Genomic DNA, 85,705 nt, shown 5'->3' on the forward strand with positions numbered 1-85,705 from the left:
CTTGCTCCCCAAAAAGTCTTTTCCGTACTGTTCGCCGATGAATGATGCCGCTTCTTCTTGAGCTGTATTCGAGATGCGGGTTGAATCCGTTCTCATATACGTGATTAACCCGACAGTTCCTTCTTTGCCGAGATCGATTCCTTCATAAAGCTGCTGGGCGATCATCATCGTTTTCTTTGCCCGGAAATTTAATTTACGCGCCGCTTCCTGCTGAAGCGTCGATGTCGTAAACGGGAGCGCAGGGTTCCGCTTCCGTTCTTTTTTCGTAACCTTTTTAACCTCAAATTTGTTCCCTTTGATCTGGGAGAGGATTTGCTTTACATCTTCTTCGCTTTTCAGCTGGTGCTTTTCGCCGTTTATTCCGAAGAAGCTCGCTTCAAATGTTTCTTTGCCTTTGAGAAAAGACCCTTCAATGGTCCAATATTCTTCAGGTTTAAAATCGTTGATTTCTTTTTCCCTGTCAATGATAAGGCGGAGCGCAACAGATTGGACACGTCCCGCACTCAATCCTTTTTTTACCTTTTTCCATAAAATCGGGCTGATTTTGTACCCTACAAGGCGGTCCAGAATTCTTCTCGCCTGCTGGGCGTCGACAAGATCCATATTGATCATGCGCGGATGCTTAAATGAATCTTTGATTGCATCTTTTGTAATTTCATTAAATACGACGCGGCAGTCGGAATTCAGGTCCAAATCAAGGCTGTGCGCCAAATGCCACGCGATCGCTTCCCCTTCCCTGTCGGGGTCGGCTGCGAGATAGACTTTTTTCGCCTTTTTGGCGGCCGTTTTTAATTCTTTCAACACGGGGCCTTTCCCGCGGATCGTAATGTATTTTGGTTCAAAGTTCTGCTCGATGTCAACGCCCATCTGGCTTTTCGGCAAGTCTCTGACGTGTCCCATCGAAGCTTTCACTTTATATTTTTTTCCTAAGTATCGCTCAATCGTTTTTGCCTTTGCAGGCGATTCCACGATGACTAAGTATTCGGACATAACATTATCCCCCTCAAGAGGTGTTCTCTCTCTTTTCAATTTAGCCTTTTTATTGTATTCAGCATAATCGTCGTTTATATAAACATTATTTTTACGAAAAGTGTCTGATTTAATCCTTTATATGTTGAACGCCGATTAAAGCGTTTAAACTTGAAATCCTCACTATTATTAAATATTACAATACGGTTTGTCAAACGATAATTCTAAACAGGTTCTATATATTGAGTGCGTGAAGGCGGCAGTTCGCTCAAAATATCTTCAATATTCAATACGAGTTTCGCCCCTTCCTGGATCAGCCTTGAAGGACCGAAAGAGTTGGCGTCAAAGATCGGGCCCGGCACGGCGAACACCTCCCGCCCCTGCTCTAGGGCTTGATATGCGGTGATGAGCGACCCGCTCTTTTCCTTTCCCTGGACGACAACGATTCCTTCCGTTAATCCGCTGATCAGCCGATTTCGCATCGGAAAGTGCCATTTTTGAGGTTTAACGTCGGGAGGGTGCTCTGATACCAGCAGGTGGTTTTCGGCCATTTGACCGGCGAGCTGGCGGTGTTCACGGGGATATATGCTGTTGAATCCGCCCGCGATGACGCCGATTGTCCTTCCTTTTGAACAGATGCTCTCCTGATGGGCGAGACCGTCAATTCCTTTTGCAAGGCCGCTGACGATCGTCCAGCTTTTTTTGCAAAGCTCCCTGACAAGGTGAACCGCTGCTCTTTTTCCGTATAATGACGGGCTGCGGGTTCCGACGATTCCGATCAGTCTTTGTTCATGGAGAAATTTAACGTTTCCTTTTAAAAAAAGGACGGGAGGCGGGTCATGAATGGTTTTCAGGCTGGCTGGATAATCGGGGGAACATATGGCGGTCATGCGGACACCGGCCGCTTCGTAAGAACGGATGAGCCGTTTAACATTAGACAGTTCTTGTTCCGCCAGTTTTCGTATGGAGCACAAGTCTGATCTTTTTAATGAAAGCTTCGTTAAAAGATGGTTTTTTTCGCCCGTAAGAGACAAGGAAGGATCCTGCTTCCACCACTTGGTCAGCAGAGAAGGGGAGAGTGTGCCGCGAAGGCGGAGCAATATCAAAAGCTCGCTGCTGTCGTTCATTCAAAAACCTCCAAACATTTTTAAAACAAAACAATCTGAAAGTACTAAACGATTTAACCAGTTATGAAAAAGCAGGAATAGACCAATCGGACTATTCCCGCTCATGTTAAGATCAGTGTGTTTTACACGTTTCGTAAAGGCCTTTTTCCTTCAGCACTTTAATCAAAGTTTCTCCCATGACAGAAGGCGTTTCAGCCACTTCGATTCCGCAGGCGTTCATCGTTTTGACCTTTTCGTCCGCCGTTCCTTTTCCTCCGGAAATGATGGCGCCGGCATGCCCCATGCGCTTTCCAGGAGGCGCCGTTTTTCCTCCGATGAAACCGACGACAGGTTTGGTCATGTTGGCTTTCACCCATTCGGCCGCTTCCTCTTCAGCTGTTCCGCCGATTTCGCCGATCATGATCACCGCATGTGTATCAGGGTCTTCATTAAACGCCTTCAGCACATCGATGAAGTTTGTCCCGTTGACAGGGTCTCCGCCGATGCCCACTGCAGTCGACTGGCCGACTCCTGCTTCTGAAAGCTGATGAACCGCTTCATATGTAAGGGTTCCTGAACGCGACACGACGCCGACATGGCCTTTTTTATGGATATATCCGGGCATGATCCCGATTTTGCACTCCTCAGGCGTAATGACTCCCGGACAGTTCGGACCGATGAGCCTTGTTTTCTTGTCTTCCATATACCTTTTCACTTTTACCATATCCAGCACCGGAATGTGCTCAGTAATACAGATGACAAGATCAAGCTCAGCATCTGTCGCTTCCATAATCGCATCGGCCGCAAAAGCCGCAGGAACGTAAATGACAGACGCATTTGCCCCGGTCTGCTTGACTGCCTCTTCGACCGTGTTGAACACAGGCACCCCTTCGACCTCTGTTCCGCCTTTGCCCGGTGTGACTCCGCCGACAATTTTCGTTCCGTATTCAAGCATCTGCTTTGTGTGAAACAAAGCGGTTGAACCCGTTATCCCCTGAACAATGACTTTTGTGTCTTTATTAATAAATACACTCATTTTGGTCCCCTGCCTTTCTTACTTCACTAAGGATACGATTTTCTGCGCGCCGTCAGCCATTGATTCCGCAGACGTAATATTGAGTCCTGAATCATCGAGGATCTTCTTGCCGAGATCGACATTGGTGCCTTCAAGGCGAACGACAAGCGGCAATGTCAGGCCGACTTGTTTCGTCGCTTCAACAACGCCTTCTGCAATGACGTCGCATTTCATGATGCCGCCGAAAATATTGACAAAGATCCCTTTGACGTTTTGATCAGACAAAATGATTTTGAACGCTTCCGTTACCTTTTCAGCTGTCGCGCCGCCTCCAACATCAAGGAAGTTGGCCGGTTCCCCTCCGTAGTGCTTGATAATGTCCATGGTCGACATCGCAAGCCCCGCTCCGTTGACCATGCAGCCGATGTTTCCATCGAGCGAAATATAGCTTAAATCATACTTGGATGCTTCGATTTCCTTCGGATCTTCTTCATCGAGATCTCTGTACTCCAAGATGTCTTTTTGTCTGTATAGCGCATTGCTGTCAAAGTTCAGCTTGGCGTCAAGGGCCATGACTTTTCCGTCTCCCGTGACGACGAGCGGATTGATTTCAGCAATGGAACAGTCTTTTTCAGTAAACGCCTTGTACAGTCCCATCATAAACTTAACGGCCTGGCCGACAAGCTCTTTCGGGATATTGATGGCGAAGGCGATTTTTCTCGCCTGGTAACCCTGCAGTCCGACAGCCGGATCGATCACTTCTTTGACGATTTTTTCCGGCGTTTTTTCAGCGACTTCTTCAATTTCCGTGCCGCCTTCTTCGGAAGCCATCAGCACGATGCGTGAAGTCGCCCTGTCGAGAACCAGACCGACATAGTATTCTTTTTTGATATCGCAGCCTTCTTCAATAAGTAAGCGTTTTATTTGCTGGCCGTCGGGACCCGTCTGGTGAGTGACAAGCGTCTTCCCCAACAATTCTTCCGCATAGGCTTTGACTTCTTCTTTTGATTTTGCAATTTTAACCCCGCCAGCTTTACCGCGTCCGCCGGCGTGAATTTGAGCTTTCACGACATAAACCGAGCTGGACAGCGCTTCCGCTGCTTTGACCGCTTCATCTGCTGTAAATGCCACTTTACCTTCCGGAACAGCCACTCCGTATTGTCTGAGTACTTCTTTCCCTTGGTACTCATGGATATTCATTTCCCATCCTCCTAACTTATGTAGCAAAAATAAAAATAGACTGCGCTTTCATTTTATAAAATCATAGATCGATTGTCTAGGTTTCGATGAGAAATCGTAAAATCCTTCTAAACATTCACACTTTTATTTTATTAAAAATATAAAATTAATAGAGGAAACGGCTTTTTTTCAAAAGTCATTCCCTCTTTTTCATTTTTTCATCAAGCGTATAGACGAATGAAAAGATCTCGGCGACGATTTCGTAGAGCGCTTCAGGAATGTGATCGTCAAGCTCCAAGTGGCGCATTAATTCGACAAGCGTCGCATCTTCCTGAATCGGTACACCGGCTTTTTGCGCCTCTTCAATGATCTTCTCCGCCGTGTATCCCGATCCTTTGGCAACCACCTTCGGCGCCTTATCCTTCATTTCATCGTAGTGAAGCGCAACAGCTCTTCTTAATGGAACAGATTCTTCCTTCATATTTTCACATCCACTGCGCTCTCTGTAATTTGTTCAAAACGGGCGTCCAGGAAAGGAGCAAGCTTCATGTTTTCCCGTTTTTTTGCTGTGACACCTGACAAGCTGTAGCCCAGTTCTTTCAGGTTTTCCTTTAAAGCGGGGACCAGCGGTGCAAGCAAAGGCTCCAAGTCGAACCCTGTTTCAATTGTAACCGTCATGACGTTTTGCTGGATTAAGCAATCGATCACCGTCTCTTCCAAGGCCTCCAACTGAAGGTAAAACATGAGGCGGCACTGGGAAGGGTCGATCTTTCCGTCGTCCTTTTTCTGCCCTTTTAAGAAAACGGTCAAATCCTGGACGCCGTTCTTTGAAAACAAAGGGTACGACAGAAAAAGCTGGCTTTGGGCAGGCTGATCATTCTGCAAAAACAGCTGTCCGTTTAAACGGTGAAAGATCTGGTCCGCTTCCTGTTTTACAGGAGCCGGAAGATCGGAAGCATGCCTCATTTCATTCAGCACGAGCTTTAAAGATTGAAGGCCCTGCTCTTTGAGGACAGCGCCGTTTTCCATCGCTCTCAACAATGAGAGTTCATCTCTGACGCCTAACAGGTCTTTGATCTTGAGGAGAACGGAAAATACATCGGCTTTATTCGTCAATGCAGGCGCTGTTTCTTTCATGATATGCTGCAATAATTCCGTCTCTTTTGGCGTGAATCCGCCCGGAACGGCCGGAGCTTGTCCAAGAGATCCGCGCGATTCAAGCGCTCTGATGACGCCTGCCGCTTCTCTTACAATATCCGTCCCGTTCGTTTCGGCTTGTGCCGCCAATTTAGCGAGCAGGTCTTTAGCTGCCGCGATTTCTGCGATTTGCGGCTTCTGCTGAACAGCTTTTGCTTCTTGTCCTTGGGTGCTGCCGGCGTCAGCTTTTTGCAAAGGATTTCCGACTTCTGACTGAACCTGCGGCTTTAATGGCTGAACGCCCTGCGGTTCTCCTTTTTCGAGCGACCTGACGTGTTCTGCAAGCTTTTGAATCAGCCTTTCGGCATGCACCTCGGTCTCCGCTTGTAAAACAGGCAAAAGCGCCTGCTTCAGCTTTTCCATGCCTGCGGATGGCTGAGCGGCGTTCGTGATCATCTCAAATGTTTTGACAATCTGCTCGTTCAGCGGTACGGGGTTTTTGACGGCCAAAATCGAATCGAGCACGCCGGGATGGACGGGAAGTTCGCGTTTAAGTGCGAACATGACGGCATCGGCGCCTTTTTGGGCATCAGATTTCGGCAGATTTTCAAGCCACTTGATGGCGGCTCTTAAATCGTTTTCCCTGATCGGCTGCTGCTCCTTCAGCAACGCTCCGACCAGAAAGACAGCTTCCTTCGTCCGCTTCAGAGAAAGCCCGTTCAACAGCTTAAAAGCGGCGTCCTGCACTGTCTTCGGGTTTTTGTCAAACGCTTCAACGACCTGAAGGCGGCCTGTCGCTTCATCAGGCTTCTTTTCATACGAAAACCAGTAATGAGCGCCCGCTTTCAGGGGTGCCTCAAGCTTCCCCTGCCATTTTGTATTGCCGATTTGTATTTCGGCGAACTGCTCGCTGATAAAGCGGAGCACTTTGCCGAGCATCAGCCTTTTCTGATCCGTCTCCGTTCCGCTAATCCGCTGGAGAGAATCCGCTTGTTCAAATTGTTTTCTTAAGCTGTTATGTACATCGTTCAGCATCATCAAAGTCATTCTTCCTCCGGAACGTTATTCATGTGCTTTAACAGGGGCGAACGATCTTCGGTGTATCGGCGACGGGCCGTATTTGGCAAGGGCATGCAGATGCTCCTTTGTTCCGTAGCCTTTATGCTTTTCAAACCCGTAAAGAGGATACTTTTCGGCGTATTCATCCATCAGCCTGTCCCTCGTCACTTTTGCGATGCATGCGCCTGCCGCTATCGATGCGCTTTTGGCATCCCCTTTAATGATCGAGGACTGCTCTGTATCGACTGCAAGCGACATGGCGTCGATCAAAAGATAATCCGGAGCGACGTCCAGCGCTTGGACCGCTTTCAGCATCGCCGCTTTCGAGGCTTCATAAATATTCAGCTCATCGATCTCATCAGCGTCAGCGATTCCGACGCCGACTGCTGCGGCTTCTTCCATAATGTATGAATAATAGTCTTCTCTTTTTTGCTTTGACAGTTTTTTCGAATCTGTCAGCCCTAATATTTCACAGTCTTCTTTGAGGATGACAGCGGCGGCAACAACCGGCCCTGCGAGAGGCCCTCTGCCCGCCTCGTCGATTCCGGCGATATATTGATAGCCCCGCGCTCTCAGCGACCGTTCGAAAGACGTCATCACCTGCCACTCTTCCCGCATGGCCGAGAGCCTTTCATTTTTCTTCAACCAGGCGTGGACAAGCGCTTGGACGCTTTTCCGCCCATCATTTTTGCACTGCTCTATAAAAGGGTCTTTTTCATCACTCACCGATTGAAGATGTTCTTTAATTTCTTTGACGGTTAATGTTTTCACTTTCTCTTCTCCCCTAATGTTCTTATCGGCGCATCTCCTGCAAAAATAAAGGCCCGCTCTTTTAAAAGCGCGCCTTTTTACATATCCTCCGGCTTTTCAAAAGAAAGCGGACCGAACTTTTCGGTGCGGATATCGCGGATGATGACTTCTGTCGTCTTGTCGTAATCGATCTCGCCTCCGGTCATGAGACAGCCGCGTTTTTTTCCGATCTCATCAAACAGCGCTGCAATCTCTTCTGGAATCTCCTCCAGGTCATAGCGCTTTTTTAAGCGCTCAGGGTAATTCTCTTCCAAAAAGCGCAAACCGTATATGGCGACATCCTGCAGGTTGATAATCGAATCTTTAATTGCGCCTGTTGCCGCAAGTCTCAGCCCGACAAGCTCGTCCTCAAACTTCGGCCATAAAATCCCCGGGGTATCGAGAAGCTCGAGCTCTTTTCCGACCTTCACCCACTGCTGCGCCGTTGTGATCCCTGGTCTGTCGCCCGTTTTGGCGATGTTTTTTTTCGCCAGCCGGTTAATTAAAGTCGATTTGCCGACGTTCGGAATGCCGACGATCAACGCTCTGATCGCGCGCGCCTTTACACCTTTTGCTTTCATTTTATCAAACTTTTCTTTCAGCAGCTCTTTTGAAGCGGGAAGAATTTGATTGAGCCCCTGTCCGTTGACCGAGTTGATGGCGAGGGAAGGAATTCCGTCTTTTTCAAAGTGCTGCTTCCAAGCTTTTGTCACGGAGGCGTCCGCTTTATCCGCTTTGTTGAGCAGCATGATTCTCGGTTTGTTTTTTAAAATCTCTTCAATCATCGGGTTTCTTGAAGACATTGGAATTCTGGCGTCGACCAGTTCGTATACAATGTCGATCAGCTTGAGTTTCTCCGTTACTTCCCGCCTCGCTTTGGCCATATGCCCTGGGAACCATTGGATCACCATTTGTCTGACACCTACTTTCTGTTATTGCTATTCTTTTAATGGTGCGGTGCATTTATACTTGTTTGACAAAAAAAGAGCTTGTTATGGTTAACAAGCTCTTTTCGTTCGTTATCTTTATCGTCTGATTTCTTTAATACGAGCCGCTTTTCCACGAAGTTCGCGCAGGTAATAAAGTTTCGCACGGCGTACTTTACCATGACGGACAACTTCGATTTTCGCGATTTTCGGTGTGTGCAATGGGAATGTACGCTCAACTCCGACACCGTAAGAAATCTTACGAACTGTGAAAGTTTCGCTGATTCCGCCACCACGACGCTTAATCACGACACCTTCAAAAACCTGGATACGCTCACGGTTACCCTCGACAACTTTCACGTGTACACGTAAAGTATCACCAGGACGGAACGCAGGCAAATCAGTGCGCAATTGTTCTTTTGTGATTTCTTCAATCAATTTTTGCATCGTCTTCAACTCCTTCCAACAGATGCTCTTGCGCGAGTTAACCGGCACAGCGGAACATCGTTTTCAAACTTAAACGAGCGTTCCCGTTCAAGTCACAAGTAGTATCATACCACACCTTTTTCCCGGGTGCAATAGAATCTACCGGTTTTTCCATTCAGAAATCCATTTTCGCTCTTCTTCAGATAAAGGATAGTTTTCCAGAAGGTCAGGACGTCTTAAAAAAGTGCGCCTGAGAGACTCCTTCCGCCGCCATTCTTTGATTTTCGCATGGTTCCCGCTTGTCAGAACGTCCGGCACCTTCAGACCTTTATAATCTGCCGGCCGCGTGTAATGGGGGTGTTCAAGAAGCCCCGTGCTGAAAGAATCTTCAAGATGCGATTCTTCCTTGCCGAGCACGCCCGGCAAAAGCCGCACAACGCTGTCTGCGATCATCATCGCCGGCAGCTCTCCCCCTGTTAAAACGAAATCTCCGATCGAAATCTCGTCTGTAGACAGGTGCTCTCTGATCCGCTCATCATACCCTTCATAATGCCCGCAAATGAACATTAAATGCTCTTCCTGCGCCAGTTCTTCGGCCTTCTGTTGGGTATAGCGTTCCCCTTGGGGGCAGACGAGGATGATTTTCGGAGACCCTTCGGCTTCAGCCGTCAGCTTTTCGACCGCATCAAAGACAGGCTGCGGTTTCAGCACCATTCCTGCTCCCCCGCCGTATGGATAATCGTCAACGGTTTGATGCTTGTTGTCGGAAAAGGCCCGAAAGTTCACCACACGAAATCGGACAGCGTCCTTATCCTGGGCTTTTTGCAGGATCGACGAGCCGAGCACGCCTTCAAACATTTCCGGAAAAAGCGTTAAAAAATCGATTTTCATTCGTCAAGTAACCCTTCCATGATATGAATCTTGATCGTTTGATCCGCCACGTTAATCTCTTTGACAACGGCGTCGATATAAGGGATGAGCGCGTCTTTCTTTCCCGGTCTGGCCACGACCCAGACATCGTTGGCGCCCGGCGTTAAAATTTCTTTGACCTTGCCGATTAAATCCCCGTCTTCCGAGAAAACATCGCAGCCGATGATTTCGTGAAAGTAGTACTCGTCTTCCGCCAACTGGCTTAATTGGTCTTCGGGAACTTTAATCAAGGCATTCTTTAATTTTTCGGCTTCGGTGAGCGTTTCAACCTCTTTAAACTGCAAAAGGTGGAACTGTTTATGAAGCCTGTGGGCGCTGACGGTCACCTGGACAGGCTCGTCTGTTCCTTCACGGAACAAGTAGAGCGCGTTTCCGGGCTTGTACCGTTCCTCAGGAAAATCGGTTCTTGAAATGACGCGGACTTCGCCTTTTACCCCATGAGTATTAACAATTTTCCCTACATTAAACCATTGTTTCAGCATTTCTTCACCTCGGACGAATTTCAATGACGATCCCGTCTTTAATCACGATTGTTTTTCCCGTCGTCATATCATGCCAATTATCCCCGACTTCAATGTCCATTAAAGCGTCGATTTCTTTTTCCTTTACTTCGCTGCCAAGCGGCAGTGTGTGGATTTGATTGATTTGAAAAACGATCATTTTAATCTTGTCCTGTCGTTTTTCAATTTCCTTTTTAAATGATTCAGTCGCTGCCGGATTGTGGTGTTCCTTTTCGTGTTTCCTGAGCTGAAAATAGAGCTGGTTGCATTCGCGCTCAAGGATTTCCTTTCGTTCTTCAAAAGAAGCCAGCAGCTTTTTTTTGCTGTTTTCAGTCAAAACCTGCATAACGGTAACACGTTGGATAATTTGCATGGCATCATCACCTACTGTCCCGTGATTTTTCCTTTCCCTGAAATCCGGCAGCCTGGCATAAGCTGACAATCGGAATCGTTCATCTGTTTCAATTTTTCTTACATGTTAAAAAAGGGGGAGGTTTTCACCCTCTCCCCTTAGTCTGCGATCTCAAGTTGAACTTTCTTAGAAGACTGTGCGCCTGCCGCAAATACGACAGAGCGTATCGCCCTTGCAGTGCGCCCTTTTTTGCCGATGATCTTGCCGGTATCCTCTCTGTTGACAGACAAGCGGAACATCGTCCGCTCTGGATTTTCCTCTCTGAAAACCTGAACGTCATCCGGATGATCCACAAGCGGTTTGACCAGTGATACAATCAGCTCTTCCAAGTGCAGATCACTCATTATTTGCTTTGTTTAGCGTTGTGGAATTTTTCCATAATGCCTTCTTTAGAGAACAGGTTGCGAACCGTGTCAGACGGTTTAGCTCCTGTTTGAAGCCATTTAAGCGCAAGCTCTTCGTCGATTTTGACTTCCGCTGGTTTTGCAACCGGGTTGTAAGTTCCGACTGTTTCGATGAAACGGCCGTCACGCGGTGAACGAGAATCTGCTACAACAATACGATAGAAAGGAGATTTTTTTGCTCCCATACGTTTTAAACGAATTTTTACTGCCATTTTACTAGCACCTCCGAAAATATTTCAACAAGATAGTATATTAACAATGATAAAAGTGTTTGTAAAGTGTTTTTTCTTAACAACGTTTTTATCATCTGAAAACAGGTTTACATGAAGGGGAGTTTAAACCCTTTTTTCTTGCCTTTTGTCATGTTTGTCATCTGTTTCATCATTTTTTTCATTTCTTCAAATTGCTTTAAAAGACGGTTGACTTCCTGTACGGATGTCCCGCTTCCTTTCGCAATCCGTTTGCGCCTGCTTGCATTGATGATCTCAGGCTGCTCTTTTTCCTTCCCGGTCATCGACTTGATGATGGCTTCGATATGGCTGAGCTGTTTTTCATCAACCTTAACGTTTTTTAAGCCTTTCATTTTGCCTGCGCCGGGCATCATTTGAATCAGATCTTCAAGCGGCCCCATATTGCGGACCTGTCCGAGCTGTTCCAAAAAGTCGTCGAGCGTAAAGCTCATATTTTTCATTTTTTGCTCGAGTTCTTTCGCCTTTTCTTCGTCTACGTTGGCCTGGGCTTTCTCGATAAGGGTGAGCACATCGCCCATTCCGAGAATCCGCGAAGCCATCCGTTCGGGATGAAACGGCTCCAGCGCATCAAGCTTTTCGCCCATTCCGGCAAATTTGATCGGCGTGTTTGTCACGGCGCGGATCGACAAGGCCGCCCCGCCTCTTGTATCACCGTCAAGCTTCGTCAGAATGACACCCGTCACACCGAGCTGTTCGTTGAAGCTTTTGGCAACATTGACCGCGTCTTGACCCGTCATGGAATCAACGACAAGGAAAATCTCTTCCGGCTGAGCTGTTTCTTTTACCTGCTCAAGCTCATCCATCAGGTCTTCATCAATGTGAAGACGCCCCGCCGTATCGATGAGAACGTAGTCATGATGATCTTCTTTCGCCTTTTCGATGGCCTGCTTGGCAATCTCCACCGGACTGACCTTGTCACCCAGCGAAAATACCGGCATATCGAGCTGCTTGCCGAGCGTTTCCAGCTGTTTGATCGCCGCCGGGCGGTAGATGTCTGCTGCCACGAGCAGCGGATTGCGGTTATGTTTTTTACGAAGCAGGTTGGCAAGCTTTCCGGTCGACGTCGTTTTACCGGCCCCTTGCAGACCGACCATCATGATGACGGTCGGCGGACGCTTTGCAGTGGCAATCTTGCTTTCCTCGCCGCCCATCAGCTCCGTCAGTTCTTCTTTGACAACTTTAATGACCTGCTGTCCGGGCGTCAGGCTTTTCATGACGTCTTGTCCGACAGCTCGTTCGCTTACCTTTTTCACAAAATCTTTCACGACTTTAAAATTGACGTCCGCTTCAAGGAGCGCTAAACGGACTTCGCGCATCATGTCTTTGACGTCTTGCTCCGTTACTTTTCCTTTTCCGCGGATTTTCGAGATCGTTTGCTGCAGTCGGTCGGCTAATCCTTCGAATGCCATATTAAGTGCCGCCTCCTAATCTAATTTCTCAAGCGCGTCGATCAGGGATTCCGCTTCGGGCTGACCGGCAGTCAGCTTTCTCAGCTCTTCAAAAATCTTCTTGCGCTCTTGAAATTTTTTAAACAAAAGTAGCTTTTCTTCATATTGCTCAAGCATGGCTTCGGTCCGTTTGATATTGTCATAAACCGCCTGCCTTGAGACATGATATTCTTCAGCTATTTCGCCAAGGGAGAAATCGTCTAAGTAGTAAAGCGACATGTAGCTTTTTTGTTTTGATGTCAACAACGACTGATAGAAATCGAATAAGTAATTCATTCTCGTTGTTTTTTCAAGCGTCATGAGACTCTCCCCTTTGTTAAGTCAAATCCCTTTACGATACATTAGTTTACGCTGAAATATTTGATCTGTCAAGTTTTTATCTTGTCATACATAACGGCGAAAAAGAAAACCCCGGCGAAGGGGTTTTCCGCGCCTACTCTTCTTTCTCGATCAGATCGGAAAACAGGCCGTATACATATGACTCTGCTTCAAACGGCTGCAGGTCATCCATTTTTTCTCCCAGCCCGACAAACTTGACCGGAATCTGGAGCTCGTGGCGGATGGCGAGGACGATGCCGCCTTTTGCCGTTCCGTCGAGCTTCGTCAGCACGATACCGGAGACGTCAGTCGCTTTGGAAAATTCGCGCGCCTGAGTCATCGCGTTCTGTCCTGTCGTCGCATCCAGTACGAGCAGCACTTCATGAGGTGCATCAGGCACTTCGCGCTGAATCACGCGCTTTACCTTTTCGAGTTCTTTCATTAAGTTCACTTTGTTTTGGAGACGGCCTGCCGTGTCGCAAAGCAGGACTTCGGCGCCGCGCGCTTTCGCGGCTTGAACGGCGTCATAGATAACGGCCGCAGGATCCGAGCCTTCCGCCTGTTTAACGACATGCGCGCCGACGCGCTCTCCCCACACTTCAAGCTGATCGATCGCGCCGGCTCTGAATGTATCTCCGGCAGCAAGGACGACATTTTTGCCTTCTTTGATGAATTGATGGGCAAGCTTGCCGATCGTCGTCGTTTTGCCGACGCCATTGACGCCGACGAATAAAATGATGTTCAAGCGGCCGTCTTCGACGCGGAGCTCTGCTGCTTCCTGCTCCCCGCCTTCATAGATTTCGACGAGCTTTTCAGAAATGACGGACTGAACCTCTTTCGGGTCCTGAATATTTCTTCGTTTGACCTCGCTTTTCAGTTCGTCAATCAGCTCCATCACCGTTGCAACGCCGACATCAGCACTGATCAGAACCTCTTCAAGCTCTTCAAAAAAATCCTCGTCCACTTTCCGGTAGCGGGAGACAAGCTCATTGACCCGCTCCTGAAACGTATTTCTCGTTTTCGCCAGGCCTTCTTTAAATTTGCCTGAAACCGAATCGGTCTGCTGTGTGATTTTTTCTTTCAGTTTTTTAAAAAAGCTCATGTCCTGTAACCTCGCTTTATTGAACTAGTTCTTTTGTTTCTTCAAGCTTGACTGAGACCAGCTTGGAAACGCCTGATTCCTGCATCGTCACGCCGTAAAGAACATCGGCTTCTTCCATCGTTCCTTTCCGGTGGGTGATGACGATAAACTGGGTTTCATGGCTGTATTTTTTCAAGTATTGGGCAAAGCGGAACACGTTCGCTTCGTCAAGCGCCGCCTCGACTTCATCCAGCACACAGAACGGAACCGGTCTGACTTTGAGGATCGAAAACAGGAGCGCGATCGCCGTCAAGGCCCGTTCCCCGCCGGAAAGCAGGCTCAGGTTCTGCAGCTTTTTGCCCGGAGGCTGAGCGATAATATCGACGCCCGATTGGAGCAGGTCATTCGGATCTGTCAATTTGAGTTTGGCTCTTCCGCCACCGAACAGCGCCCGGAAGACGTCTTCGAAATGAGAACTGATCTGCGCAAATGTTTCCGCAAAACGCTTCGTCATTTCCTCATCCATTTCCTCGATAACCTTAAAGAGCGTATTTTTCGCTTCGAGCAGATCGTCTTTCTGCTCCGAGAGGAAGAGGTAGCGTTCATTGACCCTTTCGAATTCCTCAATGCTGCCGAGGTTCACCGTTCCCAGCTCTTCGATTGCAAGCTTGATCAGCTTGACGCGCTTCCTCGCTTCTTCAGGGGAAAGCTCCAAAGGATATTTTTCCCTCGCCCCTTCAAATGAAAGTCCATACTCTTCCCGCAGGAATGAGAGCAGGTTGTCGAGTTCGACTTCCATACGGCCGAGCTTGACTTCTTCGTCTTTTAAGAGGCCTGCCATCTGCTTATACTGGCGCTTCATTTCTTTCAGTTCCAGCTCTTCGGTTTCAAGGCCTTTTTGCAGTTTCATCCGCTGCTCTCTTCTTGATGCGATCAGCTCTGCGGTTTTATTTTTGTCGTTCAGCTTCTTTTTCGCAGCTTCTTCAAGTTTTTCCTCGCCGGAAGTATTGGAGGACATTTCTGTCGTCAAGAAAGAGAGATCCTCTTCGGCAATCTTGAGCGCTTCTGCATTCTCGGCATACTCTTCTTCAAGCCTTGCAAGCTTTTCCCGTTCATTCGCACACGACTGTTCGGTTTTCGCCAACACCACTTTCAAATCGGTCAGCTCGCTTTGCAGCGCTTCTTTCGTCGAGGTCTGCGTCTGTTTCCGCTCCGTCATGGCTTCGATTTCGGAATCGAGGCGCTTCAGCTCGCCGGCGATCGATGTGAGCTTTTCTTCAAGCTCTTTTTTACGCCGTTTCTTGTCTTCGTCCCCTTCGAACAGAGCCGATTTTTCCTGGTCGTAGAGCTCCAAATGGCTGTTGACGTTTTTCTCGGCGATTTCGAGTTCGTACAGACGCCCTTTGATTTCCTGCTGCTCGGTTCTTAAGCCTTCCCCGTCCTCGCGGAGTGACTGAAGTTTGGCATCAAGCTCTTGCATCGTCTGCTTCAGGGCTTTCACTTCTTTTTCGAGCAATTCGGTTTTCTCTTCCATCTCGGCGAGACGTTTTGTCTGGGCTTCCAGCTCCCTGTTACGTCCCAGAAGCGAGCTGCTTTTTTTCTTAACGGCTCCTCCCGTCATTGAACCGCCCGGATTGACGACATCCCCTTCAAGGGTGACGATCCGGTATCTGTGGCCGAGCCGTTTGGCAAGATCGTTGGCGCCTTTTAAATGCTCGGTGATCAGCACGGTGCCAAGCAGATTTTGCACGACGGTCCGGTAGGCCGGATCAAACGAAACAAGCTCGCTGGCGATGCCGATGAACGACGGATTTTCTTTCGCCGCTTCGATGTCTCGCGACTGGATGCGGCGCTCTTTGATGACGGACAGCGGGAGAAAGGTCGCCCTTCCGAACGAATGCTTTTTCAAATATTGAATCGCCCGTCTGGCAGCGTCTTCATCGTCTGTGACAACATGTTGGGCCGTTGCGCCGAGCGCGATTTCGATCGCTGTCTCATACCGCTCGTCCGTCTTTAACAGCTCTGCAATCGCGCCGCGAATTCCCGGAAGCTCGCCCTTGGCCTTTAATACTTCTTTGACGCCTTGATAAAACCCTGAGAAGTCCTCCTGCATCGCTTCAAGCATTTCCTTTTTGGAGCGCGCCTGCTGAACGTATTGATAAGCCTGGTAAAGGGCGGATTCCTTTTTCTCGTACTGGCTTTTTTTCTGTTCATAGCTTTTTTGCGCGTCCCTGAATGCTTGAATCTGGCTGTGAAGGCGCTCGTCGACGAGGCTGAATTCGTGTTCGGTTTTCATCTTTCGGTCGGCGATTTCCTTCCGCTCGCTTAAATATTTTTCATTGTTTTGCGCGAGCCGTTTTTGCTGCGCCGCGGATTGGGACATTTGGTCTTCAAGAAATTGAAGCTCGTTCCGGACGGATGCCTGTTCGTTCAAGAGCTCGAAATAATCGCTTTTCAGCTGTTCGATTTCTTCTTCTACATTTTCGCTGTATCCGGAGAGAGCCTGATTCTTTTCTTTCACCTTTCGGGCAAGCTCTTTTGCTTCGGCCTCGAGCTTTTCAAACACAAGCTTCTGCGCGGCGATTTTCTCTTTCAGGCTGCTCTCTTTTTCACTGCGCTGGACGAGCGCTTCTTCAAGCTGAGCTCTGTTTTGCGTCGCGTTTTTTTTGCGTTCCTTCAGCACTTCTTTCCGGCCTTCAAGCTTCTCCAGTTCCTCGCTAGTCAAAAGCAGCACTTGCTGAAGTTCATCGACCGATTCGTCGAGCGCTTGAATTTTGTCTCTTGCCTCTTCGATTTTGGCTTCCTTTGCCTGGATGGCCGCAGACGAGGACATTTCTTCGTCTTTCACCTTTTCGACTTTTTGCTGAAGGGCTTCCCATTTTCCGTGAAGCTCTTCGATATCATACGCCGTTAACGAGATTTCGATTTTTTCAAGCTCATCCTTTTTTTCAAGGTAGTCTTTGGCGATCGATGCCTGCACTTTCAGCGGCTCCACCTGCCCCTCGAGCTCATGGAGGATGTCTTCAACCCGGTTCAAGTTGTCCTGTGTCTCAAACAGCTTGTTTTCGGCTTTTTTCTTTCTCGTTTTATATTTTAATACGCCGGCCGCTTCTTCGAAGATGCTTCTCCGCTCTTCAGCCTTGCTGCTTAAAATCTCTTCGACTTTGCCTTGGCTGATGATGGAAAACGCTTCTTTTCCAAGCCCCGAATCCATAAAAAGATCGATGATATCTTTCAGGCGGCACGGCTGGTTGTTGATGAGAAATTCGCTTTCCCCCGATCTGTAGACTCTTCTCGTCACACTGACTTCGTGAAAATCGATCGGCAAAAAGCGGTCGTCATTGTCAAGCGTCAGCGTCACTTCGGCAAGATTCAGCTTTTTCCGCGAATCGCTGCCGGCAAAAATGATGTCTTCCATTTTGCCGCCTCTGAGCGATTTGGCGGACTGTTCACCGAGCACCCAGCGGATCGCGTCGGTAATGTTGCTTTTTCCGCTGCCGTTCGGGCCGACGACAGCTGTCACGCCTTTTACAAAATCTACAGAAATTCGTTCTGCAAACGATTTAAATCCTATCACGTCTAAACGTTTGAGGAACATGGTGATCCTCCTTATGTATTAAAGTATTACAATTCTATCATAACCCCATCGAAAAGGCTTAAAATACATTGAAATCCCCCTGAGTTTTGCAAGGGGGATTTATTGTTTCATATGGTGTTTTTGCAGCTTCGCAAGCGCTTCTTGAGCGGCATGCTGTTCTGCTTCTTTTTTGGAACGGCCGCTTCCCACCCCAAGTACTTCTCCTTTTAGCGATACGTTTGCTTCAAATTCGCGGTTGTGCGCCGGTCCTTTTTCCTGAAGGATTTTATATTCCAGAATACCTCGTCCGTCGCGCTGTACAAATTCCTGCAGCTGGCTTTTAAAATCCATCACATGAGAAAAAGCACCATCGTCGATTTTAGGGAAAACGTACGCTTTCAGAAAGGCCACGACAGCTTCGAGCCCCTGATCCAGATAGAGCGCACCGATAAAAGCTTCAAACACATCGGCTAAAAGCGCCGGACGCTTTCTTCCTCCAGTCATTTCCTCTCCTTTTCCCAATAGAACAAGCTCTCCGAAAGAAAGCTCGTGGGCCAGGGAAACCAAAGAAGGCTCACATACGATCGCCGCTCTCAATTTCGTCAAATCACCCTCGCTCATCGCCGGGTATTTGGCGTATAAAAATTGAGAAATCGTCAGTTCCAAAACGGCGTCTCCTAAAAATTCAAGCCTCTCATTATCTTCATATGGCTTCTTTCGATGCTCATTCACATAAGATGAATGTGTAAATGCTTGATATAAAAGCTTCTCGTTTTGAAATTGAACCGAAATCCGTTCCTGAAACTTTTTAAACTGCTCCGCTTTCTTTTGAAACATTTTTTTGTCTCTGAAATGTGAATGTTTTGACATAGCAACCTCCATATGGGCACATCAAGTTCACCTCACCTCCTATGAAAAGGCAGGGTCGTGTATCATCGGCAAAACATTAAAATTAAAGCCGCATTTATAAAGGGATAAAGCCCCGTCTTTAAACGGGACTTTAAATGAGCTTACTGCTTACTATTTATGTAGTTCACAGCGTCACCGACTGTTGCAATCTTTTCAGCATCTTCGTCAGAAATCTCCATATCAAACTCGTCTTCAAGTTCCATGACAAGCTCAACTACATCAAGGGAATCAGCGCCTAAATCCTCTTTAAAAGAAGCTTCAAGAGTGACGTCGGCTTCATCCACGCCGAGGCGGTCTACGATGATTTTTGTTACACGCTCTAATGCGTCTGCCATAGCTATTCACCTCCCCTCAAGTATTATAGTTGATTCGTTTTTAAAAAACCAGAGATAATTCAATTTTTGATTTCGTTTAAACCATAGCCATTCCGCCGTTGATGTTCAGCGTCTGGCCGGTCATGTAGCTCGCATGGTCAGATGCGAGGAAAACAACGGCGCTGCTGATGTCAGACGGATCGCCGAACCGTGCAAGCGGAATCTGCTTCAGCATTTCGTCTTGAATGTCTGTTGTCAGCTTGTCCGTCATTTCCGTCGAAATAAACCCCGGTGCGATTGCATTAACGGTGATGTTTCTAGACGCAAGCTCTTTCGCCAGCGTTTTCGTCAAGCCGATCACGCCTGATTTAGCCGCGACATAGTTGGCCTGCCCGGCGTTACCGACGACGCCTACAACCGAGGTGATGTTGATGATCCGGCCGCTTCTTTGTTTCATCATCTGTCTTGTCACAGCTTTTGAACAATTGAACACACCTTTTAAGTTTATGTTAATGACGTCGTCCCATTCATCTTCTTTCATTCTTATGAACAGATTGTCTTTTGTAATGCCCGCATTGTTGACAAGGATGTCAAGCGAGCCGAAGCGTCCGACCGCTTCCTTTATCATGGCCTGAACCTCATCCGCATTTGAAACGTCCGCTTTAAAGGCAAACGCATCACGGCCGAGCGCTTTGATTTCGTCTACAACTTCGTTCGCTTTCGCTTCATTTCCCGCGTAGTTGACGACGACATTCGCTCCGTTTTTCGCCAGGTCCAGGGCGATCGCGCAGCCGATCCCTCTTGAGGCTCCTGTCACAACGGCTGTTTTATTTTCCAGCATTTTCGTTTTCCTCCTTCAACGTTTGAACGGCAAGTTCAATTGTGTTCGGGTCTGACACGGCAATCGTTTTGACTCTGCGGTTCACTTTCTTTACAAGCCCTGACAAAACCTTTCCGGGACCGATTTCGATGAACGTCGTCACGCCTTCGTCAATCAGGCGGCTGATTGTTTCTTCAAATCGCACAGGGGAATACAGCTGTTCAATCAGTTTATTCTTAATGTCGTCTTTATCCGTTACAAAGTCGGCTGTTACGTTGGAGACGACCGGAATGGCTGCATCTTTGATCTTGCACGCATCAAGAACTTCACGAAGCTTATCAGCTGCCGGCTTCATCAGGTCGGAATGGAACGGCCCGCTGACTTCGAGAGGGATCGCGCGTTTTGCGCCCTTTTCTTTGGCAAGCTCTGAAGCAAGCTCAACGCCTTTAGCTGTTCCCGAGATGACGATCTGCCCGGGGCAGTTCAAATTGGCGAGCTGAACAAGATTTCCTTCTTCAGAAACTTTGTCCGTCACTTCTTTCAGCGCCTGGCTGTCCATCCCGAGAATGGCGGCCATCGCGCCTTCACCTGCCGGCACGGCTTCATTCATAAATTCGCCGCGCTTTCTGACAGCATAAACCGCGTCTTTAAACGACAAGGCGCCGGCAGCTACCAATGCGCTGTACTCGCCGAGGCTGTGCCCTGCCGCATAGTCGGCTTTAATGCCGCATTCCTTCAGTTTTTGAAGCGCTGCGGTGCTCGCCGTTAAAAGGCTTGGCTGCGCGTTGTATGTAAGCGTCAGTTCCTTTGCATCCCCTTCAAACATGAGGGTGCTCAGTTTTGTTTCAAGCGTTTGATCCGCTTCTTCAAATATCTTCTTTGCATTCGGTTCTTTTTTATACAATTCGTGTCCCATGCCGATATGCTGCGAACCTTGGCCCGGGAATAGAAAAGCAATCTTGCCCATATGTTAAAACCTCCAGACTATTCATCTGCTTTTTGTTGAATTTTTTCTTCGATAAATGCCGCGACATTTTGGCTGACCATCTCTCTGGCCTGGCGGATCGCGTGATAAACGGCGCGTCCGTCAGATGATCCGTGCGCTTTGATGACGGGCGCCTTTAAGCCGAACAATCCGGCTCCGCCGTATTCAGAGTAATCCATTTTCGTTTTCATTTCTTTCAGCTTCGGCTTCAGCGCAGAGGCGGCGAGCTTCGCCGTGAAGCTCGAAGTCAGCGTCGTTCTCAGCATTTTAAAAATGGACAGCGCCGCACCCTCGACCGTTTTCAAGGCAATGTTACCGGTAAAGCCGTCTGTCACGATGACATCAGCGACTCCGTCCAGCATGTCGCGCGCTTCCACGTTGCCGATGAAGTTCAAATCGGTTTCCTTTAATTTTTGAAAGGTCTGCTTGGCAAGCTCATTTCCTTTTTTGTCTTCGGTTCCGACGTTTAAAAGTCCGATGCGCGGATTTTTGACGCCCAGCACCTGTTCTCCGTAAACAGATCCCATAATGGCGTATTGAACGAGATGTTCGGGCTTGGCGTCCACATTCGCTCCGACATCAAGAAGGAGAAAGCCGTCTCCGGAGACAGTCGGCAATGTCGGCGCCAACGCAGGCCTTTCAATCCCTTCAATCCGGCCGACGATAAAGAGCCCGGCCGTCATAAGCGCTCCGGTGTTTCCGGCGGAAATGCAGGCATCCGCCCTGCCTTCGGCGACTTCCCCGGCCATCAGAACCATCGATGAATTCTTCTTTCTTCTGACGGCTCTGACTGGTTCGTCTGTCGCCTCGATGACTTCTTCCGCATGTTTAACAGTGATCCGCCCGTGTTCCGTTAAATGGGCGGCTATTTTTTCCCGGTCGCCGATCAGCGTGATCTCGAGGTCTTCGAAATCTTCGACCGCTTTCATCACGCCTTCAATAACCGCTTTGGGAGCATTGTCCCCTCCCATGGCATCTACAGCAATTTTCATGACTTACGCGCCACCTTCTATGATTGTTTTGAACGATACATGACAAATTCGCCTGAAAACACAGGCTCTTCGGCAACATAGCTGTTCACTTCAACAACCGTTCTGCCTTTATCTTTATCAAGCTTTACGACTTTCGCTTTTGCAACGACCCGTTCGCCTTGCTTGACCTGCCTGGTAAAGCGGATGTCCGCTTTGGCCGTCAATGCGAGCTCATCGTCGATAAGGGCGACTGCGAGCGAGTTGGCCTGGGCAAACAAATGGTGCCCCCTGGCGATTTGATTTCGGCTGAACACATGCTCCGTTCTGATCTCCAGAATGGAAATCGCGTGCTCATCCAGCTCCAAATCAATGATCTCGCCAATGACCTCGTCGAGCGGGAGAGACTTGACTTCATCTTCAAGAGATTTCTCGGCAACACTTTTGATTCTTTCTCTCAGTTCAGGTATGGAAAGTTCCAAACGGTCCAAGCGAATCGTCTGAATGCTGACGTTAAATTTCTCCGCTAACTCCTCGTCCGTAATAAACGGGGTCGTACGAATCGTCTGCTGCAGCAATTCTTGGCGTTCTCTCTTACTTTTTCTCATGTTTTTAAACACCATCCGCGCAATTATGACTAGGTACTAATAGTAGTATATAATTTCATAGATTGGAATGCAATCTTTCTTTACCCGCCGACGATAAAATTTCACAGGATTCCAGGTCAGCTCAGCTTTTCTCCGTCCATCACCCCGCTGTTGTGCAAGTGTTCCCGCAGGCTTTCATATTCGGCATCCGTCCAGAACGCCTTTGAAGAGACAAGTTCTGCAGCGTCTCTTCTTGCCGTTTCCAGCGCGCGGTAGTCGTGAACCATGTCAGCGACTTTAAACTCCGGCATCCCGCTCTGTTTTTTGCCGAAGAAGTCCCCGGGTCCTCTCAGTTCAAGGTCCTTTTCAGAAAGCTCAAAGCCGTCGGTCGTCTCAGACATGATGCTCATGCGCTCTTTGCCTGTTTCTGATTTCGGGTCTGCCATCAAGATGCAATACGACTGGTGGTCGCCCCGCCCGACCCGGCCTCGAAGCTGGTGGAGCTGGGAAAGGCCGAACCGGTCGGCATCATAGATCAGCATGACCGTTGCATTCGGAACGTTTACCCCGACTTCAACGACGGTTGTGGAAACGAGAATCTGGCATTCGTTTTTGCTGAACTGCCTCATCACCTGTTCTTTCTCGTCATTTGACAGCTTTCCGTGCATAAGGCCGATCTGCCACCTTCCTTTGAAAGCATGGGTCAGCATGCTGTGCACATCGATCGCGTTTTGAACGTCAAGCTTGTCCGATTCTTCAATCAAGGGACAAATCACATATGCCTGTCTGCCTTTTTTCAGTTCTTTTTCGATAAACGCGAGAATTCGTTCGAGCATGTCATGCTTCACCCAATAAGTCTCGATCCGCTTTCGCCCAGCCGGCATTTCATCGATGACGGACACATCCATTTCCCCGAAAACCGTGATCGCCAGTGTTCTCGGAATCGGCGTCGCCGTCATAAACAAGACATCGGGATCTTTCCCTTTGCTTCTCAGTTTTTTTCTTTGCTCGACGCCGAAGCGGTGCTGTTCATCGGTGATCACGAGTCCGAGCTGTTTAAAATGGACATCGTCCTGAATAAGGGCGTGCGTCCCAACCAAAATATCAATTTCTCCTTCTTTTAATCTTTCTAAAAGCTCTCTTCTCCTTTTCCCTTTCACAGAGCTTGTTAAAAGCGCAACATTGACATCGTGCTGCTCAAAGAGGGATACCAATGAATCGGCGTGCTGTTCCGCCAGTATTTCGGTCGGCACCATCATCGCTCCCTGGAATCCTGAAAGCAGCGAGGCGTATAAAGCAATCGCGGCGACGGCCGTTTTGCCTGATCCGACGTCTCCTTGCAAAAGCCGGTTCATTTTATACCCTGAAGCCATGTCCTTTAATATGTCGTCGAGCGCTTTCGCCTGCGCGTTTGTCAAAGGAAACGGGAGGCTTTTGACAAACGAATTGACGTCTTCCGGCTGAAAGGTGTGGCTGATTCCGTCGGACGCTTCCCGCTCGAACTTCCGCAAAGCCTGCATTTTCAGCTGAAACAGTAAAAATTCTTCATATACAAAGCGGCGCCGCGCATGTTTTAAAGCTTCCCTCGACTCGGGCTTGTGCATCGCCTTTACCGCCTCCTGATAAGACAGAAGTTTATAGGCGGTCCGAAGCTTTTCCGGAAGGGGGTCTTCGGCAGACGGCAAATGGCTGCGGACGGCTTCCTGAATCAATTTTCTTATCGTCTTTACGGTGATGTTTTCTTTGACGGAGTAAACGGGTTCAATCGACTGGTCACCTTGGTGCGGCCCGTTTTTCAACTCCTGCACCATCACGGATTGTCTGTGCTTGTCCCATTTTCCGGTTACGGTAACGATCGAACCGATTGCAAGCTTTTTTTTCAAATAAGGCCTGTTAAAACAAACCGCTGTAATCAAATAGTTTCCGACCAATAGCCGGAACGTGAGGCGGCTCCGCTTTTTCCCGTAATAGGCAAGAGAAGGCTCGCTGTGAACCTTCCCTTCCACCGTCACTCGTTCGTCGTGTGCCACTTCTTCCAAATCGCGCAATTCATAATCGTCATATCGGTACGGGAAGTAGTTTAAAAGATCGAGAACCGTATAGATTCCGAGCTCATTTAACGTTTTTTCCGTTTCCGTCCCGACGCCTTTTATAACAGATATATTAAGTTGCAGATTGTGTTCCACGTGCCGCTGACGCTCCTCCGAATATTTTTTTCTCCAATTCTTTGCCCGTCGGTGTTGCGGCAAGACCGCCCCGGCCTGTTTCCCTCAGCGCCGTCGGCATCGTCTGCCCGATTTTGTACATCGCATCGATCACTTCATCGCATGGAATGCGGCTTGTAATGCCGGCAAGCGCCATATCAGCCGCGACCATCGCGTTCGCTGCGCCCATCGCGTTCCGCTTCACACACGGCACCTCGACGAGCCCTGCGACAGGATCGCAGACTAGACCGAGTACGTTTTTTAAAGCGATCGCCATCGCTTCGGCGCACTGTTCAGGGGTTCCGCCCGCCATTTCGACGATGGCGGCAGCCGCCATGCCCGAGGCCGAGCCGACTTCAGCCTGACAGCCTCCTGCGGCTCCCGAAATGCTCGCATTGTTGGCAACGACGAATCCGAACGCTCCCGATGTAAATAAAAAGCGGACCATCTGCTCTTTCGTCGGCTGAAGTTTCTCTTTTACCGCAAAAAGCGTCCCCGGGACAACGCCGGCCGATCCGGCTGTCGGCGTTGCGCAAATCGTTCCCATCGCAGCGTTGACTTCATTTGTCGCAACCGCTTTGCTGACAGCGTCAAGGATGACATCCCCTGACAGCCCTTTGCCCGATTTGAGGTAGGCTTGAAGCTTAACGGCGTCTCCGCCCGTCAATCCGGAGTGCGACACGACGCCTTCAACACCTTTTTGAACGGCATCTTCCATCACGGCCAAGTTGGCTTCCATCTGCTCGAATATTTCTTCCCGCGTCCGGCCTGACACCTCGATCTCCTGCGTGATCATGATTTCAGAGATGGACACGTTCTTTTCTTTTGTCAGCTGAATTAATTCTTTCACATTTCGAAACATATCGTCTCACCCTCCTTTTAGTCAGCGATCTGGGTCACCTCAATGATGTTCGGCAGCGCTCTCAATTCTTCAAAAACAGCCGGATCGATCGTTTGATCGACCTCAATCGTCATGAGCGCTTCCTGGCCGACGTCTTTGCGGGCCACTTCCATATGGCCGATGTTGATTGCGAACTTCGCAAGCACATTGGCTACGCCTGCAATCGTTCCGTAGCGGTCGTTATGGACGACTAAAATAGCGGGGTGATTTCCCGACAATCTGAGCTCAAAGCCGTTCAGCTCAATGATTTCGATTTTCCCTCCGCCGATTGAGATGCCTGCGAGTTCAAGGGAGCCTTCATCATCAGAGATGAGGATGCGGGCTGTATTGGGATGCTTCGGAACCGCTTCTTCTTCCCGGAACTCGATGGCGATTCCCTTTTCTTCGGCTAGGCGGATCGAATCTTTGATTCTTTCATCAAATGTATCAAAATCCAAAAGGCCGCCGATGATCGCAACATCTGTTCCATGTCCTTTATACGTCTCGGCAAAAGAACCGTACAATGACACAACGATTTGTTTAGGCTCCCTTCCAAACACGCTTCTGGCGACTCTGCCGATTCTGGCCGCGCCGGCCGTATGAGAACTTGACGGACCGATCATGACGGGCCCGATAATATCAAACACACTTCTGTACTTCATCCTTATCCCCCTTTTACACACAGATTCCCCCGCTGTACGGAGGAAAAAAAGCCGTTTTTTTTAGACTAATCGATCATTCCCTAATTGGCAAGCAGACAACGCCCGAACGGCGGCTGCTTTAAAAAAAGCCAAAAGAAGAGAAGGGCTTTTATCATCATGCCCTTCTGCCTTTGATCGATTATTCAACAGCCAGAATGTAGGAATACAGCGGCTGTTTACCGTCGTGCACTTCCACTTCAACGTCTTCGTACGTCTCGCTGATAAAGGCTGCGAGTTCTTCGGCCTCTTCTTCCGGCGCGTCTTCCCCTTTGATCACAGTGACGATTTCACTGTCTTCATCGATCATGCCTGCGAGCAGCTTTTTCGCTGCTGTTAACTGGTCAGATGCCGTCTCAACGATTTTCCCGTTTAAGATGCCCATAAAATCGCCTTTTTTAATATCGATGCCGTCAATGTTTGTGTCTCTGACCGCATAGGTGATTTGTCCGCTTTTCACCTCGCCGATCGCACCGAGCATCGCGGCTTCGTTCTCGTCCGCTCCAAGAGCCGGGTTGAATGCGAGGAGCGCGGCCATCCCTTGAGGAACGGTCTTCGTCGGAATGACAATCACATGTTGTCCGGCAACATCCGCGGCCTGGTTCGCCGCCATGACAATGTTTGAATTATTCGGCAGAATCACGACCGTGTCTGCATTGGCGTCTTTGATCGCCTGAACGATGTCTTCCGTGCTCGGATTCATCGTCTGACCGCCTTCTATGACCTTTGTGGCGCCGATGCTTTCGAAAAGCTCGGCGATCCCTTCTCCCATAGCAACTGTGACGATGCCGTACGGCTGTTTTTCTGCCGGCGCTTTTTCAGCCGGTGCAGCTGTCTCCTGTTTGTTCTGACTGAGAATCGCGGTATGCTGTTCTCTCATATTTTCGATTTTCATGTTGATGAGGCTGCCGTATTTTTGCGCATAAGTCATGACTTCCCCCGGATATTCGGCATGGATGTGCACCTTGGCGATATTTTCGTCTGAGACGACGAGCAGCGAATCACCGAAGCCGCTTAAATCCTGGCGGAACGCATCTTCATTAAAGTTTCTTTTGCCGCTGTCAAGCTTCACCATAAACTCCGTGCAATAGCCGAATTCGATGTCTTCTGTGTTCATGTGGCTTTGAGCGTTTTTATGGTGCTCCGCGCTGACAAGATCATTCAATGACGGAAGTGCGGCCGCTTTTTCAGAAAGCTTTTCTCCCTTTAAAGAAGCGAGAAACCCTTCATACACGTAAAGAAGCCCTTTTCCGCCGCTGTCGACGACACCGACTTCCTTTAAAACCGGAAGCAGCTCAGGCGTCCGCTCCAATGAAGCCTCCGCTTCATTCACGACGGCTTCCATCACCTTGATGATATCGGTTTCAGTTTGAGCGGTGAGCACTGCTTTTTTTGCCGCATCTTTGGCAACCGTCAAGATCGTGCCTTCGACAGGCTTCATGACGGCCTTGTAGGCGGTGTCCACTCCGGCCTGAAACGCGGCGGCAAATTCTTTCGCGTTAATTTCCGATTTTTGTTCAATCGATTTGCCAAAGCCTCTGAACAGCTGGGATAAAATGACGCCCGAGTTTCCCCGCGCTCCCATCAGAAGCCCTCTTGACAGGCTTTGTGCCACTTTGCCGATATTGGCGGCATCGATCTGCTCCACTTCTTTTGCACCGGATGTCATCGACAGATTCATGTTCGTTCCTGTATCTCCGTCCGGAACCGGAAATACGTTTAACGCATCAACTACATTTGCGTTTTGAGACAGATGGCGTGCGCCGTACAGAACCATTTCTGCAAAAGCTTTTCCATCCAGATTTCGTATAGACACTCTTGTTTTCCTCCTAACTACGGGTTCGTCACTCGTACTCCTTGAACGTAAATATTTACGGAATCCACTGCAAGACCCACTGTATGGTCGAGCGTATATTTGACTTTTGTTTGAACATTATGTGCCACTTCTGAAATTTTTGTTCCGTAGCTGACAATGATGTACATGTCAATATGAATACGATCTTCTTCTTGGCGGACGATGATGCCTCTTGCAAAGTTTTCTTTTCTGAGGATTTCAGTCAGTCCGTCTTTAATTTGGTTCTTGGATGCCATACCTACGATCCCGTAGCAGTCGATCGCTGCGCCTCCCGCAACCATGGCGACCACTTCGTTTGATATATCAATCTGTCCGTATTTTGTTCGGAATTCAATGGACACGTTGGTTCCTCCTTTTCGAGTCTCGCTTCTGACCTCTGGTTAACATCATTCTACTATAAGGACCTTCTTTTTAAAAGAACAGGCAGGCTTCTCTCCAAACCTAACCCTACTTATACTACAGCGCGTTCATTTTTTCAAGATGTCAAGGAATTTTTCTTGAAAGCAGAGTAATCAATAGTTGCAAACGGTTTTTAGCTGTGGTAAATTATTAAAGTATCTGAAGCATCACAGGTGATCAACTGATAATGAATGATGATGTTTTTTTTGATAGTTAGGAGGGAAACAAATGGCACGTAAATGCGTTATTACAGGCAGAAAATCACGTTCTGGCAACTCTCGTTCTCACGCGATGAACGCTTCTAAACGCACATGGGGCGCTAACGTTCAAAAAGTGCGCATCCTTGTGAACGGCAAGCCTAAAAAAGTATATGTATCTGCTCGAGCTTTGAAATCTGGAAAAGTTGAGCGTGTATAAGAAAAAATAAACGCCTGCCAAGAGCGACTGTACGCTTTAGGCAGGCGTTTTTTCGTTCTTTTGCCATCCGGGGAGAGCCCTATGACCCGCTCCGCAAAAAAAGCGCACCCGGCGCTTCTTAGTCTTTGCGAAACGAGCCAAGCATCGCCCGGACGATTCCCCCTAAAAACTTCGGTAATTTAATGGTGTAAAATTTCATTCCCTTCCCTCCTCAAAGAGTCCGCAACCGCATCCACCTTCAACATCGGATCCCATACACAAAGCGAGCGGAAGCGCCAGGATATTTAATCAGTGCTTCTTATCATTATTAATATGCCTTCAGAAAACGAAAAAGCACCTTGTGAATGGATGAGTTCGTTACTAATACATAGTGTCGAACCGAGAGCAATATGACACTTATTTAAAGAATACTTAAATCCTTCGAGGGAAAGGTTTTTTACCGTCTCCGTAAACGGCAGGAATGAAATGTACGGTTTTGTTAGATCATGCATGACGGTGTAGGAACCTGGGGGATGCATGCTGATCGTATTTTGGCGGTCGATCATGATGGTCTTGACGTTTTGCTTGATCGCGGTGTAAAGGAGATGCAGATTCCCGAGAAAATGGTCTGCTCTGCCTCCCGAAATGCCGAACATTCTGATGAATGAAGGCCGCTGTTCGACGGCCCAGCTCAACGCAAGATCCAAATCCGTCTGATCTTTTTCCGCCTGATAAATATGGAGGCGGGGAGCGGCCTTTTCAATCGCTTTTTTTTGCTCGTCTGTGATGCTGTCAAAATCCCCGAACGCTTCATCAGGCACGATCCCCGCTTCCAAAAGGGTGACAGCGCCTCTGTCAACCCCGACCCAAAGCGCCTCCCCGTCCTGATACTGCAGCAAGTCGGGAATGAGATGATCAGGGCCTCCCGCTACAATATTGATCGTTTTCATCGCATTGTCCTTTCTGTGAACGCCCTAAAAAAAGAGCGCAGCTTGAGAAAGCCGGCTCTTCTTCATCGGGAAACCTTACCCAAGCGCACCTTTTATATCGGAAATGGCTTTTTTCCGGTCTTTTTCGTTATAAACGGCAGAGCCCGCAACAAGCAGGTTCGCTCCCGCTTCGATACACTGTCTTGCCGTCATTTTGTTAACGCCGCCGTCCACTTCAATCAGCAGGTCGGCGAGCCCTTTTTGTTCGGCCATCTCCTTGACCTGCCTGATTTTCGGCAGGACTGAGGAAATAAACGACTGTCCGCCGAAGCCCGGGTTCACTGTCATCAATAGTACGAGATCAAGGTCTTCAAGCACATGCTCGATCTGCTGCACAGGGGTATGCGGATTCAAGACGACACCTGCTTTGACTCCTTGCTCTTTGATGAGCTGGATCGTCCTGTGAAGGTGCGGGCACGCTTCAACATGGACGGACAAAATATCGGCGCCCGCTTTTGCAAAAGCAGGTATATAGCGATCAGGCGCTTCGATCATTAAATGAACGTCGAGCGGAAGTTCAGTGATCGGGCGGACGGCTTCCACTACAAGCGGCCCGATGGTCAGATTGGGAACGAAATGGCCGTCCATTACATCGATGTGGATGAAATCGGCGCCGCCTTGTTCAACATCCCGAATCTCTTCCCCTAGACGGGCAAAATCGGCGGAAAGAATCGAAGGAGCAACATATACCATATCTTAATACCTCGGCTTTCTATCTTTGATCTCTGTTAAAAATTCAACATAATGGTCGTAGCGATACTGTGTGATTTCACCGTTTTCCACGGCGCGTTTGACGGCGCAGTTCGGCTCTTTCATATGCAGGCACCCGCGGAACTTGCATTCGGCGCTTTTTTCGCCGATTTCCAAAAACGCAGATCCTAAATCTTCAGCTTCAATACCGGCAAACTCAAGCGAGCTGAAGCCCGGGGTGTCCGCGACGAGCCCGCCGTTTATATCGATCAGCTCGACATGGCGGGTCGTATGCTTTCCCCTTCCCAAGTGAGCGGAAATCCCGGCGGTTTTCAGTTCAAGGTCGGGGCTGATCGCATTTAAAAGCGAAGACTTGCCCACGCCGGACTGGCCGGCGAATACGGTGATTTTATCTTGAAAATGGGAGACGATGTCATCGATGCCGCTTCCGTTTTTCATCGATGTCAGATAGACGCTGTACCCGATGTTCCGGTAGTCTTCGGCATATTGGTGAATCCGCTCTTTGAGCGCGTCATCATCTACGAGGTCCATTTTCGTAATGCAGATGATCGGCCTGATGTCACCCGCCTCAACCAGCACTAAAAAACGATCCAATAGCGACGTGCTAAATGTCGGCTCCTTTGCCGAAAACACGAGAACCGCCTGATCCACGTTGCTGATCGGGGGTCTGACCAATTCATTGAATCTGTCTTTAATTTCGAGAATGTAGCCTTCTTTATCGTTTTCGGCCTGGTAGACGACATCGTCGCCGACGAGAGGGGTGACTTTATTTTTTCTGAAAACCCCTCTTCCCCTGCACTGAATGATCTGATCGCCATCCAAAACATAGTAAAATCCGCTTAATGCTTTAATGATTTTGCCCTCAGGCATATTGCACCTCCCTTATTCATCCTCAGGATATTCAATCGTTTTTGACCTGACTACCTTATCGTTGATCGTTACTTGATAATACCCTTTTTGGCCGGGCGCAATCCTGAATTTGATCGTCCGCTCTGCCGGCGCCGTGATTTTGAAATTTTCGTAGACGTCGGAAATGCTGTGTTCTTCATCATCGATCGAAATTTGGACGTTTTGTTCTTCGCCCTCCGCTCCCGGTTCATAAGGGATATCAATTTTCTCGGTCACCGTTTTGACGGGTTTTTTCTCAGGTCCGAGCGAAAACGTAACCTCGACTTTGTCTCCCGGCTTGACGGATGCCCCCGCCCCCGGCTTTTGTTTGATGACCTGACCTTCCGGCACATCTTCAGAATGCGCCTCCTTTTCGACAAGGACAAGCTGATGGTCGTCCAAATAGCCCGAAGCCGCCTGTTTGCTGTATGTTTTTAAATCCCTTAAAGTAATGGCTTCCGGACCGAGGCTGACCGTTAATTTGATCTCGTCGTCGGCGGCAACGATTTCGGTGCCGGCTGCAGGGTCCTGTTCGATGATGGTGCCCGCTTCTTCTTCATGGTGCACTTCTTCTGTCTTGATGTTTTTAAAGCCTTTTTGTTCGAGAAGCTTTTTAGCGGCGTCGACTTTCTGGCCGACCACATCTTCCACTTCTGTTTTCTCTTTGCCTGAGCTTTTATAAAGCTTGACAGTTGAGCCTTCCTTTACAATATCGCCGGCTGCAGGATCCGTTTTCACGATCATCCCTTCTTCAATTTTATCGTCGGCAATGTCTTCAGCATTAGGATCCACTTCAAACCCTTCGTCTTCAAGCTTGACGACGGCTTCTTCATACTCGAGGCCGGCTACGTCGGGAACTGCTACGTCTTTTGGAATAAAGAGCGACGGAAACACCGTTAAAGCCAAGACGGCTGACACAGCGAGAACGAAAAACACCGTCAGCAATATAAGCGGCCATTTCTTTCTTTTTTTCTTCTTGTTTGCTTTTGCCTGCTTCTTCTTTTCTTTTTTTGATAACGGAGCTGCTTCCGCTTCTCCGTCGCCGGACTTGTGGCTGCTCTCGTCTTCCGGCAGGTTTTTGATGATCGGAACAGCTTTCGTCATCTCATCATCAGATGGAATCGTGAATCGCTTTTCGTTGAGCCTGTCCGGGTCGAAAGCCGTTTTTAAATCGGATTCCATCTCTTCAGCCGCTTCATAGCGGTGGAATGGATCTTTTGCCATCGCTTTCAGGACGATGTTTTCTATGCTTTGCGGCACGGCCGGGTTCCACCTTTTCACCGACGGCGTTTCTGATTGCAGATGCTTCAGCGCGATGCTGACCGCCGATTCTCCTTCAAACGGCATACGCGCCGTCAGCAGCTCGAAAAGCACGATGCCGAGCGAGTAGATATCGGATTTTTTCGTAGACAATCCGCCTCTCGCCTGTTCGGGCGACAAATAATGGACAGAGCCCAAAACCGAGTTGGTGTGCGTGATGGTCGTCGAGCTGAGCGCCATGGCGATGCCGAAATCGGTCACTTTAATGTGGCCCATATGGTCGATCAAAATGTTATGGGGCTTAATATCCCGGTGAACAATCTGGTTATCATGGGCGTGTGCGATGGCGGATACGATCTGCTCCATGATTTGGACCGCTTCTTTCGGATGAAGCGGGCCTGTTCGGTTTATGTATTCTTTCAGGGTCATCCCCTCGACGTACTCCATCACGATATAATAGATGTCATCTTCTTCTCCGACATCGTAAATGCTGACGATATTCGGGTGGTCGAGGCTTGCAGCGGACTGCGCTTCCCTTCTGAACCGCCTGATAAAATCGGCATCGTGAACGAAGTCAAACCGCAGTACTTTTATCGCGACTTCACGGTCGAGGATGATATCCAGCGCTAAATAAACGTTCGCCATCCCCCCGCCGCCGATGGCGCGCAGGATTTCGTAACGTCCGCTGATCCGTCTGCCGATTAACACTTGTCTTCACCTTCTTCTATTTGAGAAGGAAGTTCCAATAGCGCGACGGTGATATTGTCTTCGCCGCCGTTGTCATTGGCCAGCTGAACGAGCTGTTCCGCTTTTTCCTCCGCAGAAGAAAGAGCTGTGAGCATATCCTTCATTGTCTCATCATCTACTTTATTCGTCAGCCCGTCAGAGCATAATAGAACTTGATCGCCTGGTTCGATTTCAAAAGTATGGGCTTCAACCTTCACTTCCGGATCTGTGCCGAGCGCTTTTGTCAGCACGTTCTTCCGCGGATGGTGTTCGGCATCCTCTTTCGAAATCCCCCCTGTCCGCACGAGTTCATTGACAAGCGAGTGATCTTCCGTCAGCTGTATGAAATGGCCGTCTTGCAGGAGATAGCAGCGGCTGTCTCCGATATGGGCGACTGTCAGCGTTTTTCCCGTGTATAAAGCGCAGACGACTGTTGTTCCCATTCCCTGACACTCTTCATGCGCCCTCGAATGGTCGAAAAGTTTTTGGTTGACGGCTGAAATCTGCTCTTTCAGCCACGCTTCGCATTCAGCCGGCGAAGCCGGGACTTCTTCGGTTTCCTCCCAGATATCCCGAAGGGCTGAGACGGCCATCCTGCTGGCGACATCGCCGGCCAGATGACCTCCCATTCCATCGCAGACAACAGCTAAAACCAGTCCGTTTTTTTCTGTGAAAATGCCGGCATCGTCTTCATTGTGCTGGCGTATTTTTCCCCTGTCCGTTTTTAAGGCTGTTTTCAACCTTGATTCACCTCGTCTCTTCTTGGCGCTCCTTTGCACGAAGCTGTCCGCAGGCAGCGTCAATATCATGGCCTTGCTCTCTTCTGATCGTGACATTTACTCCATGAGACTTTAATGTTTTTTCAAAGGCGAAAATCTGTTCTTTCGGTGTTCTGACATAGTCTCGTTCAGGTACATAGTTGACCGGAATCAAGTTGACGTGGCATTTGATTCCTTTTAGCAATTCTGCCAGCTCTTCCGCGTGTTCAACCTGATCGTTGACACCGCCGAAAAGCCCGTATTCAAACGTAACCCTTCTGCCGGTTTTCTTAATGTAGTAATCGACCGCTTTCATCAGCTCCGGAAGCTTGTAGGCTCTGTTGATCGGCATCAGCCGGCTTCTGATCTCAGTGTTCGGCGCGTGCAGGGAAATCGCAAAGTTGATCTGCAGCTTCTCGTCTGCAAACTCATAGATTTTCGGAATGATCCCGCTCGTTGATACGGTGATATGGCGCGCCCCGATATTCAGCCCTTTATCATGGTTGACGATTTTCAGGAATGCAAGCATTTCCTGAAAATTATCGAACGGCTCGCCGATTCCCATAATGACGATTGAACTGACGCGTTCATCTGTTTCATCAAGCGCCTGCTGCACTTTGACAACCTGAGCGACGATCTCTCCGGCTTCCAGGTTCCGCTTTAAGCCGCCGAGGGTCGACGCGCAAAACGTACAGCCGATTCGGCAGCCCACCTGTGTCGTTACACAAACAGAATTGCCATATTCGTGCCGCATTAATACGGTTTCGATCGTGTAGCCGTCATGAAGCTCGAATAAAAACTTCATCGTTCCATCTTGTGAAGTCTGCTTGACGGCCGTTTTCAGCGTCGTTAATACGAAATGCTCGTTCAGCTTTGTCCGCAGCTCTTTTGAAAGGTTTGTCATCTTTTCAAATGACGTGACTCTCTTTTCGTAAAGCCATTCGAATATTTGCGCGGCGCGGAAAGGCTTTTCGCCGTTTTCCGAAAGCCAGTTTTTCAGTTCTTCTATTTCAAAAGAATAGATGGACGGTCTTTCTGTCCGCAATTCTTTTCTCACTTTTTGTTTCGATTCCATTATTGTGATCCCTTCTTTCTCATGCTGCAAATAAAGAAGCCGTCCGTTCCAAAGTAGTGGGGAAGGATTTGAATGCTTCCATCCTTGACATACGGCGCCGCTTTTTCGGGCAGCCGCTCGGCGAGGGTGGGGTCTGCTTCAAATTGGTCGTGTTCTTTCAAAAAAGCATGCATGACTTGTTCATTTTCGGTCGGGTCCATTGTGCATGTGCTGTAGACCAATGTCCCGCCTGTTTTCAATAAAGGTGCGATTTCGTTTAAAATCGCCAGCTGAATCCCGGCGAGACGCGCGCTGTCTTCGGGCGTTTTGCTGTATTTGAGATCCGGTTTTCTGCGGATGACACCGAAGCCCGAACACGGAGCGTCGACGAGAATCCGGTCAAACTGCTCCGGTTCGAAGGCTTCGCCGGCTTTTCTGGCATCCAGCGCCCTTGCTTTAATGTTGGAAAGCCCGATCCGGCCTGCCGCTTCTTTGATCAGCTTTACTTTATGCTGATGAAGGTCAAGGGAAACGACCTTTCCCGTATCTTCGAGCAGTTCGCCGATATGAGTGGATTTTCCTCCCGGCGCTGCGCAGGCGTCCAACACCGTTTCTCCCCGTTCAGGACCGAGGGCTCTCGCTACCAGCATTGAGCTTTCATCTTGTATGGTGACTTCGCCTTCTTTGAAAAAAGGAGTGGACGCAATCGTTCCTTTTTGCAGTTTGACAGCGTCTTCGGACAAGTCGCCTTCTTCCGCCTCAATCCCCGCTCCATTCAGGCGGGAAAGAAGCGTATCCCGGTCGTGTTTCAGCCTGTTGACGCGGATCGTCTGCTTCGGCGGGATCATGTGAATCCGGCAGATTTGTTCTGCCGCTTCGAACCCGTAGGCATCCGTCCATTCTCTGACAAGCCATTCCGGGTGGCTTGTCTCAACCGCAAGGCGTTCAATCGGGTCGGCAATATCGGCAAAAGAAGGCACGCCTTCCCTCTGCACGGAGCGCAGAACGCCGTTAACAAATGAAGAAATTCCTTTATGCCCGCGTTTTTTAGCGATTTCAACAGCTTCAAAAAGGGCGGCCCGGTCAGGGATTTTCTCCAGGTATTCCATCTGGTACAGCGACATTCTCAACAGATGGATGACCCAGTCTTTCACCTTTTCCGGCTTTTTAATAAACGGCTTCAGCATATAATCGAGCGCCAGCTTGTTTTGAAGGGTGCCGTAAACGAGCTCTGTCAAAAGGCCTCTGTCTTTGTCGCTTAAATCGTTCGCTTTCATGACAGACTGAAGCAAAAGATTGCTGTATGCCTGATTCTGGTCAAGCTTAATCAGTGCATCAAGCGCGACTTCTCTCACATTATTTTTCATCGTTATGCCCCAATTTCATACCGGCTTGAAGACCCGCGCCCCTGACAAAATCTTCGGCCTTCATTCTTTTTTTGCCGGCAGGCTGCACTTCCGTTAATTTTAACGCGGTGTCATTTCCGGCAGCGACGACAATGCCGTCTTTATCAACAGAGACGATCTCTCCAGGCTCTGCCTGTTTTAAGGTTTCGCATTTTTTCGCAGCCCATACTTTAAGCGTCTGGCCGCTTAAAACCGTGTATGCGACAGGCCAAGGATTCAAGCCCCTGACTTGGTTGTACAGGACTTCGCCGGGCTTTGACCAGTCGATCAGTTCCTGTTCGCGTTTAATGTTCGGCGCGTATGTCGCTTCCCGTTCATCCTGTTTTTCCGGGGTTATCGAACCGTCAATGACCTTCGGAACCGTTTCGGAAAGAAGCTCAGCCCCGGCTTTGCTCAGCTTGTCGTGGAGCGTGCCGACATTATCGGTTTCTTCGATGTCAACTTCAACTTTTGCAAGCATATCGCCTGCATCCAATTTTTCGACCATGTACATGATCGTCACGCCTGTTTTCTCTTTGCCTTCCAGAATGGCGTAATGGATCGGCGCTCCTCCGCGCAGCTCGGGCAGAAGTGAGGCATGGACATTGATACAGCCGTATTTCGGATAATCGAGGAGCTTTTTCGGCAGGATCTGTCCGAATGCCGCCGTTACGATTAAATCGGGTTCAAGCGCCAAAATCTTGTCCGTCTCCGCTTCTTCCCTCACTTTTTCAGGCTGGAGCACGGGAATGCCGCGGCGCAGCGCTTCCTCCTTGACAGGCGGAGGGGTCATCACTTTTTTTCTGCCTTTCGGGCGGTCAGGCTGTGTGACGACACCCACCACCTCATAGCCGTCATCAATCAATGTGCTGAGCACCGGGACGGAAAAATCCGGCGTTCCCATAAAAACGATCCTTGTCATCCAATCATCCTTCCATTTCCTCAAGTTCTTCCGCATCATAATAGCGCGTTACTTTTGATGTGAATAAAATACCGTCCAAATGGTCGATTTCATGCAGCAGCGCCCGCGCCAAAAAGCCTTCAGCTTCAATCATGAACGGTTTTCCGCGGCGGTCGAACGCCTTGACCTTTACATAATCCGAACGCTTCACTTCACCGTATAGATCGGGAAAGCTCAAACAGCCTTCAGGACCCGTTTGTTCACCGCTCTCTTCGACGACCTCCGGGTTGACCAGTTCAATTCTGCCCGTGTCATCGCCGATATCGACGACTGCCGCTCTTTTTGAAACGCCGATTTGCGGGGCGGCAAGTCCGACTCCGTCCAGCTCAAGCATCGTATCATACATATTGTCGAGCAGTTTCTTTAATGATTTATCAAAAGACGCAACGGGTTCGGCAGGGGTTTCAAGAACCTCCGCCGGATACGTTACGATCGGTTTTACTGCCAATCTAGAAGCCCTCCATCACACTGTTATTTTTACATCATCATATATGGATTCATGTCGATCGAAATCATCAATTGCTTTTGTTCAATATCTCGTTTGTAATGATCCATAATGTTTTTAAGCAACGATGTAAGCTGGTTTTCCTGTTTGTATTTTATCACGCATTGATAGCGATATCTATCTTTGATCCTGGCGATCGGCGATGCGACTGGGCCGAGAATCTTCGCCTCGCTTGAAATGTTCTGTTTTAAATAGTTGGCGATTTTTTCAGTCACGAGCGCCGCCTTCGTCACTTCCTCGTGCGATACGCTGACGAGCGCCAAATAATAATAGGGAGGATAGGCCTGTTCCCTTCTGTGCAGCATCTCCTGCCGGAAGAATGTTTCATAATCGTGCGTTTTCGTTAGCTGAATGCTGTAATGGGACGGTGTGTACGTCTGAATGATCACCTTGCCCGGCTTTTCGTGGCGGCCCGCTCTTCCGCTCACCTGCGTCATCAGCTGGAACGTTTTTTCAGCGGCTCTGAAATCGGGGATGTGAAGCATCGTATCCGCGCTCAAAACACCGACGAGCGTGACGTTTTCAAAATCGAGCCCTTTGGCGATCATTTGTGTTCCGAGCAGAATATCGGCTTCGCCTTTGCCAAAGGATGTGAGCAGCTTTTCATGCGCTCCTTTTCTCGAGGTTGTATCGACGTCCATGCGGATCACCCTTGCAGCCGGCAGAACTTTCGTCAATTCTTCTTCGACCCGCTGTGTACCTGTACCAAAGTAGCGGATATGCTCGCTTCCGCATTCGGGGCAACTTGACGGCATGCCGGTTTCATAGCCGCAGTAATGGCACTTCAGACGCTGTCCATACCTGTGGTACGTCAACGAGATTTCGCAATGAGGACACTGGATGACATATCCGCAGTCCCTGCACATGACAAATGAGGAATATCCCCTTTTGTTTAAAAACAGAACGGCCTGCTCTCCTTTTTCAAGGGTTTCCTCAAGTCCGGCCATTAAGTCTTTGGAAAACATCGAGCGGTTTCCGCTGCGCAGTTCCTCTCTCATATCAACGAGAGACACGTCAGGCATGACTTGGTGATTGACGCGGTGCTTGAGAGAAAGAAGCTTGTACACGCCTTTTTTCGCCCTTGCAAACGATTCGAGCGTCGGCGTCGCACTGCCGAGGACGACCGGACAACGGTGGTATTCGGCCCTTTGAATCGCCGCTTCTTTCGCATGGTATCTCGGCATCTCTTCCTGCTTGTACGATGTTTCGTGCTCTTCATCGATAATAATCATGCCGAGATTTTCAAACGGCGCGAAAATCGCCGAGCGCGCCCCGACGACAAGCCGGACTTCTTTGCGGTGGATTTTCCGCCATTCATCATATTTTTCTCCTGTTGAAAGCCCGCTGTGCAAGACGGCTACCTGTGAGCCAAAGCGGCCTTTAAAGCGGTTGACCATCTGCGGCGTCAGCGAAATTTCCGGAACGAGAACGATCGCTTCTTTGCCGGCTTCCAGCACCTTTTCGATCGATTGCAGATAGACTTCCGTTTTTCCGCTTCCGGTCACTCCGTGAAGAAGAAACACATCGTGCCGCTTGTCTTCGATCGCCTCTGCTATCGCCTCGTAAGCCTGCGCCTGCTCTTCAGTGAGCGGAAGCGGTTCGGTTTTTTTGAACATTCTGTCCTGATAAGGATCCCTGTAAACCTCCTCTTCGCTTTCCTTTAACAGCCCCTTGTCGATCAGCGCTTTTACGGATGCGGAAGAGCCTCCCGTTTTGCCGATCAGATCTTTTGCCGGAACAGCACCGGCTTCTTTGCGGTCGATGAAAAACTGAAGGACCGCTTTTTGTTTGACGGCTTGCGGGGAGAGGCCGTCAAGCGTTTCTTTTAAATGTTCTTTCGCGCAAAGGGGGGCGATCATTCTCCGCGTTTTTTTATTTGTTTTCTGCTTTACTTTATACGCCACTTCAAGGTTGCCCTCTTGAACCTGGCGCTGAATCAGCTTTAATGTCCCATGGTCATCTATATCTGAATAAGAAAGTGTTTCTTTTTGCGAGAACAGGGTTTTAAGCGGTTCGGGAAGCGGCTTATCGCCGATCACCTTGATTTCTTTACCGTATTTTGCTTTCATAGCCGCGGGGAGCATCGCCTGCAAAGCTGTAATTTTAAAAGAAAGTGTTTTTTCTGTCAGCCAATCTGATAGCTCGAGCAGCTCCTCCGTCAAAACGGGCGTCAGATCAAGGATATCCTCGATATCCTTAACCGAACGGCCGGCGAGCTCAGACGATTCTTTCACGCCGGTGACAAATCCCTGGATTTTGCGGGCGCCGAACGGAACAATCACGCGCATCCCTTTTTTAATCATCCCTTTGAATTTGTCGGGAATGCGGTAGTCAAACGGTCTGTCGATATTTTTGGTTGTAACATCGACGATTACTTCAGCGAAATTCATGAGGACGTTCCGCTCCGGCCGGCAAGCTCAGCGGCTTCCTTCAAGACTTCGGCGGCAACCTCCCGTTTTGACATCAAAGGGTGCGCCGTCTTTTTGCCGTCTCGGTGAAACACCGTCACGATGTTGGTTTCCGTTCCAAAACCGGCGCCTTCAGCTGTTATATTGTTGGCGACAATCAGATCGAGATTTTTTGTCTCCAGCTTTTGTTTGGCATAGTCTTCGACGTGCTGCGTTTCGGCTGCAAAGCCGACCAAGATTTGCTTTGTTTTCCGCTCTCCCAGCGCTTTTAAAATATCCTTCGTCCGCTCAAGCTCAATGACGAGACCGCCATCCTTTTTCTTCATTTTTTGATGGTGAATATGCTTTGGCCTGTAATCAGCGACAGCAGCCGTTTTGATGACGATGTCGCTCTCATCGAAAACGGATAGTGCCGCTTGATACATATCTTCTGCAGACTGAACATGAATAACGTCAACCCCTGCGGGATCATCAAGCGCTGTCGGGCCGGCAATCAGCGTCACGCGCGCTCCCATTTTTGCCGCTTCCTCAGCGAAAGCAAAGCCCATTTTCCCTGTCGAACGGTTGGAGAAAAAGCGGACGGGATCGATTTGTTCTCTTGTCGGGCCCGCTGTAATTAAGACACGCTTTCCTTCAAGCAAACCGCTGTTTTCGTTTGAAAAATACGACTCGGCCAATTGGACGATTCGTTCGGGCTCTTCAAGTCTGCCTTTGCCGATATATCCGCACGCAAGGTAGCCTTCACTCGGCTCGATAAACCGGCAGCCGTCTTTGTAAAGAACGCTGATGTTCCGCTGAACGGCCGGGTGGTCGTACATATGAACGTTCATCGCCGGAGCGATCCACACCGGCGCAGTCGTCGCCAAAAGCGTCGTCGTCAGCATGTCATCGGCAATGCCTGAAGCGAGTTTTCCGATCACATTGGCCGTTGCCGGAGCAACGATCACAAGATCCGCCCAATCCGCGGCATCGATATGGGCGATGACACGGGGATTCGGTTCTTCGAACGTGTTGGTATATACTTCATTGCGCGAAAGCGCTTGAAAGGTGAGCGGAGACACAAATTCACAGGCGGATTTTGTCATGATGACTTTCACATTGGCTCCTGCCTGTACGAGCTTGCTCGTCAAGGCGGCCGCTTTGTATACTGCGATTCCTCCGCTTACTCCCAGCAGGATGTTGCGATTTTTCAGCATCGTTTTTTCTCCCCCTTATGTTCTGTTCGCCGGCCCTGAAAAAAATAACAACCTAGTGTATAGGTTGCTATTTTTAAGGCTATTAGCGATTTTCCTTTTCGAATGTAAGCAGTCCGGCATCAATTTCTTCCAGCGCTTTGCCTACAAATTTATGCGACTTCGGATTTTCGATCTGCGCGTCTTTGTGGATCTGCATTTCGCGGGCACGTCGTGCCGATACGGTAACGAGCGTGTATTTTGAATCCAGTTTATTCATTAAAGAGTCAATTGACGGATCTAGCATAATTATTCAACCTCCAGCATTTTCTTATATCTTGGAGCAACGCGGTCCCGCCGTAAATGTTCGGCGAGAACGATTGCTTTGATTCTTTCGCACGCAAGCTCAATGCTGTCATTTTCGACAACATAATCGTAGGCGTCCATCAGTTCGATTTCCTCCTTCGCCGCTTTCATCCGGTTTTCGATCAAGGCTTCTGTTTCTGTCCCTCTTGTGACAATCCGGTTTTTCAATTCGGCGAGACTCGGAGGCGCCAAAAAGATAAACAAGCCTTCAGGAAATGCCTTTCTGACTTGCAGCGCACCTTGGACTTCGATTTCGAGAAAAACGTCCCTTCCGCTTTCAAGCGTCTGTTCGACGTAGTCAACGGGTGTTCCGTAATAGTTGCCGACATATTCGGCCCATTCGAGCAGCTTGTTGTTCTCGATCATCTCTTCGAACTCTTCGCGCGTCTTAAAAAAGTAGTCGACGCCGTCTCTTTCGCCCTGCCGCGGTTTTCTTGTCGTCACCGAAATCGAATATTCAAATTTTGTGTCCTCCTGAGCAAACAGCGCCTGCCTGACTGTTCCTTTTCCGACGCCGGAAGGGCCGGAGAGAACGATTAATAAACCTCTTTCTTTCATAAAGCTCTTATCCCTGCCCTTCATCCATAATTTCTTCTTTAACGGAAAGCCTTTGTGCTACTGTCTCAGGCTGGACGGCAGATAAGATGATATGGTCACTGTCCATAATGACAACCGCACGGGTTCTTCTTCCATATGTAGCATCTATAAGCATGCCGCGGTCTCTGGCATCCTGGATCATCCGCTTAATAGGCGCGGACTCCGGACTCACAATCGAGATCAGCCGATTCGCGGATATGATATTACCAAAGCCGATATTGATCAGTTTAATCGTCATCCTATACGTTCCCCCTGTACTTGGACGTCTCTAGTTTAACCTGCAGAGAACATCCGTAAACAATACGCACAATCGCTATTCTATATTTTGCACTTGTTCTTTTATTTTTTCAATAGAGCTTTTCATTTCGACCACATGTTTTGTGATCTGGTGATCATTCGCTTTTGAACCGATCGTGTTCGCTTCACGGTTCAGCTCCTGGACGAGGAAGTCGAGCTTTCTCCCCGCGGCCCCGCCCGCTTCGCAAATATCGCGGAACTGGCGGAAATGGCTTTTCAGCCTCGTCACTTCTTCCGTGATATCCGAACGGTCTGCAAACAGTGCGACTTCCGTCAGCAGACGGCTTTCATCGAGACCGTCTGTTGACCATTCTTCAAGGCGCGCCTCAAGGCGTTCCCGATAGTGGCCGACGACCTTGGGAGCAAGCTCTGCAATGTCGTCTGTCAGCTTTTCAAGCCTTTCAATATGCTGAAGGCAGTCATCCTTCAGCCTCAGTCCTTCTGCTTCGCGCATGCTGCACAATTCAAGAACGGCAGCCTCGACCGCTTCAAGAAGGACTTCTTCAAGCTTGTCATTTTGGATCGGCTCTTCTTCAACTTGGATGACATGGTCAAACTGAAAGGCGTCTTGAAGCGTGATCTCTCCTGAAAGCCGGCAGCGCTCTTTCATTTCGCGCGCGGCTTTCTGGTACTCTTCAAGCAGCGGCCAGTCAACCTGGATTTTCCGGGTGACCAGAGCCTCGTCGTCAACGGAAACGAACAGCTCCAGCCGCCCCCTTTGTATATGTTTAAAAATCGTTTGCTTTATTTTGTCTTCTAAATAGAGCAAAGGTCTTGGCATGCGTGCGTTTACTTCTTTAAACCGATAGTTGACAGATTTCAGCTCAACAGCTGCTGTCAGCCCATCCTTCGTTTTGCTCGCGCTGCCGAAACCGGTCATACTCCGTATCATAAAACACACCCAATTCCGTATAAGTGAAAAAGACTTCTTTGATTTAAATTTACGCAAGATGAAAAGGCAATAGAAACCTCTATTACCTTTAAGATTATATCATACAAGCCTATTTTTTTCTTGTCAAAAGTGACCCGGCCAATAAAAAAGTTGGAATCGCCGACATTCCGACAATCAGGAGCCAGTCTGCCATTAAAATCGGAACCGTATGGAAAATCGGCTGCAGCGGCGGATAATAAATAACGACAAGCATTAAAAGAATCGAAGACAATACTGCGCCGAGCAAATAAATGTTTTCAAACGGATTGCGGTCAAAGATGGACCGCTCGCTCCGGCAGTCGAACACATGGATCAGCTGCGCAAGGACGAGCGTTGCAAAAGCGACCGTCTGAGCATACTCAAGCGCTTCCGGGTTGCGGTTGTAAATGAACATAAACGCCCCGAGTGTGGCAATTCCGATTAAAAAGCCGCGCGATACGACCTTCCAGCCGAGCCCCCTTGCAAACACGCCTTCTTTTGGACTCCGCGGCTTCCTCTGCATCACATCGTCTTCAGGCTGATCCATGCCGAGCGCCATGGCAGGCAGGCCATCCGTCACAAGGTTGACCCATAGAATCTGTATCGGAACAAGCGGCAGCGGCAGCGCGAGCAGCATCGCAAACAGCATGACCAATATTTCGCCGACATTGGATGCGAGCAAATATCTGATGAACTTTCTAATATTTTCATAGATATTGCGCCCTTCCTTAATGGCCGATTTAATCGTCGCAAAATTATCATCGACAAGAATGAGCGATGATGCCTCCTTGGCGACATCCGTTCCCGTAATCCCCATCGAAATGCCGATATCCGCCTGTTTAATCGCAGGGGCATCATTGACTCCGTCTCCGGTCATCGCGACGATGTGACCGTTTTCCTGGTAGGCGGTCACGATCTTCAGTTTATGTTCGGGGGACACCCTTGCAAACACGTAAACATCGTCAACAATTTCCGCCAATTCTTCCTGTGAGAGCTCGTTCAGCATCTGGCCGTCCACGACCTTCCCGCGCGGCGGCAATAACCCGAGATCTTTTGCGATGGCTGTTGCCGTTATCACATGATCGCCGGTGATCATCACAGTTTTGATCCCCGCTTCCCTGCACTCTTTAATCGCTGTTTTCACTTCGGGCCGCGGCGGATCGATCATCCCTAACAGCCCGATGAAAGTTAAGCCTGACTCCGCTTTTTCGAGCGAGAGATTTTCTGTATCTTTGATCGGTTTATACGCGACAGCAATCGTCCTCAGCGCTTGGGACGCAAGCGTTTCCAGCGCCGCGCTTGTTTCGGCGAGCCTTGCCTTTGTGAAGATTTCGCGCTTTTCGTCTGTCAGCGTATGCGACGAACGCTTCATCAATACATCAGGCGCGCCCTTTGTGATGACAAAGCGCTTGCCGCTCTTATCTTCCGCAATGACAGACATCATTTTCCGCGTCGAATCAAACGGAAACTCCTCGATGATTTTAAAATGTTCGTCAACATATTTGTCCGTAAAACCCGCTTTTCGAGCTGCCGTCAGCAAAGCGCCTTCGGTGGGATCGCCGTCAAGACGAAACTCCCCGTCTTTTTCGATAATCGAAGATGAATTGCATAATGCACCGAACAGAAGGACCTGTTGGAGCGGTTTATGATGCCTGGCTTGCACGTCACGCCCGTTCATGGTGAAGGAGCCTTCGGGTTCGTAGCCGATCCCTGACACGTTCCACGTTTTCCCGCCTGACCAGACATGGGTGACCGTCATTTTGTTCTGCGTCATCGTTCCGGTTTTATCGGAGCAAATAATGGATGCGCAGCCGAGCGTCTCAACCGCGGGCAGCTTTCTGACGATCGACTTTTGCCTGATCATCCGCTGTACGCCGAGAGACAGAGCGACCGTGACAATGGCCGGCAGCCCTTCAGGTATGGCAGCGACGGCAAGGGAAACGCCCGCTAAAAACATGCTGTACAGGTCATGCCCCTGGATGACCCCGGCAGCAACGACAAGCAGCGTCAGGAACAAAGCGGCGACAATCAAAATTTTGCCGAGCTCTTCAAGCCTTCTTTGCAGCGGGGTCGCCGTATTCCCGGCAGATTCGAGCATATCGGCGATTTTCCCCATTGCGGAGTTCATCCCAGTGCCGATAACGACGCCGGTGCCGCTCCCCCTTGTGACCAGCGTTCCCATGAAAGCCATATTCTTCAGATCGCCCAGCGATACGTCGGACGCCTGAAAAGCTTCAGCTTGTTTAGACACGGGGAGCGATTCACCCGTAAGAGCCGATTCTTCTATTTCAAGGCTCTTTGTCTCGACAAGCCTGAGATCGGCGCCGATTCTGTCTCCGCTTGCAAAACGGACAACATCTCCCGGAACGAGCTCTTTAGAAGGGATCTTCACCCAGTCCCCCTCCCGGAGCACAACCACTTGAGGAGCTGACAGTTCTTTCAAAGCCTCGAGCGATCTTTCCGCCCGCCTCTCCTGAAAGAAGCCGAGAATGCCGTTAACAAAGATGATCGCGATGATCGCGATGGCGTCAATATACTCCCCGAGGAAACCCGAAATCAATGTGGCCGCAAGCAAAACAAGAACCATGAAGTCCTTGAATTGAGAAAAAAACAATGCGACCGCCGATGTTTTTTCCCCTTCCTGAAGTTCGTTTGTTCCGTGTCTTTCCAGCCGCTTTCCGGCCTCTTTTTCTGTTAAACCTTTGTCGATGGACGTTTTTGTTATGTCTAACAATTCGGTTTGTCCCATCTCGTGCCATTTCATTGAATCGTCCACTCCTCCTGCCCTAAAGGTTGCTCTTGGTTTATCCATCTCTATAAGTCAATTTATTCAGACTCGTCCCAAATCATGCTATAATTATTGAATGGACGCTTTACGAAGAGGATTAACGAGAAAAGGGAGTTTTTCATATGTCTTTTGACGGCATTTTTACATACGGAATGATCGAAGAATTAAACGAAACGATTCGAGGCGGACGGATCGCAAAAATCCACCAGCCGTTTAAGCATGAGCTGGTGTTTCATATCAGGGCGAACGGGCAGAACCGCAAATTGCTGCTCTCCGCCCACCCGAGTTATGCGCGGGTTCACCTGACAAACGAAACCTATGACAACCCGAGCACCCCTCCGATGTTCTGCATGCTCCTCCGGAAGCATCTGGAAGGCGGCTTTATCGACAGAGTCGAGCAAATCGGCATGGACAGAATGATGGTCTTTCATATCAGGAGCCGGAACGAAATCGGCGACACGCTGACAAGAAAGCTGATGGTTGAAATCATGGGAAGGCACAGCAACATCGTGTTAACCGACGGAGAAAAAGACGTCATCATCGACAGTTTGAAGCATCTGTCACCTTCGGTGAACAGCTACCGCACCGTGCTTCCGGGATACGATTACATTCTCCCGCCCGCCCAGAACAAATTGTCACCGCTGGAAGCGGAGACTGAAGATATTCTCCGCCATTTGAATTTCCAAGAAGGCAAACTGGACAGGCAGATCGTCGATAGCTTTTCCGGCGTCTCGCCTCTGTTTGCGAAAGAAGCCGTCTTTCGCGCGGGTCTTGCCAACAGGGCGACACTGCCAAGCGTCTTGACGGAGATGTTCAGCGAAATTAAAAACCGGCGTTTTCAGCCTCAGCTGATCACGACAGAAGATGGAAAAGAATATTTTTACCTTCTTGAGCTGACCCATATAAAAGGCGATAACAGACCCTTTCATACGCTGAGCGAACTTCTTGACCGCTACTATTTCGGAAAAGCGGAGCGGGACCGCGTTAAACAGCAGGCTCATGATTTAGAGCGTTTCGCGGCAAACGAAAAGAAAAAGAACGAAAACAAAATCAAAAAGCTGAAAAAAACACTTGAGCAGTCCGAACACGCGAAGGATTATCTGCTGTACGGAGAGCTGTTGACAGCGAATCTGTACCAGCTGAAAAAAGGAGACAAAGCGGCGAGAGTTATCAACTACTATGATGAAAACGGCGGAGAAATCACGATTCCGCTCAATCCGAATAAGACGCCTTCCGAAAACGCGCAAAACTATTTTACAAAATATCAAAAAGCGAAAAATTCGGTGGACGTCGTGAAGGAGCAGATCAGATTGGCAGAAGAGGAAATCGCTTATTTCGACCAGCTGATTCAGCAACTTTCGTCTGCCTCTCCGAAAGATATAACTGAAATCCGCGAAGAGCTCGCCGAAGGAAAGTATTTGCGGGCCAAACAGCAAGGGGGCCAGAAAAAACAGAAGAAACAGGCGCCGACGCTCGAAACATACGAATCCAGCGCAGGAGAAACGATTCTCGTCGGCAAAAACAACAAGCAGAATGAATATTTGACGATGAAACTTGCCGCCCGCGACCACATCTGGCTTCACACGAAAGATATTCCGGGGTCGCACGTCGTCATCCAATCGAGCGATCCGGACGAGCAAACCATCCTTGAAGCAGCGCAGATCGCTGCCTATTACAGCAAAGCGAAAAACTCGGCTTCGGTACCTGTCGACTATACAAAAATACGCCATGTCAAAAAGCCGAATGGCGCAAAGCCCGGTTTTGTCACCTACGACAGTCAGCAAACCGTTTTTGTAACACCTGACGAAGACTTGATCATCAAGCTGAAAAAATAATTGCCAAAAGGCCTGAACCTCAAGGGTTCAGGCCTTAGATTGTTGACAAAATCCCAAAACGACTTTTTGTTTTGGGATTTTGTCATCCTTTCAGCGTGACCCGCAACCCTTGCAGTCTAGGAAGGCCGAGCATCGGAGCGGACTTTCACAGGAAGTGATGACGGCGGCGTTTAGGCAGGACGCCTGGGCGGTTAGCCGCCGATCCTTCTCCTATTCGTGAGCACCGACTTAGCAGGCCTGACAACGAATGCGAGGGTTTGTCGACACGCTGAGGCCTGAACCTCAATGGTTCAGCCCTCTTCTTTTACGGAGAAGCTCGTCGATCTCTTGGACGAGCTCATCATCGATCAAATCATCGATCAAATCATCGATCTGTCCGGCCAGCTTGATCGTGTGACGCGGACTGGCTCCGTTTGTCGAGACGGATATGGTTATGTTTCCTCTGTTAATGATTTTCGGAACATGCACATTTCCAAGCTCCGCTTCACTCGCAACATTGACAAGCTGATCAGGAGCGGCTGATGCGGCGATCCGCTTGTTCGCCTCATGATCATCGGTCGCGAGAATGATCAGAAATGCATCCTTGAAATCGCCGGGCTCCGCTTTTTTCTTCTTCCATTCGATGCCGTTCTCTTCGATCAATCCGAGCATCTCTTCTGATGCTTTGGGGCTGATGACGGTTGCGGCTGCACCTTCTGCCAGCACCGTTTTCAGCCGCCGCGCCGCGATCTTTCCCCCGCCCGCAATGACTGCGGCTTTGCCTTTGATGTTAATGTGAAGCGGCAGCATCTGATGCTCCTGTAAATCCAAAGCGCCCGGCTTTGTTGATAACCGCTTCCTCCACGCGGTGCAAAAAGGCATTTTTTACATGGGGGTGAAAGCCGAGGTAATCCGTCAGCACGACATCCGGATTGGTTTCTTTCAGCTTGGCGGTTTCCCTTTCAATCTCGTTCATCAGCATACCGGTAAACAGCAGATACGGCACGATGAATGTCGTTTTTCCGTCCCGTTCTTTCAGCTGTTTAAACACATCCAGGTAGTGCGGTTCACAGGCTGTCATAAAGCAGGGAATGACTTCGTCAACGGGCGTGAGGCCTCTCAGCCGCTCGCAAATGTCATAGACATCCCGTTTGACATCCGGATCTGAGCTCCCCCTTCCGATCACCACGACTCTTGCATGTTCATATGGCGTCCCCGTTTCTTCGATCCTTGTAAAAACCGCTTTGACGACTTCCTGATCGACGCCGATCGGCTTTCCGTAAGTGACGCTGACGGCAGGGTACTGCGAAGAAGCACGGGCAAGTTCCTCAGGGATGTCCCTTTTGGCATGCGCGGCTGTCAAGAGGAGAAGCGGCACAGCCGCGATATGGGTCGCTCCCTTTTCCACACAGGCTTTAAAGCCGGTTTCGATATCCGGTGCCGCCAGTTCCAAAAAAGAAATTTCCTGAATGGGGGCGGACATGTTTTCTTTGCAGCTCTCCAAAAAAGCGACTGCCTCTGTTTGGGCTCTTTTTAGACGGCTTCCGTGGCCGATATATAAAATCGCTTGTTTCATATTAAAGCGCCTCGCTTAATGCCGGATCTTTCAGCTCTGGTTCAAACCAGCTTAACTGTGAGCTGAATTGAACGACATCCCCGATGACAATCAGGCTCGGGTTTTCAATCTTTTCGCTTTCGACGGTACCGGCAAGCGTTTCAACCGTGCAAAGCACCGTTTTTTGTTTGTCCGTCGTTCCCCAATGAATGAAAGCGGCAGGTGTAGACGGATCTCTGCCGTTTTCGATCAGAAGCCTTTCGATTTGCTTCACGTTTTTAATCCCCATATAAATGACAAGCGTATCGATCCCTGTGGCTAACGCTTTCCACTTCTCTTCAAAGTTTTCTTCTTTTTGATAATGGCCTGTCACGAAAGCGACGTTTGAACTCGCTTCCCGGTGTGTCACCGGAATGCCCGCATAAGCAGCAGCGGCAATCCCCGAGGTGATTCCCGGCACGATTTCATAAGCAACTCCGTGTTCAGCGAGGGTTTGCGCTTCCTCCCCGCCTCTGCCGAATACGAAAGGATCGCCGCCTTTCAGCCTGACAACGGTTTTCCCTTTTTTCGCATACTTGACGAGAAAATGATTGATTGTTTCCTGCTTCATCATGTGGTAGTCCGGAAGCTTTCCGCAGTAGATGAGATCCGCTTCCTCCTTGGCGTGCTGTAAAATCTGTTTATTCACAAGCCTGTCATACAAAATGACATCGGCTGTCTGGATGGCTTTTAAAGCTTTGATCGTCAGTAAATCGGGGTCTCCAGGACCTGCCCCAACGATATATACTTTCCCCATCTTAGATCTCCCCCCGATCTGCTCAACGTCTTCTTCAATTCATTATAAATCATAAAGAAAGCGTTTGGTGCCTGAAAATATCACAAAAACCAAACGTTTTCTTTATGAAATAGGAAAGTGCATGTGCAGCACTTTCCTATTCACCCGCATTTTATTTCGTTTGATCTTTCACGTATTGGACGAGCTGATTTTTGCACTCTTCCCGGTTATGTGCGCCTGTATCAAGGACAAGCTCAGGCGTCTCAGGCTCTTCATACGGCGAATCGATCCCCGTGAAAAATGGAATTTCTCCGTTTCTCGCTTTTTTGTACAAGCCTTTCGGGTCGCGCTCCTCACACGTCGCCAAATCGCATTTCACATAGACTTCGTGAAACTCATCTTCCTCGACGAGCTGTCTGACAAGCCCGCGGTCTTCTTGAAAAGGGGAAATGAACGCCGTAATGACGATCGTCCCCTGTTCGACAAAGAGCTTCGCGACCTCACCGATCCGGCGGATGTTTTCCTTCCGGTCTTCATCGGAAAACCCGAGGTCCTTGTTCAGCCCGTGCCTGACGTTGTCGCCGTCAAGCACCGTGACCTGGTAGCCTTGTTCAAACAACTCACGCGCTGCGGCGTTGGCAATTGTTGATTTCCCTGAACCGCTCAAGCCCGTCAGCCAAACGATCGAGCTTTTATGTTTATTTTTCTCATGATATTCCCGTTTTGTAATGGACGCTTCATGCCAGACAATATCTTTATTTACCAAGAGATGCTCCCCCTTAAGAAACCCCGGCCGTTAAGCCTTTGATTAATGTTTGAATGACTTCTGGACGGCTGAATGTGCTCGGCGGGAACTCGCCGTTTCTCAGCATGCCCCTCACTTTTGTGCCGGACAAAATGACATGATGTTCTTTGCCGTGAGGGCACGTTTTCGCCGTCGCCATTGAACCGCAGACATTGCAGTAGAAGCTGTGTTCGAATTTCAGCGGCGTAATGCCGATCTCTTCCGGTGCGAACTGATCGAACAGCTCCTGCGCTTCATATGTGCCGTAGTAATCGCCGACTCCGGCATGGTCTCTTCCGACGATAAAGTGCGTGCATCCGTAGTTCTTTCTGACAAGCGCATGGAAGATCGCTTCCTTCGGCCCCGCATAGCGCATCGCCGCCGGAAAAACGCCGAGGAAGACGCGGTCTTTCGGATAGTAGCCGTCAAGCAGCACCTGATAGCTTTCCATGCGGACATCAGCCGGAATATCGTCTGATTTTGTTTCCCCGACGAGCGGATTGAGGAAAAGGCCGTCTACCGTCTCGAGCGCCGTTTTTTGAATGTATTCGTGCGCTCTGTGAACCGGATTTCTCGTCTGGAATCCGACGATTGTTTTCCAGCCGAGTTCTGCGAATTTTTTTCTTGTTTCCAGAGGATCGAATGTGTGCGCCGGGAATTGCTTGACGCTCCGTTTAATGAGCGTGATCGGCCCGCCCACATAAACGCTGCCGCGGTCAAACAATTTTTTGACGCCCGGATGTTCCAGTTCGTCGGTTTTATAGATATTGACGGCTTCCGTTTTCTTGTCCGGCGCATAGATGTCTTCGATCTCAATGACGCCGTATGTTTCCCCATTATAGGTGAGGCGGACGGTGTCCCCCGCTTTTAAGCTTGAAGCTTTTTGCTCGTCAACAGGCAGAGCGATCGGAAGCGTCCATACTTCGCCGCTTGACAGTCTCATATTTTCGACAACAGACAGATAGTCTTTCTCTGTCATAAAGCCTTGGATCGGGCTGTATGCGCCGATTCCGATCAGCTCCAAATCTGAAAAAGCCATTAAATCAAGCTCAATTTCCTGTGCGATATGTTGAAAATCGTATGCTTCATTGACGCGGTTTACCAATACACCGCCGTGTGGTGCTAAACTCATAAACTTGTTTCCCCCTACTTTGTGTTTAAATTCCTCCGCCTTGTTCATGGACGGAGCTGTGCTCTTTTTTGACCGCTCTCATCAGGCTGATCGTTCCGACAGATGCCAGAAGGACGCTTGTGACGACGATGAGAGCATAATAGTCTCCTTTTAATAAAAGGCTGACCAGCATATAAGACAGGCTTAATGAAAGGAACGGCGAGACGACCCATACTTTCAGCATCGTTTTGACTACTTGTTTATGAAAGACATTGCCGCCGTTTTTTGCCATTCCCATCCCTATAATAGAAGATGATGTGACTTGCGCAAGCGGAACCGGCAAACCGAAAATCGAACTGATGATGACAAGCCCGGCCCCTGTTCCGGAAAGGATGATTCCCTCTCCTTTTGAAAATTTCGTAATTTTTTTGCCGTTTGTTTCAAGAACGCGCCTGCCCAGTAAAAGGGCGCCCAGCGCGACAAACAGTCCGCCGTAGAGCGTTCCTTCCCCGACTGTCAAAACATGCGCCGCCACCAGAGGTCCGACAGCATTTGCGACATTGTTCATGCCTGCTGAGAAGGCTTCAAAAAACCCGGTGATCAACAGAATGACCGCCAAAACCTTTGCTTTCTTTCCCGCGGCTGGACGTTTGATCGTTTTTTTCATGATGTTTGCCATCGCAAATGTAAATGTAAAAGCGACGATTGGTACAACGACCCAAAATGAGACGATGACAAGCAAAGATTTCACATACAAAACCTGGTAAGCGACACCTACTCCGACAACAGATCCGACCGTCACTTCACTTGTCGAAAGCGGGATGCCGAGTACATTTGCGATAAAGAGCGACAGTGCCGCCGATCCGATAATAATGCAGACGATTTCAAGCGAAATCACCCGTTCGGGAATGATGCCTGAGCTGATCGTTTTCACGACGTTTCCTCCGCCGATGACGGCGCCCGAGAGAACGCCTGCTGCACAGATTATAAGTGCGTGAAACTTCTTTTTGACGGCTTCAGATCCATAGGCGATTCCCATTGAAGCAGCTGCACCGCTCGCTCCGATATTCATCGCAAAAAACATGCTAAATAAAATGGCGGCAAGTTCCATGACTCATCTCCTTACTCGTGTAATCCGCATTCTGTTTTAGCCGATCCGTTCCAGCGGCCTGATCGAAGATCATCCATTGTAAAGGCCGGAGATGTGCACGGAGCGCAGCCGATGCTCGGGTAGCCTTGATCATGAAGCGGATTGTACGGGAGATCATGCTTTGTCACATATCTCCAAATATCCTTCCACGTCCAATGAATGAGCGGACAAACTTTGATGGACTTGAATTTTTCATCTTTGTTCAAAAAGTTCGTTTTGCTCCGCCCGGGCGATTGCTCGCGGCGCAGGCCCGACAGCCACGCCGGGTAGCCTGAAAGCGTCTCGCGGAGAGGAATGACCTTCCTCATTTCACAGCAGGAATTCGGAGCGGTCTTCCACAGTTCGTCCCCATATTCTTTCGCCTGCTCTTCGACGGTAAGCTCCGGTGTTTTCATGATAATCTGAAGGCCTGGATATCGTTCTTTGACAGCGTCGATCGTTTCATACGTTTCTTTAAAATGAAGTCCAGTATCAAGGAAAACGATGACCGCATCTTTTTTCACCTTATAAATCAAATCGATCAGGACGATCCCCTCAATTCCGAAGCTGCACGCATATACAAGCTGATCCCCGTAATGCCCGTACGCCCATTTCAAGACGGACAGCGCTCCTTTATAAGAGTCATCTTCCTGAAAAGAGATATTCGGTTCCTCCCATGTGCTGTAAGTAAAAATTTTCGGTTCCCCCTTTTTTTCGCCAACAAAAAAACGGCTTCCAGCAGAAAAAAACTGTGAAAACCGCCTCTAGTTTGTCTAGTCAGCTATTTCAATCTTATTTTTTCATTTTTTTCGATTTGAATGACTTTGCCGTCCTGAACAACGAATGTGATCGATCCGTAATTCATGTCTTTCAGCATGTCTTTCATTTTGATGATCACCTTTTCAAGCTGTTCATCTGTCTTCACTTCTAGCTCCTCCTCTGCCCCTAAAAAATTAAAATCTTTCTTCCAATTTTGAAAGAAAGACGAGGAACTCCGCTATTCCTTATCTCTCAAAATGAGGGCATTTTGCTGGAAGTAGCACCTTACGCTTCACACGCAGGTTGCCGGGTTTCATCGGACCAGTCCCTCCACCGCTCTTGATAAGTTTGCTTTTGTTATTTTAAAATTTTAGCACAATTCGAATAAAAGTCAACCCGACTTTTTTTATAGGATTAATAAAAAATAAAAATAATCCGATTTTACTATTTTTAAATCTGTAAAAAGACGCAAAAAAAGCCGTTCTCTCATTAGGAGAATACGGCTTTTTTCATTAGTCCATCCAAGACTTGCTTTCAGGGTCCGCCTTCCATTCTTTCAGTTTGGCGGCATCCTGTTCGCTGATATATCCGCCGGCAAGCGCAGCCTCTGTCAATGTATCGTAATCAGTCAGCGTGCGGTATTCAACGCCCGCTTCGTTGAAGGCGGCGGCGGCTTTAGGAAGCCCGTAAGTGAAAATCGCGGCGACACCGAGCACTTCACATCCCGCCTCTGTGAGAGCGGCTGCCGCTTCAAGGACGCTCCCTCCCGTTGAAATTAAATCTTCGATCAAAACGACTTTCTGTCCTTTTACAACAGCGCCTTCAATTTGGTTTCCTTTGCCGTGGGCTTTCGGTTTGCTTCTGACGTAGCACATCGGCAGGCTCAGCCTGTCGGCGGCAAGCGCGGCATGGGGGATTCCCGCGGTTGCCGTACCGGCGATCATTTCGGCTCCGGGAAACTTGTCTTGAATCAGTCCGGCAAGCCCTGAAGCTATATCATCCCTTACTTCCGGATATGAAAGCGTCAAACGATTGTCGCAGTAGATGGGCGACAGGATGCCGCTCGCCCATGTAAACGGCTCGTTCGGGCGCAGGAAAACCGCTTTGATTCTTAATAAATGGTTTGCAATGTCTGTTTTCATGCCTTGATTCCCTCCCACTCATGTCCTATTCTTCTGTAGGCTGACACAGGATCTTCCGCCTGTGTAATCGAACGGCCGACAACGATCGCCGACACGCCTTTTTCCCTTGCGTAGCCAGGTGTCGCCACCCGGACCTGGTCGTTGTTTTTGTCATCCGCCATGCGAATTCCGGGTGTCACGGTCAGAAAATCTAATGACGCGGCCCGGTAAATGTGTTCGGCTTCATGGACGGAGCAGACGACGCCGTCAAGTCCGCTTTTTTCAGCCAGCTTGCTGTAGTGAACAACTGTATCGAGAAGCGGCGTTTCAATCAGCAGCTCATGCTGAAGCATTTCTGAAGACGTGCTTGTCAGCTGGGTCACAGCAATTAATGAAGGGCGTTTCCGGCCTGCCGGAGTCCCCGCTTCAAGGCCTTCAAGCGCCGACTCCATCATTTGCTTTCCGCCTGCTGCGTGCACATTGACAAGGCTGACGCCAAACCCCGCCAGCCTTTTCATCGCCTTGTATACGGTCGTTGGAATGTCGTGGCATTTTAGATCGAGGAAAATGCGGCAGCCGCGCTCCTGCAACTTTTCAAGGATGGCCGGTCCTTCCTGATAAAAAAGCTCCATGCCCACCTTCACGAAAAGCTCTTCTCCATGAAACCGGTCCAAAAACGCATATGTTTCCTGTGCTGATGCAAAATCAAGCGCGATGATGGGCGGCGTATGTTTCATCCTTCCAGCTCCTTCCGACACACTCGTTCAACGAATGGTATCCGTATTTTTCTAAAACGCGCGGCAAATCGGCGATGATGTCGGGACAAGCAAACGGATTAACGAAGTTTGCCGTGCCGACGGCGACTGCGCTCGCACCCGCCAGCAAAAACTCAAGCACATCTTCGGCTGACTGGACACCGCCCATGCCAATGATCGGAATGCTGACTTTTTGGCTGACTTCATGCACCATTCTGATGGCCACCGGTTTAACGGCAGGGCCTGATAACCCGCCGGTTTTGTTCGCCAAGATCGGCTTTCCCGTTTTTAAGTCGAGCCGCATCCCGATCAGCGTGTTGATCATCGTCAAACCGTCCGCTCCCGCTTCTTCTATGGCAAGCGCGATGTCGGTAATATTCGCGACATTCGGCGACAGCTTCACATAGACGGGGACGCTCGCAACCTCTTTCACTGCTTTCGTCAGCTCGCCGGCCATTTCCGGCTGCGTACCGAAGGCGATGCCTCCCGTTTTCACGTTAGGGCAGGAAATATTCAGCTCGAGCGCATGAACGTTCGGCGCTTTGCTGATTTCTTCGGCCACTTCAACATAATCGTCGATCTGCGAGCCGGCGACATTGGCGATAATCGGTGTATCGAACTGTTCGAGCCACGGCAATTCACGTTCCATGACAGCCTTTAATCCCGGATTTTGCAGGCCGATGGCATTAAGCATGCCGGCTTGTGTCTCGGCGACGCGCGGCGTCGGATTCCCGAAGCGCGGTTCGCTCGTCGTCGCTTTAATCATGATCGCACCGAGACGTGAAAGATCGTAAAAGTTCGCAAATTCTCTCCCGAATCCGAAGCAGCCTGAAGCCGGCATGATCGGATTTTTCAATTGAAGGCCCGGCAAATTGACTTCAAGCATCATAACAGCACCTCCTGAGCTTTGAAAACAGGGCCGTCAAGGCATACCTTCACATAAGACGTTTCGCTTTCTTCCGTATGGCAAACACAGGCAAAACAAGCGCCGATCCCGCATCCCATGCGCTCTTCCATCGACAGATAAACCTCTTTATCCGGATAGCGCTGTTTTAAAGCTTTCAGCATCGGCGTCGGTCCGCAAGCCATTATACAGTCAAACTGAAGTCCCTCGTTTTCAATGACATCTGTAACAAACCCCTTTGAACCGCGGGTGCCGTCTGCGGTTGCCACATAAACCCGGCCGAAACGGCTGAATTCCTGTTCGTAAAAGACATCTTTTGCAGAAGCAAATCCTAACACATGGATCGTGTGCACCCCTCTATTTGTCAGCTGTTTGCTCAGCTCGTAAAGCGGCGGAACACCGATCCCCCCTCCGACGAGAAGAGCCGTTTTCCCCGGTTCAAGCGATTCAGCCGGAAAACCGTTGCCGAGCGGACCGAGGACATCGATCTGATCTCCTTCCTGTTTTAAAGAAAGGAGGCTTGTGCCTTCCCCATCCTTGCGAAAGATGATGGTCACCTGCCGTGCGGCTTTGTTGACAGCGGCGATGCTGATCGGCCGCCTCAAAAGCGGCGTGAGGGAGTCTGAGACCTTGATGTGAAGGAACTGGCCGGGAGCGCCGCAAACTTCGGCAATCTCCCCTTCCAGCACCATTTGATAAATATGATCCGCGATACAATTGTTTGAACGGACTGTCATATACCCTTTTCTCATCTGACGGCCGCCTTTTGCTCGATTTTAATCGCCGGCATATGATCGGCGCGGAAGCTCATGCTTTCAAGCACCCGCAAAATCGCTTCCGCCGTATCAAGGGATGTCAGACAGGCAACGCCGTTTTCAACGGATTCGCGTCTGATTCTGAAGCCGTCTCTTGCCGGCTGCTTCCCTTTTGTCAGCGTATTGACGACGAACTGCGCTTCCCCGTTTCGAATGACATCAAGGAGATTTGTGCCTTCTTCGCCGATTTTCCCGACGGTTTTAACAGGTACGGATGCGTCTCTTAAATAGCCGGCCGTTCCTTCCGTAGCCAATATTTTATAGCCGATCGCATGGAACCGCTTGGCGATCAATAGTCCTTCCTCTTTATCTTTATCAGCAACTGTCAGGAGAACAGAGCCGTAATTCGGAATTTGGATGCCTGAAGCGATCAGTCCTTTGTATAGCGCTTTTTCCAAAGTGCTGTCTTTGCCCATGACTTCCCCGGTCGACTTCATTTCCGGTCCGAGCGTGATATCCACTCTCCTCAGCTTTGCAAACGAGAAGACCGGCACTTTCACATATACGCCTTCCTGCTCTTTTTGGAGGCCTTCTGTATAGCCCATATCGGCAAGCTTCCCGCCGAGAATCACTTTTGTTGCAAGATTGGCCATCGGAATGCCGGTGATTTTGCTGAGAAACGGCACCGTGCGGCTCGATCTCGGGTTAACTTCAAGCACGTAAACCTCCTCTTTTGAAAGGACAAACTGAATGTTGAGCAGGCCGACGATGTTTAAGCCTTTTGCAAGCTTAATCGTGTATGCTTCAATCTTTTTCTTGATGTCCTCTGAAAGGGATTGCGGCGGGTAAACGGCAATCGAATCCCCCGAGTGGACGCCGGCCCGTTCGATGTGCTCCATAATCCCCGGAATGACGACCGTTTCACCGTCAGAAATCGCATCCACTTCAATTTCCTTTCCGGTCAAATATTTATCGATCAGGACAGGGTGCTGCGGATTGATTTTCACTGCATTCTCCATATAATGGAGAAGCTCTGCTTCCTGGTAGACGATCTCCATCGCACGCCCCCCAAGTACATACGATGGGCGGACAAGCACCGGATAGCCGATGTTGGCTGCGATTTCAACGGCGCCTTCCACAGATGTCGCCGTTTTTCCGAGCGGCTGAGGCACATGCAGCGTTTCAAGCGTCTGTTCGAACTTGTCGCGGTCCTCGGCGCGGTCCAAATCTTCAAGAGATGTTCCGAGAATGGCGACGCCCCGCTCCGCGAGCTCGTCGGCAAGGTTGATCGCAGTCTGTCCGCCAAACTGAACGACGACGCCTTTCGGCTGCTCCAAATCGATGATATGCATGACATCTTCAACAGTAAGCGGCTCAAAGTAGAGCTTGTCGGAAATGCTGAAGTCCGTTGAAACCGTCTCAGGATTGTTGTTGATAATGATTGCTTCATAGCCGGCTTCTTTTATCGCCCAGACCGAATGCACGGTCGCATAATCGAATTCGACCCCCTGGCCGATTCGGATCGGACCCGAGCCAAGAACGATGACGCTGTTTTTGTCTGTTCTGACCGATTCATTTTCCTCTTCATATGTGCTGTAGAAATAAGGTGTTTCCGATTCAAATTCGGCCGCGCATGTATCAACCATTTTATAAACAGGCATGATACTTGCTTCTTTTCTAAGATCATAAAGCTTTCGTTCAGGCATCTCCCAGAGAAGGCTGATGAAGCGGTCTGAAAAACCGAGCTCTTTCGCTTCTTTTAAAAGACCGAGTTCGCCGCGCCCGGCTTTCAGCTTCTCTTCAAAGCGAATGATTCCCTCAAGCTTGTGCAGGAAGAACAGGTCAATTGCCGAAAATTCGTGGAGATCGCTGACTGTGTATCCTCTTCTAAACGCTTCGGCCAAGTAAAAGAGCCGTTCGTCTCCCGCTTTTTTAATCCGTTTTTCAAGCACTTCATTTGAGATCTCACCGGCATCTTTCAGCTCCAGGTGATAGACATCCGCTTCAAGAGAACGGACCGCTTTCAGGAGTGATTCCTCCCACGTTCTTCCGATCGCCATCACTTCGCCCGTCGCTTTCATCTGCGTGCCGAGCCTGCGGTTTGCCGATTCGAATTTATCAAACGGCCAGCGCGGTATTTTTGAAACGACATAGTCGAGCGCAGGTTCGAAAGACGCGTACGTTTTTCCTGTAACAGGATTCATCATTTCGTCAAGAGACAAACCGACGGCGATTTTAGCGGCAAGCTTTGCGATCGGATAGCCCGTCGCTTTTGAGGCAAGCGCTGATGAACGGCTGACCCGCGGGTTTACCTCGATGATGTAGTACTGAAAGCTGTCCGGGTCAAGCGCCAGCTGAACGTTACAGCCGCCTTCGATTTCTAGCGCGCGGATGATTTTCAGCGATACATTGCGAAGCATTTGGTATTCGCGGTCGCTCAGCGTCTGGCTCGGCGCGACAACGATACTGTCCCCGGTATGAATCCCGACCGGATCGATGTTTTCCATATTGCAGACGACGATTGCATGGTCGCTCGAGTCTCTCATGACTTCATACTCGATTTCTTTGTAGCCGGCGATGCTCTTTTCAAGCAGACATTGGTGAACCGGGCTCATTTTTAAGCCGTTTTCAACAATTTCCTTCAGCTCGTCTTCGTTTGAGCAGATGCCCCCGCCTGTTCCGCCAAGCGTGTATGCCGGCCGGACGATGACGGGGAAGCCGATGCGCTCGACGAATTCGCGCGCTTCCTCGAGCGAGTGGATGATCTCGCTTTCCGGAACCGGTTCATTCAACTCATTCATCAGGCTTCTGAACAAGTCGCGGTCCTCCGCTTGTTGGATCGCTGCCAATTTCGTGCCGAGCACTTCAACGCCGCACTCAGCCAGGATGCCGTGCTCGGACAGTTCGACCGCCAAGTTGAGGCCCGTCTGCCCGCCCAATGTCGGCAAAATGGCGTCCGGCCGCTCTTTGCGGATGATCCGTGTTAAAAATTCAAGCGTCAGCGGTTCGATATATACACGGTCGGCCATTTCCGTATCCGTCATGATCGTCGCCGGATTCGAGTTGACGAGAATGACTTCATAGCCTTCTTCTTTTAAAGCGAGGCAGGCCTGTGTGCCCGCATAATCAAATTCCGCCGCCTGCCCGATAATAATCGGCCCTGATCCGATCACCAAAATCTTTTTGATATCTACGCGTTTAGGCATACCGCTTCCCCTTCTTTCTCTGTGGTTTCAATCATGTGTAAAAATTGATCAAATAAATGGTTGGCGTCTTCCGGTCCCGGTGAAGCTTCCGGATGGTATTGAACTGTGAAAGCCGGTTCGTGTTTATGTTTAAGCCCTTCGATTGTGTCGTCATTAATCGCCACATGTGTCACTTCAAGCGGCGTGTTTTCAACAGAAGATACGGTATAGCCGTGGTTTTGAGCCGTAATTGATACTCTCCCGGTTGCAAGCTCTTTAACCGGATGGTTGGAACCGCGGTGTCCGAATTTCATTTTCGCCGTCTTTGCTCCGCAGGCGAGGGCAAACAGCTGATGGCCGAGACAGATGCCGAACAATGGAATCTTGCCGAGAATGTTTTGGATCATCGCAATCGCTTCAGGTACGTCCGTTGGATCTCCGGGTCCGTTTGACAGCATCACGCCGTCAGGCTTCAGCTGCATCACTTCTTCTGCCGTTACATTGTGAGGAACAACGATCACATCGCATTTGCGCTTGTTCAGCTCCCTTAAGATGCCGTGCTTCATTCCGAAATCGACAAGCACGATTCGCTTCCCTCTTCCAGGGCTCGGATATGCCGTTTTTGTTGAAACTTGGCTGACCTGATCGGTCGGAAGGTTCGTTTCTTTCAGCTTTTGAACCAAAGCCTCAGCATCTTCTTCCGGGCCGGCAAAAACCCCTTTCAGCGTACCTGCTGTTCTGATCATTCTTGTCAGCTTTCTCGTGTCAATCCCTGAGAGTCCCGGGATGTTCTTCATTTTTAAATATTCATCAAGGGTATAAGCAGAGCGCCAGTTTGACGGAAGTTGACATAATTCCTTTACGATAAACCCTTTTACATAAGGGGTGATGGATTCAAAGTCGTCTCTGTTGATCCCGTAGTTCCCGATCAGCGGGTAGGTCAGGGTGACAATTTGTCCGCAGTATGACGGGTCTGAGAGGATTTCTTGATAGCCTGTCATCCCCGTGTTGAATACGACTTCTCCCATCGTATTTTCCAGGCTGCCGAAAGCTTCCCCTTCAAAAATCGTTCCATTTTCTAGTACAAGACGTCTTTTCATTTTACAAGTCTCCCCTCTTGGTAAACGAGTTTTCCATTTGCCATTGTCATAACCGGCCAGCCGAAGCAGCTGATGCCGTCAAACGGCGTGTTTTTCCCTTTAGAAAGAAAGGTGCTTTTGTCAATTTTTTCTTCGCGTTCAAGATCTATGAGCGTAATATCCGCGGACCTTCCGGCTTCAAGCTTCCCGTAAGGAAGTCCGAACGCCTCGCAAGGTTTGACCGTCATATAATCGTGCAGCTGTTTCAGCGTCCATTTGCCTGTTTTGACAAAGTGCGTGTAAAGGAGCGGAAAAGCCGTCTCCAAGCCGACAATCCCAAATGGCGCCAGGCTCATCGTCTGTTGTTTTTCTTCTTCTGTATGAGGGGCATGATCCGTTGCGATAAAATCGATTGTTCCGTCTCTAAGGCCCTCAAGGAGCGCTTCTCTGTCTTCCGGACTTCTGAGCGGCGGATTCATTTTATAATTTGTATCAAGACCGGGAATGTCACTGTCTGAAAGGAGCAGATGGTGCGGCGTCACTTCCGCCGTCACGCGGATTCCCGCTTTTTTGGCATCGCGGACGACCCTGACCGATTCCTTCGTGCTGATATGACAGACATGGTAATGGCAGCCTGCCGCTTCGGCAAGAAGCACGTCCCTTGCGATGTGAACCGCTTCGCACACTGAAGGAATCCCGTTTAAACCGTTGGCTTTGGCAAATTCCCCATCGTGTACACTGCCGCCGTAAATCAGTGAATTGTCTTCACAGTGGGCGACAATCGCTTTATCGATCGAAGCCGCTTTTTTCATCGCTTCATACATCATCCCCGCCGTTTGAACGCCGACGCCGTCATCTGTAAACGCGAACGCACCTGCGTCTGTCAGCCCTTCGAAGTCGGTCATTTCCTGACCTGTTTGTCTGATGGTGATGGAAGCATACGGCAGCACTCTGACAGATGCCGTTTCGTCAATGCGGTTGACGAGCCACTCCATCTGCTCTTTCGTATCGGGGACAGGCCGCGTATTCGGCATTGCGGCGACAGTTGTAAACCCGCCTCTCGCTGCGGCTTTTGCACCTGTTTCGATCGTTTCTTTCTTCTCGCCGCCCGGCTCTCTGAAGTGAACATGAAGGTCAACAAGCCCTGGTGAGACGAAAAGTCCATCGGCATCGATGACCGTTTCTCCCAAAGCGGCCTCAAGGTTTCCGATTTCGCTGATTGAATCGCCTTCAATCCTGATATCGCGTTGTACTTTTTCGCCTTTTTCGTCGAGTATGAAGCCGTTTTTAATTAAATAAGACATAAGCCTGATCTCCCCTTTTTTTGTTTTCGCCGTTTAGAAGCGCTCTTTTTAAAACCGCCATTCTGATATATACACCGTTTTCCATTTGTTTGAAAATCCTCGACTGAGCGGATTCGACAAGCGCACTGTCAATCTCGACACCTCTGTTGACAGGCGCAGGGTGCATGATGACCGCGTCTTTTTTCAGGAGCTCCGCCCGCTTCAGCGACAGTCCGAAAGTTTCAAGATAATCGCGTTCTGCCGCCTTTTTCTCATGACGTTCGTGCTGAATCCGGAGAAGCATCACGACATCCGAATTTGCGACCGCTTCGTCAGGCGACACATATGTCCCATAGGGATTGTCTTCATCCCGCCATTCGGCTGGACCTGAGAAAAGAACCTTTGCTCCGAGTCTTGTCAGCACTTCAGCATTCGATCTTGCCACTCTGCTGTGTTTGATATCTCCGTGTATGGATACCGTCAATCCGGCAAATCTGCCCCATTCCTCGTGAATCGTCAGCAAGTCGAGCAAAGATTGAGTGGGATGCTGACCGCAGCCGTCTCCGGCATTGATCACCGGAATGCCGACGTGTCCGATGAGTTCATCATAATAATGATCTTGAGAGTGTCTGATCACACATACATCAGCGCCGATGGATTCGAGTGTCTTGACGGTATCGTACAACGATTCTCCTTTTTGTACGCTTGTTGAAACACCGTCCAGGTTCAACACATTCATGCCGAGTTTCTTTTCAGCCACTTCGAAGCTGAAGCGCGTTCTTGTGCTCGGTTCAAAAAACAGATTGGCAGCAAACTTTCCGGAGAGGACGGAATCGGACTTGCCTTTTTTCAGCTCTCTCGCCTCTTCAATCAGCTCGTGAATATCCTCAAGACTAAGCTCATTCATTGCGGTCAAGTGTTTCATTTTTTCTCCCCCTCAGGCTTTAATTTCCCGTAAAAAAACCCCAAGCTATAACGGCTTGGGGTACAGTGAATCAGAGAATGCGCTTTTTAGCACTTCTCTCTCCGCAACCCTTTCAAGCCTCTCTGGACTTCATTTAAAAGGTTTTTAAATATGCTCTTCTATTTCAATCCCGTCCTGATCTCCCTTTGATTCAGGCAGGACAAGGTTTAAAATCACTCCGACGATCGCCGCAAGCGCCATGCTTGACAGCTCGAACCCTGAGATTTTGATAAATGCGCCGCCCACTCCGATGACGAGAATGACGGATGAGATGATCAGGTTTCGCTTGTTTTCCAAGTCAATTTTGTTATCGATCAGCATGCGCAGTCCGCTTGATGCGATGATACCGAACAGCAGGAAGGAAACGCCTCCCATGACTGCAGAAGGGACAGAACTGATCAGGGCCGAAATTTTGCCGATAAACCCGAAGCACAGTGCAATGACAGCCGCTCCGCCGATGACAAATACGCTGAATACTCTTGTGATGGCGAGTACGCCGATGTTTTCTCCGTAAGTCGTTGTCGGCGGTCCGCCGATGCATGATGCCAGCATCGTTGCGACGCTGTCGCCGAAAATCGAGCGGTGAAGCCCGGGCTTCTTAATGAAATCCTGACCGACGACTTTGCTTAATACCATTTGGTGGCCGATATGTTCTGACATGGTCACGAAAGCAACGGGCACCATGGCGATTCCGATTCCGACAGCCGCCGCGCTCGGCGTATAGTCGACAAACGGAATGACGAAATCAGGAACAGCAAACCATTTTGCGTCAAGTACCATCTGGAAGTCGACGATGCCTTGGGTCAGGGCGAACAAGTACCCGCCGATAATACCGATCAAGACCGGAATCAGGCTGAAAAACCCTCTTAAGAAAATCGCGCAGATTATGGTGAGCGCGAGTGTGAATCCTGCGACGCCAAAATGTTTGGCGCTGTAGACGAGCTCTTTTGCTCCAGAATCTTCATACATGGCCATATTGACAGCCGTGCTTGCCAGTCCGAGTCCGATGACGATAATGACCGGACCGACGACAACAGGCGGCAGGAGCCTCATCAGCCAGTCCGTTCCAAGCTGCTGGATGAGCAGGGCGATCAGCCCGTAGGCGATGCCTGCCATAAATGCGCCGATCATGGCCGCACCAGGGCCTCCGGCGGCTTTTGCCGCGATAATCGGTGCAATAAATGCAAAGGATGAACCTAAGTATGCCGGGATCTGTCCTTTTGTAATCAAGAGATACGCAAGCGTCCCTAGCCCGCTCGTAATAAGGGCTACGCCCGGGCTTAAGCCTACAAGCTTTGGCACGAGGATCGTCGCCCCGAACATGGCAAACAGATGCTGCAGGCTGAAAGTTATCCAATTCAAAGGTTTTGGTACTTCTCTGACACCGAGGTTCACTTTTTTCTGACTCATATTTTTTCCTCCTGATGGTTGACTCACTGTCTATGATGTCTTCATATCCTGAAAAGATTGCGCCCATTAAAAAAGCCTCTTTGCTTAAATTGCGCAAAGAGGCAGACAAAGATCCGCCGCATGATGAGGCGGCTACCTTTCGTTCTATCCCTCTTTGCAAACTCACTGGAATGCATTTAAAAAAGGATTGTCATTCACTTTTTATAAATCGCCGCAAGGTCGCGTCCGTCAACTTCTTCCAATTGAACCATGACCTTTTCGGTTTTCGATGTCGGAATGTTTTTCCCGATATAATCTGCTCTGATCGGCAGCTCTCTGTGGCCGCGGTCGACAAGCACCGCGAGCTGGATAGATGAAGGCCGCCCGACATCGACGAGCGCATCCATGGCCGCTCTGACCGTCCGTCCCGTGTAAAGCACGTCATCGACGACGATCACCTTTTGATCGGTGATGTTCGCCGGAATGTCCGCTCCTTTGACAAGAGGCTCTTCATTGGACGTTTTTTTGGAGAGATCATCCCTGTAAAGGGTGATGTCAAGCTCTCCTACGGTGACTTTGTTTCCTTCGATTTGCTCAATCCGTTCGGCAAGCCGTTTGGCCAGATAAATGCCTCTCGTTTTGATTCCGACTAGGATACAGTTGTTCATTCCTTTGTTTCGTTCAATCATTTCGTGGGCGATTCTTGTCAGCGCCCTTCTGATCGCCTGTTCGTCAAGCACAACAGCCTTTTCTTGTTCTTGCATGGCCAGCACCCCGCATCTTTTAAAGGATAAAACAAAAACCCCTTCTGCATAAAGGCAGAGAGGGGGTCTTTAAACGAATTCATTGATTCGCTTGTCCGGTATCCTTCTCAGCCTCTCTGGACTGTGTTAAAGAATCTGATTTAACTGCATTTATTATTTCAAAAAAGAAAACGTCTGTCAACGTTTATTTCGAATTTTGTCGAGGAGATTTTTCATATCGTCAGGCAGAGGCGCCTCAAATTCAACATATTCTCCCGTACGCGGATGGTCAAATCCCAATACGCCCGCATGCAGCACCTGGCCGTTGAAATCGACCGTCTTTTTCGGGCCGTATTTCGGATCTCCAGCCAGAGGAAAACCGATATATTTCATATGCACGCGAATTTGATGGGTTCGCCCCGTTTCAAGCTGGCATTCAACAACAGTGAAATCGTCGAACCGTTCGATCACTTCAAAATGAGTGACGGCATGCTTTCCATTTTCCCTTGTGACCGTCATACTCTGCCTGTCTTTTTTATCCCTGCCGATCGGCGCGTCGATCGTCCCGTGGTCATGTGAGATGACGCCGTGGACAAGCGCGGTGTATTTTCTCGTCACCGTTTTGTTGACAAGCTGATTAACGAGCGATTCATGCGCCATATCGTTTTTGGCAACCATCAACAGGCCTGAAGTGTCCTTGTCAATCCGGTGGACGATGCCCGGCCTCATCACGCCGTTGATGCCTGACAGATCGTCACAATGCGCCATCAAACCGTTAACAAGCGTCCCCGTCAGATGGCCGGGTGCCGGATGAACGACCATTCCGCGCGGCTTGTTGACGACCAGGACGTCCTGATCCTCGTAATAAATATCAAGATCCATCGGTTCAGCCGTGACATCCAGCGGTTCCGGTTCGGGAACATGGACTGACACCGCATCCCCTTCCTGAACTTTATAATTGGCTTTGACCGCATTTCCGTTCACCAGCACGCGGTCTTCTTTAATCCACTGCTGCACCTGAGTCCGCGACCAATCCGCTTCAACTGCGGTCAAGTACTTGTCAATCCGTTCACCTTTATGTTCTTCATGAACGGTCATATCAAAATGCTCCATGTTACAGCTCCTTCTTCTTCTTTCCGTCTAACAGCATTTGTATAAATAAGAGCAGGACACCGACGCATAAAGATGAATCGGCAATGTTGAAAATCGGATAATGATAATTGACGATCGTCACGTGTATAAAATCGACAACTTCTTGCCTGAACACGCGGTCGATAAAATTGCCGACAGCACCGCCAAGCATCAATCCGAGAGCGGTTCCGAGCAGGATTTGTCCTTTGGCATGTTTTTGAATGTAGTAAACAATGCCAATGATAACCGCCGTGGTAATGATGTAAAAAAACCACATCTGTCCGGCCAAAATGCCCCATGCCGCGCCTGTATTCCTGTGCGACGTAATTTGAAAGAAACCGTCGATGACGGGAATGCTTTCACCGTACTCCATTTTGCCGACGACCAGCCATTTTGTAAATTGATCGATACCGATAATAAGCAGTGCAATTATGTAATAAGGCACAAACCGTTCCTCCAGTTTCTGTTTCTCTTCATTTAAGCATTTTAACAAGAAAAAGAAAAGGAGTAAAGGAATATTCATTGACATCCTGAAAGAGGGCAAAAGCCCTCCCCTCTTACAGAATGTTATGAATAGAGCGCCCGGTTGAACGTCTCATCCGTCTCAGCCCAAATAGGAAGCGTCTTTTTTTCAAACTGGGCATGATATAAAAAATCGTTCGCAGTGCGCGCGGTCGGCAGAATAGCCATTTTTTCCAGCGGAATTGCCTGATTCGTTTCTTCGCAAATACCGTATGTTCCGTTTTCGATTTTCGAAAGAGCCAAAAGCACGTCCTGAAGCTCTTCTTTGACATGATACATAAGTGTTGCCTGCTGATACGAATTGATGCCTTGAGAATCCTGCTGAAAAAAGGAGTATTCAAAAAGCCTTGCTTCCAGTTCTTCCTTCATTTGAAGAAGTTCGGTATGAATTGCCGCCAGCTGATCGTTCACGCCTACATCAACTCCTGCTCTTATCGTTTGTGACCTTAGTGTTACCGACAAAGCCGGTATCCAAGCCCAAAAGATTTTTCCTGACGTACAAAACGATGTCAGCAATGGCATCCTTTCTGCAGGATATGATGACGGCAGCGTTCAGCCAGGACGCCTGGCGGTTAGCTGCCGATCCTTTTGATATCCGCGAACACTTACTTAGCAGGCCTGATAGGGTTTGGCGGCATACTAAAAGCGGTTCGGAAAAACTCCGAACCGCTTCGTGGTTAATTTTGATAATACGTCTTCACAATTCCGGCACAGCGAGGGCAAAGTTCCGGATGATCGGCATCCTGGCCGATTTCTTTGGAAACCATGCGGCATCGCTCACATGTCTCGCCTTCTGCCTGAGCAACGACGATTTTTCCTGTGTCAAACGTCTGCGCATCTTCAGGCGCTTCGGCTTCCGTTCCGCCGATAGCAAGCTCTGACACGATGAACAGCTGTTTGACGTCTTCCTTGATCGAAGAAAGCAGCGCTTTTGCTTCTTCATTCGGATACAGCGTCAAGCTCGCAACCGAAGATTTTCCGATGATCTTTTCATTACGCGCTGTTTCAAGCGCTTTAAGAACATCGTCGCGAAGCTTCATGAAGCTGTCGAACTTCGCTTCCGTCTCTTTTGCATTCGGAATGTCTCTTGTTTCCGGCATATCGGTAAGCTGCACGCTTTTTTCCGATACGAATGTGAAGTGGCTCCACATTTCGTCCGCAGTATGCGGCAGGATCGGCGCAATCAGCTTGACAAGCCCGAGCAGCGTTTCGTAAAAAACGGTCTGCATGCTGCGGCGGTCTTTATGATCGGCGTGTTCAATATAAACGACGTCTTTGGCAAAATCCATATAGAATGAGCTGAGCTCGATCGCACAGAAGTTGTGGACAGCATGGTAAATGACCGCAAAATCGTATTCTTCATATGCTTTTTTGACTTTTTCAATAAGGCTGTTCAGCTTGATCAAAATGTACTGATCAACTTCGCGAAGTTCTTCCACAGCGATTGCATCTTTCGCCGGGTCAAAATCAGCAATGTTTCCGTGAAGGAAACGGAACGTGTTGCGGATCTTCCGGTACACTTCTGCGACTTGCTTTAAGATCGCGTCAGATACGCGGACATCTGCTTGATAGTCGACAGACGCGACCCACAGCCTTAAAATATCGGCCCCAAACTGATTCATGATTTTTGCCGGAACAACGACATTGCCGAGCGATTTGCTCATTTTGCGGCCTTCTCCGTCAAGGGCAAAACCGTGTGACAGCACACCTTTATAAGGTGCTTTACCCGTTACGGCAACGGCTGTCGAAATCGATGAGTTAAACCAGCCGCGGTATTGGTCAGATCCTTCCAGATACAAGTCTGCAGGTCTTACAAGATCATCGCGCTCTTCCAGTACGGCCTGATGTGACGAACCTGAATCAAACCAGACATCCATGATGTCCTGTTCTTTTGTGAACTTGCCGTTCGGACTTCCCGGGTGAGTAAAGCCTTCCGGAAGCAGTTCATTCGCATCTTTTTCAAACCAAATGTTCGAACCGTGCTCCCTGAATAGTTCAGAAACGTGGTCGATCGTTTCATCCGTGATGATCGGCTCCCCGTTTTCGGCATAAAATACCGGAATCGGCACGCCCCATGCGCGCTGTCTTGAGATACACCAGTCGCCGCGGTCGCGGATCATATTGTAGAGGCGCGTTTCGCCCCATTCAGGCACCCATTTTGTTTCTTTCACCGCGTCAAGAAGCTCGTCTCTAAAGTCTTTGATAGAAGCGAACCATTGGGAGGTCGCACGGAAAATGGTCGGTTTTTTCGTTCTCCAGTCGTGCGGATAGGAGTGGGTGATGAAATCGAGCTTCAGCAAAGCGCCTTTTTCTTCGAGCTGTTCTGTAATCGGCTTGTTGGCCTGATCGTAAAACAGTCCTTCAAAACCAGGGGCTTCGCTCGTCATATGTCCTTTTTCATCAACCGGGCAAAGCACGTCAAGTCCGTATTTCTGACCGATGATAAAGTCGTCTTCCCCGTGTCCCGGAGCGGTATGGACGCAGCCTGTACCGGCATCTGTTGTTACGTGTTCACCGAGCATGACAAGCGAATCTCTGCCGTATAAAGGATGAACCGCGACGATATGCTCCAGGTCTTTTCCTTTAACGGTTTGAACGACTTCATGATCTTCAAAGCCGATCGCTTTTGCCACGCTTTCAATCAATGCGCTTGCCATCACATAGCGCGCGCCTCCGGCAGCAACAACGCTGTATTCTAATTCAGGGTGTACGGCGATGCCGAGGTTGGCCGGGATCGTCCACGGCGTTGTCGTCCAGATGACGATTTTTTCGCCGTTTGTTAATACACCTTTTCCATCTTTCACATCGAATGCAACATAGATAGACGGCGAGCGTTTATCATGGTATTCGATTTCAGCTTCAGCCAGAGCGGATTCGCTTGAAGGGGACCAGTAAACCGGCTTCTTCCCTTTGTAAATATAGCCTTTTTTCGCCATTTCGCCGAATACTTTAATTTGCTGTGCTTCAAACTCCGGCTTAAGCGTCACGTATGGGTTTTCCCAATCTCCTCTGACACCGAGCCGCTTAAATTGCGTTTTTTGGCCTTCGATTTGCTGCCATGCATATTCTTCGCAAAGCTTGCGGAATTCGGCTACCGTCATTTCTTTGCGCTTCACTTTTTTGTTTTTCGTGAGCGCTGTTTCAATCGGCAGGCCGTGTGTATCCCAGCCCGGAACGTACGGTGCATGATAGCCGCTCATCGATCTCGAACGGACGATGAAGTCCTTCAGTACTTTGTTGAGCGCATGGCCCATATGAATATCGCCGTTCGCATACGGAGGTCCGTCATGAAGCACGAACATCGGCCGGCCTTCGGTTCGCTTCTGAACGAGGCTGTAAATGTCCATATCTTCCCATTTCCCCTGGATTTCAGGTTCACGGTTCGGCAGGTTTCCTCTCATCGGAAAATCTGTTTTCGGCATTAAGAGCGTGTCTTTATAATCCATTACCATTCCTCCAAAACATCTTTTCTAAAACAAAAAAAGCCTTTTCATCCCATAAGGGACGAGAAGGCTTTGATCTCGCGGTACCACCCTTTTAGACAAGCCGATTCGGCCTATCCGCTCAAACATCGTAACGTGATGGGACGTCCTTTCCTACTGGACGGTTCAGAAAGGAAACTTGAGGGCTGATTCACAACGATTCCAACAATCCCGGGCTTACACCGCCCCCGGGTCGCTTTTATTGTTCTCAGAAATCAATGTCTGTCCCTCTCAAACGTTTTTCACTCAATTTATGAACGTATTATATGCGAACGGATGACGATATGTCAAGAACGCAAACGAAATTCTATTCTTTTTCATCCATAACGGCGTCTACTTCGTATTCAAGCAAATGATCCCAGTCGTCGTTTTTCAACAGGTCAAGCTGCGCTTCGATCAGCATTTGGAAACGGGTTCTGAACACTTTTGACTGCTTTTTCAGCTCTTCGATTTCCATCGCGATCTTTCTCGATTTTGAAAGAGACTCATTAATGATCCGGTCAGCGTTTTTCTCAGCTTCACGGATGATGAGCTTCGCTTCTTTCTCGGAATTGCGCTTTACGTCTTCTGCTGCTTCCTGTGCGACAAGGATCGATTTATTCAACGTCTCTTCGATCGTCGAAAAATGGCCGAGACGCTCGTCAAGCTCGTTCACCTTTGATTCAAGCTCATTTTTTTTGCGCAGAATGATCTCATAATCCTTTCTCACCTGGGCCAGGAACTCGTTCACTTCATCTTCGTCATAGCCGCGGAACGCTTTTGTAAATGTTTTATTATGAATGTCATTTGGCGTCAAAGGCATGCTGCCCACCTCCATTATTTTTCTTTATGTACACTTGTCCTAGTCAACATTATAAAGCAAAATTCGACCGGGCGGAGAAAAAACTGTTAAAACGCGTCATTTTTGTTTTTCAAACGTCAATCTCCATTTGCCCTTCTTCGTTTTGCCGTCAATGTTTTTCATCCTGAAGCGGCCAAATCCCCGGATCGAAACCATATCCCCTTCCGCCAGTGCATATGAAGGGTCTTCGATGACTTTCCAGTTCACTTTCACGAGGCCGTTTTTCACGAGAACCTGTGCTTTTTGCCGGGATTGTCTGCTCATTGCCGAGCAAATCGCATCAAGCCTCAAAGATGAAACCGTATCATCCCTTATTTCGACATCCTGCTCCGGTACTTTAAGCTTTGAAAGCGGAATTTTTTCAAGGGAAACTTTCACCTTGCCGATTTGTGTCAGCTGGGTGAAAACAAAATCAGCGACTTCTTCCGAACAGATAAACTGCCATGTCCCGTCCGAAAAGATCAGGTCGCCGAACTTTTGGCGCCTCAATCCGATGCCCATCAATGAGCCGAGAAGCTCGCGATGCTCGATGGAGGCGAATTTTTGCGGATAGATGACTTCCCAGCCCTGAAGCTGAAAATCTTCGGCAGACGGCTCGGCATATTCAGGGAACAGCACAGCCCTCTTTCGTTCTGCTTGAGGAAAGCCCCCGAAAAATTCAAGTCTCACGTCGTCCGACTGACCGATGACAGATTGCAGGATCACCTGTTCCCGCGGGTCCAAAAAATCGGTCAGCTTCATCCGGTACTGTTCCGCCACAATTCTTTTCCACTCAAGAGCCTGGTCGATAAACGGCTCTTCGTCTTTTCTGAAGTGCTGGTAAATATCGCTCATTGTCTTTCCTTTCTATGTAAAGAGGCCTGGCCTACAGCCAAGCCCGATACTCGGCCCGCAAAGATTGAAGGCACGCTCCTGAACCACGGCGCCGCTGTCGCCGGTAAGTGTTACGGGAGATCGGCATAATGTCTTTAAAAAGCGCCGAGCATTCTGAAAACCGCAAGAAGCCCTGCATCTGCGAACCGCAGGATGAAAATCGCCACAATCGGAGAAATATCAATCATCCCGAGCGGAGGAATGATCCTTCTGAACGGTTCGAGATAAGGCTCGCAAAGTGAAGCAAGCACCCGTCCGAATGAAGACTCCCTAGCATTAGGCACCCAAGACATAAAAATGTAAATAATGAGCGCAAACGAATAAACGGTTAGAAGAATACTTAAAACTCTATAAATATAAAATAGGATCATCTGTGATTTACCACCTCTGATGTTCTTCTTCTATGAGCTCGGAAATCGTGCCGGAGACATCAACGTTTTCAGGCGTGCATAAAAAGATGTCCGCTCCGATCCGCTGAATATCGCCGCCGAGAGCATATACAGTTCCGCTCAAGAAATCAACGATTCTTTTCGCCTGATCGTGCTGAATGCGCTGCAGGTTCACGACGACGGCGCGGCGGTTTTTGATATGGTCTGCGATTTCCTGGGCTTCCGCGTACACCCGAGGCTCACTTAACACTACTTTAGAAGATTTCTGAACGCTTTGCAAACTTACGACATTCTGCTTCCCAGCCGCTTTAGACTGGTAGGCGGTTCTGTCTTTCGATTCATGCTCTTCAGGGATTTCCTCCCTGTCTGTTTCAATGTACTCGTACTCGTATTCCTCATCATCCAAGGAAAAAAAGTTTTTAAATTTGTTTTTCAAACTCATGATTGTCCACCTCCAGTTTCATTTCCGACTAAGGAAGATCCGATTCTGACGAATGTCGCGCCTTCCTCGACTGCGATCGTATAGTCGTTAGACATCCCCATCGAAAGCTCGCTGCACGGGGCGTTCCATTGACCGAGCCCGCGAACCTCGTCGCGCAGCTCTCTCAGCAAGCGAAAACAGCTTCTGATTGCCGTCTCGTCATCCGTAAAAGGAGCCATCGTCATTAATCCCGCAATCCGGATGTTTTCATATGCAGACAATTTTTTCACAAAAGGAAGAACCTCTTCTTTTGCCATGCCGTGTTTTGAAGATTCAAGGGATGTGTTGACCTGAACAAAACAGTCAATCGGTTTTTTTGCCCTCTTCTGAATCTCGTCGGCCAATGAAAGCCTGTCTAAAGAATGGATATATGAGACATGATCGATAATTGCTTTTACCTTTCTCGTCTGCAGGGTTCCGATAAAATGCCATACCGGTTCGCTGTCTTTCAAAGCGTCGAGCTTATGAAGCAGCCCGGTATCGCGGTTTTCTCCCAAATGTCTGATTCCTGCATCAAGCGCTGCCTGCGCCCGTTCCGGGGAAACATATTTCGTGACAGCGATGACGGATATTTCGTCGGGCGTTCTTCCCGCTTTGATACACGCTTCGTTGATCCTGTCATTTATATGTCGTAAATTGCTTTTTACATCCACCTGAAGCTATACCTCCTTTAATCCGATGAAGGACATCATCCGTCCGGTTTTTCCCCGGTCTCTCCGATGGGAGAAAAACAGTGAATGCTCGCAGCTTGTACAAAGGGAACTCACCTTAATCTGGCTGTTTGGAATTCCGGCGTGTACAAGCAGCTGCCTGTTCACTTCTTTTAATTCGAGACGGTACTCCCCTTCTTTTATCGTCAAAAAGGCTTTGTCTTCTTGCTGAAGAGGAAGATTTCTGATTTTGTCTATTACATGATCGTCGACAGTGTAGCAGCACGCGCCGATCGCAGGCCCGATCACGGCGTGGATGTCTGCGGGATTTGATCCTTCCCGGCTGACCCACGTGTCGACCATGCTGGCTGCAATCCCGAGCGCGGTGCCTTTCCAGCCCGCGTGAGCGATTCCGGCCAGCGAGCGGACCGGATCGTAAAAATAAACGGGAACGCAGTCGGCAAAGCAAAGCGCCAAAAACAGGTTTGGCCTGTCTGTATAAAGTCCGTCCGTAGCCTTCAGCGCCGTATCGTATCGGAAAGCGCCGCTGGCGCGATCGCCATCCATCACTTTTTGAATCCGGTCTTCATGCGTCTGATCGGCAAATACCCAGTCGTGCAGATCGGTTTTTAAGATGTCGGCAATCTGTTTTCTGTTATTGATGACATGCTGTTCATGATCCTGAACGTGCAGCCCTGTATTCAATGAGTGAAAAGGCGGTTCGCTTTCTCCGCCGTTTTTTGTCGTAAATCCGGCTGTGACGGCTCCGCCGGTTTCCGCCGTCTGATTCCATTCCTCAATCAAAAGCATTGACGGAGCATCAAGACGAAAGGGGTTATATGTATTCATGGTGATCAGCCTTTCGACAAACATCGTAGTCTTTCATCATATCGCTCCTATTTTAACACATCTTGATGCATTCGTTTAGTTTCGTTTCAAAAAACTAAACGAAATGTATTGTTTGCAACATTTATCGCCGTTTTTGCAGACGGTCTAACCGGTACACAATAATGTTGAAAAAAGCAGGCGGATAAGGGCCCGCCGGTTGATCAGGCATCATCTCATATGCTTGATCAGCTTAAACGCACAAGAATCACATCTTCTCCAATTTTAACAATATTTCGCCACGGGATGACGATTTCCTCTTCTTTTCCGAAAAATCCGAAAACTTTCCCCGTTCCACCGATGACAATCGCCTGGATTTTGCCTGTCGTTACATTAATATCGATATCGCCGATGCTGCCGAGCCTTTTCCCGTTTGATACGTTAACGACATCTTTTATCTGGAAATCAGAAATGTTCATCATATCCACCGCACGCCTCCTCTGATCAAATCTCCTTTTAAGATTATATGAAAGGCAGTCCTTTATTTAGACTGCCTTTTCGGTGGTTTATTTCGTTTTTTTCCTGCCGGTTAAAATATCGAGATGGACGGTCGTCACAGCGGATTCTTTCTTTAAAAAGGCATTGATCCGCTCCTTTTCCGCGCGCCATGATAATGGCGTCATCTTGATGAGCGGCGCGAGGAGACTTTGGTCTAAACGTTTGCTGTAGGCGATCTCCGTTCTGCCGATCAGATCGAAATAGGACGAGAACCGCTCAGCCGAATCCTCGCTCGTATAGGCTTGTTTGTCCGAGCCGTTGTACAAAAATCCCCGCAGTTCTTTCAGATAGCCGCTTTTCGGAATCACTTTCAAAACGATGCCGTCATCCGATAACAGCCGCTCGAATTCCGCGTAATTAGAAGGCGACAATATATTGAGGATCGCGTCGAATGAACGATTCCGAAACGGCGCGGCAGCCAGATCGGCGACACACCAGATCGCCTCTCTTTCTTGCTTAGCCGCCGACACAATCCCGGCTTTCGCCAAATCCAGCCCGACACTAAGGACAGGCGTTCCGGAACGCGCATGAAGCATTTCAGCGATTCGCGCCAAATGCGAACCTTCCCCGCAGCCGGCATCAAGGATGCTGACAAAGTTGCAAAACGGGAGGCCTGCTTGTTCGAGACGGTCTGTCAACGCGCCGCTAAGCGGTTCAAAAAAGCCGGCGGCTGCTAACATTCTTCTCGCTTCAAATAATTCTTTATCATATTTAACAGAAGGAGCATGCGTCGTGACATTGACATATCCTCCTCTTGCGATATCAAACGTATGTCCGTTTGCACAGATCAGGCTTTTTAAATCGGTGACCGCCATGTTCGCTGCGCATATCGGGCACTGAAACAACGTTTCATGCCTCTTCATGAGCGATGCTCTTTTTAATTTTTTATTCATCATTGTTACACCTCATTCATTCACATTTAAACAATGAAAAAGGCATAGACAAATAAACCCGCTCCTTCGGCATTTTTTCAAGACGAAGGTGTGGATGGTTTAAGCGTTTGTCTATACCTTTCATTATCTGTAGCGAATGAATTGAATGATCATAATGATGAACCCCTCATTAACATGACGTTCTCTATTATCTTACCAGCTTCTTTAAGATGAGGAAAGCTGAAAAAAGCCTCCAAACAAGGAGGCTGCCAAAGACATCATTTGTTTTAAATGTTGAGGTTTGCAAGCTTTTTCTTGGACAAATACGGTCTGCCGTCCGTCCATACCGCCTGGACGGGCATATCGAAAAATTCGGACAAAACCCCGCCGGACATCATCTCTCTTGTCTTCCCCAAGGCAAACACTTCACCTTTTTTCAACAGCAGCGTTTGGCTGAAAGCGGGGAGAATTTCTTCTGCATGGTGAGTAACATAAAGCATGGACGGCGCACTGTCTTTTTTGGCAATTTGTTCAACCGTCTCCAGCACCTGCTCCCTCGCGATGAAATCAAGACCGGTTACAGGCTCGTCGAGAATCAGCAGCTCTGGATCGGCCATCAAGGCCCTTGCGATCAGCACTTTTTGCTTTTCTCCCTGAGAGAGCGTTTCATATCTCCTGTCCGCATAACGGATGGAGCCGAATTCCTCCATGAGGGCGATCGCTTTCTCCCTGACAGACTGTGAAGGCGATTCATAAAGGCCGATCGAAGCGAAAGCGCCGCTTAAAACAATTTCAAATGCACTGTCTTCAGGATACAGCTTCTGCTGCAGGGCCGCCGACACAAGGCCGATTTTTTGGCGAAGCTTTTCGTTCAGCTCCGTTTTTCCAAATTCGCGCCCTAACACGGTAACTTTTCCTGTTGTCGGAAAATAATAAGCGCACAGCATGTTCAACAGAGCGGTTTTACCGGCCCCGTTCAATCCGTATAACGCCCAGTGCTCCCCCTTCTCCACCGTCCAATCAATATCCTTTAATATCCACTCTCCGTTTCGTTTTAGTGAAGCACGCTCAAGCTGCAGAACCATACGAAATCCCCCTTTTTTATGTAAATATTCTGATAAATTAAAATATAATTCTTTTATTATAGCTTATTTATTTAACAAAGTGAATGAGAGATTTTCCATTTTTAGCATGTGAAAAGCCGCAGATTGACTGCGGCTTAGTGAATGTTCTTATTCATTTGTTTAATGGCGGCTTTTTCCAGCCTCGAGACCTGGGCTTGGGAAATTCCGATCTCATCAGCGACTTCCATTTGCGTCTTGCCTTGGAAGAAGCGTTTTCTGAGGATCATTTTTTCCCGTTCGTTCAGCCGTCTCATGCCTTCTTTTAAGGCGAGCTCTTCGATCCATTGCGAATCCTTGTTGCGCTCATCGCTGATTTGATCCATGACATAAATCGGATCTCCTCCGTCATTGTAAATCGGCTCAAACAAAGATACAGGATCTTGAATGGCGTCAAGCGCAAAAACGATTTCTTCATGGGACACTTCAAGCTCTTTAGCGATCTCCTGAGCCGTCGGCTCCCTGCTTGTCTCACTGATCAGCCGTTCTCTCACTTGCAGCGCCTTGTACGCGATATCCCTGAGTGACCGTGAGACGCGGATCGGGTTGTTATCGCGCAAATATCTGCGGATTTCTCCGATGATCATTGGTACAGCATATGTTGAAAACTTAACATTGTGGCTCAGATCAAAATTATCAATTGATTTCATTAGTCCGATGCAGCCGACTTGGAATAAGTCATCAACATACTCTCCTCTGTTGTTAAACCTTTGAATGACGCTTAAGACAAGGCGCAAATTACCGTTAACAAGCTTTTCTCTTGCTGTCGTGTCTCCTTCATCCTGCATTTGCTTGAACAACTTTCTCATCTCTTCGTTCTTCAGTACGGGCAGTTTTGATGTATCAACCCCGCAGATTTCAACTTTATTTCTCGACACTTTTTTCCCTCCCTACAGGAGCTGCTGTACAAAGTTCAGTATCTCCTCGGGTGGGAAAAATATGCATCGTTAATTTCCAAAAATAAGAAGATCGAGTCAAAAACCCTTGACTGTCAACACTTCAAATTTCATAAAAAATTAAACCATTTTATTGAATTCTTTTCGCAGCCTTTTAATAATTCTTTTTTCAAGCCGGGAAATATAGGACTGAGAGATGCCGAGCATATCGGCAACGTCTTTTTGCGTTTTTTCTTCTCCTCCGACAAGCCCGAAACGAAGCTCCATGATCTGTTTTTCTCTGTCATTGAGCTGTTCAAGCGCTTTTTTCAACAGCTTCTTATCAACGTTTGCTTCGATATCTTTTGTAATAATGTCGTTTTCTGTTCCGAGCACATCTGAGAGAAGCAGTTCATTTCCGTCCCAATCAATGTTCAGCGGTTCATCGAATGATACCTCTGAGCGAATTTTATTGTTTCTTCTTAAATACATCAAAATTTCATTTTCAATGCATCTGGAAGCATATGTAGCCAGTTTGATTTTTTTCTCGGGATTAAAGGTATTCACCGCTTTGATAAGGCCGATCGTGCCGATGGAGATTAAATCCTCGATATTGATGCCGGTATTTTCAAATTTTCTCGCGATGTAGACGACCAGCCTGAGATTTCGTTCAATCAAAATCGCTCGTGCCGCCTGATCACCATCAGGCAGCTTATGGAGAAGCACCTGCTCTTCATCTTTTGACAATGGCGGGGGCAGCGCTTCGCTTCCACCGATATAATAAATTTCGTCGCTTTTCAGCCCCAGTTTTATTAAAAGTTTGTACCACAGATAGGTTAACCTTAATTTTAGTTTTTTCATCTTCCTCCCCCTTCTAAATAAACGTCTTCAGGAGTATGATAATGTAACAGACTGCGAGTTTAAGAAACGTGTTTGACCGGGTTTCCGGCCAGCATTTTCGGATGGACGATGGCGTCAAATTCGCCGTCTGAGGAAAGCGGTGAGGTGCTGATGCCAATCAGGCATTTCGGCGCTTCAATCACCTCCTTTTCCGAAAAAATGAGCACATGATCCGGCTTTAGGCAGAGCAGAAACTGATGCTGATGGCCGACCCCGCGGTACGGAATCAGGCGGATCCGCCCGATATACGGGAGTGTTTCATCAAGTTTGCCAACGGCATCAAGCGGGCTCATTTCCTTGATGATCACACTCGCTTCTTCTCCCAATACACCTTTCAATTTTTCAATATTGACGATCATGACGGGCGTTTTTGTGATCGGGTCGTAAAGCTGGTTTCCGGAGTCAATCAATCCAGTGAAATGAAGTGTATGTTCATCAATGCCGGCCTCTAGGCGGACGCGTTCTTCATATTGAATTTTCTTCGCTTCAGCATCTTCAAAACGCTTTTTTGAAAACAGCCATACAGCCGGAAAACCCGCACCGACAAACAGCCAGCTGACCGGGTCTCCAAAACCGGACCAATTCGTCATAAAGACGCCGTTTTCCATGATCGAATCCGTTTCAAGCAAAGAATGCGCTCCAATAATCCCTCCTCCCATTAAGAAAGTGGCAAAATAGAAAGAAAACAAATTTTGCCAAAAAAACCGGAACCGCTTAAAACCAAATGTCACAAAAACGATCACAACCGAAAACGACAGTTTGCCTGCAGGATGAAGGACGTACGGCGAAAAAGGTGTAAACATAAACAGAACGATGCTTGACGCGACAAGCGCCCCTAAGATCAGCCTCCGCTTTTTAACCCTTCGCTTTAAAATAAATGCGGTCATCATTAAAAGCAGCAAGTCAAAACAAAAGTTTAACAGCCATATCGCATCTAAATAGATTTCCACATCCTTCCCCTTTCTTTGGGCTCGATGACCTTAGTGTGTTTTCCTAAGTATAAATCAAGCCCAAAGGTAAAGTCTGTCAATTAATGTTGCGCAAATCGTACATTTTTTGAAGTTTTCGTACTGAATTTGTCGATCATAAAACGAAAAAAAACGCTGCCATTGAAGACAGCGCCTTTTCACCTTTATTTCAGCTTTTCATTGATGTACAGTTTGCCTTTTGCCGTTTGTCTCGTTTCATTGCCGTAATCATCCCGGACGATGACCTCGATTTCCGCTCCTTTTGCTTTTGCGGTTGAAGTCGCGGTCCAATATCCTTCATACTTGCCTTTTGAGACTTCTCTGATCGGCAGCTCCGTTACGTTTTGGGCGGCTGTTTTGAAATTGGTAAGCGGCATTCTGATCACAAAGACAGCATCCAAATCAGCGGCGCTTTCAAACTCGATTTTCACGGTTTCTCCCGTTTTGAGCTCGAGGTCTTCAGCCGGTTTCAAGCCGGTGATTTGCGGCGCTTCAAAGTTGACATCGACCTTCACTTTTTTGATCGTTTTGTTGCCTGCCGCATCCGCTGCCGTTACTTTGATTTCATTTTGGCCGTTGTCAAGCATAATCCTCGCAGAATATTCGCCATTGTCAACAGCCGCTTTTTTGCCGTTTACATGAACAGATTTTAAGTGGTCGTCTGATACTGTTCCATTCACAGCGACAGTCTCTTTATTGAGTTTTGAACCGCTTTTCGGCGTGTCGATCGTAAGCTTCGGCTTTTTCTGGTCAAGGACGATCCGGACCGGTTCTGAAGCATCCGTCGTTCCGGAAGCCGATGACGATTTGGCGGTGATCACATTTTCACCTTTTTTCAGCGGAATCTCTTTTGAGAAAGTGCCGTCTCCCGCCGTTTTCGCCGTTCCGGCTTCTTCATCTCCGTTAAAGAGATGAACGGTCGTGTTCGGAGACGATGTCCCTTCGATGACAGCGTTCTTTTTGTTGGTGATGAATCCGTCTTTAGGAGACGTGATCACAGGCACCGCCAATTCATAGTCGACCAAAGCGCGGATCATGAAGTTGCCTTGGTCTGATGGCGCTTTCGACCATGAGCCGTCCGTATACTGCCAGTTGCGGCCTGAATATTCCCCGTCTTCGTCTGTAGCAAGTCCAGGTGAGTTGGCCAGTTCCTCTGTCTGGACGTACACGAGGTAAAAGTCTTTTCCGACGAGGATGCCTTCATCACCTAAATCGACGGTCGTCCATTCGCCTGTGCGGAGCGCTTCAGCCTTGAACGGGCCGGCGATTTTTTTGCCCGGAGAGCCTTTTTCACCCGAAGCATCGTAGACCTCGACTGCAAAATCAGTGCCGCCCGGATCAGGGAATTCTGTATCCCAGAATTTGAACAAGCCGCCTTTCAGCATGGCTTTTTCCTGCCCGTTTTCGAGCGTCATTTTAACAGCCAGCCCGTTGCCGGATTCATAGAAAGCCCAGGCGTTTTCCCCGGTTCCGTCATCATAGCCTATTTCCCCCGGATAGCCGATGAAAGGATCGAGCTCGATATCTTTTGAGACATCTCCTTTTAAATCAACGGAAAACTCGCTGCTGTAATATCCGTTTGCAGAGACCTTTACCGTATAAGAGCCTTCATAGGAAGTTAATGAATAGCTTCCGTCGCCGTCCGTCTGAACCGGTTTTACGGATGCATCTTCAACGATATACAGCTTTGCATGTCGCACGGGTTCGCCCGTTTTTTTGTTTTTTATCGTTCCGGTGAGCGTCCCTTTCTTCAGTTCCTTTAAGACAAAGTCTGCCGTCGTCGTCTTGTCGGCCTCGATTTTTACTGTTTGCGCATTTGATTCATATCCGTACGCTTCTGCTTTCAGCGTATACGTTCCAGGTGCATGATCCAAGCTGTATGCGCCTGTTGCCTGGTTGGAATATGTCGATTTGCCCGTCTCCAGCACGCTGACCTGAGCCCGCACCGGAAGAACCGCAGGAGCTGCTTTTTTCGTCTCAGAATGTTCTTGGACGGCTTCTGCCGGTTTTGCTTTTTTCGGATCAATCGTTTGTTTCTTCGTTTTCTTATCCTTCATTTTGGCCGGCTGTTTTTCAACGCCCAGGCGTTTTTTCGTGCCAGAGCTCTTCACTTCCTTCACAAGCGCTACATCATCGATATACAGCCCGTCACCTTCAATACTGTCGTCAGATTGAAGGTTGAACATGATCTTAATCGTCTGTCCCCCGTATTCCGACAAATCGACCTGTCCGTCTTTCCATTCGGACGTCCTGCCGCTGTACTCAGCAACCGGGATCCATTCATCTTTCCCTTCAGGCTGTACGTAAACGAAGCCGTAATCAAAGTCCTCTTCAACATCATGCCAATATTTGTATGTGAGATAAAGCTTTTGATTTTTTGGAACGCTGACAGGAGGCATGAGAAGATTCATATTGGCCGAACTTTCATACGGCCCTGTCAGATTTGTTGCGAATACGTTTTTTCCCGATGCTGCGGCATTCGGGCCTGACTGAGGAATACCGCGCTCCCATGAATTCTTCACGCCTGATGTGATCCAGCCGTTGGCGCCATTCTCGAAATCTTGTTTATACCCTGTTGTCACAGCCGGAGAAATCGGGATTTCGTACACTTTGGATTCCGTTTTGTTTCCTCCGAAATCGGTGACAATCCATTTGTAGGAAAGGACTTTCCCTTCAGAAACGGATATAGCCGCCTCGTACGTTCCTTTTTTATGGTCGCCGGAAGTTTGTTTGGCAGCGATCGTTACCCAATCGGAATCATCGGTTTTATAGCTCAATTTGACCGATATGATGCTGACATCGTCTTCCACATCAACTGTAAGAGGCGTTTCCGAGCCTGCGTAAATGCCGTTGATCTCTTGATGGTTTAAGACTGGCGGATTTTTGTCTTCGCCTTCTTTTCCGACTTGTCCTTCCGCTTTGCCCAACCCGTCTGTGACAGCGGACACCGCGTCAAACACGTTCACGAGCCCGTGGCCGTATCCGTTGTTCGGCGATTCGGTAAATTTGCTGTCTGTGAGCGGTGTTGCGGTTTCCATCAAAATCTTTTCAATTTCATCAACGGTGATCGACGAATCGGCCTGCTTGATAAGAGCGGCCGCGGCTGCGACATGCGGTCCTGCCATTGAAGTGCCGTCCCAGCCGTCTTGATAGCCGCTTCCAGGCACAGAAGAGCGAATGTTGACACCAGGTGCCGTTATTTCAGGCTTGGTCTCATCATACGGGGAAGGACCTTGAAGTGAAAAATCGGCTAAGCGATTATCGATGTCTGTCGCTCCGGTCGCGAACGCTTCGGGGTAGTTTGCCGGATTGGCAATCGAAGCAGGTCCTCCCGGATTGGAGAAATCAGCGTTCCCCGCAGAGAACTCAGGGAAGATGCCGGCAGCACGCCACGCTTTTACGATATCCCTGTAAAACTCATCAATCCCGGCTCCCCCAGACCACGAGTTATTGACAACATCCGGAGCCATTTCAGGGTGCGGGTTGCCATCTTTATCTTTCGGCGCCAAAATCCATTCACCCGCCGCAATCAGGTCTTCGTCCGTTCCGCCTTCATCTGAAAAAGCTTTCACGGCAATCCACTTTGCACCCGGCGCCACACCGATTTGGTTTTGGCCGTCAGGCTCTGAGCCGACCATCGTCCCGGTTACATGCGTGCCGTGCTCCAGGTCGTCAAAAGGTTCAGAAGCGCCAGAAACCGCATCATACCAGCTGAATTCGTGATCAGGCTGATCGGGATGCTGCGGGTCATATCCGCGGTATTTTTCTTTTAAGGCCGGATGATCCCACTGCGCGCCCGTATCAATTGACGCGACAACCGTGCCCGTTCCGTCATATCCCAATTTCCATGCTTTTGGCGCGTCGACTCGATTGATATTCCATTCGATTTCTTTTTCATCCTTAGCGGCCGATTTTTTCACAGACTGTTTAGCCTGTTTGATCAGCTGCCTTTTTTCGTTCGGGAGCACTTTCTCTACTTCCGGAAAAGCCGCTACTTGTTCCATGACCTCTTTCGTCGCATGGACGGCCATGCCGTTGACAATATAATAGGATCGGATTTTTTTTACTTTTCCTCGTTTTTCCTGATTTTTCAAATAACGTTTCAAATCGCTTTGCGTCTCATCCGCTTTGACTCTTAAAGCGGAGACAACAGCCGAGCGCTTTTGATATTCTGTTTTAGCCGCGCTCAACGACTTTATCTTCGCATTCTTTTCCGCCTGCTTGGCCACTTTTGGTGTATCGACTTGATCTTTCAGTTTGATCAAAAATGTGACTTGATCTTCTTTTTTAAACTGTTTGACGAGAGATTTCGAAATTTTTTCCTTCCCTGCAGCTGCTTGTTCTTTCATAGAAGTAAGCGCAGGCTTTGCCGCGGCATCTGAAACGGCGGGCATGAACAGCGAGCCGATTAACAAACTGCTTAAAATGATGGAAAACGCCTTTTTTCTCAGCTTTCTTTTCAAATGAACATCCCCCTTTTTATGAAATTGGCTGGATTTGTCCGTCCTCCCCTCCTTATGGATGCCTTGTCTGACTTTGATGTAACTTAAATATAGTAAAAACTGGTTGATTTTTTTGTCGGTATTTGTCAAGACCATGTTTAAAATCAGATAAAAAAAGGACAAAACCTTTAAGCGGTTTTGTCCTTTCAGACCGTTGACAAAATAGGTCGGATTTCTATGATCCGACCTATTTTTGTCCATTTTGTTCTATTTTTTCGACGAAAAAGCTGGCGATGAGGACCTTTCCAAGTCCAATTCGCCAGCTTTTTGAGATTCATGGCAGCGAAAACAAG

General features: G+C 48.9%; 83 protein-coding genes, 1 riboswitch and 1 other annotated feature (1 of these 85 cut by a window edge). Of the genes, 2 read left to right on the forward strand and 81 right to left on the reverse strand.

Going from position 1 to position 85,705, the window contains the following annotated elements:
* The 29 genes from topA to QMZ64_RS10765 all read right to left on the reverse strand — a co-directional run.
* Positions 1 to 990, reverse strand: the start of a protein-coding gene (gene topA, locus QMZ64_RS10625) for a type I DNA topoisomerase (protein WP_265627073.1). It extends 1,086 nt beyond the left edge of the window; the window shows 990 of its 2,076 coding nt (coding positions 1-990); the start codon lies at positions 988 to 990; its stop codon lies off the left edge, out of view.
* 203 nt (positions 991 to 1,193) lie between these two features.
* On the reverse strand, positions 1,194 to 2,096 hold the full coding sequence (gene dprA / locus QMZ64_RS10630) for a DNA-processing protein DprA (protein ID WP_265627074.1): 903 nt from the start codon (positions 2,094 to 2,096) through the stop codon (positions 1,194 to 1,196).
* 112 nt (positions 2,097 to 2,208) lie between these two features.
* On the reverse strand, positions 2,209 to 3,111 hold the full coding sequence (sucD, locus tag QMZ64_RS10635) for a succinate--CoA ligase subunit alpha (protein WP_020451379.1): 903 nt from the start codon (positions 3,109 to 3,111) through the stop codon (positions 2,209 to 2,211).
* 18 nt (positions 3,112 to 3,129) lie between these two features.
* Positions 3,130 to 4,290: an ADP-forming succinate--CoA ligase subunit beta gene (sucC, locus tag QMZ64_RS10640; protein ID WP_020451378.1), complete on the reverse strand. Its 1,161-nt coding sequence runs from the start codon at positions 4,288 to 4,290 to the stop codon at positions 3,130 to 3,132.
* Positions 4,291 to 4,465: 175 nt separating this feature from the next.
* On the reverse strand, positions 4,466 to 4,750 hold the full coding sequence (locus QMZ64_RS10645; RefSeq protein WP_025811381.1) for a FlhB-like flagellar biosynthesis protein: 285 nt from the start codon (positions 4,748 to 4,750) through the stop codon (positions 4,466 to 4,468).
* On the reverse strand, positions 4,747 to 6,444 hold the full coding sequence (locus QMZ64_RS10650; protein ID WP_322784726.1) for a hypothetical protein: 1,698 nt from the start codon (positions 6,442 to 6,444) through the stop codon (positions 4,747 to 4,749). The genes QMZ64_RS10645 and QMZ64_RS10650 overlap by 4 nt, the downstream gene beginning before the upstream one ends.
* Before the next feature lie 24 nt (positions 6,445 to 6,468).
* Complete coding sequence (locus QMZ64_RS10655) at positions 6,469 to 7,236, reverse strand: ribonuclease HII (RefSeq protein WP_265627076.1); 768 nt, start codon at positions 7,234 to 7,236, stop codon at positions 6,469 to 6,471.
* Between the two features lie 77 nt (positions 7,237 to 7,313).
* Positions 7,314 to 8,165 (reverse strand): ribosome biogenesis GTPase YlqF, encoded by an 852-nt coding sequence (gene ylqF, locus QMZ64_RS10660; protein ID WP_265627077.1) that lies wholly within the window; start codon positions 8,163 to 8,165, stop codon positions 7,314 to 7,316.
* A 114-nt stretch (positions 8,166 to 8,279) separates the two neighbouring features.
* Complete coding sequence (gene rplS / locus QMZ64_RS10665) at positions 8,280 to 8,627, reverse strand: 50S ribosomal protein L19 (RefSeq protein ID WP_003181728.1); 348 nt, start codon at positions 8,625 to 8,627, stop codon at positions 8,280 to 8,282.
* Positions 8,628 to 8,765: 138 nt separating this feature from the next.
* A complete protein-coding gene (gene trmD / locus QMZ64_RS10670; RefSeq protein WP_243940272.1) occupies positions 8,766 to 9,497 on the reverse strand; it encodes a tRNA (guanosine(37)-N1)-methyltransferase TrmD in 732 nt (243 codons plus the stop codon).
* Positions 9,494 to 10,018, reverse strand: a complete 525-nt coding sequence (gene rimM, locus QMZ64_RS10675) for a ribosome maturation factor RimM (protein WP_065644119.1) — start codon at positions 10,016 to 10,018, stop codon at positions 9,494 to 9,496. The genes trmD and rimM overlap by 4 nt, the downstream gene beginning before the upstream one ends.
* 4 nt (positions 10,019 to 10,022) lie before the next feature.
* Entirely contained in the window at positions 10,023 to 10,409 is a 387-nt protein-coding gene (locus tag QMZ64_RS10680) for a YlqD family protein (protein ID WP_020451370.1), read from the reverse strand.
* Between the two features lie 137 nt (positions 10,410 to 10,546).
* Entirely contained in the window at positions 10,547 to 10,792 is a 246-nt protein-coding gene (locus QMZ64_RS10685; protein WP_023857213.1) for a KH domain-containing protein, read from the reverse strand.
* The gene (rpsP, locus tag QMZ64_RS10690) at positions 10,792 to 11,064 is read right to left on the reverse strand and encodes a 30S ribosomal protein S16 (protein WP_006638197.1); all 273 of its coding nucleotides are present in this window, start codon (positions 11,062 to 11,064) and stop codon (positions 10,792 to 10,794) included. The genes QMZ64_RS10685 and rpsP overlap by 1 nt, the downstream gene beginning before the upstream one ends.
* A gap of 107 nt (positions 11,065 to 11,171) precedes the next feature.
* Complete coding sequence (gene ffh, locus QMZ64_RS10695) at positions 11,172 to 12,512, reverse strand: signal recognition particle protein (RefSeq protein WP_243940270.1); 1,341 nt, start codon at positions 12,510 to 12,512, stop codon at positions 11,172 to 11,174.
* Positions 12,513 to 12,527: 15 nt separating this feature from the next.
* Positions 12,528 to 12,851 (reverse strand): putative DNA-binding protein, encoded by a 324-nt coding sequence (locus QMZ64_RS10700; protein WP_065644118.1) that lies wholly within the window; start codon positions 12,849 to 12,851, stop codon positions 12,528 to 12,530.
* A gap of 133 nt (positions 12,852 to 12,984) precedes the next feature.
* Positions 12,985 to 13,971, reverse strand: a complete 987-nt coding sequence (ftsY, locus tag QMZ64_RS10705; RefSeq protein WP_265627078.1) for a signal recognition particle-docking protein FtsY — start codon at positions 13,969 to 13,971, stop codon at positions 12,985 to 12,987.
* Between the two features lie 16 nt (positions 13,972 to 13,987).
* Positions 13,988 to 17,548: a chromosome segregation protein SMC gene (gene smc, locus QMZ64_RS10710; protein WP_265627079.1), complete on the reverse strand. Its 3,561-nt coding sequence runs from the start codon at positions 17,546 to 17,548 to the stop codon at positions 13,988 to 13,990.
* Positions 17,549 to 17,647: 99 nt separating this feature from the next.
* The gene (gene rnc / locus QMZ64_RS10715; RefSeq protein ID WP_075752863.1) at positions 17,648 to 18,397 is read right to left on the reverse strand and encodes a ribonuclease III; all 750 of its coding nucleotides are present in this window, start codon (positions 18,395 to 18,397) and stop codon (positions 17,648 to 17,650) included.
* Between the two features lie 140 nt (positions 18,398 to 18,537).
* Positions 18,538 to 18,771 (reverse strand): acyl carrier protein, encoded by a 234-nt coding sequence (gene acpP, locus QMZ64_RS10720; RefSeq protein ID WP_003181706.1) that lies wholly within the window; start codon positions 18,769 to 18,771, stop codon positions 18,538 to 18,540.
* Positions 18,772 to 18,847: 76 nt separating this feature from the next.
* Positions 18,848 to 19,591 carry a 3-oxoacyl-[acyl-carrier-protein] reductase gene (gene fabG, locus QMZ64_RS10725; RefSeq protein ID WP_265627080.1) on the reverse strand — a complete coding sequence of 248 codons (744 nt, stop codon included), beginning with the start codon at positions 19,589 to 19,591 and terminating at the stop codon, positions 18,848 to 18,850.
* Entirely contained in the window at positions 19,578 to 20,537 is a 960-nt protein-coding gene (gene fabD / locus QMZ64_RS10730) for an ACP S-malonyltransferase (protein WP_243940264.1), read from the reverse strand. Before fabD ends, fabG begins: the two co-directional genes overlap by 14 nt.
* 17 nt (positions 20,538 to 20,554) lie before the next feature.
* Positions 20,555 to 21,547 (reverse strand): phosphate acyltransferase PlsX, encoded by a 993-nt coding sequence (gene plsX, locus QMZ64_RS10735; protein WP_265627081.1) that lies wholly within the window; start codon positions 21,545 to 21,547, stop codon positions 20,555 to 20,557.
* A 17-nt stretch (positions 21,548 to 21,564) separates the two neighbouring features.
* Positions 21,565 to 22,131, reverse strand: a complete 567-nt coding sequence (fapR, locus tag QMZ64_RS10740; protein WP_020451360.1) for a transcription factor FapR — start codon at positions 22,129 to 22,131, stop codon at positions 21,565 to 21,567.
* A 116-nt stretch (positions 22,132 to 22,247) separates the two neighbouring features.
* Positions 22,248 to 24,296, reverse strand: a complete 2,049-nt coding sequence (gene recG / locus QMZ64_RS10745) for an ATP-dependent DNA helicase RecG (protein ID WP_265627082.1) — start codon at positions 24,294 to 24,296, stop codon at positions 22,248 to 22,250.
* Entirely contained in the window at positions 24,274 to 25,176 is a 903-nt protein-coding gene (gene sdaAA / locus QMZ64_RS10750) for an L-serine ammonia-lyase, iron-sulfur-dependent, subunit alpha (protein ID WP_265627083.1), read from the reverse strand. The genes recG and sdaAA overlap by 23 nt, the downstream gene beginning before the upstream one ends.
* Before the next feature lie 17 nt (positions 25,177 to 25,193).
* Positions 25,194 to 25,856 (reverse strand): L-serine ammonia-lyase, iron-sulfur-dependent subunit beta, encoded by a 663-nt coding sequence (gene sdaAB / locus QMZ64_RS10755; RefSeq protein ID WP_152848014.1) that lies wholly within the window; start codon positions 25,854 to 25,856, stop codon positions 25,194 to 25,196.
* 178 nt (positions 25,857 to 26,034) lie between these two features.
* Positions 26,035 to 27,708 (reverse strand): DAK2 domain-containing protein, encoded by a 1,674-nt coding sequence (locus QMZ64_RS10760; protein WP_265627084.1) that lies wholly within the window; start codon positions 27,706 to 27,708, stop codon positions 26,035 to 26,037.
* A gap of 17 nt (positions 27,709 to 27,725) precedes the next feature.
* A complete protein-coding gene (locus QMZ64_RS10765; protein ID WP_243940255.1) occupies positions 27,726 to 28,088 on the reverse strand; it encodes an Asp23/Gls24 family envelope stress response protein in 363 nt (120 codons plus the stop codon).
* A gap of 286 nt (positions 28,089 to 28,374) precedes the next feature.
* On the opposite strand from QMZ64_RS10765, the gene rpmB reads away from it, so the two are divergent.
* Positions 28,375 to 28,563, forward strand: a complete 189-nt coding sequence (gene rpmB, locus QMZ64_RS10770; RefSeq protein ID WP_003181685.1) for a 50S ribosomal protein L28 — start codon at positions 28,375 to 28,377, stop codon at positions 28,561 to 28,563.
* Positions 28,564 to 28,681: 118 nt separating this feature from the next.
* Here the strand turns inward: rpmB and spoVM are convergent, their stop codons facing one another.
* The 17 genes from spoVM to QMZ64_RS10855 all read right to left on the reverse strand — a co-directional run bounded on the left by spoVM (position 28,682) and on the right by QMZ64_RS10855 (position 46,293).
* A complete protein-coding gene (spoVM, locus tag QMZ64_RS10775) occupies positions 28,682 to 28,762 on the reverse strand; it encodes a stage V sporulation protein SpoVM (RefSeq protein WP_003221545.1) in 81 nt (26 codons plus the stop codon).
* 85 nt (positions 28,763 to 28,847) lie between these two features.
* Positions 28,848 to 29,492 (reverse strand): thiamine diphosphokinase, encoded by a 645-nt coding sequence (locus tag QMZ64_RS10780; protein WP_243940253.1) that lies wholly within the window; start codon positions 29,490 to 29,492, stop codon positions 28,848 to 28,850.
* Between the two features lie 75 nt (positions 29,493 to 29,567).
* The gene (rpe, locus tag QMZ64_RS10785) at positions 29,568 to 30,224 is read right to left on the reverse strand and encodes a ribulose-phosphate 3-epimerase (RefSeq protein ID WP_039072720.1); all 657 of its coding nucleotides are present in this window, start codon (positions 30,222 to 30,224) and stop codon (positions 29,568 to 29,570) included.
* A gap of 3 nt (positions 30,225 to 30,227) precedes the next feature.
* A complete protein-coding gene (gene rsgA / locus QMZ64_RS10790) occupies positions 30,228 to 31,112 on the reverse strand; it encodes a ribosome small subunit-dependent GTPase A (protein ID WP_265627085.1) in 885 nt (294 codons plus the stop codon).
* 12 nt (positions 31,113 to 31,124) lie between these two features.
* Positions 31,125 to 33,098 carry a Stk1 family PASTA domain-containing Ser/Thr kinase gene (gene pknB / locus QMZ64_RS10795; protein ID WP_243940249.1) on the reverse strand — a complete coding sequence of 658 codons (1,974 nt, stop codon included), beginning with the start codon at positions 33,096 to 33,098 and terminating at the stop codon, positions 31,125 to 31,127.
* Positions 33,092 to 33,856, reverse strand: a complete 765-nt coding sequence (locus QMZ64_RS10800) for a Stp1/IreP family PP2C-type Ser/Thr phosphatase (protein ID WP_265627086.1) — start codon at positions 33,854 to 33,856, stop codon at positions 33,092 to 33,094. The genes pknB and QMZ64_RS10800 overlap by 7 nt, the downstream gene beginning before the upstream one ends.
* 7 nt (positions 33,857 to 33,863) lie before the next feature.
* Entirely contained in the window at positions 33,864 to 34,949 is a 1,086-nt protein-coding gene (gene rlmN / locus QMZ64_RS10805; RefSeq protein ID WP_279599903.1) for a dual-specificity RNA methyltransferase RlmN, read from the reverse strand.
* On the reverse strand, positions 34,949 to 36,295 hold the full coding sequence (gene rsmB / locus QMZ64_RS10810) for a 16S rRNA (cytosine(967)-C(5))-methyltransferase RsmB (RefSeq protein WP_265627087.1): 1,347 nt from the start codon (positions 36,293 to 36,295) through the stop codon (positions 34,949 to 34,951). The genes rlmN and rsmB overlap by 1 nt, the downstream gene beginning before the upstream one ends.
* Entirely contained in the window at positions 36,285 to 37,235 is a 951-nt protein-coding gene (gene fmt, locus QMZ64_RS10815; protein ID WP_243940243.1) for a methionyl-tRNA formyltransferase, read from the reverse strand. Before fmt ends, rsmB begins: the two co-directional genes overlap by 11 nt.
* A gap of 4 nt (positions 37,236 to 37,239) precedes the next feature.
* Positions 37,240 to 37,722, reverse strand: a complete 483-nt coding sequence (gene def, locus QMZ64_RS10820) for a peptide deformylase (RefSeq protein ID WP_243940241.1) — start codon at positions 37,720 to 37,722, stop codon at positions 37,240 to 37,242.
* A 29-nt stretch (positions 37,723 to 37,751) separates the two neighbouring features.
* Entirely contained in the window at positions 37,752 to 40,169 is a 2,418-nt protein-coding gene (gene priA / locus QMZ64_RS10825) for a primosomal protein N' (RefSeq protein ID WP_243940240.1), read from the reverse strand.
* Positions 40,166 to 41,383, reverse strand: coding sequence for a bifunctional phosphopantothenoylcysteine decarboxylase/phosphopantothenate--cysteine ligase CoaBC (coaBC, locus tag QMZ64_RS10830; protein WP_265627088.1), 1,218 nt, complete (start codon positions 41,381 to 41,383; stop codon positions 40,166 to 40,168). Before coaBC ends, priA begins: the two co-directional genes overlap by 4 nt.
* 82 nt (positions 41,384 to 41,465) lie before the next feature.
* Positions 41,466 to 41,666 carry a DNA-directed RNA polymerase subunit omega gene (rpoZ, locus tag QMZ64_RS10835; protein ID WP_065644103.1) on the reverse strand — a complete coding sequence of 67 codons (201 nt, stop codon included), beginning with the start codon at positions 41,664 to 41,666 and terminating at the stop codon, positions 41,466 to 41,468.
* Positions 41,667 to 41,668: 2 nt separating this feature from the next.
* Positions 41,669 to 42,283 carry a guanylate kinase gene (gene gmk / locus QMZ64_RS10840; protein ID WP_003181659.1) on the reverse strand — a complete coding sequence of 205 codons (615 nt, stop codon included), beginning with the start codon at positions 42,281 to 42,283 and terminating at the stop codon, positions 41,669 to 41,671.
* A 7-nt stretch (positions 42,284 to 42,290) separates the two neighbouring features.
* Positions 42,291 to 42,560 carry an extracellular matrix/biofilm regulator RemA gene (gene remA, locus QMZ64_RS10845; RefSeq protein WP_003181657.1) on the reverse strand — a complete coding sequence of 90 codons (270 nt, stop codon included), beginning with the start codon at positions 42,558 to 42,560 and terminating at the stop codon, positions 42,291 to 42,293.
* A gap of 75 nt (positions 42,561 to 42,635) precedes the next feature.
* Positions 42,636 to 43,511: a YicC/YloC family endoribonuclease gene (locus QMZ64_RS10850; protein WP_023857229.1), complete on the reverse strand. Its 876-nt coding sequence runs from the start codon at positions 43,509 to 43,511 to the stop codon at positions 42,636 to 42,638.
* A gap of 109 nt (positions 43,512 to 43,620) precedes the next feature.
* Entirely contained in the window at positions 43,621 to 46,293 is a 2,673-nt protein-coding gene (locus QMZ64_RS10855) for a calcium-translocating P-type ATPase, SERCA-type (protein WP_265627089.1), read from the reverse strand.
* A gap of 146 nt (positions 46,294 to 46,439) precedes the next feature.
* Between QMZ64_RS10855 and QMZ64_RS10860 the strand changes: the two genes are divergently transcribed.
* On the forward strand, positions 46,440 to 48,152 hold the full coding sequence (locus tag QMZ64_RS10860) for an Rqc2 family fibronectin-binding protein (RefSeq protein ID WP_265627090.1): 1,713 nt from the start codon (positions 46,440 to 46,442) through the stop codon (positions 48,150 to 48,152).
* Between the two features lie 282 nt (positions 48,153 to 48,434).
* Here the strand turns inward: QMZ64_RS10860 and QMZ64_RS10865 are convergent, their stop codons facing one another.
* From QMZ64_RS10865 to QMZ64_RS11035, 35 genes are all read right to left on the reverse strand, one after another.
* On the reverse strand, positions 48,435 to 48,941 hold the full coding sequence (locus QMZ64_RS10865) for an NAD(P)-dependent oxidoreductase (RefSeq protein ID WP_265627091.1): 507 nt from the start codon (positions 48,939 to 48,941) through the stop codon (positions 48,435 to 48,437).
* Positions 48,922 to 49,707: a sirohydrochlorin chelatase gene (locus QMZ64_RS10870; RefSeq protein WP_265627092.1), complete on the reverse strand. Its 786-nt coding sequence runs from the start codon at positions 49,705 to 49,707 to the stop codon at positions 48,922 to 48,924. Before QMZ64_RS10870 ends, QMZ64_RS10865 begins: the two co-directional genes overlap by 20 nt.
* Position 49,708: 1 nt before the next feature.
* Complete coding sequence (gene cobA, locus QMZ64_RS10875; RefSeq protein WP_243940226.1) at positions 49,709 to 50,482, reverse strand: uroporphyrinogen-III C-methyltransferase; 774 nt, start codon at positions 50,480 to 50,482, stop codon at positions 49,709 to 49,711.
* Positions 50,483 to 50,633: 151 nt separating this feature from the next.
* Positions 50,634 to 51,227 (reverse strand): adenylyl-sulfate kinase, encoded by a 594-nt coding sequence (cysC, locus tag QMZ64_RS10880; protein WP_065644097.1) that lies wholly within the window; start codon positions 51,225 to 51,227, stop codon positions 50,634 to 50,636.
* A 13-nt stretch (positions 51,228 to 51,240) separates the two neighbouring features.
* Positions 51,241 to 52,377, reverse strand: coding sequence for a sulfate adenylyltransferase (gene sat, locus QMZ64_RS10885; RefSeq protein ID WP_243940224.1), 1,137 nt, complete (start codon positions 52,375 to 52,377; stop codon positions 51,241 to 51,243).
* A 25-nt stretch (positions 52,378 to 52,402) separates the two neighbouring features.
* A complete protein-coding gene (locus QMZ64_RS10890; RefSeq protein ID WP_229129071.1) occupies positions 52,403 to 53,467 on the reverse strand; it encodes a sulfate permease in 1,065 nt (354 codons plus the stop codon).
* A gap of 11 nt (positions 53,468 to 53,478) precedes the next feature.
* A complete protein-coding gene (locus QMZ64_RS10895; RefSeq protein ID WP_243941150.1) occupies positions 53,479 to 54,180 on the reverse strand; it encodes a phosphoadenylyl-sulfate reductase in 702 nt (233 codons plus the stop codon).
* Positions 54,181 to 54,266: 86 nt separating this feature from the next.
* The gene (locus QMZ64_RS10900; RefSeq protein WP_369878884.1) at positions 54,267 to 54,383 is read right to left on the reverse strand and encodes a YezD family protein; all 117 of its coding nucleotides are present in this window, start codon (positions 54,381 to 54,383) and stop codon (positions 54,267 to 54,269) included.
* A 103-nt stretch (positions 54,384 to 54,486) separates the two neighbouring features.
* Positions 54,487 to 54,593, reverse strand: a riboswitch (SAM riboswitch).
* A 163-nt stretch (positions 54,594 to 54,756) separates the two neighbouring features.
* Complete coding sequence (gene pyrE, locus QMZ64_RS10905) at positions 54,757 to 55,386, reverse strand: orotate phosphoribosyltransferase (protein WP_301441307.1); 630 nt, start codon at positions 55,384 to 55,386, stop codon at positions 54,757 to 54,759.
* Complete coding sequence (pyrF, locus tag QMZ64_RS10910) at positions 55,383 to 56,102, reverse strand: orotidine-5'-phosphate decarboxylase (RefSeq protein WP_265627095.1); 720 nt, start codon at positions 56,100 to 56,102, stop codon at positions 55,383 to 55,385. Before pyrF ends, pyrE begins: the two co-directional genes overlap by 4 nt.
* Positions 56,071 to 57,006 carry a dihydroorotate dehydrogenase gene (locus QMZ64_RS10915; protein WP_265627819.1) on the reverse strand — a complete coding sequence of 312 codons (936 nt, stop codon included), beginning with the start codon at positions 57,004 to 57,006 and terminating at the stop codon, positions 56,071 to 56,073. The genes pyrF and QMZ64_RS10915 overlap by 32 nt, the downstream gene beginning before the upstream one ends.
* Positions 57,006 to 57,776 (reverse strand): dihydroorotate dehydrogenase electron transfer subunit, encoded by a 771-nt coding sequence (locus QMZ64_RS10920; RefSeq protein ID WP_265627096.1) that lies wholly within the window; start codon positions 57,774 to 57,776, stop codon positions 57,006 to 57,008. The genes QMZ64_RS10915 and QMZ64_RS10920 overlap by 1 nt, the downstream gene beginning before the upstream one ends.
* Entirely contained in the window at positions 57,773 to 60,985 is a 3,213-nt protein-coding gene (gene carB, locus QMZ64_RS10925; RefSeq protein ID WP_265627097.1) for a carbamoyl-phosphate synthase (glutamine-hydrolyzing) large subunit, read from the reverse strand. The genes QMZ64_RS10920 and carB overlap by 4 nt, the downstream gene beginning before the upstream one ends.
* The gene (locus QMZ64_RS10930) at positions 60,970 to 62,064 is read right to left on the reverse strand and encodes a carbamoyl phosphate synthase small subunit (RefSeq protein WP_265627098.1); all 1,095 of its coding nucleotides are present in this window, start codon (positions 62,062 to 62,064) and stop codon (positions 60,970 to 60,972) included. Before QMZ64_RS10930 ends, carB begins: the two co-directional genes overlap by 16 nt.
* Positions 62,061 to 63,347: a dihydroorotase gene (locus QMZ64_RS10935; protein WP_265627099.1), complete on the reverse strand. Its 1,287-nt coding sequence runs from the start codon at positions 63,345 to 63,347 to the stop codon at positions 62,061 to 62,063. The genes QMZ64_RS10930 and QMZ64_RS10935 overlap by 4 nt, the downstream gene beginning before the upstream one ends.
* Positions 63,331 to 64,251, reverse strand: a complete 921-nt coding sequence (locus QMZ64_RS10940; protein ID WP_265627100.1) for an aspartate carbamoyltransferase catalytic subunit — start codon at positions 64,249 to 64,251, stop codon at positions 63,331 to 63,333. The genes QMZ64_RS10935 and QMZ64_RS10940 overlap by 17 nt, the downstream gene beginning before the upstream one ends.
* Before the next feature lie 144 nt (positions 64,252 to 64,395).
* Positions 64,396 to 65,700: a uracil permease PyrP gene (gene pyrP / locus QMZ64_RS10945; protein WP_065644086.1), complete on the reverse strand. Its 1,305-nt coding sequence runs from the start codon at positions 65,698 to 65,700 to the stop codon at positions 64,396 to 64,398.
* A gap of 194 nt (positions 65,701 to 65,894) precedes the next feature.
* Positions 65,895 to 66,443 (reverse strand): bifunctional pyr operon transcriptional regulator/uracil phosphoribosyltransferase PyrR, encoded by a 549-nt coding sequence (gene pyrR, locus QMZ64_RS10950; RefSeq protein ID WP_243940212.1) that lies wholly within the window; start codon positions 66,441 to 66,443, stop codon positions 65,895 to 65,897.
* A 177-nt stretch (positions 66,444 to 66,620) separates the two neighbouring features.
* Entirely contained in the window at positions 66,621 to 67,535 is a 915-nt protein-coding gene (locus QMZ64_RS10955) for an RluA family pseudouridine synthase (protein ID WP_265627101.1), read from the reverse strand.
* Position 67,536: 1 nt separating this feature from the next.
* Positions 67,537 to 68,076 (reverse strand): signal peptidase II, encoded by a 540-nt coding sequence (gene lspA, locus QMZ64_RS10960; RefSeq protein WP_279599895.1) that lies wholly within the window; start codon positions 68,074 to 68,076, stop codon positions 67,537 to 67,539.
* A 44-nt stretch (positions 68,077 to 68,120) separates the two neighbouring features.
* Entirely contained in the window at positions 68,121 to 68,486 is a 366-nt protein-coding gene (locus tag QMZ64_RS10965) for a TraR/DksA family transcriptional regulator (RefSeq protein WP_075752924.1), read from the reverse strand.
* A gap of 266 nt (positions 68,487 to 68,752) precedes the next feature.
* Positions 68,753 to 71,521 carry an isoleucine--tRNA ligase gene (gene ileS / locus QMZ64_RS10970; RefSeq protein WP_265627102.1) on the reverse strand — a complete coding sequence of 923 codons (2,769 nt, stop codon included), beginning with the start codon at positions 71,519 to 71,521 and terminating at the stop codon, positions 68,753 to 68,755.
* Positions 71,522 to 71,572: 51 nt separating this feature from the next.
* Positions 71,573 to 71,802, reverse strand: a binding site (T-box leader).
* Between the two features lie 62 nt (positions 71,803 to 71,864).
* Positions 71,865 to 72,359 (reverse strand): DivIVA domain-containing protein, encoded by a 495-nt coding sequence (locus QMZ64_RS10975; protein ID WP_020451319.1) that lies wholly within the window; start codon positions 72,357 to 72,359, stop codon positions 71,865 to 71,867.
* Between the two features lie 96 nt (positions 72,360 to 72,455).
* The gene (locus QMZ64_RS10980) at positions 72,456 to 73,232 is read right to left on the reverse strand and encodes a YlmH family RNA-binding protein (RefSeq protein ID WP_065644082.1); all 777 of its coding nucleotides are present in this window, start codon (positions 73,230 to 73,232) and stop codon (positions 72,456 to 72,458) included.
* A gap of 134 nt (positions 73,233 to 73,366) precedes the next feature.
* Complete coding sequence (locus tag QMZ64_RS10985; RefSeq protein ID WP_065644081.1) at positions 73,367 to 73,642, reverse strand: YggT family protein; 276 nt, start codon at positions 73,640 to 73,642, stop codon at positions 73,367 to 73,369.
* A gap of 7 nt (positions 73,643 to 73,649) precedes the next feature.
* A complete protein-coding gene (gene sepF, locus QMZ64_RS10990) occupies positions 73,650 to 74,102 on the reverse strand; it encodes a cell division protein SepF (protein ID WP_003181594.1) in 453 nt (150 codons plus the stop codon).
* Positions 74,099 to 74,794, reverse strand: coding sequence for a YggS family pyridoxal phosphate-dependent enzyme (locus QMZ64_RS10995; protein WP_145653265.1), 696 nt, complete (start codon positions 74,792 to 74,794; stop codon positions 74,099 to 74,101). The genes sepF and QMZ64_RS10995 overlap by 4 nt, the downstream gene beginning before the upstream one ends.
* 6 nt (positions 74,795 to 74,800) lie before the next feature.
* Positions 74,801 to 75,640: a peptidoglycan editing factor PgeF gene (pgeF, locus tag QMZ64_RS11000; protein WP_265627103.1), complete on the reverse strand. Its 840-nt coding sequence runs from the start codon at positions 75,638 to 75,640 to the stop codon at positions 74,801 to 74,803.
* Between the two features lie 224 nt (positions 75,641 to 75,864).
* Positions 75,865 to 76,098 carry a YlmC/YmxH family sporulation protein gene (locus QMZ64_RS11005; RefSeq protein ID WP_243940200.1) on the reverse strand — a complete coding sequence of 78 codons (234 nt, stop codon included), beginning with the start codon at positions 76,096 to 76,098 and terminating at the stop codon, positions 75,865 to 75,867.
* 84 nt (positions 76,099 to 76,182) lie between these two features.
* Positions 76,183 to 77,070, reverse strand: a complete 888-nt coding sequence (locus QMZ64_RS11010; RefSeq protein ID WP_301441308.1) for a putative RNA methyltransferase — start codon at positions 77,068 to 77,070, stop codon at positions 76,183 to 76,185.
* 263 nt (positions 77,071 to 77,333) lie between these two features.
* Positions 77,334 to 78,131 (reverse strand): ABC transporter ATP-binding protein, encoded by a 798-nt coding sequence (locus QMZ64_RS11015; protein ID WP_243940196.1) that lies wholly within the window; start codon positions 78,129 to 78,131, stop codon positions 77,334 to 77,336.
* A 134-nt stretch (positions 78,132 to 78,265) separates the two neighbouring features.
* Positions 78,266 to 79,045, reverse strand: a complete 780-nt coding sequence (gene sigG, locus QMZ64_RS11020; RefSeq protein WP_003181576.1) for an RNA polymerase sporulation sigma factor SigG — start codon at positions 79,043 to 79,045, stop codon at positions 78,266 to 78,268.
* Positions 79,046 to 79,183: 138 nt separating this feature from the next.
* The gene (gene sigE / locus QMZ64_RS11025; protein WP_006638262.1) at positions 79,184 to 79,903 is read right to left on the reverse strand and encodes an RNA polymerase sporulation sigma factor SigE; all 720 of its coding nucleotides are present in this window, start codon (positions 79,901 to 79,903) and stop codon (positions 79,184 to 79,186) included.
* A 59-nt stretch (positions 79,904 to 79,962) separates the two neighbouring features.
* The gene (gene spoIIGA / locus QMZ64_RS11030; RefSeq protein WP_265627105.1) at positions 79,963 to 80,892 is read right to left on the reverse strand and encodes a sigma-E processing peptidase SpoIIGA; all 930 of its coding nucleotides are present in this window, start codon (positions 80,890 to 80,892) and stop codon (positions 79,963 to 79,965) included.
* A 182-nt stretch (positions 80,893 to 81,074) separates the two neighbouring features.
* Positions 81,075 to 85,373 carry a S8 family serine peptidase gene (locus tag QMZ64_RS11035; protein WP_265627106.1) on the reverse strand — a complete coding sequence of 1,433 codons (4,299 nt, stop codon included), beginning with the start codon at positions 85,371 to 85,373 and terminating at the stop codon, positions 81,075 to 81,077.
* Positions 85,374 to 85,705: the final 332 nt, after the last annotated feature.

The sequence above is a fragment of the Bacillus sp. LB7 genome, assembly GCF_030449715.1.
Taxonomy (GTDB): domain Bacteria; phylum Bacillota; class Bacilli; order Bacillales; family Bacillaceae; genus Bacillus; species Bacillus paralicheniformis.

Excerpts from the sequence above, each read along its gene's own strand:
- dprA (WP_265627074.1), bottom strand. The coding sequence starts at position 2,096 with ATGAACGACAGCAGCGAGCTTTTGATATTGCTCCGCCTTCGCGGCACA.
- sucD (WP_020451379.1), bottom strand. The coding sequence starts at position 3,111 with ATGAGTGTATTTATTAATAAAGACACAAAAGTCATTGTTCAGGGGATA.
- sucC (WP_020451378.1), bottom strand. The coding sequence starts at position 4,290 with ATGAATATCCATGAGTACCAAGGGAAAGAAGTACTCAGACAATACGGA.
- QMZ64_RS10645 (WP_025811381.1), bottom strand. The coding sequence starts at position 4,750 with ATGAAGGAAGAATCTGTTCCATTAAGAAGAGCTGTTGCGCTTCACTAC.
- QMZ64_RS10650 (WP_322784726.1), bottom strand. The coding sequence starts at position 6,444 with ATGATGCTGAACGATGTACATAACAGCTTAAGAAAACAATTTGAACAA.
- ylqF (WP_265627077.1), bottom strand. The coding sequence starts at position 8,165 with ATGGTGATCCAATGGTTCCCAGGGCATATGGCCAAAGCGAGGCGGGAA.
- rplS (WP_003181728.1), bottom strand. The coding sequence starts at position 8,627 with ATGCAAAAATTGATTGAAGAAATCACAAAAGAACAATTGCGCACTGAT.
- trmD (WP_243940272.1), bottom strand. The coding sequence starts at position 9,497 with ATGAAAATCGATTTTTTAACGCTTTTTCCGGAAATGTTTGAAGGCGTG.
- rimM (WP_065644119.1), bottom strand. The coding sequence starts at position 10,018 with ATGCTGAAACAATGGTTTAATGTAGGGAAAATTGTTAATACTCATGGG.
- QMZ64_RS10680 (WP_020451370.1), bottom strand. The coding sequence starts at position 10,409 with ATGCAAATTATCCAACGTGTTACCGTTATGCAGGTTTTGACTGAAAAC.
- QMZ64_RS10685 (WP_023857213.1), bottom strand. The coding sequence starts at position 10,792 with ATGAGTGATCTGCACTTGGAAGAGCTGATTGTATCACTGGTCAAACCG.
- rpsP (WP_006638197.1), bottom strand. The coding sequence starts at position 11,064 with ATGGCAGTAAAAATTCGTTTAAAACGTATGGGAGCAAAAAAATCTCCT.
- ffh (WP_243940270.1), bottom strand. The coding sequence starts at position 12,512 with ATGGCATTCGAAGGATTAGCCGACCGACTGCAGCAAACGATCTCGAAA.
- QMZ64_RS10700 (WP_065644118.1), bottom strand. The coding sequence starts at position 12,851 with ATGACGCTTGAAAAAACAACGAGAATGAATTACTTATTCGATTTCTAT.
- ftsY (WP_265627078.1), bottom strand. The coding sequence starts at position 13,971 with ATGAGCTTTTTTAAAAAACTGAAAGAAAAAATCACACAGCAGACCGAT.
- smc (WP_265627079.1), bottom strand. The coding sequence starts at position 17,548 with ATGTTCCTCAAACGTTTAGACGTGATAGGATTTAAATCGTTTGCAGAA.
- rnc (WP_075752863.1), bottom strand. The coding sequence starts at position 18,397 with ATGTCAAAACATTCACATTTCAGAGACAAAAAAATGTTTCAAAAGAAA.
- acpP (WP_003181706.1), bottom strand. The coding sequence starts at position 18,771 with ATGGCAGACGCATTAGAGCGTGTAACAAAAATCATCGTAGACCGCCTC.
- fabG (WP_265627080.1), bottom strand. The coding sequence starts at position 19,591 with ATGCTGGAAAATAAAACAGCCGTTGTGACAGGAGCCTCAAGAGGGATC.
- fabD (WP_243940264.1), bottom strand. The coding sequence starts at position 20,537 with ATGGGCAAGATTGCTTTTCTATTCCCGGGCCAAGGTTCGCAGCATATC.
- plsX (WP_265627081.1), bottom strand. The coding sequence starts at position 21,547 with ATGAAAATTGCTGTAGATGCCATGGGAGGGGACAATGCTCCCAAAGCG.
- fapR (WP_020451360.1), bottom strand. The coding sequence starts at position 22,131 with ATGAGAAAAAGTAAGAGAGAACGCCAAGAATTGCTGCAGCAGACGATT.
- sdaAA (WP_265627083.1), bottom strand. The coding sequence starts at position 25,176 with ATGTTTCGAAATGTGAAAGAATTAATTCAGCTGACAAAAGAAAAGAAC.
- sdaAB (WP_152848014.1), bottom strand. The coding sequence starts at position 25,856 with ATGAAGTACAGAAGTGTGTTTGATATTATCGGGCCCGTCATGATCGGT.
- rpmB (WP_003181685.1), top strand. The coding sequence starts at position 28,375 with ATGGCACGTAAATGCGTTATTACAGGCAGAAAATCACGTTCTGGCAAC.
- spoVM (WP_003221545.1), bottom strand. The coding sequence starts at position 28,762 with ATGAAATTTTACACCATTAAATTACCGAAGTTTTTAGGGGGAATCGTC.
- QMZ64_RS10780 (WP_243940253.1), bottom strand. The coding sequence starts at position 29,492 with ATGAAAACGATCAATATTGTAGCGGGAGGCCCTGATCATCTCATTCCC.
- rpe (WP_039072720.1), bottom strand. The coding sequence starts at position 30,224 with ATGGTATATGTTGCTCCTTCGATTCTTTCCGCCGATTTTGCCCGTCTA.
- rsgA (WP_265627085.1), bottom strand. The coding sequence starts at position 31,112 with ATGCCTGAGGGCAAAATCATTAAAGCATTAAGCGGATTTTACTATGTT.
- rlmN (WP_279599903.1), bottom strand. The coding sequence starts at position 34,949 with ATGGAATCGAAACAAAAAGTGAGAAAAGAATTGCGGACAGAAAGACCG.
- rsmB (WP_265627087.1), bottom strand. The coding sequence starts at position 36,295 with ATGAAAAATAATGTGAGAGAAGTCGCGCTTGATGCACTGATTAAGCTT.
- fmt (WP_243940243.1), bottom strand. The coding sequence starts at position 37,235 with ATGACAAGGATCGTTTTTATGGGAACGCCGGATTTTTCCGTCCCGGTG.
- priA (WP_243940240.1), bottom strand. The coding sequence starts at position 40,169 with ATGAATTTCGCTGAAGTAATCGTCGATGTTACAACCAAAAATATCGAC.
- coaBC (WP_265627088.1), bottom strand. The coding sequence starts at position 41,383 with ATGCTGAAAAATCGCAACATCCTGCTGGGAGTAAGCGGAGGAATCGCA.
- rpoZ (WP_065644103.1), bottom strand. The coding sequence starts at position 41,666 with ATGCTAGATCCGTCAATTGACTCTTTAATGAATAAACTGGATTCAAAA.
- gmk (WP_003181659.1), bottom strand. The coding sequence starts at position 42,283 with ATGAAAGAAAGAGGTTTATTAATCGTTCTCTCCGGCCCTTCCGGCGTC.
- remA (WP_003181657.1), bottom strand. The coding sequence starts at position 42,560 with ATGACGATTAAACTGATCAATATCGGCTTTGGTAATATCATATCCGCG.
- QMZ64_RS10850 (WP_023857229.1), bottom strand. The coding sequence starts at position 43,511 with ATGATACGGAGTATGACCGGTTTCGGCAGCGCGAGCAAAACGAAGGAT.
- QMZ64_RS10855 (WP_265627089.1), bottom strand. The coding sequence starts at position 46,293 with ATGAAATGGCACGAGATGGGACAAACCGAATTGTTAGACATAACAAAA.
- QMZ64_RS10860 (WP_265627090.1), top strand. The coding sequence starts at position 46,440 with ATGTCTTTTGACGGCATTTTTACATACGGAATGATCGAAGAATTAAAC.
- QMZ64_RS10865 (WP_265627091.1), bottom strand. The coding sequence starts at position 48,941 with ATGCTGCCGCTTCACATTAACATCAAAGGCAAAGCCGCAGTCATTGCG.
- QMZ64_RS10870 (WP_265627092.1), bottom strand. The coding sequence starts at position 49,707 with ATGAAACAAGCGATTTTATATATCGGCCACGGAAGCCGTCTAAAAAGA.
- cobA (WP_243940226.1), bottom strand. The coding sequence starts at position 50,482 with ATGGGGAAAGTATATATCGTTGGGGCAGGTCCTGGAGACCCCGATTTA.
- sat (WP_243940224.1), bottom strand. The coding sequence starts at position 52,377 with ATGAGTTTAGCACCACACGGCGGTGTATTGGTAAACCGCGTCAATGAA.
- QMZ64_RS10890 (WP_229129071.1), bottom strand. The coding sequence starts at position 53,467 with ATGGAACTTGCCGCCATTTTATTTAGCATGTTTTTTGCGATGAATATC.
- pyrE (WP_301441307.1), bottom strand. The coding sequence starts at position 55,386 with ATGAAAACAGACATTGCAAACCATTTATTAAGAATCAAAGCGGTTTTC.
- pyrF (WP_265627095.1), bottom strand. The coding sequence starts at position 56,102 with ATGAAACATACGCCGCCCATCATCGCGCTTGATTTTGCATCAGCACAG.
- QMZ64_RS10915 (WP_265627819.1), bottom strand. The coding sequence starts at position 57,006 with ATGCTTGAAGTCAATTTGCCGGGCCTTCAATTGAAAAATCCGATCATG.
- QMZ64_RS10920 (WP_265627096.1), bottom strand. The coding sequence starts at position 57,776 with ATGAGAAAAGGGTATATGACAGTCCGTTCAAACAATTGTATCGCGGAT.
- carB (WP_265627097.1), bottom strand. The coding sequence starts at position 60,985 with ATGCCTAAACGCGTAGATATCAAAAAGATTTTGGTGATCGGATCAGGG.
- QMZ64_RS10930 (WP_265627098.1), bottom strand. The coding sequence starts at position 62,064 with ATGAAAAGACGTCTTGTACTAGAAAATGGAACGATTTTTGAAGGGGAA.
- QMZ64_RS10935 (WP_265627099.1), bottom strand. The coding sequence starts at position 63,347 with ATGTCTTATTTAATTAAAAACGGCTTCATACTCGACGAAAAAGGCGAA.
- QMZ64_RS10940 (WP_265627100.1), bottom strand. The coding sequence starts at position 64,251 with ATGAAACACTTGACCGCAATGAATGAGCTTAGTCTTGAGGATATTCAC.
- pyrP (WP_065644086.1), bottom strand. The coding sequence starts at position 65,700 with ATGAGTCAGAAAAAAGTGAACCTCGGTGTCAGAGAAGTACCAAAACCT.
- pyrR (WP_243940212.1), bottom strand. The coding sequence starts at position 66,443 with ATGCAAGAACAAGAAAAGGCTGTTGTGCTTGACGAACAGGCGATCAGA.
- QMZ64_RS10955 (WP_265627101.1), bottom strand. The coding sequence starts at position 67,535 with ATGGAGCATTTTGATATGACCGTTCATGAAGAACATAAAGGTGAACGG.
- lspA (WP_279599895.1), bottom strand. The coding sequence starts at position 68,076 with ATGAATATTCCTTTACTCCTTTTCTTTTTCTTGTTAAAATGCTTAAAT.
- ileS (WP_265627102.1), bottom strand. The coding sequence starts at position 71,521 with ATGGATTATAAAGACACGCTCTTAATGCCGAAAACAGATTTTCCGATG.
- QMZ64_RS10975 (WP_020451319.1), bottom strand. The coding sequence starts at position 72,359 with ATGCCTTTGACGCCAAATGACATTCATAATAAAACATTTACAAAAGCG.
- QMZ64_RS10980 (WP_065644082.1), bottom strand. The coding sequence starts at position 73,232 with ATGAGCGATATTTACCAGCACTTCAGAAAAGACGAAGAGCCGTTTATC.
- QMZ64_RS10985 (WP_065644081.1), bottom strand. The coding sequence starts at position 73,642 with ATGATCCTATTTTATATTTATAGAGTTTTAAGTATTCTTCTAACCGTT.
- sepF (WP_003181594.1), bottom strand. The coding sequence starts at position 74,102 with ATGAGTTTGAAAAACAAATTTAAAAACTTTTTTTCCTTGGATGATGAG.
- pgeF (WP_265627103.1), bottom strand. The coding sequence starts at position 75,640 with ATGAATACATATAACCCCTTTCGTCTTGATGCTCCGTCAATGCTTTTG.
- QMZ64_RS11005 (WP_243940200.1), bottom strand. The coding sequence starts at position 76,098 with ATGATGAACATTTCTGATTTCCAGATAAAAGATGTCGTTAACGTATCA.
- QMZ64_RS11010 (WP_301441308.1), bottom strand. The coding sequence starts at position 77,070 with ATGATGAATAAAAAATTAAAAAGAGCATCGCTCATGAAGAGGCATGAA.
- QMZ64_RS11015 (WP_243940196.1), bottom strand. The coding sequence starts at position 78,131 with ATGGTTCTGCAGCTTGAGCGTGCTTCACTAAAACGAAACGGAGAGTGG.
- sigE (WP_006638262.1), bottom strand. The coding sequence starts at position 79,903 with ATGAAAAAACTAAAATTAAGGTTAACCTATCTGTGGTACAAACTTTTA.